General features: G+C 40.4%; 96 protein-coding genes and 1 tRNA gene (2 of these 97 running past the window's edge). 28 read left to right on the forward strand and 69 right to left on the reverse strand.

Going from position 1 to position 115,343, the window contains the following annotated elements; genetic code table 11:
- Window positions 1-661: the 5' portion of a glutamate 5-kinase gene (gene proB / locus O6P32_RS05315; RefSeq protein WP_269877204.1), read on the reverse strand. 428 nt of this gene lie to the left of the window's left edge; 661 of the gene's 1,089 nt are visible here — the first part of the coding sequence; its start codon is at window positions 659-661; the stop codon falls past the left edge of the window.
- 176 nt (window positions 662-837) lie between these two features.
- Here proB and O6P32_RS05320 point away from each other — a divergent pair, with 176 nt between their 5' ends.
- Window positions 838-1,620 (forward strand): Cof-type HAD-IIB family hydrolase, encoded by a 783-nt coding sequence (locus O6P32_RS05320; protein ID WP_269877205.1) that lies wholly within the window; start codon window positions 838-840, stop codon window positions 1,618-1,620.
- Window positions 1,621-1,736: 116 nt separating this feature from the next.
- Here O6P32_RS05320 and O6P32_RS05325 read toward each other — a convergent pair whose 3' ends face one another.
- A complete protein-coding gene (locus O6P32_RS05325; protein WP_269877207.1) occupies window positions 1,737-2,468 on the reverse strand; it encodes a class I SAM-dependent methyltransferase in 732 nt (243 codons plus the stop codon).
- Between the two features lie 210 nt (window positions 2,469-2,678).
- Between O6P32_RS05325 and argR the strand changes: the two genes are divergently transcribed.
- The 6 genes from argR (at window position 2,679) to proC (ending at window position 8,106) form a co-directional block, all read left to right on the forward strand.
- A complete protein-coding gene (gene argR / locus O6P32_RS05330) occupies window positions 2,679-3,158 on the forward strand; it encodes an arginine repressor (protein WP_178266056.1) in 480 nt (159 codons plus the stop codon).
- 12 nt (window positions 3,159-3,170) lie between these two features.
- Complete coding sequence (locus O6P32_RS05335) at window positions 3,171-3,737, forward strand: GNAT family N-acetyltransferase (protein ID WP_178266055.1); 567 nt, start codon at window positions 3,171-3,173, stop codon at window positions 3,735-3,737.
- Window positions 3,738-3,748: 11 nt separating this feature from the next.
- Window positions 3,749-4,957 (forward strand): argininosuccinate synthase, encoded by a 1,209-nt coding sequence (locus O6P32_RS05340; RefSeq protein WP_178266054.1) that lies wholly within the window; start codon window positions 3,749-3,751, stop codon window positions 4,955-4,957.
- Window positions 4,958-5,047: 90 nt separating this feature from the next.
- Window positions 5,048-6,016, forward strand: coding sequence for an N-acetyl-gamma-glutamyl-phosphate reductase (gene argC / locus O6P32_RS05345; protein ID WP_178266053.1), 969 nt, complete (start codon window positions 5,048-5,050; stop codon window positions 6,014-6,016).
- 102 nt (window positions 6,017-6,118) lie between these two features.
- Window positions 6,119-7,243: an aspartate aminotransferase family protein gene (locus O6P32_RS05350; protein WP_178266052.1), complete on the forward strand. Its 1,125-nt coding sequence runs from the start codon at window positions 6,119-6,121 to the stop codon at window positions 7,241-7,243.
- Window positions 7,244-7,332: 89 nt separating this feature from the next.
- Window positions 7,333-8,106, forward strand: coding sequence for a pyrroline-5-carboxylate reductase (gene proC / locus O6P32_RS05355; protein WP_178266051.1), 774 nt, complete (start codon window positions 7,333-7,335; stop codon window positions 8,104-8,106).
- Window positions 8,107-8,426: 320 nt separating this feature from the next.
- On the opposite strand, the gene O6P32_RS05360 is transcribed toward proC, so the two are convergent.
- The 7 genes from O6P32_RS05360 to O6P32_RS05390 form a co-directional block, all read right to left on the reverse strand.
- The gene (locus O6P32_RS05360) at window positions 8,427-9,776 is read right to left on the reverse strand and encodes an MATE family efflux transporter (protein ID WP_269877210.1); all 1,350 of its coding nucleotides are present in this window, start codon (window positions 9,774-9,776) and stop codon (window positions 8,427-8,429) included.
- 164 nt (window positions 9,777-9,940) lie between these two features.
- Window positions 9,941-11,323: a DUF4989 domain-containing protein gene (locus O6P32_RS05365; RefSeq protein ID WP_269877212.1), complete on the reverse strand. Its 1,383-nt coding sequence runs from the start codon at window positions 11,321-11,323 to the stop codon at window positions 9,941-9,943.
- 79 nt (window positions 11,324-11,402) lie between these two features.
- Window positions 11,403-12,833: a BT_3987 domain-containing protein gene (locus tag O6P32_RS05370; protein WP_269877213.1), complete on the reverse strand. Its 1,431-nt coding sequence runs from the start codon at window positions 12,831-12,833 to the stop codon at window positions 11,403-11,405.
- Between the two features lie 29 nt (window positions 12,834-12,862).
- Window positions 12,863-14,008: a DUF1735 and LamG domain-containing protein gene (locus O6P32_RS05375; protein WP_269877215.1), complete on the reverse strand. Its 1,146-nt coding sequence runs from the start codon at window positions 14,006-14,008 to the stop codon at window positions 12,863-12,865.
- An 8-nt stretch (window positions 14,009-14,016) separates the two neighbouring features.
- Window positions 14,017-15,102, reverse strand: coding sequence for a glycoside hydrolase family 18 (locus O6P32_RS05380; protein ID WP_269877216.1), 1,086 nt, complete (start codon window positions 15,100-15,102; stop codon window positions 14,017-14,019).
- 30 nt (window positions 15,103-15,132) lie between these two features.
- Window positions 15,133-16,722, reverse strand: coding sequence for a RagB/SusD family nutrient uptake outer membrane protein (locus tag O6P32_RS05385; RefSeq protein ID WP_269877218.1), 1,590 nt, complete (start codon window positions 16,720-16,722; stop codon window positions 15,133-15,135).
- Window positions 16,723-16,734: 12 nt separating this feature from the next.
- Window positions 16,735-19,842, reverse strand: coding sequence for a SusC/RagA family TonB-linked outer membrane protein (locus O6P32_RS05390; RefSeq protein ID WP_269877518.1), 3,108 nt, complete (start codon window positions 19,840-19,842; stop codon window positions 16,735-16,737).
- Window positions 19,843-20,354: 512 nt separating this feature from the next.
- Here O6P32_RS05390 and O6P32_RS05395 point away from each other — a divergent pair.
- The 6 genes from O6P32_RS05395 to O6P32_RS05420 all read left to right on the forward strand — a co-directional run bounded on the left by O6P32_RS05395 (window position 20,355) and on the right by O6P32_RS05420 (window position 32,294).
- Window positions 20,355-22,649 carry a GH92 family glycosyl hydrolase gene (locus O6P32_RS05395; protein ID WP_269877519.1) on the forward strand — a complete coding sequence of 765 codons (2,295 nt, stop codon included), beginning with the start codon at window positions 20,355-20,357 and terminating at the stop codon, window positions 22,647-22,649.
- A 50-nt stretch (window positions 22,650-22,699) separates the two neighbouring features.
- Window positions 22,700-24,982 carry a GH92 family glycosyl hydrolase gene (locus tag O6P32_RS05400; protein WP_269877219.1) on the forward strand — a complete coding sequence of 761 codons (2,283 nt, stop codon included), beginning with the start codon at window positions 22,700-22,702 and terminating at the stop codon, window positions 24,980-24,982.
- A 10-nt stretch (window positions 24,983-24,992) separates the two neighbouring features.
- Window positions 24,993-27,275, forward strand: coding sequence for a GH92 family glycosyl hydrolase (locus tag O6P32_RS05405; protein ID WP_178266047.1), 2,283 nt, complete (start codon window positions 24,993-24,995; stop codon window positions 27,273-27,275).
- A 262-nt stretch (window positions 27,276-27,537) separates the two neighbouring features.
- Complete coding sequence (locus O6P32_RS05410) at window positions 27,538-28,917, forward strand: MFS transporter (protein WP_178266046.1); 1,380 nt, start codon at window positions 27,538-27,540, stop codon at window positions 28,915-28,917.
- 27 nt (window positions 28,918-28,944) lie between these two features.
- Window positions 28,945-29,916: a glycoside hydrolase family 130 protein gene (locus O6P32_RS05415; protein ID WP_178266045.1), complete on the forward strand. Its 972-nt coding sequence runs from the start codon at window positions 28,945-28,947 to the stop codon at window positions 29,914-29,916.
- Window positions 29,917-30,062: 146 nt separating this feature from the next.
- Window positions 30,063-32,294, forward strand: a complete 2,232-nt coding sequence (locus O6P32_RS05420) for a GH92 family glycosyl hydrolase (RefSeq protein ID WP_178266044.1) — start codon at window positions 30,063-30,065, stop codon at window positions 32,292-32,294.
- Window positions 32,295-32,738: 444 nt separating this feature from the next.
- Here O6P32_RS05420 and O6P32_RS05425 read toward each other — a convergent pair whose 3' ends face one another.
- Window positions 32,739-33,230 carry a peroxiredoxin family protein gene (locus tag O6P32_RS05425; RefSeq protein ID WP_178266043.1) on the reverse strand — a complete coding sequence of 164 codons (492 nt, stop codon included), beginning with the start codon at window positions 33,228-33,230 and terminating at the stop codon, window positions 32,739-32,741.
- A gap of 19 nt (window positions 33,231-33,249) precedes the next feature.
- Entirely contained in the window at window positions 33,250-35,055 is a 1,806-nt protein-coding gene (locus O6P32_RS05430) for an AMP-dependent synthetase/ligase (protein WP_178266042.1), read from the reverse strand.
- Window positions 35,056-35,263: 208 nt separating this feature from the next.
- Here O6P32_RS05430 and O6P32_RS05435 point away from each other — a divergent pair, with 208 nt between their 5' ends.
- Window positions 35,264-36,328, forward strand: a complete 1,065-nt coding sequence (locus O6P32_RS05435) for a M20 family metallo-hydrolase (RefSeq protein ID WP_269877224.1) — start codon at window positions 35,264-35,266, stop codon at window positions 36,326-36,328.
- 4 nt (window positions 36,329-36,332) lie between these two features.
- On the opposite strand, the gene O6P32_RS05440 is transcribed toward O6P32_RS05435, so the two are convergent.
- The 11 genes from O6P32_RS05440 to O6P32_RS05490 all read right to left on the reverse strand — a co-directional run bounded on the left by O6P32_RS05440 (window position 36,333) and on the right by O6P32_RS05490 (window position 50,124).
- A complete protein-coding gene (locus tag O6P32_RS05440; RefSeq protein WP_269877227.1) occupies window positions 36,333-37,037 on the reverse strand; it encodes a M48 family metallopeptidase in 705 nt (234 codons plus the stop codon).
- A gap of 165 nt (window positions 37,038-37,202) precedes the next feature.
- Window positions 37,203-37,664, reverse strand: a complete 462-nt coding sequence (locus tag O6P32_RS05445; protein ID WP_269877229.1) for a hypothetical protein — start codon at window positions 37,662-37,664, stop codon at window positions 37,203-37,205.
- Window positions 37,654-38,163: an RNA polymerase sigma factor gene (locus O6P32_RS05450; protein ID WP_269877230.1), complete on the reverse strand. Its 510-nt coding sequence runs from the start codon at window positions 38,161-38,163 to the stop codon at window positions 37,654-37,656. Before O6P32_RS05450 ends, O6P32_RS05445 begins: the two co-directional genes overlap by 11 nt.
- Window positions 38,164-38,223: 60 nt before the next feature.
- On the reverse strand, window positions 38,224-39,000 hold the full coding sequence (gene argB / locus O6P32_RS05455; protein ID WP_269877231.1) for an acetylglutamate kinase: 777 nt from the start codon (window positions 38,998-39,000) through the stop codon (window positions 38,224-38,226).
- Between the two features lie 82 nt (window positions 39,001-39,082).
- The gene (speA, locus tag O6P32_RS05460; RefSeq protein WP_269877233.1) at window positions 39,083-40,975 is read right to left on the reverse strand and encodes a biosynthetic arginine decarboxylase; all 1,893 of its coding nucleotides are present in this window, start codon (window positions 40,973-40,975) and stop codon (window positions 39,083-39,085) included.
- A gap of 29 nt (window positions 40,976-41,004) precedes the next feature.
- A complete protein-coding gene (locus tag O6P32_RS05465; protein WP_269877234.1) occupies window positions 41,005-41,532 on the reverse strand; it encodes a shikimate kinase in 528 nt (175 codons plus the stop codon).
- Complete coding sequence (topA, locus tag O6P32_RS05470; protein WP_178266034.1) at window positions 41,529-43,862, reverse strand: type I DNA topoisomerase; 2,334 nt, start codon at window positions 43,860-43,862, stop codon at window positions 41,529-41,531. The genes O6P32_RS05465 and topA overlap by 4 nt, the downstream gene beginning before the upstream one ends.
- 479 nt (window positions 43,863-44,341) lie before the next feature.
- Window positions 44,342-45,979, reverse strand: a complete 1,638-nt coding sequence (locus O6P32_RS05475) for a TonB-dependent receptor (RefSeq protein WP_269877237.1) — start codon at window positions 45,977-45,979, stop codon at window positions 44,342-44,344.
- Entirely contained in the window at window positions 45,976-48,990 is a 3,015-nt protein-coding gene (locus O6P32_RS05480) for a tetratricopeptide repeat protein (protein WP_269877238.1), read from the reverse strand. Before O6P32_RS05480 ends, O6P32_RS05475 begins: the two co-directional genes overlap by 4 nt.
- A gap of 19 nt (window positions 48,991-49,009) precedes the next feature.
- Window positions 49,010-49,540, reverse strand: a complete 531-nt coding sequence (locus tag O6P32_RS05485; RefSeq protein ID WP_178266031.1) for an NUDIX domain-containing protein — start codon at window positions 49,538-49,540, stop codon at window positions 49,010-49,012.
- Between the two features lie 179 nt (window positions 49,541-49,719).
- Window positions 49,720-50,124 carry a hypothetical protein gene (locus tag O6P32_RS05490; RefSeq protein WP_178266030.1) on the reverse strand — a complete coding sequence of 135 codons (405 nt, stop codon included), beginning with the start codon at window positions 50,122-50,124 and terminating at the stop codon, window positions 49,720-49,722.
- A 121-nt stretch (window positions 50,125-50,245) separates the two neighbouring features.
- Here O6P32_RS05490 and O6P32_RS05495 point away from each other — a divergent pair, with 121 nt between their 5' ends.
- The 6 genes from O6P32_RS05495 to O6P32_RS05520 all read left to right on the forward strand — a co-directional run bounded on the left by O6P32_RS05495 (window position 50,246) and on the right by O6P32_RS05520 (window position 56,070).
- Entirely contained in the window at window positions 50,246-51,082 is an 837-nt protein-coding gene (locus O6P32_RS05495; protein WP_269877241.1) for an alpha/beta hydrolase, read from the forward strand.
- Between the two features lie 41 nt (window positions 51,083-51,123).
- Entirely contained in the window at window positions 51,124-52,893 is a 1,770-nt protein-coding gene (sppA, locus tag O6P32_RS05500) for a signal peptide peptidase SppA (protein ID WP_269877243.1), read from the forward strand.
- 16 nt (window positions 52,894-52,909) lie between these two features.
- Window positions 52,910-54,019, forward strand: a complete 1,110-nt coding sequence (gene lpxK, locus O6P32_RS05505; RefSeq protein WP_269877245.1) for a tetraacyldisaccharide 4'-kinase — start codon at window positions 52,910-52,912, stop codon at window positions 54,017-54,019.
- The gene (locus O6P32_RS05510) at window positions 53,976-54,785 is read left to right on the forward strand and encodes a purine-nucleoside phosphorylase (RefSeq protein ID WP_269877247.1); all 810 of its coding nucleotides are present in this window, start codon (window positions 53,976-53,978) and stop codon (window positions 54,783-54,785) included. Before lpxK ends, O6P32_RS05510 begins: the two co-directional genes overlap by 44 nt.
- A 3-nt stretch (window positions 54,786-54,788) precedes the next feature.
- Complete coding sequence (thiL, locus tag O6P32_RS05515) at window positions 54,789-55,826, forward strand: thiamine-phosphate kinase (RefSeq protein WP_269877249.1); 1,038 nt, start codon at window positions 54,789-54,791, stop codon at window positions 55,824-55,826.
- 171 nt (window positions 55,827-55,997) lie between these two features.
- Window positions 55,998-56,070 (forward strand) — tRNA-Phe (locus tag O6P32_RS05520).
- A 272-nt stretch (window positions 56,071-56,342) separates the two neighbouring features.
- Here the strand turns inward: O6P32_RS05520 and O6P32_RS05525 are convergent.
- The 10 genes from O6P32_RS05525 to O6P32_RS05570 all read right to left on the reverse strand — a co-directional run bounded on the left by O6P32_RS05525 (window position 56,343) and on the right by O6P32_RS05570 (window position 72,930).
- The gene (locus tag O6P32_RS05525; protein WP_269877250.1) at window positions 56,343-58,547 is read right to left on the reverse strand and encodes an alpha-galactosidase; all 2,205 of its coding nucleotides are present in this window, start codon (window positions 58,545-58,547) and stop codon (window positions 56,343-56,345) included.
- A 9-nt stretch (window positions 58,548-58,556) separates the two neighbouring features.
- Window positions 58,557-59,738 carry an FN3 domain-containing metallophosphoesterase family protein gene (locus O6P32_RS05530; RefSeq protein WP_269877251.1) on the reverse strand — a complete coding sequence of 394 codons (1,182 nt, stop codon included), beginning with the start codon at window positions 59,736-59,738 and terminating at the stop codon, window positions 58,557-58,559.
- Window positions 59,739-59,811: 73 nt separating this feature from the next.
- Complete coding sequence (locus tag O6P32_RS05535) at window positions 59,812-61,488, reverse strand: RagB/SusD family nutrient uptake outer membrane protein (protein WP_269877253.1); 1,677 nt, start codon at window positions 61,486-61,488, stop codon at window positions 59,812-59,814.
- Window positions 61,489-61,506: 18 nt separating this feature from the next.
- The gene (locus O6P32_RS05540) at window positions 61,507-64,785 is read right to left on the reverse strand and encodes a TonB-dependent receptor (protein ID WP_269877256.1); all 3,279 of its coding nucleotides are present in this window, start codon (window positions 64,783-64,785) and stop codon (window positions 61,507-61,509) included.
- A gap of 223 nt (window positions 64,786-65,008) precedes the next feature.
- Window positions 65,009-65,941, reverse strand: a complete 933-nt coding sequence (locus O6P32_RS05545) for a FecR domain-containing protein (RefSeq protein WP_269877258.1) — start codon at window positions 65,939-65,941, stop codon at window positions 65,009-65,011.
- 134 nt (window positions 65,942-66,075) lie between these two features.
- The gene (locus O6P32_RS05550; protein ID WP_269877260.1) at window positions 66,076-66,633 is read right to left on the reverse strand and encodes an RNA polymerase sigma-70 factor; all 558 of its coding nucleotides are present in this window, start codon (window positions 66,631-66,633) and stop codon (window positions 66,076-66,078) included.
- Between the two features lie 323 nt (window positions 66,634-66,956).
- Window positions 66,957-69,521 carry a beta-N-acetylglucosaminidase domain-containing protein gene (locus O6P32_RS05555; protein ID WP_269877261.1) on the reverse strand — a complete coding sequence of 855 codons (2,565 nt, stop codon included), beginning with the start codon at window positions 69,519-69,521 and terminating at the stop codon, window positions 66,957-66,959.
- A 36-nt stretch (window positions 69,522-69,557) separates the two neighbouring features.
- Entirely contained in the window at window positions 69,558-70,700 is a 1,143-nt protein-coding gene (locus O6P32_RS05560) for an acyltransferase (protein WP_269877262.1), read from the reverse strand.
- 168 nt (window positions 70,701-70,868) lie between these two features.
- Window positions 70,869-71,948 (reverse strand): choloylglycine hydrolase family protein, encoded by a 1,080-nt coding sequence (locus O6P32_RS05565; RefSeq protein ID WP_269877264.1) that lies wholly within the window; start codon window positions 71,946-71,948, stop codon window positions 70,869-70,871.
- Between the two features lie 52 nt (window positions 71,949-72,000).
- Window positions 72,001-72,930 (reverse strand): helix-turn-helix domain-containing protein, encoded by a 930-nt coding sequence (locus O6P32_RS05570; RefSeq protein WP_269877266.1) that lies wholly within the window; start codon window positions 72,928-72,930, stop codon window positions 72,001-72,003.
- A 161-nt stretch (window positions 72,931-73,091) separates the two neighbouring features.
- Between O6P32_RS05570 and O6P32_RS05575 the strand changes: the two genes are divergently transcribed.
- The 6 genes from O6P32_RS05575 (at window position 73,092) to O6P32_RS05600 (ending at window position 80,423) form a co-directional block, all read left to right on the forward strand.
- Window positions 73,092-74,348, forward strand: coding sequence for a TolC family protein (locus tag O6P32_RS05575; RefSeq protein ID WP_269877267.1), 1,257 nt, complete (start codon window positions 73,092-73,094; stop codon window positions 74,346-74,348).
- A gap of 31 nt (window positions 74,349-74,379) precedes the next feature.
- The gene (locus tag O6P32_RS05580) at window positions 74,380-75,279 is read left to right on the forward strand and encodes an HlyD family secretion protein (protein WP_269877269.1); all 900 of its coding nucleotides are present in this window, start codon (window positions 74,380-74,382) and stop codon (window positions 75,277-75,279) included.
- Between the two features lie 16 nt (window positions 75,280-75,295).
- Entirely contained in the window at window positions 75,296-76,765 is a 1,470-nt protein-coding gene (locus O6P32_RS05585; RefSeq protein WP_269877271.1) for an ATP-binding cassette domain-containing protein, read from the forward strand.
- A 23-nt stretch (window positions 76,766-76,788) separates the two neighbouring features.
- Window positions 76,789-77,889 (forward strand): ABC transporter permease, encoded by a 1,101-nt coding sequence (locus O6P32_RS05590; RefSeq protein WP_178266761.1) that lies wholly within the window; start codon window positions 76,789-76,791, stop codon window positions 77,887-77,889.
- Window positions 77,890-77,978: 89 nt separating this feature from the next.
- Window positions 77,979-79,040, forward strand: a complete 1,062-nt coding sequence (locus tag O6P32_RS05595; RefSeq protein WP_269877272.1) for an ABC transporter permease — start codon at window positions 77,979-77,981, stop codon at window positions 79,038-79,040.
- Between the two features lie 210 nt (window positions 79,041-79,250).
- Window positions 79,251-80,423, forward strand: a complete 1,173-nt coding sequence (locus O6P32_RS05600; protein WP_269877274.1) for an iron-containing alcohol dehydrogenase — start codon at window positions 79,251-79,253, stop codon at window positions 80,421-80,423.
- A gap of 112 nt (window positions 80,424-80,535) precedes the next feature.
- On the opposite strand, the gene O6P32_RS05605 is transcribed toward O6P32_RS05600, so the two are convergent.
- From O6P32_RS05605 to O6P32_RS05645, 9 genes are all read right to left on the reverse strand, one after another.
- Window positions 80,536-81,834 carry a GH36-type glycosyl hydrolase domain-containing protein gene (locus O6P32_RS05605; RefSeq protein ID WP_269877275.1) on the reverse strand — a complete coding sequence of 433 codons (1,299 nt, stop codon included), beginning with the start codon at window positions 81,832-81,834 and terminating at the stop codon, window positions 80,536-80,538.
- A gap of 156 nt (window positions 81,835-81,990) precedes the next feature.
- Window positions 81,991-83,142, reverse strand: a complete 1,152-nt coding sequence (locus O6P32_RS05610) for a DUF1735 and LamG domain-containing protein (RefSeq protein ID WP_269877276.1) — start codon at window positions 83,140-83,142, stop codon at window positions 81,991-81,993.
- A gap of 11 nt (window positions 83,143-83,153) precedes the next feature.
- Window positions 83,154-84,194, reverse strand: a complete 1,041-nt coding sequence (locus tag O6P32_RS05615) for a discoidin domain-containing protein (RefSeq protein WP_269877277.1) — start codon at window positions 84,192-84,194, stop codon at window positions 83,154-83,156.
- 13 nt (window positions 84,195-84,207) lie between these two features.
- On the reverse strand, window positions 84,208-85,176 hold the full coding sequence (locus tag O6P32_RS05620; protein ID WP_269877278.1) for a glycoside hydrolase family 18: 969 nt from the start codon (window positions 85,174-85,176) through the stop codon (window positions 84,208-84,210).
- Between the two features lie 22 nt (window positions 85,177-85,198).
- Window positions 85,199-86,818: a RagB/SusD family nutrient uptake outer membrane protein gene (locus tag O6P32_RS05625; protein ID WP_269877279.1), complete on the reverse strand. Its 1,620-nt coding sequence runs from the start codon at window positions 86,816-86,818 to the stop codon at window positions 85,199-85,201.
- A gap of 57 nt (window positions 86,819-86,875) precedes the next feature.
- Window positions 86,876-90,145 (reverse strand): SusC/RagA family TonB-linked outer membrane protein, encoded by a 3,270-nt coding sequence (locus O6P32_RS05630; protein WP_408636046.1) that lies wholly within the window; start codon window positions 90,143-90,145, stop codon window positions 86,876-86,878.
- Between the two features lie 214 nt (window positions 90,146-90,359).
- Entirely contained in the window at window positions 90,360-91,379 is a 1,020-nt protein-coding gene (locus tag O6P32_RS05635; RefSeq protein WP_269877281.1) for a FecR family protein, read from the reverse strand.
- A 68-nt stretch (window positions 91,380-91,447) separates the two neighbouring features.
- Window positions 91,448-92,071 carry an RNA polymerase sigma factor gene (locus O6P32_RS05640; RefSeq protein WP_269877282.1) on the reverse strand — a complete coding sequence of 208 codons (624 nt, stop codon included), beginning with the start codon at window positions 92,069-92,071 and terminating at the stop codon, window positions 91,448-91,450.
- A 343-nt stretch (window positions 92,072-92,414) separates the two neighbouring features.
- On the reverse strand, window positions 92,415-92,867 hold the full coding sequence (locus tag O6P32_RS05645) for an acyl-CoA thioesterase (protein ID WP_178266752.1): 453 nt from the start codon (window positions 92,865-92,867) through the stop codon (window positions 92,415-92,417).
- Between the two features lie 121 nt (window positions 92,868-92,988).
- On the opposite strand from O6P32_RS05645, the gene O6P32_RS05650 reads away from it, so the two are divergent.
- A complete protein-coding gene (locus O6P32_RS05650; protein ID WP_178266751.1) occupies window positions 92,989-94,272 on the forward strand; it encodes an O-acetylhomoserine aminocarboxypropyltransferase/cysteine synthase family protein in 1,284 nt (427 codons plus the stop codon).
- Between the two features lie 112 nt (window positions 94,273-94,384).
- Here the strand turns inward: O6P32_RS05650 and O6P32_RS05655 are convergent, their stop codons facing one another.
- The 9 genes from O6P32_RS05655 to O6P32_RS05695 all read right to left on the reverse strand — a co-directional run bounded on the left by O6P32_RS05655 (window position 94,385) and on the right by O6P32_RS05695 (window position 103,469).
- Entirely contained in the window at window positions 94,385-95,188 is an 804-nt protein-coding gene (locus tag O6P32_RS05655) for a hypothetical protein (protein WP_269877283.1), read from the reverse strand.
- 6 nt (window positions 95,189-95,194) lie between these two features.
- Complete coding sequence (locus O6P32_RS05660) at window positions 95,195-96,001, reverse strand: hypothetical protein (RefSeq protein WP_269877284.1); 807 nt, start codon at window positions 95,999-96,001, stop codon at window positions 95,195-95,197.
- A 14-nt stretch (window positions 96,002-96,015) separates the two neighbouring features.
- Window positions 96,016-96,531 (reverse strand): hypothetical protein, encoded by a 516-nt coding sequence (locus O6P32_RS05665; protein WP_269877285.1) that lies wholly within the window; start codon window positions 96,529-96,531, stop codon window positions 96,016-96,018.
- 822 nt (window positions 96,532-97,353) lie between these two features.
- Window positions 97,354-99,609 (reverse strand): glycosyl hydrolase family 95 catalytic domain-containing protein, encoded by a 2,256-nt coding sequence (locus O6P32_RS05670; protein WP_408636047.1) that lies wholly within the window; start codon window positions 99,607-99,609, stop codon window positions 97,354-97,356.
- Window positions 99,610-99,677: 68 nt separating this feature from the next.
- Window positions 99,678-101,378 (reverse strand): alpha-L-fucosidase, encoded by a 1,701-nt coding sequence (locus tag O6P32_RS05675; RefSeq protein ID WP_269877287.1) that lies wholly within the window; start codon window positions 101,376-101,378, stop codon window positions 99,678-99,680.
- Window positions 101,379-101,479: 101 nt separating this feature from the next.
- The gene (locus O6P32_RS05680) at window positions 101,480-101,935 is read right to left on the reverse strand and encodes a DUF4252 domain-containing protein (RefSeq protein WP_269877288.1); all 456 of its coding nucleotides are present in this window, start codon (window positions 101,933-101,935) and stop codon (window positions 101,480-101,482) included.
- Entirely contained in the window at window positions 101,932-102,480 is a 549-nt protein-coding gene (locus O6P32_RS05685) for a hypothetical protein (RefSeq protein ID WP_178266746.1), read from the reverse strand. The genes O6P32_RS05680 and O6P32_RS05685 overlap by 4 nt, the downstream gene beginning before the upstream one ends.
- Window positions 102,464-102,985, reverse strand: a complete 522-nt coding sequence (locus O6P32_RS05690) for an RNA polymerase sigma factor (RefSeq protein ID WP_178266745.1) — start codon at window positions 102,983-102,985, stop codon at window positions 102,464-102,466. The genes O6P32_RS05685 and O6P32_RS05690 overlap by 17 nt, the downstream gene beginning before the upstream one ends.
- A complete protein-coding gene (locus O6P32_RS05695; RefSeq protein ID WP_269877289.1) occupies window positions 102,975-103,469 on the reverse strand; it encodes a DUF4252 domain-containing protein in 495 nt (164 codons plus the stop codon). Before O6P32_RS05695 ends, O6P32_RS05690 begins: the two co-directional genes overlap by 11 nt.
- Window positions 103,470-103,633: 164 nt before the next feature.
- Here O6P32_RS05695 and O6P32_RS05700 point away from each other — a divergent pair, with 164 nt between their 5' ends.
- Window positions 103,634-105,436, forward strand: coding sequence for a MutS family DNA mismatch repair protein (locus O6P32_RS05700; protein WP_269877520.1), 1,803 nt, complete (start codon window positions 103,634-103,636; stop codon window positions 105,434-105,436).
- A 365-nt stretch (window positions 105,437-105,801) separates the two neighbouring features.
- Here O6P32_RS05700 and rplQ read toward each other — a convergent pair whose 3' ends face one another.
- The 19 genes from rplQ to rplN form a co-directional block, all read right to left on the reverse strand.
- The gene (gene rplQ, locus O6P32_RS05705) at window positions 105,802-106,290 is read right to left on the reverse strand and encodes a 50S ribosomal protein L17 (RefSeq protein WP_178266743.1); all 489 of its coding nucleotides are present in this window, start codon (window positions 106,288-106,290) and stop codon (window positions 105,802-105,804) included.
- A gap of 3 nt (window positions 106,291-106,293) precedes the next feature.
- Entirely contained in the window at window positions 106,294-107,286 is a 993-nt protein-coding gene (locus O6P32_RS05710; protein WP_178266742.1) for a DNA-directed RNA polymerase subunit alpha, read from the reverse strand.
- An 11-nt stretch (window positions 107,287-107,297) separates the two neighbouring features.
- The gene (gene rpsD / locus O6P32_RS05715) at window positions 107,298-107,903 is read right to left on the reverse strand and encodes a 30S ribosomal protein S4 (RefSeq protein ID WP_178267189.1); all 606 of its coding nucleotides are present in this window, start codon (window positions 107,901-107,903) and stop codon (window positions 107,298-107,300) included.
- Window positions 107,904-108,020: 117 nt separating this feature from the next.
- Window positions 108,021-108,410 carry a 30S ribosomal protein S11 gene (gene rpsK, locus O6P32_RS05720; protein ID WP_007567382.1) on the reverse strand — a complete coding sequence of 130 codons (390 nt, stop codon included), beginning with the start codon at window positions 108,408-108,410 and terminating at the stop codon, window positions 108,021-108,023.
- Window positions 108,411-108,421: 11 nt separating this feature from the next.
- Window positions 108,422-108,802 carry a 30S ribosomal protein S13 gene (gene rpsM / locus O6P32_RS05725; RefSeq protein WP_007559362.1) on the reverse strand — a complete coding sequence of 127 codons (381 nt, stop codon included), beginning with the start codon at window positions 108,800-108,802 and terminating at the stop codon, window positions 108,422-108,424.
- Between the two features lie 33 nt (window positions 108,803-108,835).
- A complete protein-coding gene (gene ykgO / locus O6P32_RS05730; RefSeq protein ID WP_002558051.1) occupies window positions 108,836-108,952 on the reverse strand; it encodes a type B 50S ribosomal protein L36 in 117 nt (38 codons plus the stop codon).
- A gap of 13 nt (window positions 108,953-108,965) precedes the next feature.
- Window positions 108,966-109,184, reverse strand: coding sequence for a translation initiation factor IF-1 (gene infA / locus O6P32_RS05735; protein ID WP_178266785.1), 219 nt, complete (start codon window positions 109,182-109,184; stop codon window positions 108,966-108,968).
- A gap of 1 nt (window position 109,185) precedes the next feature.
- A complete protein-coding gene (gene map, locus O6P32_RS05740; RefSeq protein WP_178266786.1) occupies window positions 109,186-109,983 on the reverse strand; it encodes a type I methionyl aminopeptidase in 798 nt (265 codons plus the stop codon).
- A gap of 8 nt (window positions 109,984-109,991) precedes the next feature.
- Window positions 109,992-111,338 (reverse strand): preprotein translocase subunit SecY, encoded by a 1,347-nt coding sequence (gene secY / locus O6P32_RS05745; RefSeq protein ID WP_178266787.1) that lies wholly within the window; start codon window positions 111,336-111,338, stop codon window positions 109,992-109,994.
- A gap of 4 nt (window positions 111,339-111,342) precedes the next feature.
- The gene (rplO, locus tag O6P32_RS05750) at window positions 111,343-111,789 is read right to left on the reverse strand and encodes a 50S ribosomal protein L15 (RefSeq protein ID WP_269877387.1); all 447 of its coding nucleotides are present in this window, start codon (window positions 111,787-111,789) and stop codon (window positions 111,343-111,345) included.
- A gap of 31 nt (window positions 111,790-111,820) precedes the next feature.
- Entirely contained in the window at window positions 111,821-111,997 is a 177-nt protein-coding gene (rpmD, locus tag O6P32_RS05755; protein ID WP_007559368.1) for a 50S ribosomal protein L30, read from the reverse strand.
- An 11-nt stretch (window positions 111,998-112,008) separates the two neighbouring features.
- The gene (gene rpsE, locus O6P32_RS05760; RefSeq protein ID WP_005844884.1) at window positions 112,009-112,524 is read right to left on the reverse strand and encodes a 30S ribosomal protein S5; all 516 of its coding nucleotides are present in this window, start codon (window positions 112,522-112,524) and stop codon (window positions 112,009-112,011) included.
- Window positions 112,525-112,530: 6 nt separating this feature from the next.
- Window positions 112,531-112,872, reverse strand: coding sequence for a 50S ribosomal protein L18 (gene rplR, locus O6P32_RS05765; RefSeq protein WP_178266909.1), 342 nt, complete (start codon window positions 112,870-112,872; stop codon window positions 112,531-112,533).
- 21 nt (window positions 112,873-112,893) lie between these two features.
- Window positions 112,894-113,463: a 50S ribosomal protein L6 gene (rplF, locus tag O6P32_RS05770; RefSeq protein ID WP_178266910.1), complete on the reverse strand. Its 570-nt coding sequence runs from the start codon at window positions 113,461-113,463 to the stop codon at window positions 112,894-112,896.
- 16 nt (window positions 113,464-113,479) lie between these two features.
- Window positions 113,480-113,875, reverse strand: coding sequence for a 30S ribosomal protein S8 (rpsH, locus tag O6P32_RS05775; RefSeq protein WP_022125491.1), 396 nt, complete (start codon window positions 113,873-113,875; stop codon window positions 113,480-113,482).
- Window positions 113,876-113,933: 58 nt separating this feature from the next.
- Window positions 113,934-114,233, reverse strand: coding sequence for a 30S ribosomal protein S14 (rpsN, locus tag O6P32_RS05780; protein ID WP_007567362.1), 300 nt, complete (start codon window positions 114,231-114,233; stop codon window positions 113,934-113,936).
- Between the two features lie 6 nt (window positions 114,234-114,239).
- Entirely contained in the window at window positions 114,240-114,797 is a 558-nt protein-coding gene (gene rplE / locus O6P32_RS05785; protein ID WP_178266911.1) for a 50S ribosomal protein L5, read from the reverse strand.
- 3 nt (window positions 114,798-114,800) lie between these two features.
- Window positions 114,801-115,121 (reverse strand): 50S ribosomal protein L24, encoded by a 321-nt coding sequence (gene rplX / locus O6P32_RS05790; protein ID WP_178266912.1) that lies wholly within the window; start codon window positions 115,119-115,121, stop codon window positions 114,801-114,803.
- A gap of 20 nt (window positions 115,122-115,141) precedes the next feature.
- Window positions 115,142-115,343: the 3' portion of a 50S ribosomal protein L14 gene (gene rplN, locus O6P32_RS05795; protein ID WP_007559377.1), read on the reverse strand. 164 nt of this gene lie beyond the right edge of the window; the window shows 202 of its 366 coding nt (coding positions 165-366); its start codon lies beyond the right edge, outside the window — the gene reads right to left on this strand; its stop codon occupies window positions 115,142-115,144.

Below are 115,343 nucleotides of genomic sequence, written 5' to 3' on the forward strand. Positions count from 1 at the left end.
GGGCTATAGTGGATTTAGTAAGCATGCCTCCTCTTCCAAATCCCGACTTCTCGGTCTGTATATAATCGGACAAATCTTTATCCGGTTCTACGGTACGAATTACGGTTGTATCCGGACTGGAAAGCGGCCCATTGTAAACTCCATCTACATTACTTAGGATAATCAGAGCCTGCACTCCCATCATAGAGGCTATCAGACCGGAAAGTTCATCATTGTCTGTAAACATCAGTTCAGTGACAGATATCGTATCGTTCTCGTTGACAATGGGGATTACTCCATTCTCCAACATCACACGCATGCAATTGCGCTGGTTGAGGTAATGACGACGGGTTCCGAAGCTTTCTTTTGTAGTAAGCACCTGTCCTACCGTAATACCATGTTCACGAAACAATTCATAATAACGGTTTATAAGCTTAGCCTGCCCAACTGCCGAATACAACTGACGCTGCTCCACGCAATCGAGTTTACGGGAAACCTTCAGTTCACTGCGACCGGAAGCAACTGCTCCGGAAGAAATCAGCACAAGTTCTACACCCGCACGGTGAAGTTCAGCCATTTGGTCTACAAGTCCCGACATACGGGTAATATCCAATGTGCCGTCTTTACGGGTCAGTACATTACTGCCTATTTTTATTGCAACTTTTGTAAAGTGATATGCCATAATTCGTGATCTTTTTACCTGTAAAATTGTGAATAGTCACCCACAAATATAAAATATTCCGGCTTATCACATACGTCCTCATCACAGAAATGCAACAAAGACGACTTTTTGATACATATCAAGCACATTCATTCAGTTTATTCGTACCTTTGTACACATTATTATATATAGAGCACATGGTTAAAGCTATTTTCTTTGATATAGACGGAACTTTGGTGTCATTCAAGACTCACACCATCCCCGAAAGTACCCGACAGACCTTACAGCAATTACGCCAACAAGGTATTAAAGTATTCATTGCTACCGGACGTCCTAAAATGTTGATGATGGACGCTGTAGGAGATATTGAATTCGACGGATACATCACACTGAACGGAGCACACTGTTTCACATCCAGTCATGAGGATATATTCAAGAAAGGCATCTCAAGAGAAGATATCGAGCGTCTGGTAAACTACCACCATGCTCATCCGGAGATACCTTTTGTTTTTGCCTCTGGCGACCGTTGGTTTATCACCTCCATCGATGCATCGGTAGAAGAGGTAGCACGCCTGATTGAGATTGATACTCCTCCGGTTGAACCCATAGAACACGCCCTACAGGAAGATGTACTTCAGATTATGGGATACTTCAATAAGGAGCAGGAAAAAGAGATATTCGACCACGTGCTATTGGGATGCGAACCTATGCGTTGGAATCCACTCTTTACAGACATCATCGCAAGCGGGAACAGCAAAAGTATGGGTATCGACAAGGTGCTGGAACATTACGGTATCAATTTAGAAGAAACTATGGCTTTTGGCGACGGAGGAAACGACATTCCAATGCTTCGCCATGTAAAGATCGGAGTGGCAATGGGTAATGCAGCACCAGAAGTGCAGGCTTCAGCCGATTACGTAACTACCTCTGTAGACGAAGACGGAATTACGCATGCATTGAAACATTTCGGAGTCATCTGATTGCAGTATAAAGCAACCTAACAAATACAAATAAAGAGCTCACTTGGATTCCCTATTAGCCGGTTTTATCCAAGTGAGCTCTTTTGTATATTATAACTTACCAGACGGTATAAGCATTATCGCAAGATCAACTTAGCCAAATAATTATAATGCTCACCTTCCTGAACTTTTTCTACATTGAATCCATACTGCGATGCATACAGACTCAAGGTTTCAAAATCAATATAAAGCCAGTCGAATGTCTCTCCTTTTATCTTCTTATAATGCATACAAAAATCAATCTCCCCATAGTAGGAAGCCGCAAGGTCAATCACAAAACTGCCGTCTTCTTCTTCGAACAAATAACGCAAGTCGCTCGAATCCATCAGTACACATCCACCCGGATTGAGCAATTGCTTCACACGTAAGAAAAACGCCGGTAAGTTTTCAATCTTTCCGACAATTCCCGAACCATTCATCAGCAACAGAATCGTATCAAAGCGATCGGTAAAATGTTCATCAAAGAAATTAATCTGACGCGCATTCTCCAATCCTCTTTCCTGCATTACCTTTACTGATAAAGAAGAAATATCAATAGGCAAAACTTCTTTTCCCTTTTCTTTTAATACGAGAGAATGACAGCCGCTACCAGCACCCACATCCAGAATACGCCCTTCTGCCATCTGCAAAGCAACCTGTTCCAATTCCGGCATTTCATCATACGTACGGAATAAATTCTCTACCGGAAAATCATCCTCCTCAAACTGTGATGAAAATACTTTCAGACGGCCCGCCTTACCCAAATGAAAATAATCGGATATAGCAGCTCCCATCGGATCTTTTTCTTCTGACAAACAACTTGTTTTCATATATCTTGAATCTGATTAATCTTTCATCAACAAAGATAAGCAAAATAAATACGATCCCACAAAAACAGATTCGCTTCTGTTTGCATAATCATTCCCTATTTTTGCATATTCATATTATTTTTGCAAATAATTGCATAAATAAACCTATAAACGCATCCATTATTCCAAAAATATACGTAACTTTGCGCCCGACAAAGAATAATTATACATATGAAAAATAAAAACAGCAGACTCGATTCTATCAAGATTATCATATCGAGTAAAGAGATAGGAAGCCAAGAAGAACTTTTGCAAGAACTGGCAAAAGAAGGTTTCCAGTTAACACAGGCTACACTTTCACGAGATTTAAAACAGCTCAAAGTAGCTAAAGCTGCCAGTATGAACGGAAATTATGTATATGTACTTCCCAACAATACGATGTACAAGCGTATGACAGAATCTCATACAGCCAGCGAAATGCTACGTCATAACGGTTTTGTGTCAATTGAATTCTCTGGAAATATTGCTGTTATTAAAACCCGTCCAGGCTATGCCAGCAGCTTGGCATACGACATAGACAACAGCCAGTCGTACGAAATTTTAGGAACAATTGCAGGAGATGATACCATCATGCTGGTTCTTCGCGAAGGATGTTCTCAAACCACTTTAAAACAATCTCTTTCACACATTATACCTAATATAAACAAATAAAGAAAATTAGCAATGGATACTAAACAAATTGATGTGATGGTAGCCGACGCCTCACACGAGGTTTATGTTGACACAATATTAGACACAATCAGAGAAGCTGCAAAAGTACGCGGAACAGGTATCGCAGAACGTACACACGAATACGTAGCCACAAAAATGAAAGAAGGAAAAGCCATTATCGCTCTGTGTGGCAACGATTTTGCAGGATTTACCTATATCGAATCATGGGGAAACAAACAATATGTAGCCACTTCCGGTCTGATTGTGCATCCCAAATACAGAGGATGTGGGTTGGCTAAACGAATCAAACATGCATCATTCACCCTTGCTCGTTTAAGATGGCCTAAAGCTAAAATCTTCAGCTTGACTTCGGGAGCTGCTGTTATGAAAATGAACACAGAACTGGGATATGTACCTGTTACTTTCAATGAACTGACAGACGACGAAGCATTCTGGAAAGGTTGCGAAGGCTGTATCAACCATGAAATTTTAGTAGCAAAAAAACGCAAATTCTGTATCTGTACCGCCATGCTTTACGATCCGGCTCTACATACAGACGATAAAATCAATAACTTTTAAACAGAAGCCTTATGGAAGAAAAGAAAAAAGTAGTCGTTGCATTTAGCGGCGGATTGGACACCTCATTCAACGTAATGTATTTAACAAAAGAAAAAGGTTACGAAGTGTATGCAGCTTGTGCCAATACCGGAGGCTTCAGCCCTGAACAACTGAAACAGAACGAAGAAAATGCATATAAACTGGGAGCCGTTAAATACGTAACACTGGACGTGACTCAGGAATATTACGAAAAGAGCTTGAAATACATGGTCTTTGGAAACGTATTGCGTAACGGTACTTATCCTATTTCTGTAAGTTCAGAACGTATCTTCCAGGCATTAGCCATTGCACGTTACGCAAAAGAAATCGGTGCACATGCCATCGCTCATGGTTCTACAGGAGCCGGTAACGACCAGGTGCGTTTCGATATGACATTCCTGGTAATGGCACCGGGAGTAGAAATCATCACCTTAACCCGCGACATGGCACTGAGCCGTGAATACGAAATCAACTATCTGAAAGAACATGGATTTGAAGCTGATTTCACCAAGCTGAAATACTCTTACAACGTAGGTATCTGGGGTACTTCTATCTGCGGCGGAGAGATTCTGGATTCTACACAAGGACTTCCTGAAAGTGCTTATCTGAAGCAAGTAACCAAGACTGGAAGCGAACTGCTGAAGCTGGAATTCAAAAAAGGAGAACTGTATGCTGTAAACGGTGAAGTATTTGATGACAAAATCAAAGCGATTCAGAAAGTTGAAGAAATCGGAGCAGCGTATGGTATCGGACGTGATATGCACGTAGGCGATACTATCATCGGTATCAAGGGACGTGTAGGCTTCGAAGCCGCAGCTCCTATGCTGATTATCGGCGCACACAAATTCCTTGAAAAATATACATTGAGTAAATGGCAGCAATACTGGAAGGATCAGGTAGCAAACTGGTATGGAATGTTCCTTCACGAAAGCCAGTATCTGGAGCCGGTTATGCGCGACATCGAAGCCATGTTGCAGGAATCTCAGCGTAACGTAAACGGTACAGCTATTCTGGAGCTTCGCCCATACTGCTTCTCTACCGTAGGAGTTGACTCTAAAGACGACCTTGTAAAGAACAAATTCGGAGAATACGGTGAAATGCAGAAAGGATGGACCGCAGAAGATGCCAAAGGTTTCATCAAAGTATTGTCTACTCCTTTGAGAGCATATTACGCAAATCACAAGGACGAAGAAAATATCTAATCCCCAAGTAAAGAGTTTATCTGTTTTCAAGTTTGTCCACACTCTTATGGAATCAACTTATAAACTTACAAACTCACAAACCAAAAACTTATGATTAAAGCAGGAATTATAGGAGGGGCTGGTTATACTGCAGGCGAATTAATTCGCCTGCTTCTTAATCACCCTGAAGTAGAAATAAAATTTATCAACAGTTCGAGTAATGCCGGAAACAAAATAACCGATGTGCACGAAGGACTTTACGGAGAAACAGACCTGGTTTTCACCGATGAGCTTCCTCTCGACACAATCGATGTTTTGTTCTTCTGCACAGCACACGGCGACACAAAAAAATTCATCGAAAGCCATTCTATTCCAGAAGATTTGAAGATTATTGACTTGTCAATGGATTACCGCATCAAAAGCGATGACCATGATTTTGTCTATGGTCTTCCAGAACTGAACCGCCGCACTATCTGTCAAAGCAAGCATGTTGCTAATCCAGGATGTTTTGCCACCTGTATTCAGTTGGGATTACTTCCTTTGGCCAAACACCTGATGCTGAACGATGATATTATGGTCAATGCTATCACAGGAAGTACCGGAGCTGGAGTAAAACCAGGAGCTACCACTCACTTCAGCTGGCGTAACAACAACATGAGTGTGTATAAACCTTTTTCACACCAGCATGTACCGGAAATCAAACAATCGCTCAAGCAACTTCAAAACAGCTTCAATGCAGAGGTAGATTTCATTCCTTACCGTGGCGACTTTGCACGAGGAATATTTGCAACTCTCGTTGTAAAGACCAAGACTGAACTGGATGAAATCGTGAAGATGTACAACGATTACTACGCAGAAGATTCTTTCGTACATATCGTTGAAAAGAACATCGACCTGAAGCAGGTAGTCAACACCAACAAGTGTCTGATTCATTTGGAAAAGCACGGCGACAAACTGCTGATTATCTCTTGTATTGACAACTTGCTGAAAGGTGCAAGCGGACAAGCAGTACATAACATGAACCTCATGTTCAATCTGGAGGAAACCGTAGGATTGAAACTCAAACCTTCGGCATTCTAACTAAAGAATCATATATAACGCCATTCTGATTGTAGTAAATACTTCCACTACATTCAGAATGACAGATACAAAAGTATCTTACTTCAATCTTAATTTACAAAGATGAAACTATTCGACGTATATCCCTTGTTCGATGTAAACATCGTAAAAGGAAAAGGCTGCCATGTATGGGACGACAAAGGACAGGAATACCTCGACCTGTATGGAGGACATGCCGTTATTTCTATCGGCCATGCACATCCTCATTACGTGGAAGCAGTCAGCAAACAGGTAGCCACTCTCGGCTTCTATTCCAACTCTGTCATTAACCAGCTGCAAGTAGAACTGGCGCAACGTCTCGGAAAGATTTCCGGATACGACGATTATCAACTGTTCCTTATCAACTCCGGAGCAGAAGCAAACGAAAACGCACTGAAACTGGCTTCGTTCTACAACGGACGCACTCGCGTTATTTCATTTGCCAAAGCGTTCCACGGACGTACTTCACTGGCAGTAGAAGCCACCAACAATCCTAAAATTATTGCTCCCATCAATGCCAACGGTCATGTTACATACCTTCCGCTGAACGATACTGAAGCAGTGAAGGCAGAGCTGGCCAAAGGTGATGTATGCGCCGTAATCATTGAAGGTATTCAAGGAGTAGGCGGTATTCAAGTTCCTACCACAGAATTTATGCAAACATTACGTACTGCTTGCGACGAAACCAACACTGTCCTTATTTTGGACGAAATCCAGTCGGGTTACGGTCGTAGCGGAAAATTCTTTGCACATCAGTATACAGGAATCCGTCCGGATATGATTACAGTAGCCAAAGGTATTGCCAACGGATTCCCGATGGCCGGCGTACTGATCAGCCCTAAATTCACTCCTGTATACGGACAGTTGGGTACTACTTTTGGTGGAAATCAGTTGGCTTGTGCAGCAGCTCTTGCTGTACTCGATGTAATGGAAGCAGACAATCTGGTAGAAAACGCAGCAAAGGTCGGAAGTCACCTCATCGAAGAACTGAAGAAATTCTCCCACATCAAAGAAGTACGTGGAGAAGGTCTGATGATTGGTCTGGAATTCAACGAACCGGTCAAAGAACTGCGCCAGCAACTTTTGTTCGATCAGAAAGTATTTACCGGTGTCAGCGGAACCAATGTCATCCGCCTGCTTCCCCCACTCTGCCTGAGTATGGAAGAAGCTGATGAATTCATCAGCCGCCTCAGCAAACTTTTAAAATAAGCAGGATACAGAAATAATTCCGCATAAACAGACAGTCGCATACCTTTTTAATTATATCTTTGTAAATAAGACTATAAAAAAGAAAAGTTATGAAAGTAGCAATTATCGGAGCCGGCAACATGGGAGGAGCTATTGCTCGCGGACTGGCACAAGGTCACTATACAGAAGGATATGAAATCACTGTTTCTAACCCCAGCAATGAAAAACTGGAAAAGCTGAAAGCAGAATTTCCCAATATCCACACCACAAACAACAACAAAGAGGCGGCAACCGATGCCGATATCGTTATCGTAGCGGTAAAGCCTTATAAGGTAGCCGAAGTGTTAAAACCTCTTCGCCTGCGCCAACCTCAAATACTGGTTTCGGTAGCAGCCGGACTGACTTTCGAGGAACTGGCTCATTCGGTGGATCCTGAAATGACTATATTCCGCGTTATTCCGAATACCGCCATTTCCGAACGTGCCAGCATGACACTGGTTGCAGCACGAAATGCATCGGACCAGCAAAAGGAAAACATACTGAATATGTTCAATGAAATGGGACGTTCTATCCTGATAGAAGAAAAACAGTTTGCAGCCGCCACCTCGCTTACCTCATGCGGTATTGCTTACGTACTGAAATATGTACAGGCAGCCATGCAGGCAGGAGTAGAATTAGGTATTTCGCCTAATGTAGCAATGCAGATGGTAGCTCAGACAATGGAAGGAGCTGCACAATTGTTACTCAACAATGAGCATACTCACCCCGCGTTGGAAATAGAGAAAGTAACTACTCCCGGAGGTATTACCATCAAAGGAGTCAATTCTCTGGAAGCCGATGGATTTACAGCAGCTGTTATCAATGCGATAAAAGCAAGTCTATAGTTTATACGACACATAAAAATAGATCAAAATCCGGTTACCTTCACCTTGAAAGCAACCGGATTTTTTATTGCATTCCTTTTCACAGGAATATCCATACGCTGAAACGTATCCTATCCATTCCATCCACAAGCCTTGCCGTCTGCTATCACAGAGTAAAATCGACGACGCCGGATATACAATCGGCGTGGGCGAATATACAATCAGCGACGTCATTTCCACAACCGGCAGCGTCGATTATAAAGCGACAGTAGTTGCAGGCATAAACAGAAACAATATCCCAACCTGATACTACCGTTAGTCGTACACAGGTCCGATTCACGCTATTTTACAAAACTCTTCTTTGCCCACTTCAGACTGTTCCATCGGCGGACAAAAATCAAAGCACGAATGTTTTCGTCGAGCAGAAAAGCACACCACATTCCTACCAGCCCCCATCCCCAATAGATGCCGAACAGGTAACTGAATCCGACCGAAACAATCCACTGTACCACCAACCCCACGTAGAAAGGATAATTTACATCGCCGGCCGAACGCAGTGCATTCGTAGCATAAATATTTACAGCACGACCAATCTCTACCAACACGTCTACAATCATTACCGTTACCCCCAGTTTGATAATTTCTTCATTATTGGTGAGCATACTGAAAATGGAATGTCCGAATACCGCCCAAATACAAGAGAGTAGCAGAGAAACCAAAATAGAAAGCCTCATCACATACTTACCTAGCAGATAAGCGGCACGAATCTTATGCTGCCCTACCAGGTGACCGATGCTGATAGCTCCTCCCTGTGCCATGGCAATGGCAAACAGGTATACAAACATCACAATATTGACTGTATAAGTACGGGTAGTCAGCGCATTATTTCCGAGTATATTAATCAGATAGGTAATCACCACTTGAGAGAAGCTGTACGACATATTTTCTCCTGCTGACGGAAGACCTACCTGCAGAAGCTTCTTCAACTCGATAAAAGGGAAAGGACGGAAATAAGCCAAAGGGAAACGAGGTATGTGCTTACGGAACAAGATAATAAACAAAACGACCATACTGACTCCGCGGGCTACAGAGGTAGAAATAGCTGCTCCCTCGGCGCCCAAGGCCGGAAATCCAAACTTACCGAATATCAAAGTATAGTTTCCTACGATATTTAATATATTGACCAGCACAGTAACCAGCATCGGATAAATAGCTTTATTGGCACTGCGCAGCGAAGCCGAAATAGTCAACGAAATAGCCTGAAAAAATGCAAAGGCTCCTACAATCTGCATATAGCCAATACCGTACTTCAAAAGTTCAGGACGTAATCCCATCCATCCTAACAGTGTTTCAGCCCCAAAATGTAAAATGGCACTGACTATACCACCTACTACCAGATTGAGCAAAAGAGAAACCCCGACAACTTGTACCATATTCTTCTGAAGTTTTGCCCCCAAATATTGAGAACACAATACAGAAGTACCGATATTAATCACCTCGAAAACCAGGAAAGAAAACATTACAATTTGGTTGACTACTCCCACTGCCGCCACACTATTGTCGGAATAACGGCTCAACATAATGGTATCCACTGCACCCAGTGTCATAATCAACAAGGTCTCGATGAAAATAGGAACTACCAACTTGGTTAGCCCTTTACGAATATTAGTCTGCTGAATAACCTGTTCCACAATGATAAAAATTTTCGCGTGCAAAATTACCACAATTTCACACGCGAAGGCTTGATATGAATCAATAATCTACTCGGACATATAATAACAAAAAGGAGACATCATCACTGATATCTCCTCTCGCTTAGATTTCTAAATCTATGAAATGTGCATATCCACACAATTTACTGTTCTTTTTCTCCGTAGAATTTCATTTCCAATAACTTCATCAGTGCATAATCTGAATTAACAGTACCCGCATATTTAATATAGCGTGTCTTGATTGGCACCACAATATTAATATAATGTCTGTCAGTAGAAGTAGAAGTGGAAGGAGTATTCACTACACCAAGAGAAGTCCATTCACTCTTATCGTCAGAAACAAAAAGTTCTGTTTTCAACGGAGATAAATACTTATATCCACTAGGATATGAATATTCATAACCATATACAGCCCAGAATCCTACGATATTTTCCTCCTTACCTAAATCAATAACGATTTCACCAACGGAAGTATTTATTTCCACAAATTGAACACCACTGCCCCAAGTATAATTATCAAATAATTCACTGGCATTTCCAGACCAACCTTCCAATAATGTTGCAGTCCATGAGTCTCTTTCCAATTGTCCCCAATTAGATTGAGTACCACTCACCCATTCCAACAACGAAGAAGTTTTATTTAAGGTTATATTTATACTTTCATTGTCCGGATTCACAGAAACCATGTCTGTATTTTCAAAGACAGGCTTCAAGACAATATTAAACTCCTCATCTTCTTCATTAGCAAATAAGAAATCATTTGATATTGCCCATTTAATTTCACCACTATTCTTCTCTCCTGCAGGGATTGTAACCTGAGCTGGAGTAAAAGATGCATCTCCTAAAAATTCTTCAGGTATACCAGCAACACTAAAAGAAATAGGCAAATCTTCTTTTACAGGACGGTCTAACTGAACTTCAAACGAATACTCTACAGCTCCACCTATAACATCACCATCTTTGCAAACACGCTTCATGGCAACAGTATTTCCACTTTCTCCAGCCATAGAAACATGTACTAAATATGGATCTTTCTCTATTACCATTTTACCTGTAGCAGATTCTGTTTTCAAATTCAAGCCCTCTGCATTTACTACATTAAAACCCAATTCATAAGTTTGTGCTTCCAGATTTTCTGCAGCAAAAGAGAAATCATCACCCTTTAAACCAACTGTTACAGAAGCCGAAACATATCCAGCCGGAATCTTTATTGTTGTTTCTGAAAGTTCTACTTTATCAACAGGTATATTTACACAATAAGGAGCTATCTGCAATACAACATCTTCAGGTGAAGGAGTAGCTAACGAAACTGTCCAAGTGTGACGTAAAGAAGTAGCTGTAACCAACTCTCCATTCTCATTGTAAGTAGCCTTTACTTTCATTGTAGAAACATCCCCCGATTCTCCTGGAGTAACTATACTAACCGGATTTTCAGGATATCCCAGCAAGTTTAATTCTTCATCTTCCTGACATCCCATAAAAATGCCCGCACAACATAGCGCTATACTAGATAAAAAAATTTTCATAATATACTAAAGGTTTTTACGTTTTACTCTATGGTAAAGCAATCGTTCTTTACAAACGTATTGCTTTACCATCATTTAATCAATTATATAAATCATCCGGATACTTATAAGGTTTCGGGTCTTGATGCTTATAGAATATTGTAGGATCTTTTAAATCAGAACCATACAAAGTGGAAGCACCTGAATAACGATTAAAAATACTTCCATATTTCGCAGGACTTGGAGCAAATCCCATATGCCATCCATAACCTCCACTAATCAACCTTTGTGCAGTAGATGAACTTAATGAAGTACCACCTCCTAAATTTAACTCAGCAGCACTACCTGCACACTTTTTATAAGTCATATTACCAATAGGAGATGCAGATCCACCATAGTTTGGAACGACTACATCAATCCATTCGTCAGCATCAACTCCATCAACTGATGACGTTCCATACATTCTTCCATAATCAAATACTGTTACTAGCTTATCAGGCATAGCTCTCTTGGTCTCGTAGCACAAACGAGCTGCAGCACGAGTAGAAGGACTATCAAAAGCAGGATTATCTAAATCCGGATTTTTGGAATATTCATCATCATAATTTACTCCATCCAAATTGTATGCATAACAATATTGAGCAATTTCGCGTGCAAAGTCTTTTGCTCCCTGTTCTGATAATTGAGCCAATCCAGCCATATCATGATTACCCAGCAATCCTAATAAAACCTTAATACCGCGTTTACGCAATGGTTGCAAATAGGTTTCATTATTGTCCAATAAATACTGGACTTGTGGATTACATTTTACAAATGGGCGTCCGGCATCACTATCATAGTTTATATTTGCAGCAAACAATACAACCACATCCCATAACAATTTTCCATTTTCCAATTCAAAAGAAAAAGCGTTCAAAGGATTTGTTCCATTCACCTCAAAGAATAAAAAGCCTTTTACCACATCTTCTCCTTTATACGCATCACTGGCATTACGCATATCCTTCACCAAATACATACAGTGTTTAGCTGTCTCATTCTGAACTGTAAAGTCACTACTCGGTTCTGTTATAGCTACCGGTATAGCATAAGTTTGGTCTTCCAAAACGGATTCTCCTCCAGTGATTGTCATTCCAACCTCTCCAGATTTTTCTTCCGTAAAATTAATAATACCACCGTTATCGAATGAAACCAACTCTTGAGGATATAACTGGAAATCAGTACCATGTTCCTGATTATAAGTTTCCAGATAAGATACATCGATAGCCACTTTTGCAGAGGTAGCCGTAGTAGCCGGTTTAGTCAGATTCAATTTGACAGAAGTTGTATATGAATTTTCATATAACTCTACAACAGGAGCGGACAAATTGGATTTTCCATCTCTCAAATAGGCATTGTTCTGCAACACCTTGTTATATTGGGATTCATCTATCTTTTTTCCGACCTCCAAATCATCGGCACAAGAAGTCATCAGCGAAAAACTTACCAATGCCATGCTTAACAATAAGCCCGATTTAAAATATTTCATAGTCATAATAAGTATCTTAAATAGTAATTAGATTATTATTCGGGAAGTTCTACGTTTACCCATTCTACAGTACCACCTGACAAGTCATTACCATGTTCTGTATAGTCATGAATATTACCACCTGTGCCCTCATTAAACTTCCAATAAGCAATCAATCCTTCTGTTGTAGGATCTACAGTATACATACTGGTCGCAATTTGATCGGCAGTTCTTTGAACATTCCAAATACGTAATTCAGAAATTTCACCAGGCAAATAACGACTGGAGTCATAAGAGTATCCTACATAGCAATTGCTTCCTAATGATACAGAAGAAGAGGCTGCATTATCTGAAGCTACCAGATTTCCGTTCTGATAATAAAGACGTTCACCGGTTGTTGCATCGTATACTACAGCAATATGAATCCATTCATTAGTAGGCAAACCTGGTGCCACATTAGGATTAGGGAAGTTTCCTCCAGGTGCAACCATCTGTAACTGGTTACGGGGACGGTCAGCATCTCCAATACGAACAAGGAAAGTACCTTCAATACCAAATACAGAGCTCAACGGATTATCACGTCCAGCTTCCCAATCAGCAGAACGGAGCAAAGCTTCCACAGTAATGGTCTTTAAACCACTGACAGAACTCTTCCATTTAACAGGAAAATATGTTTTGCTAATATTAGCAACCACATTAATCAAAGCAGCTCCTTTAAAGACATAATAAACAGTACGTTTACTATCTAACAAATCAATGTTACTTGCACTCATAAAAGATACCGGAAGAACATATCTTTTCTTATCGTCCAATTGATTTGTATTCTTAAAATTAATGACAATATTATCACCAGAAACATCACCCGCCTTAATAGTCGCAGTTTTTTCCGGTATTTCGTAATACTCATCACCCAAAGCAATGGCATTGTCATTATACATCAAATTATAGGTAGCCGCCATTGATGGAATTGCTCCCACATTAATCTGAATATCTTCTGTTGCCGGAGCAGCAAGACGATAAGATATTTCACGAGACGCTTCTGTAATATCCGCTCTGATCAACAAATCGCTGCAAACCCCCTCTGAGCTGATATAAAGCTTATTATCATAATGATGTTCATTATCAATATCATTTGACTGGCAGCTGCTCATCAACAACATAGCTGAAGCCAAAAGCATTATACTATTATTCAACAGTTTCATACGTATTCTTAATTATTAGGATTCATAATTTGAATAGATTCACGAATGTTACGATAAACAGGATTATTGTCAAAGTAATCATTATGAGCATTCTGAACGAACAAACCTTTTCTCTCAAAATCAACAGAAGGCGAAGCGACCCATTTTGCGGCTCCATAAGTAGCTAACATCTTACTACCTCCTGTTTCAGTGTCCCAATAACCAAAAGCCTGCTCTTTATCTTCAGGACGAGGTGTTTCTACACAAGCCACAAAACGATCTGTTGGTACCAAATTTTCAGAACCTCCCAATTCAGCAGCTGCATCTTTTCCTGCCTGTACCGCCATATAAGCTTTCACACTTAAATCGCCTTCACCGGTAGAAGACAAGGTCTTCAAAATAATATAATCGCATTTAGAAAGAATACTCATATATTCTGGGAACAGATATTGTGCATTGCCATAAAAAGCTAAGGTTTTGCCCTTATGACTATCAATCCATGCTCCTATTCTATCAAGAAAATTCTTTTGGCGTGCATTATATTCAGCCAATTCCTTTTCCGGCAAACTTACCATAGAACGTCCTGTATAATCTACGATAACTCCATCATAGTTATATCGGTCACAAAGAGCCAACATTTCATCTGTACGCTCTCCCAAATATTGCAACGCATCTTCTTCAGTCAAACTACCATCACTGTTTTTTACAATCGCAGTCCAATCTTTTTCAAAGCCGGCATAATCAATTGTATAAACAATACGAGTACCTTTTCTTCGTATTTCGACCATTTCATTTTGAATATCTCCACTCAACTGGTCCGGATTATTCAAACTGACAAAATCAATACTATCAGGCAAAACAGTCAAATGTTCAGAACGATTTACCGGATAAGTTAATGGATTATTAAATGAAACAAACATTACATTGTGATCACCAGCTTTATAATTGCATAAATCTTTCAAATAAGCTTCATAAAGCTCTGGATTCTGTTCTTCAAAAGAAGGAGTATGTAAAGTAAGACTTTCTGGATCTGTCCAATCATTACAAGCAGGAAGCAGCAAGGCCGACATAATAAGTCCTACAAATAATTTCTTATTTTTCAATATCGTTTTCATATATCTACAATACATTAAATTCATTAATACTTATTTTTTGCATGCCCACCACACATCTGTAGCCATGTTGTCAGGGCCTTTTAAGTATTTTGAAACGGCTTCATTTACATTATTCAGGTTACTAGAATATTCCTCTGCTGGATAAGGCATACGTCGAGCACCTTTATTAGAGTCAACAACACCACCACTCTTATTACCATCAGCTGTAGCAGGAATCAAATGCGGATATCCTGTACGACGATAATCAGACCAAGCTTCGTGTCCCAACATCCAGTTGGCAATCCATTTCTGAATAATAATTCTTTCCTGTTTTTCTTCTTTAGTTGCGCCTTCATTCCATTTTACAGTAACAGTTGAAAGCTTTTCATTATAACTTTGACCAGAGAAAGGATCTACATAAGTCTCAGGAACATTTTCCTCATCTGCCATATAAGCATCTGCACCGTCTGCTCCCCATTGCTCGAATGACAAGCGAATACCTTCATTGTAGAAGCCTTCTGCATCTCCGCCCATATTGAAATCAAAAACAGCTTTACCTTCCGCACGCAGAAAAGCAACTTCTGCAGCATTCATCCACATAATAGGATCTGATGCTGAAATTTTCACAGTTGAATAATCAATAAAATTATCAGCTATACTGCTTTGCGTAATATCAATACCACGTCTCAAACCCACATAATTACCATTGGATGCTTTTTCAAAATAACTTGCACGACGATTATCTTTATAACCATTCATATAGCAAATTATATCAGCAGCTGCATGAGTATCTCCACCACTTGTTTCTATATTATAGCGAACGGCTTCAAACAAAGGATTGGTAATTGTTCCAAAATATTTCCAGGAAGCATTGTCATCATTTGATGTAATCAGACCGGCTTCGCTATCAATACAAGCTTCTGCAATTGTTCTTGCTTTTTGTGGATTTGCATAGGCAATACGAATTGCCAGACGTAAACGCAATGAATTGGCAAATTTCATCCATTTCTTCACATCTCCACCGTACACATAATCAGCTGTAGAAACTAATAAAGCATTCTGATTTTCAGAAAGTACCTGAATAGCATTATCAAGTTCCTCGAAAAACTTATTATAAACTTCTTCTTGAGAATCGTATGGAATTGTAATCTTACCATCTTCTCCAATCTTAGAATAAGGAATCGGGCCATACGTATCTGTAATACGACTCATCGCTGCGACCTTGATCACTTGTGCAATAGCATAAGGAACCGGATTACCTGTATTGTTTGATACAATCTTTACTGAGTTTAAGTTTCCATACAGCACAGGAATCACTTTATCACTGACCAGGAAAACACGTGTCCAGTCATTTTTTGCATTATAATTAGAAATAGTTGCAGAAAAGCCTTTGTTAGAATCTGCGAAATATCCTCCCATCGGGCCTCCCAACAAACAATCTGTAAATTGGGCAGTATTCACATCCGGAGATACTACACAACCTGCAAGCTGGGTCATGGCCGATCCCAATGCATAATCATCATTTTCAAGATCTCCCGGTTGGTAAGGATTGGAATTTATATCCAAATATTTGTCTGTACAAGAAAATGAGACAAACACTAAGGAGCTCAATATTAACTTGTTTAATATGGTATTTTTCATAATTATTATCTTTTAAAATTTAAAGCTCAAACTAAAGCCTATATTACGCAATGCTGGCATCATAAAATAGTCAATGCCCTGATAGAAATTATCAGTAGAAGCCACTGTTTCAGGGTCGAATGGAGCTTTATTGTAAATCATCCACAAATTGCGTCCGATAAGTGCGACTTTAATATCACAAACATTTCGTAACATTTTGCGTGGGAAAGTATAACTTATAGATGCTTCCTGCAAACGTACATTGGTTGCTGAATAAGTATAATACTGCGGAACTGCAGTTCCCGCTCCAATTGTACTATACCAAGTTTCAGGAGTAACACGGTCTGTACCATTTACCATCACATAACCTAAATCCCGAGCATCAGCAGAAGCTTCAGAAACGCCATAATAATCAAGCATTGCCTGAGTTCTTGAGAAAACGACTCCACCAAAACGAGCTGTAATCAAGAAGCCTACATTGAAACCTTTCCAAGATAAATTATTACGCCAAGCCAAATTACCATCAGGCAATACACTTCCCAACTTAATATATTGATCTGGATCCGAGATTGTTTCAGTTGTCATTTTTCCATCACGGCCAATATAAATATCACCATTACTATCGCGTTTAAAATCAATTATAGAGTAGAGGTCACCCATTGTTCCGCCTTCCTTCAGGAAGAAACGTGATTCTCCCAATCCCCCCATATTCAAAGAAGACAATGAGAATTTTTCTCCTGTAATAGGATTGATTGCATTATCAGCTAATTCCAAAATTTTATTACGGTTCATAGAATAGGTAATACCTGTATCCCATGTAAAGTCTCTCCAAGTATTTTTGTATCCTAAAGAAAGTTCAATACCCTGGTTACGAACAGCACCTGTCTGAATATACATTGCAGACCATCCACTTACCGGGAGCTGAGGGTTAAATGTCTGATTCATAGTCTTGGCATTGTAATAGGTTACATCCAAGTCGAAATTCTTCAAGAAACGCATAGACAAACCAACTTCGAATGACTGAGTACGTTCCGGTTTCAAATTATACAACGGATACTGGGTTGTAATGTTCCAAGCATTATTTTCCCATTTGTAACGTGGATTAGCGATATAACGTTCAAAAGGATTACCTACAGAAGCCCAAGAACCACGTACTTTCATATAAGAAAGATAATCTTTATTCAGATTAGGCATCAACTCGGAAAGTACAATAGATCCACCCACTGAAGGATAGAAGAATGATTTACTGCTTGATTTCGGACCTGCCAACTGTGAAGGCCAGTCATTACGTCCGGTCAAGGTTAAATAATAAGTACTCTTATATCCGATTTCTGCAGAAGCAAAGATTGACTGAGTTTGTTCACGCCATCCTTCCTGAAGTTTTTTCGTTTTACTTGCACTCAAATTCTGGATAGCAAAGAAGTTTGTATATCCTACTGGCTCATCACCAAATGCAGCTCCTCCATCTGCAATAGGGCCACGTACCTGCATTGCATCAGAACGCATATCAGAAATAGAAGCACCTAAATTAGCCTGCAAACTCCAGTCTGTACCAAAATTTTTATTTACATTTACGAGAACATCTGCATACAACTGTTTTTCCTGAGTACGAGTAATACCATAAAATCCTCGGTTTGATTGTTCTGTCAGCTGAAGGTTCGTAGAAGCATAGAATTTTTCAGTATAATCATTATTTGAATTATCCAAACGTACACGTCCACTGACATTCAACCAGTCTAAAATCTGATAACTTAATCCGGCATTCAGCATGTATCGGTCTTTCTTATTATTACGAAGGTTACGATAATTAATCCAATAAGGATTTTGCATCGTCATTGCTTCATCACCGATAGGCCAATACTGAGTATAAATCTTACGAGCCGGATCATAGCGCTCATACATTTCAATATCAGACCAATCATTTCCTCTTGGGAACAGATAAGCGCCTACCAATGGGTTATTATACACACCCTGATTGGTCATATTCTGGTCATTCTGCAGAATATAGCTGGCACCGATATCCAGCTTCATTTTATCATTCAGGAATGAAGTTGTATTACGTACAGTAAAATTATATCGATTATATTTATTATTAGGGATAATACCTTTAGAGTTCACTGCTGCTGCAGAAGCATAAGTCTGATTCTTCTCTGTACCAGTCGACAAAGAGATACTTTCACTTCCAATTATACCTGTTTGGAAATAATCATCTGCAGGATTATAACCATAATAGTTAGCTTCAGTCAAATGAGGTCCCCAGCTACGACTACCAGTAGAACTATATACGCCCTCAGAACCAGTTCCATAACGTGTCTGAAAACGTGGCATTACAAATGGAGAAGAAAATTCAGTATTACTATTGACTGTAATACTCAACTTACCTTCTTTTCCTTTTTTAGTAGTAATAACAATCGCACCATTAGCTGCATCCGAACCATACAATGCAGCCGCAGCTGCACCTGTCAGTACAGACATTGATTCAATATCTTCCGGGTTAATATCAGCAATCGGTTCTGTTGCACCTTGTGAATCAAATTCAGTTCCTCCCTTATTACTTCTACCAGAGAAAATTGGCACACCATCAATTACATAAAGAGCATTAGATGACTGCATAATAGATTTTGTACCACGCATCACAACTTTTGAAACACCACCAACTCCAGAAGAAGAAGCATTGATATTTACACCTGCAACTTTACCATTCAATGAATTAACAAAGTTTACATCCTTATTCGTTGTTACATCATCTGCACTAACTTGCTGTACATTATAAGACAATGCTTTTTCCGAACGTTTAATACCCAAAGCCGTAACCACAACTTCGTCCAACACCTCTGTGTCTTCTTTCATAGTAAGATTTAAGACTGTTTTCCCAACTACAGACATTTCTATTGTCTTATAGCCTACATAGGAAAATTGCAAGACAGCCTTGTCAGAAACCTCTAAAGAGAAATTACCATCAAAATCTGTAATTCCTCCATTGGTCGTGCCCTTTTCCATGACTGTTACACCAATCAAAGGTTGTCCCAAAGCATCTACGACTTTTCCAGTTACTTTTTTTTGTTGAACAGTTTGTTGAACAGCTGCAGCATGTTCTGCAACAGGTTGAACAGCATCTGAAGATGCAAACGCATTTTGCATAGGAATTGCCAAAAGCGTTGACATCATTAATGTTCGAGCAAGAGTTTCCGAACATTTAGATGAGTGTTTCTTTCTCATTTCTGTTTTTCTTGTTAAGGTTAAACAATATGTTATTCTTCAAAACGGCCCCAAATTTATAAAATATATTTAAATACAGGATGTATTTATATAATTTTTTCTAATAAAAACATACAATATCTATTCAGGCTCTAATCACATAATAACATTATTCAAAAGAGAGTAATTCAAAATTATTTTCAATATTGACAATTAATTCACAATAATAAAAACAAATAGTTTGTGTACTACCCAAAAACTATTTGACAAATCTAAAGGAAAATAATATATTCTTCAATGAGAATTTAACAAGCTCTAACTGGCAATTCAAAAACATACAATTTTCCATTTTAATACCGAGCTTAAAATAAGAAATAAAACTATTTTCGAACTATATTCATTAAAAAAGGAAAAATAAAACATTAGTTTCCGCTTAATTTTCACAAAATGGTTATCTGTCAGTATTGGATATATTTTGTGTTAATCGTATTTTTGTAGCGATAAATTTACATTATAACTATAAATTTAATTTCATGAAACTCGTTGCATCTTCGTTCTGCGCTTTAGCTGCATTATTTGTAGCATGCAGTACCCCCAACAAGTCTGCTACCACAGACTATACGCAGTATGTAAACCCGTTCATCGGAACCGACTTCACCGGTAATACATACCCCGGTGCGCAAGTACCTTTTGGTATGGTTCAGCTCAGCCCAGACAATGGTCTTCCCGGATGGGACCGCATTGCCGGATACTATTACCCAGACAGCACCATTGCCGGATTCAGTCACACACACTTGTCAGGAACAGGAGCTGGAGACTTATATGATATTTCTTTCATGCCAGTTACTCTTCCGTACAAAGAAGCAGAAGAACCTCTGGGCATACACTCTAAATTTTCACACGACAACGAGAGTGCATATGCCGGATACTATCAGGTATTGTTGACAGACTATAATATTAATGTAGAATTAACTGCAACTGAACGTTGCGGTGTACAGCGTTATACATTCCCTAAAGCAGAATCGGCAATTATCCTGAACCTCAGCAAGGCAATGAACTGGGATGCTACACAAGACTCTCATATTGAAGTAGTAGACTCTGTGACCATTCAAGGATATCGCTATTCGGACGGATGGGCACGCAACCAGAAGATTTACTTCCGTACCCGCTTCTCTCGTCCTTTCGACAAGATGACAATAGATACAACTGCAATTGTAAAAGAAGGTAAGCAAATCGGTACTGGTTACATTGCACGTTTCGACTACCCGACCTCTGAAGGAGAACAAATCACTCTAGTTACAGCCATCTCGGGTACAAGTATGGAAGGAGCTGCCAAAAACTTACAGGCAGAAGCACCCAACAATGATTTCGACACTTATTTGGCACAAGCCAAAGACATGTGGAACAAAGAACTGGCTAAAATCCAAATTGAAACCACAAACGAAGATGATAAAGTGGTATTCTATACCGCATTATATCACAGTATGCTTGCACCTACTATCTACAACGATGTAGACGGAGCTTATTACGGTCCCGATAAACAAGTACATCAGGCAGACGGTTGGACCAATTACAGCACGTTCTCTTTATGGGACACTTACCGTGCCGCTCATCCTCTGTTTACCTATACACAACCAGAACGTACCAACGATATGATTAAGTCGTTCCTGGCATTCTACGAACAGAACGGACGACTTCCGGTATGGAACTTCTATGGAAGTGAAACAGATATGATGATTGGCTATCACGCAGTACCTGTCATCGTAGATGCATATCTGAAGGGAATTGGTGACTTTGATGCAGAAAAAGCATTGGAAGCATGCGTTGCAACTGCAAATTTAGACCACTACCGCGGTATCGGTCTTTACAAAGAAAAAGGATATATACCTTATAATATAAAGGACGAATACAATACTGAAAACTGGTCTCTGTCGAAGACATTGGAATACACCTTCGATGACTTCTGCATAGCCGAAATGGCCAAAAAGATGGGCAAGGAAGACATTGCCAAAGAATTTTATACCCGTGCCGGATATTATAAGAATGTGTACAACCCTGCCACTTCATTCATGCAGCCACGTGACGATAAAGGTAATTTCATCGCCAACTTTAAGGCAGATGAATATACTCCGCACATCTGTGAAAGTAACGGATGGCAATATTTCTGGTCTGCACAACACGACATTAAAGGTCTGATTGACCTTGTAGGCGGAAAAGAACGCTTTGAGCAAAAATTGGACAGCATGTTCACATTCCATCCTACAGACAAGGATGAACTGCCTATTTTCAGCACCGGAATGATAGGTCAGTACGCACATGGTAATGAACCAAGCCATCATGTAAGCTACTTGTTCAATGCAGTAAATCAGCCGGCTAAGACTCAAAAGTATGTAGCAGAAATCATGCATAATCTGTACACAAATACCCCAGCCGGACTTTGCGGTAATGAAGACTGTGGACAGATGTCTGCATGGTATGTATTCAGTGCAATGGGATTCTATCCGGTAAATCCCGTATCAGGTATGTACGAATTGGGTACTCCGCTGTTCCCTAAGGCAGAGTTGCATTTGGCTAACGGAAATACATTCACAGTTATTGCCAAAGGTGTAAGCCGTGAGAATATCTATATCCAGTCTGTCAAGTTAAACGGACAGCCTTATGACAAGAGCTACATCACTCACGAGCAAATTATGAGTGGTGCTACACTGGAACTGGAAATGGGTAGCACACCAGGTACAGCTTGGTATTAATTGAATTAATCACTATTTTTGCTTTAATTTAAAGCATTTTCATTCTTATCATGAAGATAAAAAACATTGCAATCATAAGTTGCACAACCCTTTTCTCTATGTTGGGAGCATGTACCTCTTCCAGCATAGAGAAAGATTATGCATCTTATGTCAACCCGTTTATCGGAACAGGAGGACACGGACATACTTTTCCGGGAGCAGTAGTACCCAACGGAATGATACAGCCCAGTCCCGATACACGTATCGACGGTTGGGATGCTTCATCCGGGTATTATTATGCAGACTCACTGATAAATGGCTTTTCACATACTCATTTAAGTGGTACAGGATGCGCCGATTACGGTGATATCCTGCTGATGCCTACAGTAGGAGAACAAGTATATAATCCTCAGGACTATACACAACAGAATTTACCGTTCTCTTCTACATTCTCTCACAAAAATGAAATAGCAGAACCTGGATATTACTCTGTGTATTTGGACCGTTATCAAGTGAAAGCCGAACTGACTGCAACCAAACGTGCTGCTCTGCACCGTTACACATTCCCTGCAAGTGAAAAAGCAGGTTTCATCTTAGACCTGGACTACTCTGTACAACATCAGACCAATCTGGACATGCAGGTAGAAGTAGTGAGTGACACTGAAATACGAGGACATAAACTCACAGAATACTGGGCCTTCGATCAGCAAATCAGCTTTTATGCCAAGTTCTCCAAACCTTTTACTTATACAATTGTAAGAGATACATTAACCGATCAAAACAACAAACAGCAGCCTCGTTGCAAAGTGCTTCTCAACTTCAGCACACAGCAAGACGAACCGGTATTGGTAAAGGTAGGTATTTCTGCAGTAGACATGGAAGGAGCTAAAAAGAACCTGGAAGCAGAAATTCCAGACTGGAACTTTGACAAGGTACGTAAAGATGCACGTCAGGCTTGGAATGAATATCTGTCTAAAATTGATGTTACTACAAACAATGAAACAGATAAAACGATCTTCTATACCTCCATGTATCATACAGCCATCAGTCCGAATCTTTTCATTGACGTAGACGGACGATACTGGGGTATGGATCAAACAGCCCACCAGGGAGATATCGATAAACCTATTTACACTACATTCTCTCTTTGGGATACTTTCCGTGCATTACATCCTTTATTGTCTATTATTGAGCCGCAGATGAATAATGATTTCATTTATTCTTTGCTTCAGAAACACAAAGAAGGAGGTATTTTTCCGATGTGGGATTTGGCATCCAATTATACCGGTACCATGATTGGCTATCATGCCGTATCGCTCATAGCCGATGCCTACACCAAAGGCTACGCCAATTTCGATTTGAATGAAGCCTACAAAGCCAGCTTGCGTGCAGCAGAATACGATACAACAGGTATTGTCTGTCCGGCTTTAGTGCTTCCACATTTAATGCCACAGGCTAAATATTATAAGAATAAGTTAGGCTACGTGCCTTGTGATAAAGATAATGAATCAGTAGCCAAGGCATTGGAATATGCTTACGATGATTACTGCATCTCTATTTTGGCAGAAGCTGTAGGCGACAAAGAGAATTTGGCTAAATATACACAATTTGCCAAAGCATACCAGCATTACTTTGATCCGGAAACACGATTCATGCGTGGAAAAGATTCGGAAGGGAACTGGCGTACTCCGTTCAGCCCAAGGGCTTCCAACCATCGTAGCGATGACTATTGTGAAGGAAATGCATGGCAATGGACCTGGTTCGTACCGCATGACATTGAAGGATTGGTACAGTTGATGGGAGGAAAAGAAGCCTTTATCGGAAAATTAGACTCTCTCTTTACAGCCGATTCCAGCCTGGAAGGCGAAGAGGTATCTGCAGATATCAGTGGTCTTATCGGACAATATGCGCATGGTAATGAGCCTAGCCACCATATCATCTACATGTACAACTATGTAGGACAACCATGGAAGACTCAGGAACTGATAGACCGTGTGTTTAAAGAACAGTATCGCAATGCTCCGGATGGTCTTTCGGGCAACGAAGACTGTGGACAGATGTCAGCATGGTACATACTTAACTCCATGGGATTCTATCAGGTATGTCCAGGCAAACCGGTTTATTCCATCGGACGTCCTTTGTTCGATGAAGTGGTAATCCATCTGCCTAACCAAAAGACATTTACCATCAAGGCATACAACAATTCAAAAGAGAACAAATACATCCAGTCTGTTATGCTCAATGGTACCCCGCTTCATACTCCCTTCCTAAATCATAAGGATATTGCAGAAGGCGGAATTATTGAGATAACAATGACCAATCAACCTAAACAATGGGAATTAAACAACAATTAATAAATAAGCCATGAAAAAAGTATCATTACTTATTTTGTTAGCTGGTTTTTTCAGCTTTGCGAAAGCGACTACTACCGATTATGCTGACTATGTAAGTCCGCTTGTTGGAACACAGTCGAGCTTTGAACTTTCTACCGGAAATACTTATCCTGCAATTGCAAGACCATGGGGTATGAATTTCTGGACTCCTCAAACAGGAAAGATGGGAGACGGATGGCAATATACTTATACTGCCACCAAGATACGCGGATTCAAGCAGACCCATCAGCCAAGTCCGTGGATTAACGACTACGGACAGTTCTCCATTATGCCTATTGTCGGCAAACCCGAATTCAACGAAGACAAACGTGCCAGCTGGTTTGCGCATAAAGGTGAAGAAGTAAAGGCATACTATTACAAAGTGTATCTGGCAGAACACGACATCGTAACGGAAATGACTACTACCGAACGTGCTGCCATGTTCCGCTTCACTTTCCCGGAAAACGAACATTCGTACATCGTAGTAGATGCATTCGACAAAGGTTCATATGTAAAAATCGAACCGGAACACAATCGTATCATCGGTTACTCTACACGTAACAGCGGAGGAGTTCCCGACAATTTCAAAAACTACTTCGTAATTGAATTCGACAAGCCGTTTACATACAAGGCTACTGTAGCTGATGGAGCATTGAAAGAAAACGGCGTCGAACAGCAGGCTAACCATGCAGGAGCAATCATTGGATTTGCAACCAAGAAAGGTGAAACTGTACATGCACGTATTGCCTCTTCTTTCATCAGCCACGAGCAGGCCCTCATCAACTTGAAGGAGTTGGGTAACGACAACTTCAATACTTTGGTAGCAAAGAGCAAGGAAGCATGGAACGAGGTATTGTCTAAGATTGATGTAGAAGGCGGCAACCTTGATCAATACCGCACATTCTACTCATGTCTGTACCGTTCATTGCTGTTCCCACGCAAATTTTATGAAATTGATGCACAGGGAAAAGTGGTACACTACAGTCCTTACAACGGACAGGTATTGCCAGGATATATGTATACTGATACTGGATTCTGGGATACATTCCGCTGTCTCTTCCCTCTGCTAAACCTGATGTATCCTTCTGTAAACAAGGAAATTCAGGAAGGTTTAATTAACACATACAAAGAAAGCGGCTTCTTCCCAGAATGGGCAAGTCCGGGTCATCGCGGCTGTATGATTGGCAACAACTCTGCATCTGTACTGGTAGACGCTTATATGAAAGGCGTAAAGGTTGAAGATCTGGAGACTTTATACAAAGGCCTGATTCACGGAACTGAAAACGTACATCCGGAAGTTTCTTCAACCGGACGCCTGGGATACGAATACTACAACAAACTGGGCTATGTTCCTTACGATGTAAAGATTAACGAGAACGCTGCACGCACACTGGAATATGCATACAACGACTGGTGTATCTACCAACTGGCCAAAGACTTGAAACGTCCGAAAAAGGAACTCAAGCTGTTTGCAAAACGCGCCATGAATTACAAAAATCTGTTCGATAAAGAAAGTCTTTTGATGCGCGGACGTAATGAAGACGGCAGTTTCCAGACTCCATTCTCACCACTGAAATGGGGAGATGCCTTTACAGAAGGAAACAGCTGGCATTATTCATGGTCAGTATTCCACGACCCTCAAGGCTTGATTGACCTGATGGGAGGCGACCAGGTATTTACCCACATGCTCGACTCTGTATTCTCTGTACCGCCTATCTTCGATGACAGCTACTACGGACAGGTAATCCATGAAATACGCGAAATGACAGTAATGAACATGGGTAACTATGCACACGGAAACCAGCCTATCCAGCACATGATTTACCTGTACGATTATGCAAAACAGCCTTGGAAGGCACAATACTGGTTGCGTCAGGTAATGGATAGAATGTATTCTGCAACCCCTGACGGATATTGCGGTGACGAAGACAACGGACAAACTTCAGCATGGTATGTATTTACAGCTCTCGGTTTCTACCCTGTATGTCCGGGAACAGACCAGTATGTAGTAGGTGCTCCTTTGTTCAAGAAAGCAACCATCCATTTGGAAAACGGAAAGAATGTAGTTATCAACGCGCCGGAAAACAGCAAGGAAAATATCTATATCCAGCACATGAAAGTAAACGGAAACGAGTACACCAAAAATTACTTTACTCACTCCGATTTCATGAACGGTGCAGTTATCGACATCAACATGAGTAATACTCCAAATAAAGAAAGAGGTATTGCTCCGGAAGATGCTCCTTATTCATTTACCAATGAATTAAAGAAATAATCTTTCACACCTCATTTTAACAGCCCTTCCAATTCATTTTTCCACAAAGAAGTGAATTGGAAGGGCTGTTCTTTTTATGACAAAGTTTCTTCAAATCCTTTCGGCACAAAGCAGATTGCAGACGGGCATCTGTCTACATCAAAATTCAAAAGAACAACAATAAAAAAGTACAAAATCAAGAGTTCTATTTTCAATATTTCAGTATTAATTCTTACATTTGTAGACCAAATTAATGACATTTTGCAGACAAAGTTTTAATGCTATGAAAATAGAAGGAAAGACAATTCAACAAACAAAAAGAAAAAGAAATCCTATTACATGGGTTCCGACAGCCTACTTTGCAATGGGGCTACCCTTTGTAGTGCTCAACATGGTGACAGTATTAATGTTTAAAGGACTGAATGTAGAAGACAAACTCATCACATTCTGGACTTCCTTAATCTTACTTCCTTGGACATTGAAGCCCTTATGGAGTCCTTTCCTTGAACTTTTCAAGACTAAAAAATTCTTTGTCATAGCTACTCAGCTCATCACAGGTATCACTTTCGGACTGGTAGCATTTTCACTCAATCTCCCCCACTTTTTCAGCATTGCAATCGCTTTACTTGCCATTATTGCATTTAGCGGTGCCACACACGACATTGTTTGCGATGGAGTCTATATGAGTGAACTTTCCACAGAAGAACAGGCCAAGTACATCGGATGGCAAGGAGCTTTCTATAATATTGCAAAAATCATTGCTACCGGTGGATTGGTTTATCTGGCAGGTTATCTGATTGAGAGCTATGGTGGTGGAGCTGGTGCTGATGCAGCCAGTGTTTTATCAGCCAACCAAAAAGCATGGATGATTATCATGGCTATTTTGTGCGTGGTAATGGTACTTTTAGGCATTTATCACATGTTTATGCTACCTTCCGGAAGCAATAATGTAAAAAAGGAAGCACGTAGCACAAAGGAAGTCATGTCTGAATTAGGCAATGTTCTTCTTGCTTTCTTCAAGAAACATCATATCGTTTACTACTTGTTCTTTATTATCCTCTATCGCTTTGCAGAAGGCTTTGTGATGAAAATCGTACCTCTATTCCTGAAAGCAAGCAGAGATATGGGTGGTTTGGGACTGAGCGAAAAAGAAATCGGACTATATTACGGTACATACGGAGCTGCAGCCTTTGTGTTAGGCTCATTACTGGCCGGATACTATATTGCAGCACGCGGACTGAAGAAAACTTTGTTCTCTTTGTGCTGTATCTTCAACTTACCTTTCGTAGTATATGCATTCTTTGCATTTTTCCAGCCGGAAAACGGAATTGTTATCTGTAGCGGTATCGTATTCGAATACTTCGGATATGGTTTCGGATTCGTAGGCCTCACCCTGTTTATGATGCAACAAGTAGCACCGGGCAAACATCAGATGGCTCATTATGCTTTTGCTTCCGGTATTATGAACTTGGGAGTAATGATTCCAGGAATGCTCAGCGGATGGGTATGCGAATTGTTGGGCGAATGGTTCAACAAACCGGGAGGATATGAACCTTTCTTTATCTTTGTACTCATTGCTACTATCCCGGCATTTTTAATCACTTATTTCGTTCCATTCAAATATAATGCAGACGGAACATTGATAGAAGGAGAAAGAGAATAATCAATAAACCATTAAATAAATAGAATTATGGCAGAAAACTTTATTATGCCTTGGGAAGATCGCCCGGCAGGTTGTAAAGATGTAATGTGGCGTTACTCAAAGAATCCGGTTATCGGACGTTACCACATCCCTACATCAAACAGTATTTTCAACAGTGCAGTTGTTCCATTCAAAGGCGGATTCGCAGGTGTATTCCGTTGCGACAACAAAGCTGTACAGATGAACATCTTCGTAGGTTTCAGTAAAGACGGTATCAACTGGGATATCAGCCACGAACCTATCAAATTCAAGGCTGGTAATACAGAAATGATTGAATCTGAATACAAATATGACCCTCGTGTAACTTGGATTGAAGACCGCTACTGGATTACATGGTGTAACGGATACCACGGACCTACAATCGGTATCGCTTATACTTTCGACTTCGAAGAATTCTTCCAGTGCGAAAACGCATTCTTGCCATTCAACCGTAACGGTGTATTGTTCCCACAGAAAATCAATGGCAAATATGCAATGTTGAGCCGTCCGAGCGACAACGGTCACACTCCGTTCGGTGATATCTATATCAGCTATAGCCCTGATATGAAATACTGGGGTGAACACCGCTGCGTAATGAAAGTGACTCCGTTCCCTGAAAGTGCATGGCAGTGTACTAAGATTGGAGCAGGTTCTGTTCCTTTCCTTACAGAAGCAGGATGGTTGATGTTCTATCACGGTGTAATCACTACTTGCAACGGTTTCCGTTACTCAATGGGTGCAGTGATTCTGGACAAAGACAATCCGGAAAAGGTATTGTACCGTACACGCGACTACTTGCTGGCACCGGCAGCTCCTTACGAACTGCAGGGTGATGTACCTAACGTAGTATTCCCTTGCGCTGCATTGCAGGACGGCGAACGTGTTGCCGTATATTATGGTGCAGCTGATACTGTAGTAGGTATGGCATTCGGTTACATCAACGAAATCATTGAGTTCGTAAAAACTCACTCAATCGTGTAAATGAATGCATAAAGTACGATTGTACACATTGAAAAATCAATAAAACCTAAGAATAAAGCTGCATCAGGTAGACCGGTTTCTATCCGGACTATTTGGGCAGCTTTATTCTTTTTCAATTTTATATAATTATATAATCTAACTTATCCATGAAACATTTCTTACTCGGTCTGACCTGCCTGTTTACCCTGAATACACTTCAGGCACAAGAGCCGGTCGATTATGTGAATCCGTTCATCGGAACAACGAATTTCGGAACTTGCAATCCGGGAGCCATCTGCCCTAACGGTCTGATGTCTGTCGTACCGTTCAACGTAATGGGTTCCGACGAAAATACTTACGATAAAGATGCCCGCTGGTGGTCAACTCCGTACGAATACACCAATAGTTTCTTTACCGGATTTGCTCACGTCAACCTCAGCGGTGTGGGTTGCCCCGAACTGGGATCGCTCCTGCTGATGCCTACTACTGGCAAACTGGATGTAGACTATCATAACTACGGAAGCAAATACGAAAAGGAAAATGCCAATCCGGGATATTATACTATTTCACTGACCAAATATAACATTCTGGCAGAAGCAACAGCTACTCCACGTACCGGACTTTCACGTTTCACTTTCCCGAAAGGAGAGAGCAATATTCTTCTGAATTTGGGTGAAGGTCTGACCAACGAAACCGGTGCTTTCATGCGTAAGGTGAACGATCAGGAAATAGAGGGTATGAAACTTATGGGTACATTCTGCTACAACCCACAAGCTGTATTCCCCATCTACTTTGTAATGCGTATTAACAAGGCTCCCAAAGCTTCGGGATACTGGAAGAAACAGCGTCCTATGACTGGAGTGGAAGCTGAATGGGATCCGGATCAAGGCAAATACAAATTGTACACCAAATACAATAAAGACATTGCCGGCGATGACATCGGCGCATGGTTTACTTTCGATACTGAAGAAGGTGAACAGATTGAAGTTTCAATGGGTGTTTCTTTTGTCAGCATAGAAAATGCAAGAGAAAACCTCGACAAGGAACAGCACGGACGTCACTTTGCAGAAATTCATCAGGAAGCCCGTACACGCTGGAACGATGATTTGAGCCGTATCCTGGTAGAAGGAGGAACAAAAGACCAGAAAACTGTATTCTACACAGCTTTATACCACGCCCTGATTCATCCGAACATCTTGCAGGATGTAAACGGACAGTATCCGCAGATGGAAGGCGATAAAATCCTGACTACAAAAGGCAATCGCTATACTGTATTCTCTCTTTGGGATACTTACCGCAACGTACATCAGCTGATGACACTGGTTTATCCGGAACGTCAGATGGACATGATCAATACCATGCTGGATATGTATCGCGAACACGGATGGCTGCCTAAATGGGAGTTGTACGGACGCGAAACACTGACTATGGAAGGAGACCCCAGTATTCCGGTTATCGTAGATACCTGGATGAAGGGATTCCGCGATTTCGACATTAATCTGGCATACGAAGCAATGTACAAGTCGGCTACACTTCCTGGCAAAGACAACCTGATGCGTCCGGACAACGACGACTATACACAGAAAGGTTACGTAGCACTTCGCGAACAGTTTGACAATTCAGTATCACATGCACTGGAATACTACATTGCCGACTACTCTCTGTCTACACTGGCTAAGGCATTGGGTAAGAAAGAAGATGCAAAACTGTTCTACCAGCGTGCCATGGGATACAAAAACTACTATTGCAAAGAGTTTGGTACCCTGCGTCCTATCCTTCCCGACGGTACTTTCTATTCACCGTTTGATCCGAAACAGGGAGAAAACTTTGAACCGAGTCCCGGATTCCACGAAGGTAATGCTTGGAACTATACCTTCTACGTGCCTCATGATATAAAAGGCTTGGCTAAGCTGATGGGTGGCAACAAGAAGTTTGTAAACAAACTGCAAATGGTATTCGACAAAGGCTACTACGATCCTGCTAACGAACCAGACATCGCATATCCATACTTGTTCAGCTACTTCAAGGGCGAAGAATGGCGTACACAGAAAACTGTAAAAGAACTGCTTGCCAAGTATTTCACCACCAAGCCTGACGGTATTCCGGGTAACGATGATACCGGTACAATGTCTACTTGGGCTATTTTCAGTATGATGGGATTGTATCCGGATTGTCCGGGTGTACCTGAATATACACTGACATTGCCTACCTTCGATAAAGTAACCATCAAACTCGATCCGAAATATTACGGAACAGATAAGCTGGTTATCGAAACAGTCAACAAAGAAAAGGATTCCGATTATATCGGATCAATTGAAATGGGTGGAAAGAAATGCGGATACCGCATCAATCATAACGATTTGGTGAAAGCCGGTACACTGCAGTTCTACAAGAAATAACAGCAATTAGCTTACTTACTCAAACAGCATCTCATCTGGAATAGCATGGGATGCTGTTTTCTTTTATCAGCTTATTTCATTCGACGACGTCGAATGCACAATCGACAACGGCGGCTGTACGGCCAACGGCGACACCCCGACAACCGACGACGGCGGATGAAACTTTCTATCGCTCTCATCACTATTCTATTCCTGCCACAAAATATATCTGCAAAGGAATGACCTACTCCCTTCATACAAAACTACTTCGCTCTTTACTTGAACTAAAGTACAATTTATAGAAATCAACTACAAAACAGCAAATTACACGATTATGAGCTTTTCAGAGGGAAAAGAATCCGTATGCCAAAAAGAAAGGCCACCTCAAAATAAACTTGAGATGACCTTATCTGTATTCTTTTCCTCATCAGAGGAACCATGCTTTTATGACTTTGAAAAGCATACTTATTTCTTTTCAGCGCCAAGCAGTTCTTCCAGCTTATTATACAAAGCCTGTCCACGCAAATTAGTTGCTACTACAGAACCGTCAGGACCTATCAGCATTGTATAAGGGATACTTCTCACTCCATACATCACTGCCCCTTCACACTTCCAACCTTTCAAATCGGATACATGATTCCAGTTCAGTTCCATCTGTTTGATAGCTCCCTTCCAAGCTTCTTCTTTATTATCCAACGATACCCCCAAGATATCGAAACCTTTGTCTTTAAAAGCCTCGTAAGCTTTCTTTACATGCGGCATTTCTGCACGACAAGGTCCACACCAACTAGCCCAAAAATCTACCAATACATAGTTTCCTTTTCCTACATATTCGGAAGTATTGTGCATTTTACCGTCGGCTCCCATCATATCAAAGTGGGTAAACTGATTTTTCTGCTGTGCAAAAGCGAACAATACAGTCATGCACAGACACAACATACATACTACTTTCTTCATTTTTTAATTGGGTTAAAGGTTATTCTTCGTACATTTTTTCTATTTCTGCCGCGTAATTCTTTATCAGAACCGAACGTTTGATTTTCAACGTATTAGTCAGTTCTCCCTTCTCCATGCTAAACGGCTCGGGCAGCAAGGTAAAGCGTTTAATCTGCTCATAATGGGCAAACTCCTGCTGAAGGGTGTCAATACGCATCTTAAACAATTCGATAATCTCCGGTTTCTGCAGCAAATCTTTCCGGTCGGTATAGGCAATATGATGGTCTTTGGCATATTTTTCTACCTGTCCGTATTCCGGAACAATAAGAGCAGAGACAAACTTACGCTGGTCGGCAATAATAGAGATCTGATCTATATAACGATCTACGACCAATTTTGTTTCGATAGCCTGCGGAGCGATGTATTTTCCGTTAGATGTTTTAAACAAATCTTTAATACGATCTGTCAAATACAAATAGCCGTCTTTCACATAACCGGCATCTCCTGTATGGAACCATCCGTCTTCTGTAATCACCTGGCGGGTCAAGGCTTCTTTCTTGTAATATCCTTTTGTTACTGTTTCTCCACGCAACAGAATTTCGTTGTTTTCTCCAATCTTCAGTTCCAGTCCCGGCATCAGACGGCCCACAGAACCGATACGGAAATCATCCAGCCATTCACAGGATACCGTTGCCGTCGTTTCGGTCAGACCATATCCGGCTATCATATTAATACCCACTGCACGAACAAACTCTTGTACTGCTACCGGAATAGCTGCTCCGGCTGTAGGGAAGAAGTTTCCGTTCTCTATACCAATGGTTTTCTTCAGTAAGCTGTAAATGGTCTTTTCATAAAATTTATACTTCATATGCAACCATGCAGGAGGAGTCTTTCCATTCATCAGATAGTCAATGTTATGCTCCTTACCTACACGCAAGGCATCCAGCATCAGACTCTTCTTTAATCCTGTAGTTGCATTGATTTTTTCCTGTACACCAGCATAGACTTTTTCCCAAAAACGGGGCACACTACACATAGCCGTAGGACGAACCTCTTTAATTGTTTTCTGGATATCCTGCGGACGTAAATTTATACAAAGCTGACATCCCCTATATAAACAGTAATAGGACCAGGCACGTTCGAAAATATGAGTAAATGGCAAGAAGTTCATAATCACATCGTCTTCTCCCAAACGAGTAAGACGAGTGTTGTGGGCCTCAAAAGCAGCTCCATAGCAAGAATGATGAAGCATCACTCCTTTTGATTCGCCGGTGGTACCCGATGTATATAGAATATTAGCCAAATCCGTATCTGTAGATGCGGCTGTACGTGATTCGACTTCATTCTTATAGTTTTTTTCTTCTCCCAGCTTCAGGAAATCAGTATAATAAAGTGAATTATTATCGTTAGGAGCTCGTTTTACTTTCGGATCGAAAATAATAATCCGATGCAGCGTCTTGCACAGGTTCTGAACACGAAAAGCTACATCATACTGATATTGTTCACCCACAAACAGGTAACGGATTGATGCATCCTCCAAAATATAATGTACCTGCGATTCGGAACTGGTAGCATACAGTGGTATAGTTACTACACGACAAGCGAATGCTCCAAAATCTGTATATAAACATTCCGGCATATTCTGAGAGAAAATACCGATATTTTCCTGAACTTCAACCCCCAATGCAATTAAGGCTTCCGATACCTTCCATACTCTCTCTGAAAACTGATTCCATGTAACAGGTATCCAGCTTTCTGTTTCATAGTCACGATATTTTAAAGCGATTCTTTCACCATATTTTTTTGCCTGGTGATGAATCAAATGCGATAAACAAGAATTGCTCATTTATTGTTTTTATTTAATCTCTTTGCAAAGATATGGTTTAATTTGGAATGACCCACTATGCCCGCATATTATTTTCTCCGTTTATTCAATGACTTACAGCAATATCACGCAACTTTTTAATTGCAGATGCAACTGTATAATAACCGTTAAACATCAAGATGTTTAGACAGAAAATATTATCTTTGCTTCATCAAAAAAAAGCATTTTTATGATAGATTACGATTATTATACAGCCGAAGCCCTTACTTTACTCCAAGCTCTAATTGGTATTCCGTCTATCAGCCGGGAAGAAGAAGCTGCGGCAGACTTTCTACAAAACTACATCGAAGCAACCGGAATTATGACTGGACGTTCGGGAAATAACATTTGGTGTATCAGCCCGATGTTCGACATCAACCGTCCTACCATTCTTCTGAATTCACATATCGATACAGTAAAACCTGTCCAGGGATGGCGCAAACAACCCTTTACAGCCAAAATGGATAATGGTAAACTTTATGGATTAGGAAGTAACGATGCAGGTGCCAGTGTAGTTTCTTTATTCCAGACCTATCGTTATCTTAGCAGTACCCAGCAAAAATATAACCTCATCTTCCTTGCCTCATGCGAAGAAGAAGTATCGGGCAAGAATGGAATAGAAAGCGTTTTGCCACAACTGCCTCCTATAACTTTGGGAGTAGTAGGAGAACCTACAGAGATGAATCCGGCCATTGCCGAAAAAGGATTAATGGTACTGGATGTAACTGCACGAGGAAAAGCAGGACATGCGGCACGTGAAGAAGGAGAAAATGCTATTTACAAAGTACTCGATGATATCAACTGGTTCCGTAGCTACCGTTTTCCGAAGGAATCATCTTTATTGGGACCGGTAAAGATGACCGTCACACAAGTTAATGCCGGTACACAGCATAACGTAATTCCTGATTTATGCACTTTCGTTGTGGATATCCGGAGCAATGAATTCTATTCAAACGTCGAACTATTAGAAGAAATCAAGACTCACATCAGTTGTGAGGCTAAAGCCCGTTCTTTCCGTTTGAATTCATCACACATTTCTCCTGAGCATCCCTTTGTAAGAAGAGCTGTTGAATTAGGAAAAGTACCATACGGATCTCCTACTCTCTCCGATCAGGCTTTAATGCCTTTCCCTTCGGTTAAAATTGGTCCGGGAAAATCATCCCGTTCGCATACAGCCGATGAATATATTTTAGTCAGCGAAATAGAAGAGGCAATAAAAACCTATATTGATATTTTAGACGGACTGGAACTCTAAGACATTAAAAAGGGAAACGGAATTTACGAAGTTCAGCACGCAGACGAAGAGATTGTCCTTCGGTCATACTGTCAAGTAAAGTCCAAAATGCTTCCCCATGATTCATTTCACGGGTATGTGCAAGTTCATGTAAAATCACATAATCCATCAACTTAGAAGGTACCAGCATCAAATAACAGGAAAGACTAATAGTACGCGTAGCTGTGCAACTTCCCCAACGGGTTCGGGCACCAGTTATGCGTACTTTTTTATAAGGCAATCCATAGCGCTCGGACCAGAACCGAAGAAGAGGAGGCAAATAAGAAGCAGCTGCTTTTTTCAAGGCTCTGATTATGGCATTGCGCACCAACTTTTGAACTTCCTCTTTCGAAAAATCAGTATCACGCGGACAACATATATTTATCCCCTCTTCCGTTTGTCGGAGCATGAAGCATTTCATGTCACTAGGTACCAAAGACAGGCGAAAACATTCAGATTGAATAGAAAAATTAAAGTCAATCTTCTTCACTGCTACTTTGCGGAAATCTTCCAACAGCCGTTCTCTATAAGAAGACAGTACAGCCATCACTCTATCGGTCTTACTGTAAGGAGGAACGGTAACATACAGCCCATCTGGCTTTACACGCATCGTAATATTGCGAGCCAAACGGCGGGAACGGAGTATGATATATCCGAAATCCGGATCGGGTATGATTCTTTTAGTTGCCATAATTATGAGTACAAAGATAAAGAAAGAAAGGTTACTGCTCACGCGGTAACCTTTCCCAATTTATTGAGTTAGTAATTTAATTTGAGAGAATTGAAACTTCACAGCCTCTAAAACAATTTTAAGCACTAACTATTATATATAAAAGCAAATGAAAATGTTATTTCGTTATTCCTCCACATCCGATCCTTGAGACATATCCATCGGTATAGCCAAGGTATCAGATTCATACGCAACTTGTGGAGTTTTCTGGTGATGTTCATATTCGTCATACACATATACAACACCTGCTTTCTCCTCACTGACAGAATGTTTCACCACTCCTCCTACCAGAAAAAGAAACGCTACTACAGCAGCAGCCTTAAACAAGGGCATAAAACGGGAATGCAAGCTAAGATGTTTGGCTTTGACTACAGGTCTTTCTATTTCAGCCAATACACGACGGTCAAAATCCTCGCCTAACCCGACTTTCTTTTCTTCTTCCTGATAGATAAACAATGACCGATAAGGCAACAAATGAACAGGAATATCTTTTTGCTTGAAGAAAGAACGGAGAATCTGCTCTTCTTCTATAGAAGTCTCACAAATCCAGTAACGCTCCAACAGCTGTTCAATATACTTATAGTCCATATCTTATTATATCATTGTATTTTATTTTTATCCGTTGCCGTGCCCTAAAAAGATTTACTTTTACCTGTTCCTCCGTTAGGTGCATAATCTCGGCAATTTCTTTATAGCTTTTTTCTTCCACATCACGCAACTGTAACATTGTACGCTGCTTTTCCGGAAGATCATTGATGAGCCGGTGAATCAGAGTTAACTGTTCCTGTTGTTCCAATTGCTCATCAGGTCGCAACGCATCTGAAATCTCCTGCATTTCAGGTAGCAATTCTTCATGCTGGGCATCCATCTTCTGACTACGGTCTATTGCCAAGTTTCTGGCAACCGTCAGACAGTAAGCCTCCACAGACTCGAATTGTTTCCATTCCTCGCGCTTATTCCAAACCCGAATCATGGTATCTTGTACAATATCTTCCGCTTCTGCACTGTCCAGTGTTATACGAAGTGCCAACCTGTACAATTTATCCTTCAGCGGTAATATATCGTTTCGAAAACTGATTTCTTGCATTGCTTTCTATAACAATGACGGGTGAATGACCCAAAAGTTACACCCACCCGTCTATTTTTTTCATTTTTTTCTAATTACTGTTCCTTCTTGCCTGTGGATAGCTGAAGCTTGTGTGATAACAACCTGACTGACACCCGCTTCTACAGCCGAAAAAGAATTTTCCAGTTTAGGAATCATTCCTCCCTGTATAATCCCCTCGGATACATACTGCTCAAACAATTCGGGAGTAATAACGGGAATTACACTATCATCATCGTTTTCATCACGCAGCACTCCTTTTTTCTCAAAACAGTAAACCAAAGTCACATCAAACTCTTCAGCCAATGCTTTTGCTGTTTCTCCGGCAATAGTATCGGCATTGGTATTCAGCATAGAACCTGCTCCATCGTGAGTAAGAGGTGCCATAACAGGTACTATTCCCTGGCGAATCAGATTGGCCAATACAGAAGCATTCACAACCTTCACATCGCCTACATAACCATAATCCACCTCTTTCACCGGACGTTTTTCCGAACGAATCACATCCATATCTGCTCCTGTCAATCCAATGGCATTGACACCCTTAGCCTGAAGACCAGCTACAATATTTTTATTAACCAATCCTCCATATACCATTGTCACTACTTTCAACGTCTCCAAATCGGTAATACGGCGTCCGTTTACCATACGGCTTTCAATACCCAGTTGAGCAGCTATTTTGGTAGCCGAACGTCCACCGCCGTGTACCAATAGTTTATAGCCAGGTATTGTAGAGAAATCAGTCAAAAGCTGATTCAAGGTTTCAGATTCTTCTACAATCTTACCACCTACTTTTATCACTGTCAGTTTTTCTTTCATAATCCACAACAAATACAAAGTCAGAATGAAAGGTTGATTTTATAATGAGCAGACTCATCATCCTTTCATTCCGACTGCTATTTTATTCCAAATATGTATATCCGTAAAGTCCGGAACGATAATTCGCAAGGAACTCTTTACCTTCTTCAAGCGAAATCTTGCCTTCTTTTACAGACTTGGTTACCCATGTCTCCAAAGTACGCACCAGTTTCTTCGGATTATACTGTACATAATCCAAAACCTCTGCTACAGTTTCACCGTCAATAATCTGATCGATAGAATATCCTTTTTCGTTTACACTTACGTGCACGGCATTGGTATCACCAAACAGGTTGTGCATATCACCCAAGATTTCCTGATAAGCTCCCACCAAGAATACGCCGATGTAATAAGATTCCTTTCCTTTCAGAGTATGTACCGGCAAATCATGCGATACATTACGTGTAGAAACGAAGTTGGCAATCTTTCCGTCCGAGTCGCAAGTTATATCCTGCAGAGTAGCTGTACGATCCGGACGTTCATCCAAACGCTGAATAGGCATAATCGGGAAAATCTGGTCGATAGCCCATGAATCCGGCAACGACTGGAACAAAGAGAAGTTACAGAAATATTTATCTGCAAGCAACTTATCCAGTTTACGGAATTCATCGGGAGCATGTTTCAATCCAGAAGCAATCTGATTGATTTCCCGTGTCACCGACCAATACAGACGTTCTATCTGCGCACGTGTCTTCAGGTCTACAATACCATGGCTGAACAAATCCAATGTTTCCTCACGAATCTGTTGCGCATCGTGCCATGCCTCCAACATACGGCTCTGATTCAAGTTATCCCAAATCTGATACAGTTCATGAACCAGCTCATGATCATCGGGACTCACTTCAAAGTCATCATCCATCTCTGGGAGAGAAGCTGTTTCGAGCACCTCAAAAATCAATACAGAATGATGCGCAGTCAACGAACGTCCACTTTCTGTAATGATATTTGGATGAGGTATATTATTCTTATTGCTGGCGTCTACCATAATTGAAATAGAGTCGTTTACATATTCCTGAATGGAATAGTTGACACTACTTTCACTGTTAGCAGAACGGGTTCCGTCGTAATCCACACCTAAACCGCCACCTATATCGACAAACTCCACAGGGAAGCCTAACTGATGAAGCTGTACATAGAACTGTGAAGCCTCACGCAAGGCAGTCTTGATACGACGAATCTTTGTAACCTGACTACCAATATGAAAATGAATCAGCTTAAGACAGTCTTTCATATCTTTCTTCTCAATGAAATCGAGAGCCTCAAGCAACTCACTGGAAGTCAAGCCAAATTTGCTGGCATCTCCTCCACTGTCTTCCCATTTACCGCTACCGGAAGAAGCCAGTTTAATACGGATACCAATATTAGGACGTACATTCAACTGCTTGGCCATGCGCGCAATCAAACGCAGCTCATTCATTTTTTCCACTACAAGGAAAATACGTTTTCCCATTTTCTGGGCCAACAAAGCCAGCTCGATATAGCTTTCGTCCTTATACCCGTTACATATAATCAAAGAGTCCGAGTCGGTATTAATTGCAATTACAGCATGCAACTCAGGTTTTGAACCGGCTTCCAGTCCAAGATTGAACTTCTTTCCATGACTGATGATTTCCTCTACCACCGGACGCATCTGATTCACCTTAATAGGATAGATAATAAAGTTCTGTGCTTTATATCCATATTCTTCAGAAGCAATGGAAAAACAGTTTGAGATTTTTTCGATACGATTATCCAGAATATCAGGAAAACGTACCAGCATAGGGGCAGTCACATCTCTCAGCTGCAGTTCATCTACCAGTTCTTTCAAGTCGACAGCCACTCCATTTTTACGGGGAGTAACCACCACGTGACCTTTCTCATTAATACCAAAGTAAGAAACTCCCCACCCTGTAATGTTGTAGAGTTCCTCAGAATCTTCAATACGCCATTTTCTCATTTCACAACATAAAAAGACTACGTTTATACTTAATTTAATAACAGTGTTTTCAATCTTTGTACCGAACAGCTAATCTGTTCTCTATCTTCCAGGCTTTCCGCATTAAAAACATATTTAGCCTGCGAATAGAACGGGGTTCGAATTCTCAATGCATTCTGAATCACATCCATCAGTTCTTCGTCCGATTTATCCATCAGAAGAGGTCTTTTACTCTTTGCTATCTTCAAGCGCCGGAACAATACTTCCGGAGAAGCATCCAGAAAAACAGTTTCTCCCTTCCCGTTCATATACTCCATATTGTCGAAGAAACAAGGTGTACCTCCTCCACATGCGATTATCACATCCTCAAACTCGGCCACTTCGTGAAGCATGTTTCTTTCTATCTCCCGGAAGCCATCTTCTTTCCGTTCTTCGAACAGTTCTTGCACTGTCTTATGGAAACGTTCTTCAATATACCAGTCTAAATCAATGAATTGCAGTTGCATGGCACGGGCATACGCCTTTCCCAGCGTGGTCTTGCCCGATCCCATGTAACCTATTAAAAATATACGTTTCATGCCTTTCTCTTAGCGGTTGAACGTGTTTTACGTACTTCAGCCTTTTCTTTCTGTAATTCAATAACCTTAAAGCAGGTTTCAATATTCAGGTCAGACGGTTCTATGTTCGACGGAATCTTATAATTCTTCTTCTGATAAGAAATATAAGGCCCATAACGACCATTCAGAATCTGAAGATCAGGTTCTTCGGCAAAAGTCTTGATTACCTTCTGTGCATCAGCCTGCTGTTTGTTTCGGATAAGAGTAAGAGCCTCATCCAATGTAATTTCCAAAGGATTTGTAGTCTTAGGAATTGAAACAAACATATCCCCATAATGTACATAAGGTCCGAAACGTCCTTCGCCGATAATCACTGTTTTTCCCTCTACTTCACCTAAATTACGAGGCAGTTTGAACAGGTCTAAGGCTTCTTCCAGGGTGATTGTCTCCAAAGAATATTCCTTTTTCAACTGGGCAAACTTAGGTTTCTCTTCATCGTCTACCGTTCCAATCTGCACCACAGGACCAAATCGGCCAATCTTCACCGATACCTGTTTTCCAGTCTTCGGATCTGTACCCAAAATACGTTCTCCCACACGATGTTCAGACTTCGAAGTCAAGGTCTGTTCTACCAGCGGATGGAAACCTTCGTAGAAATGTTCCATAACTCCGGTCCATTCCTTTTCTCCATCTGCTATTTCGTCGAATTCTTTTTCTACGCTGGCCGTAAAATTATAATCCATAATCTGAGGGAAGTACTCTATCAGGAAGTCGTTGACCACGATACCGACATCGGTAGGCAGCAATTTAGACTTCTCACTGCCAGTCAGTTCGGTACGTGTACTTTCCGAAATCACTCCCTCTTCCAGTTTCAATATCGTATAATCACGTTTTACACCTTCCCGGTTTCCTTTTTCCACATATCCACGCTGCTGCACAGTAGAAATAGTAGGAGCATAAGTAGACGGACGACCGATACCCAGTTCTTCCAACTTGCGCACCAAGCTGGCTTCTGTATAGCGGGGAGGACATTGAGAGAAGCGCTCTGTAGCAGTAATAGTCTTACATTCCAGTGTCTGACCTACTTTCATAGTAGGCAACAGACGGCTTTCATCCTCCTGTTCTACTTCTTCGTCGTACGATTCTTTATATACTCGCAAGAAACCATCAAACATCACCACTTCTCCTACAGCAATAAACTTGTCTGTCTGTCCGCTGATACCAATCGTTGCCGTTGTTTTCTCCAGTTCGGCATCGGCCATCTGAGAAGCCAGTGTACGTTTCCATATCAATTCATACAAACGCTGTTCCTGGCTCGTACCTTCTATTTTGTCAGTCGACATATAGGTAGGACGAATGGCTTCGTGTGCTTCCTGAGCCCCTTTTGTTTTAGTTGTAAAGTGGCGTGTCTGCACATAGCGCTCTCCCATCAATGAGGTAATAGCCTCGCGACTGGTATTCAAAGCCAAATCAGAAAGATTCACCGAGTCTGTACGCATATAGGTAATCAATCCGCTTTCATACAGACGCTGTGCCAGCATCATAGTCTGTGCAACCGTATAACCCAACTTACGTGCCGCTTCCTGCTGCAATGTAGAAGTGGTAAACGGTGCAGCCGGTGATTTCTTGACCGGACGTGTAGTAATATCTTCAATTGTAAAAGTCGATTTCTTGCATTTTTCAAGAAAAGCATTTGCCTCCTCTTTGGTCTTGAATCTTTGTCCCAGGTCGGCTCTGATTTCGGCTCCATCTGCATTATTGAATACAGCTGTCACCCGATACGATGCTTCGCTGACAAAAGCCTGCACTTCTCTTTCCCGTTCTACGATAAGACGGACAGCTACAGACTGTACACGTCCGGCAGAAAGAGCCGGTTTGATTTTCTTCCAAAGGATAGGTGAAAGTTCAAAACCCACAATACGGTCGAGAATACGACGGGCCTGCTGGGCATTGACCAAATCAATATTTATATCACGAGGATTTTCGATTGCCTTTAGAATTGCATTTTTCGTAATTTCATGGAATACAATACGCTTTGTCTTCTGAGGATCCAGTTGCAACACCTCAAACAAATGCCAAGATATAGCTTCTCCTTCCCGGTCTTCATCGGATGCCAACCATACCATATCCGCTTTTTTGGCAGCAGCCTTCAGTTCTCTTACTATCTTTTCCTTATCCTCTGGAACTTCATAGAGAGGCTTAAAGTCATTCTTCACATCAATACTGAATGATTTTTGCTTCAAATCCCGAATATGTCCATAGCTGGAAAGCACTTTATAGTCACTTCCCAAAAACTTTTCTATCGTCTTTGCCTTTGCCGGAGATTCGACTATTACTAAATTATTCTGCATAATTCAAAGTATTCCATAAATATTTTCCGGACAAATGTAAAAAAAAAGCAGAATCACACCATTATAATAAGGTATGTTTCTGCTTTTTTTCGTACTTTTTGTGATTTAGCGCCTATAAATAGAACTGCATATTACATCCCTGCAAGATATATTTCTTTTCATTACTGTTCCCAAAGTCCATTGATTCCATGCCATAATCAGACCTGTCTGATTTTGTATCCGACGCCGGCGATTATACATACAACGACGTCGGATATAAATTCAGCGTCGTTGACTATACAAACGACGACGACGGATATAGCCTGCACTTCATCACAATAAGCCATCTGTTCATTACTTTTTCCCTATAGTTTTCTTACAGACGAACAGATTACATTTCCTGACCCCATAAAAAACTGGCCTCGCACAAGCGAAGCCAGTTCTGAATCTCCAATTATCTTAATATTTATCGGACGACAAAACCTTCCGGTAACCTTGCATCAGAAAGCAAAACTTAATCCTCCCATTGCATAAAAGCCCTGTACGGGACATCCTACTTCTGTAACATAGTTTTTGTTCAGCAAATTATTCAGACGAACAAATACATCTACACGCTGGAACAAGCGATAATCAGCCCATAAGCTCAAATCATTCACCGGGTCTGCTTTCTTCAAGGTTCCTGCCTGACTACGTCCCTCATAACAATATTTCATTGAAGCATACAAATCAGACAAAATCTTTACCCTAGCCGAGACATTAAATTCGTAGTTGGGTTTCAACACCAATAAAGGTTCTGTCTCCTGATTCATATTCCAGTTATAATAAGTTGCCTCCACATCAAGATTTACCCAATCTTTGTAAGTATATCCAATGCGTCCTCCTGCATAAGCTGTTTTTGCCTTTGCCTGCTCCATCAAGCTGTATACAGAAAACAGCTCGTCTTTTACGATACGGTATCCTCCGAACAAATTAAATCCGAATCCGGCAACGGGAGAACCTTTCACTCCCAACCGGGCATCCAGCGGTGTATGTGTACTGCGTATCTGCTCTTCACTCATCCAGTAAGGCGACATTTCGTTCAAACGACGGAAATCACTCAAGGTCGTACCTCCAATAGCTTGTATATAGAATTTATAAGTATCAGCAAAGGTATAACCGAAATGTACATCAGGAGCGAATTTAATACCACTTCCATTCAAAGTCTGTGCATCTACATGCGCTCCAAGACGCAAGTCGATGACTTCATTATTCCATTTATAATATGGATTTACCTGAACCAAAGTATAGTCTTTCAAATCCGAATTATAGAACACATTATCCATTGCAAAATCAATGCCGACAGTATGTTCTTCCTGCAGCGTTCCCCATATCTGACCTACGGTATGTACCAAACCTTCGGTAGTACCGGGGAAATAAGGCATAGCATACTTACGTTTGAAGCTCTGAAAACCAGTCTGCAGACTGAATTGTACCGGAAGTGTTTCATCTTTCGATGTAACTTTCGCATACACATCGGCCAAAGTGAAATGCTGACTGTCGGAAGTCCAGGGTTCTCCTCCTTCATTCAAGACAGGTAAAACGTAATTGAACACCTGAGAGCCGAAAGCTCCTCCCAACTGCATGAATACGCGGTTGAATTCGTGTTTATAATCGAGTGACACGTCTGTACGGAAAAAACGGGATTTCCAGTCTTCTTCCAGCCTTTCATATGGAATTTTTCCATTCATTCCATACAATGTTCCCATTACATTCAACTGGTCGCGTGAAGTAATATCCCACATATAACTTAACTTCACATCAGTATTATTCCGGTTTCCATAGGCTGCACGTACATATCCCTTATAAGGAGATTTTTGCTTTGCATTATATGTAATTACCGGTATCGGCTCTCCCTGCCAGCCCGATAAAGGACGTACAGCAGTAGCATAGTCGATATGCTGTTTTGCTACGGCAGGTTCTTCAACCTTCGGAAGCACATTTACCTTGAAGGCATCCATTACCTCCGGGTTATACTGATTCTCCACCACCACAGTCCGAGTGAGTGTAGAGTCTTTCGCTCCTTCTTGCGCACATAATACCGAGGTAAACAACACCCCAGCACCTGTCAATATCATTTTTATCTGATTCATTGTCTTCATTCTCCTTTGTTAAGATTAGCCAAACGTGATTCTATCATCTGGGCAATATCATCCTCTGCCTGATAATTCTGCTGTAAAGACAACAGATATTGTTTTGCCTCTAATTTGCGGTCCAGACGTACATATACATCCGAAAGCAGGATAAAGCCGCGGGCCAGCCAGTATGTATGCGGCGTGCTCACTTCAATGTATTCCAATACCTCTTTTTCTGCTTTTGCAGTTTCGCCCGCATTGAAATAAAGCTGTGCCACCAGGTATTTGGCTTCCGCTCCATACACATTACGTGTATCTTTGGCCAGCACTGTAAGGTCTTGCAATGCTTCCTTTGTTTCTCCTGCTTCCAGGAAGGCTTTTGCACGATAGTAATGAGCTTCATTGCTTAACTCCGGAGCCAGTTTACTTTCCGCCAGCAATGCCGAAGCAACGGCTATCACTTCTTTTCCATCGTTCAGCAAGTAAGCACTGCGCAAAGCACCTGTTTCTGCCGACAGTCTTTCTTCCTGAGAAACGGCACGGTCTATCATCCGTTTATACAGTTCCAATGCCCGACCGTAATCCTTTGCATCGTATGCCATCACTGCACACATGCTCATGGCCTCTCCAGAGAATTTGTTGTTCGGATATTCTATGACTTTATTTAAATGCGCTGTAGCCTCGGTCCAGTTTTTCTGGTTATAACCTATCAGTCCGAGATAATAATGTGCATCTACACTGAAAGCTCCTTCAGGGAAAGACTGCAGGTAGCGTGTAAAGCTGCTTTGAGCTTCACTGATATTACCTCGCATGTAGACTCTTTCTGCTGCGACATAAGTCAACGAATCTCTTTCGTTCACATCGAAATTCGCTCCTCCAGGTATAGATGTCGCAAATGCCATATAATCGTCTACCTTATTCAAGTCGATGTAAATAGAACGCAAGTCACGTTGTGCCAGGCGAGCCTCATCACTGCCCGGATATTTTGTAATAACAGTCTTATAAGCCTCTATTGCCGCAGCGTACTGATCGTTCTGATAATACAGAAGACCTATTTCATTGGCAGCCTTACGAGACAAAGGACTATCCGGGAAGCGTTCTACAAGGAGTTTATAGCGCTTCACTGCATTTTCACTATCTTCCAGTTGTACAAATGCGCGTCCTTGTTCATAAAGAGCATCGTCTAAATACTGTGAAGACGGATAGGCTGTTATCATCTGATTCAAAGTTTGAATCTTACCTGTATAATTACGCTGCAAGCCTTTCACAAATGCTTCCTGGAATAAAGAGTAGTCGCCCAATGAAGTATCGGTAGCAGCTGCTTTGGCATACATCTGCTGAGCAGTTTCGAAGCTACGGGCATAGAAATTACAGTCACCCAAACGGTTATACGCATCAGCCATCACTGTAGCCTGCAACGAGACTCCCGACTGTACACAACGGGCAAACCATGTTTGAGCTGAGCTATACTGTTTCTGCTTAAATGCAGTATAACCCAAATTGTACAAAGCCAATCCATACTCTTCTGTTCTTTTGTCTTGTGCAAACTCCAGATATTGACGGAAATCGGCAGCTGCCGCTGCATACTGTTCCAGTCTGTACTTAGACTCACCTCTCCAATAATAAGCATCTGCTTTGGTTTGCTGATTATAGCGTCCCAGTTGCAAAGATTGGGAGAAACACTCTATTGCATTTTCAAAGGCAGCCTGAGCAAAAGCCTGTGTACCTAAACGGAACAGCAGTTTCTGCTTTGCTTCTAATATACGTTCACCCGGCTGACTGATTTTTGCAATCGACTTCAAGGCAGCCATATAGCTACGAGTATTCATATAAACCTCTACAAGATAGTCGTTCACCTTGTCTGCATAAGCTGAATGAGGATATTCATTCAGAAAACGTTCAAAAACAGTCACCGATTCAGCAAAAGGAGAATAAGAGGTTTCATGGATACAAAGTGCATAGTTGTAAAGAGCCTGCTCCTTAACGGCAGCATCGTAATTGGTGGCCGAAGCCTGTTCAAAAGCCATACGAGCCTGATTACGCTCTTTCAGTTGCAAATAAGCCAATCCCATATGCAAATATGCATTCTGTGTCAACGCATCCTGCGTCGTAGTCACTTCTCCCAATCGGGCTGCTGCTTTCGAGCATACTCCTATTTGTGCATAACTCATACCCAATTCATACAAAGCCTTACGGTCGGGATTCTTCACCTCCGAGCAATATACTTCCAGATTTTGTACTGCCTGCATATAGTCTTTCATTCCATATGCCGCTTCTCCGGCAATGCGTTTCATCTGCACTGCATTGGGTTCATCCGGATACGCTTCTGCATACACTCCTGCAATGCGACGCGCCTGTTCATAATTTCCTTTTATCAGATAAATATCTGCGATATAATAAGGAGACAGTTTACGGTAATGTTCATCCGATTCTACCTCCCGGAATCCTGCCAAAGCCTCATCGTAACGTTTCTGTACGTAGTCAATATAAGCCAGATTATACACTGCATCGGCATGATACTTTTCACTGACCTCCTTCAAGATAGAAAACCACATGGAAGCTTCCTGCAAGTTACCAATCTTCTGATAGGCAGTAGCCATACGTAAGGTACAGACATCCCGTTCTTCGTTGGAGAGCAACTCCAAATCACAGCCTTTAAATGTAGCAATTGTTTCCAGGTATTTTTCCTGAAAGAAATAAGCCGATGCCAGCAGTGCCTGTACACGGTTTCTATGGCGTGAATCCGGATAAGTATCCAGGAACTTCTCCAACTGCTCCAGACGGTCAGAAGCATTCAGTTCGTAAGCAGTACATGTCAACATATATGCGACCTCATCCGATGTATCAGCCTGTGGATTCTGTTTTACATATTGCATCAACGTCTGTTGTGCTGCAGCATAGTCGTGACGCAAAAACAACTCTTTACCGTCGTCAAACAAGCGCCGATGATCGGTCAAAGGTTCTGTCTGCTGTGCAGACACCACCAAAGGCAAGGCGCACAAACATCCGGCTATCCATTTATATTTCTTTGTATTCATCAGTATAATCTCTTTTTATTTATTTTTTATTTGCATACTCCTTCAAAAAACGGGTAACCCCTCTGCGTACCGAGTCAAGACCAAACTCTTCAGGATGAATGCTATCCAAAGGCATCCAAAAAGAATCGGCCACATCATCCATCGCACGCAGACGAGTGTCATCGGCTACCTTACATAAGAAAAATAAGTCCAGCGTATGAACCAGAAAACCAGAATACAAGTATGTATTAGGCAAAGAAAACAGATATTCAGTATCAATAACCGTCAAGCCGGTTTCTTCCATTACCTCTCTTGCTACTCCTTCCTCACCGGTTTCATTCATATCAATAAATCCTCCCGATAAATCGAGTGTACCTTTTGCCGGTTCCTTTGCTCTACGGCACACCAACAGTTCATTGCGATGATTCAAAATAAATGCTACTGTAGCCGCACTCGAATTAAAATAGTAGGTAAAACCGCAGTCATCACAATGTTTTGATTTTTCATTGTGTACCTCAAAATGAGATGAACCGCATTTGGGACAATACTTAAACTGTTCTAATGGATGCATGATTCTCTATTTTATTGAAACTCAAAATTACTAATTATTTAATTAATCCCATTATATACAGATAAAAAATACACTCCGAAAAACATCCATCTCTTACAGACAGGTTTTCGAAGTGTAGCAATAAAAAGTTTTTATTACCGGACCTCAGAATATGGCAAGATGCCTATTCCTATAGCAAATCAGCGTGCAGTTTCTTCTACAAACACTTTTCCATTTTTCTTCTGTATTTCAACGAGACTTCCTTTCGGATTCAAATTAAAGGGAGTAATCTCTTCGGTACGATTGTCTACCACCATCAGCATATTTTCTTCGGCAAAACGGTTGATTTGCAATTTCACCTCAGCCTCGGTCATTGTTTTGTTGAGCAACAGACTGTCGTTTACATAAACAGATAAACTGTCGCCAGAAAAGCTACCGGCCACACAGATGGTGTAGATGCCTTCAAAGACTTGTTTTCCTCCATCTTTGCGCTGAAAGCGAAAACCTAAATACAGAAACAGACAGACAATGAAAAAAACGCCAAAAGCCAAAATTCCATTGCCTACCATAAACTGTTTGTTACTATTGATACTCTTATTACTCATAGTCATTTAATTTTCAATCGTACAAATGTAGATAAAAAAAGAGGAATCATTGCGTCTCACTTCTGTATTTCAAGTAAAAAGTTTACATTTGTATATTATTGTTCTTAAAAATATTACTCGTATGAGACATTGCATTTTTCTTTTTCTCACCTTATTCTTATTTATCTCCCAAATTCATGCCGCTACTACAGACACTCTCCATATTTACAGTCCTGCTATGGACCGAAAAATTAAAGTCAATGTAGTTGTTCCCAAAGATGTGAAGCCGAACAGCCCGACCGTCTACCTCCTGCATGGATATAGTGGTAATGCCGACACATGGCTTATAATCAAACCAGAGCTAAAAGATTATGCAGACCAACACCAACTAATCATTGTCTGTCCGGATGGAGAAAACAGCTGGTATTGGGATAGTCCATTAAATCCCCGTTCACAGTTCGAAACTTTTATTTCCAAAGAATTGGTCGAATACATAGATTCCCATTACCCTACTCGCCCTACAAAATTTGCCCGTGCCATAGCCGGCCTAAGTATGGGCGGACATGGAGCCATGTGGTTGTCCATGCGTCACCCGGATGTTTTCGGTGCAGCCGGTAGTATGAGTGGCGGAGTAGACATCCGTCCTTTTCCAGATAATTGGGAAATGAAAAAGCAAATCGGTGAAAAAAGCACTTATCCAGCACTTTGGGAGCAACATACAGCCATCAATCAAATCAACCGCATCAAACCTGGTGATGTGGACATGATTATATGTTGCGGCTACGATGATTTCTTCTTTCAAGTAAATTGTGAATTTCATGAAAAGCTACTGGCTCACGGCATTCAGCATGAATTTCTGGTAAATGCAGGAGCTCACACCCCTGCTTATTGGGCGCACGTAATTGATTACGAAATGCTATTTTTTATTAAGTACTTCCAAAACCATAAGCAACTTGCTTTTTCCAAAGGAAAAAACTAACTTTGTTTAAGCTTACACATTACTAAAACTACTTACATCTTATGAAAGAGTTTATAAAAATGGCTTTTGCCACAGTCGTAGGATTTCTTATCAGCGGCTTCTGTCTGATGATTTTAGGAATCATGTTCCTTGCAGCATTAGTTGCATCTACAGAAAATACAACAACTACCGTAAAAGACCGTTCGGTATTCGTTTTAGAATTAAATGGGAATGTGGCCGAACGTTATCAAACCAGTCCTTTAGACAAATTATTGGGTGAAGATTTTTCCACATATGGTTTGGATCAAATTCTAAGCTCTATCCGTAAGGCAAAAGAAAACGAGTCTATTGCAGGAATCTATATTGAAGCCGACAATTTTGTTTGCCCTACTGCTTCACTGCAAGAAATCAGAAGAGCATTATTAGACTTTAAAGAATCAGGCAAATTCATCGTTGCTTATGGTGGAAACTACACACAAAGCACTTATTATCTGGCCAGTGTAGCAGATAATCTGGCAGTCAACCCTTCTGGTAGTATTGCCTGGCAGGGATTATCGGCACAGACTGTATTCCTTAAAGGTTTGCTGGAAAAGATTGGAGTTGAAATGCAGATTTTCCGTGTAGGTACTTATAAATCGGCTGTCGAACCATTTATCGCCCACGAAATGAGTGATGCTAACCGTAAGCAGACTGAAGTATTTATCGGATCTATATGGAATAACTTGGTAAACGATATTTCAGCCTCACGCCATATAACATCAGAAGAACTTAATGCACTGGCCGACAAGAACCTCAGTTTCTGTCCGGCACAAGAATACATCCAGACTAAACTGGCAGATAAACTGATGTATAAAGATGAAGTACTGAGTTATCTGAAAACCCTGACTGGCCGTACAGAAAAAGAAGAACTTCCTACACTGAGACTGGAAGACATGATTAATGTGCCCGAAACAGCATCAAAATCTAATCTTCACAAGGATCGTATTGCAATTTATTATGCATTTGGAGAAATAGACAACGGATCCAACACTTATGATGAGGGAATCAACTCCGAAGTTGTTATCAACGATTTACGCCGTCTGCGTGAAGACGACAAGATAAAAGCAGTTGTATTCCGTGTTAACTCTCCAGGAGGAAGTGCCTATGGTTCCGAACAAATCTGGCGTGAGATTTCATTGCTCAAAGAAGTCAAACCTGTTGTCGTTTCCATGGGTGACTATGCAGCATCCGGAGGATATTATATTTCTTGTGCAGCAAATTATATTTATGCCGAGCCCACTACCATTACCGGTTCTATCGGTATTTTTGGTATGATTCCCAATGCACAAAAATTATTAGAAGATAAACTGGGATTGAGCTTCGACGGGGTAAAGACGAATAAACTTGCCGATTTAGGCGACTTCAGCCGTCCGTTCAATCAGGAAGAATCTGCACTCGTACAACAAATGGTAAATCAGGGATATGCATTGTTTACCCAACGTTGTGCCGATGGTCGCCGGATGCCGATAGAGAAAATACAGGAAATTGCAGAAGGCAGAGTTTGGACAGGAGAAGATGCAAAGAAGCTGAATCTGGTAGACGAATTAGGAGGTATCAACCAGGCTGTTGAAAAAGCAGCGTCGTTGGCAGAACTTACTGAATACAGTATTCAGAGCTATCCTGCGCAAGAAGACAAATGGTTCCGTTTGCTGGACTTGAAGTCTGACCATTACATCCAGAGTCAGATTCGTTCGGCTTTTGGTGATTTCTATCCAGGAGTACGCTTTATGCAGCAAATCAAGCACGCAGACCGTATACAGGCCCGTCTGCCATTCGAACTGAGCATTAACTAATCACATAAACACCGGAATGAAAGAAAAGTCTATTAAAATATATTATCCGTTACTTCCTCTGTCAGCCTTGTATCGTATTGGGGTAAGCATACGAAACAAGTTGTTCGACTGGGGGATACTTCATGCACAGTCTTTTCCTCTTCCGGTAATCAGTGTAGGCAACATCACAGTAGGCGGAACAGGAAAAACTCCTCATACGGAATATCTGATCCGTATGCTTGAAACAGATTATCATGTAGCCGTATTGAGCAGAGGATACAAGCGCAAATCGAAAGGTTTTGTACTGGCAGAGAGTAACACTCCAATCGAACAGATTGGTGATGAACCGTTTCAGATGGCGCACAAGTTTCCTCGTATCCGTATGGCAGTAGATGCAGACCGTTGCCATGGAATCCGTTGCCTGACCGACGGACGGGTAAAACCACAGCCGGATGTTATCATTCTGGACGATGCTTTCCAGCACCGCTACGTCAAACCCGGACTGTCTATTTTGCTGATAGACTACCATCGCCCCATTTGGAAGGATTGTATGCTTCCAGCAGGAAGACTGCGAGAGCCACAATATGGGAAAAAGCGCGCAGATATTATTATTGTAAGCAAATGTCCTTCCATACTGAATGAGCAAGAACAAGCGTTACTACGACAGCGAATTGCCCCACACAAAGGTCAGGAGGTATATTTCACCACACTGGTATATGGCCAGCTGAAACCGCTTTTTGCAAAAGAAAAGCCGGAGCGTCCCCTACACAGCTTGCACAAAGAAGAACAGATACTTCTTGTTACGGGCATCGCCTCACCAGCTGCCATCATCCGTGAACTGCACAAATATGTAAGCCAAGTGGTGCCGGTTACTTTTCCGGACCATCATCATTTTACAGCGAATGATATGGACACTATACTGCGGAACTTCCGGCAACTACCGGAACACAACCGACTTATCATCATCACAGAGAAAGATGCCGCCCGTCTTATCGATCATCCTCTTCTTTGTGAAGAACTGAAAGCTTACATCTATGTATTGCCTGTAGAAGTAAGTTTTCTGAACGAACAAAAACAAATGTTTCACCAAAATCTTATAAGATATGTTACAGAAAATTCAAGAAACAGCTGCATTCCTCAAAGGTAAAATGCACACTCAACCGGAAACAGCCATTATTCTGGGCACAGGATTAGGTAGTTTAGTACACGAAATCACAGATAAATACGAAATCAACTATTCAGAAATACCCAACTTCCCCGTATCAACTGTAGAAGGTCATAGTGGCAAACTTATATTCGGTAAATTGGGAGGAAAGGATATTCTTGCCATGCAGGGACGCTTCCACTACTACGAAGGTTATTCGATGAAAGAAGTAACCTTCCCGGTACGTGTAATGCGCGAATTGGGCATCAAGACCTTGTTTGTATCCAATGCTTCAGGTGGTACAAATCCCAATTTTGAAATAGGCGACCTGATGATTATTACAGACCACATCAACTTCTTCCCTGAACATCCGTTGCGCGGAAAGAACATTGAATACGGTCCACGTTTCCCGGACATGAGTGAAGCTTACTCAAAAGAATTGATTGCACAAGCGCTCGAAATCGCAAAAGAAAAAGGTATCAAAGTACAACAGGGTGTATACATCGGAACACAAGGCCCGACTTTTGAAACTCCGTCGGAATACAAGATGTTCCGTATTTTGGGAGCGGATGCAGTAGGTATGTCTACCGTACCCGAAGTAATCGTTGCCAACCATTGCGGTATCCGTGTATTTGGAATTTCGGTCATCACCGACTTGGGAGTAGAAGGTAAGATTGTAGAAGTATCGCACGAAGAAGTACAGCGTGCAGCAGACGAAGCACAGCCTCGCATGACAACCATTATGAGAGAACTTATAAACAAAGCTTAATATATGCACGAAGGACAGAGAACAGAAATTTCGACTGTGGGTGAATTTGGGCTTATCAAGCACCTCACCCAAGACATCCAACTCCATAACCCGGAAACTAAGTATGGCATAGGAGATGACGCAGCTGTACTGGAGTTTTCGGACAAACAAGTACTTGTAACTACCGATCTGTTGATGGAAGGAGTACATTTCGACCTTGTTTATACTCCTTTAAAACATTTGGGATACAAATCGGCTATGGTGAACCTTTCGGATATTTATGCCATGAACGGTACACCTAAACAGATTACTGTTTCACTGGCTGTATCGAAACGTTTCTGCATTGAAGACTTGGAAGAGTTTTATGCCGGTCTTCGCCTGGCTTGCGAACAGCACCATGTCGACATTGTAGGAGGAGATACGACTTCATCTGTAACCGGACTTGCCATCTCGATTACTTGTATCGGTGAAGCCGACAAGAATCAGGTGGTATATCGCAACGGTGCCAAAGAAACAGATTTGATTTGTGTATCGGGCGACTTGGGTGCAGCCTACATGGGACTTCAGCTGATGGAACGTGAAAAAGCAGTATTCCAGGGAGAAAAAGATGTTCAGCCCGACTTTGCAGGAAAAGAGTACTTGCTGGAACGTTTCCTGAAACCGGAAGCCCGCCGCGACATCATCGAGGAACTGGCAAAAGCAGGAATCAAACCAACTGCCATGATGGACATTTCCGACGGACTTTCTTCAGAACTGATGCACATCTGCTCGCAAAGCAAAACGGGATGCCGCGTATATGAAGAACGTATTCCTATCGACTATCAGACAGCAGTAATGGCCGAAGAGTTCAACATGAACCTAAGTACTTGTGCACTGAATGGTGGAGAAGACTACGAGTTGTTGTTTACAGTTCCACTGACCGACCACGAAAAAGTATCTGCACTCAAAGACGTGAAAGTTATTGGTCACATTACCAAACCGGAACTGGGCTGTGCACTGGTTACCCGTGATGGCAATGAACTGGAATTGAAAGCACAGGGATGGAACCCTTTAAAAGAATAACAAAAATATCCTTTCAATACGAAAAAGAGGTTTGCATAGCCATTGCAACCTCTTTTTCTTGTATTCAACACCTCAAAAGAATAAAAAAGTAATTTTTTCATCATTTTATTGTCATAAAGTTTGCAGATTAAAAAACTTTACCTACCTTTGCAACCGCAAACGAGAAACAATGGTGCCATAGCTCAGTTGGTAGAGCAAAGGACTGAAAATCCTTGTGTCCCCGGTTCGATTCCTGGTGGCACCACAAAAATCAAAGATGAATCCTCTGAAAGTTTACTTCGGAGGATTTTTTATATCTCTTTACTTTCCCATGAAATCAAATTTTCTAATAAGATTATCTTTATAAAATAACTATTTTCTTAATAATTCTATCCAGCAACATTCTAATTTTTTTCCATAAAAAAACCGCCATTGATATGAAGTTTATCAACGACGGGCAACTCACTATTTTTCAATATTATATTGAATGAATACTAAATAATACAACATTAAGTTTGGCTACAATATTATATTTAATTACCGATTAACTTCCTCCAAATAAAACACAGCACTTGAGTTACATTGAGTTAGTTTCAGATTAATTCCCTCATTCATTAAGTATTGTCCTGAGAATATCTGATTATTCCCCCAAAAAACAGATTTTTTATCAATTGTATTAATTTCTCTTATTTTGTACATCTTCTGAGAAGAAAGTCCCGACAACTTAAGTTGTGGGAAATGAGTTCGTCCTTGATATTTCAAGTTATACGCGTAAACAACCGCAGCAGATTTATCTTTAGCAGTATACATATAAGCACAAAATCCCGATTCTTCATAAGGAGAAATCAAACGATAAAGATCTCCTTTAAAAACAAGAGGGCGAACCAAGGTTTTATATTGAGATATAGCATTACGAGCAAACGCACGTTCCAAAGAATCCAATGCTTGTGGCTGCAATTCCATTCCCAATCTTCCCCCCATAGCAACATCAAATCTAAATTTAAGAGATGTCCGGTTTCCTGTCTGATGATTAGGACTAGCAGAAACATGAGAACCAGTCACAGAAGCAGGATAAATCATATTTGTTCCATACTGAATAAAAATACGACTTAAAGCATCTGTATTATCACTGGTCCAAACCTCCTGATGAAATTTTAAAGCTCCATAATCCACTCGCCCTCCTCCAGATGAACAAGCTTGTATAAGAAGATGCGGATATAGAGAGCGGATTCGATTATAAACGCTATACAACCCTTTGGTATAATCTATCCAAAAATGAGACTGCTTATCTACAGCAAGATAATCAGATCCTACAGATTCCACATGCCGATTGGCATCCCATTTTATATAAGCAATATTATGATTCTCAGTCATAATGTGTTTAAATGTTTCCACAATAAAATCTTGTACTTCCGGATTAGTTAGGTCCAAAAGCCACTGTCCTCTCATTGTCGTAATTTTCCGATTTTTTGCTTTCACAATCCAATCCGGATGCTTCTCTGCTAATTCACTTTTTGGATTCACCATCTCAGGCTCTATCCAAAGACCAAACTTCAATCCTTTCCGAGTTGCATAATCAACCAAGGCTCCAATGCCATTAGGCAACTTATTTTGGCTAACCTGCCAATCTCCTAAACCTTGTTTACTACTATTTCTTGGATATTTATTACCAAACCACCCATCATCGAGTACAAACATCTCAAGACCTATCTCAGCCGCATCATCAATCATCTTTTGTATTATAGCTTCATCAAAATTAAAATAAGCTCCTTCCCAACTATTCAACAAAGTAGGCAATTCTTCAGGAGTATCATATACTACATACTTTCTAGCATAATCATGTAAATTACGGCTTGCTTGTCCAGCCCCTTTATTACTATAAGTATATATCATTTCAGGAGTAACAAGACGCTCTTTATACCTTAATTTATAATCAGACATAAAAGGATTGATACCAGAACTTATACCTAGTAAATTAAACTCATCTAATTGAAAATTAATCTTATAATTTCCACTCCAAGCCAAAGCACCAGCTATCACACGACCAACCTCCTCCTGCAAAGGAGTATCAAGTGACAACATAAACGCAGGATTCTCCGTATGAGTGGTCCTTACTCCTTTCTTGCTCTCAATACTTTTGATACCATGAGTGAGCAGCGACTCTTCTATACCCATTTCTTGTGCCCATGCTCCATAAAATGTAGTAAGATAATAACGCTTTGCCCGTACAGAAAGAAAAGAAGAATAAAAACGTGTCAAACAAATATCCTTTTTACTCTTATTTTCAATAACTGCAGAAACAGTAAAAATATCATTTCGAACATACGATTTAAACACAAGGCTCACATTCAACTTCTGCTTTACATCTGCCAAATCAATAGTAGTCTGATAAATCTCATTCGGCACAATCAGACTGTCTTTATGACCAATATATTTAAGTTCTGTATTCAAATCTCCATCAGAAAAGACTGCAGAAAAAGCAGGTTCATTAAAAAAACGTCCACCTGCAGTCGGATACGCCAATGGATCTGTACCATAATCAAATCTTCTATAAGTCTGCTTATTGGCAAAATAAGAACAATCTTGAATCTTATCACCATAATATTGAAAAAGGAGCGTACTATCAGATGCAACACTAAGAACCATACTTGTATGATCCGTATGAATAGGAATTACTGTCTGTGACGACAGTTTACATACACCAAACAATAATGTGATTCCAAATAAAAATCGTTTATTCATAGTAATATTTTATTTTGAAATTATTTTTATAAAATGTTCTGCTACAAGCCTATTATCTTGGTCAACAATTCTTATTTTAATATTTTCCGAATCTATCTCACATTTTAAAACAGTTTCATCATCATTGACAATAGTAGGAAACGAACAATGAGCATCTGCTGGATGAAAAGAATATGCATGTGTATGACCAGATAACATTAAATCTATTTTGACAGAGTTCAGCAAAGGCAAAAACAACTTTTTCAAATGCAGACAACCATGCCAGTCTCCAGTAATAAAAGGTATATGACAAACAACAATACGTACACGAGAATCAACAAACTCCTTCGTTTCCAAAACCTGTCCCAGCCAACGAGCTTCTTCTTCACGATAGCTATCATAATTTGCCAATCCAGCATATTCAATATCAGAATCAGGCTTATCTTCACCACAATCAAGCACAATCACACAGACATCACCATATTTATACAATTGATAGAAACGACCTTCCGAAGCTGGATAATATTTACAAAGTTTATCTGCATAAACTCCTCTGTTCTCATGATTTCCCTTGGCAAATAAAATGGGAGTTTCTTTGGCAAATTCCTTTACAGCAACATCAATATATCCATGAAAAAGTCGTGCTTCATCTACCAGGTAACTACTCATGTCTCCATTAAATACAACAAAGTCAGTCTTATTAAATCCCGTATTTTTACATAGCTTTTCGAACAATTCATACCTTTCATGAATATCATTAAACATCACAAAAGAAACTGTATCTGCATAATTACAAGGAAAAGTAGAGAAACTCAAAGGTTTTTTCCTGAAGACATTACTAGCAACAGTATTTCCATATAAGACTTTACCACTCCCTTCCCAAGAACGTACTTCTTTAGAAAATATACGATAATTATATCGTGTACCAGGCTTTAAATTCTTCAATTTTATACAATGAAAAGTAGAAGTAGACAGACGTCTTCCTGCAATCGTTTCATAATACCGCGGATGCTCAGTTGCATAAAACGACTGATTATCCCCTGGTGCCAATTCTACCCACGATAAAGCCGGTTTGTCTGTTGTCCAGATAACACTCACCTCATCCTGAGTCATATTACATAAATAAGGTCCATGAGTGATTTTTATGTCTTGTGCCATCAACACAGTAAAACACTGAAGACATATTAAAAAAAATAACTGTTTTATTTTCATTACGCAAAGAACTTCTTATTTAAATAAACATAAATGGGGGCACTATACTCCCCCCATTTACAATTATGATTTCTTATTTATATCCAGGATTTTGTACCAGTTTTGGATTTTTCTCCATTTGTGCATAAGGAATAGGCCAATAACGCATATAAGGTTCAAATCTACGCTGCTCAATCAGACGGTCTTTTTCGGTAACCTCACTAGAAGGAGTGATTACTGCCCTACGAGTCGGATCCGGCTCATCATAGTTTACAGTACCTACCATATGATACAATGGCTTGTTCATCACTGTTTCAGCTACCATTTTGCCTTCCTTGTCCTTCCAGCGTAGAATATCCTGACGGCGAAGCCCTTCACCAGCCAATTCAATAGTTCGCTCACGACGAACCAATTCACGTATTTTATCTTGCGAATTATATTTCGTACGGTCTACAGCAATATGTCCACCACGAATACGTAGTTCATCAATCAAATTTAATGCCTCATCTAAGTTTTCATTCAACTCTACATTACATTCTGCTATTGTAAGCAACACTTCTGCATAGCGGAACAAAATAGGACATAAACGATCATTATTCAATGAAGGTGAATATTGCTTAATAGAAGGCAAAGCATATTTTGCATAAAGTAATCCTGTGGCTGAAGCATTCGTTGCAGCACTATAATAATCTTTATTTGCCTTACCCTCAATTGTTTTATCCAAGGTATTAATAATACGGTTTCCATTCTTACCTTCCCAATCCATACCCGGATAAATAATAGTATTATACAAACGGGGATCACGATTTGCAAAAGGATATCGCTCATCATAGCCCGAGCCAGATTCATTCGGCATCAATCCATTCTCCATTTCGAACATATCAACTAGATTCTGTGTTGGAACAAATGATGCCCATCCCCCATCTTGATTATTATACAAGCGAACTACATCACTAAACTTATACAGATCCTCCACATGCTGGTCTGCATAAATAATTTCCTTAGAATCCTGTCCCTCCAGGCTGAACATTTTGATAAAATCTTTATCTAGTTCATACAATTTAAGTTTCTGGATATCATAAGCAGCCTGTCTGGCCTCTTTCCAATCATCATAATAAAGATGAGCACGCATTTTGATAGCAAGAGCTGTTCCCTTAGCGATACGTCCTTTCTCACTCGGTTTATCGGGAAGATCAGGAATAGCCTCATCCAATTCTTTATAAATAAAGTTTTTCACTTCTTCTTCTGTAGAACGAGCTACCTGAGCTTCTTCTGCCGTAGTAGTAGGTTGAGTAATCAATGGAATACCTCCAAACCAAAAATTGATAACCAAATACTGCCATGCACGGATTACACGTACCTGAGCAATCATATTCTTACGGTCTTGCTCATTGCCAAAAACAGGCTTATGTATATTGGCTAGAAAAACATTACAACGTGCTATGGATTCATATTTATAATAATTAGGAACCTTATTCGGATTCAATTCTCCTGTAGCAACCTGTTTATAGCTGGAAGAGCCTGTACGATTGAAAGATATATCCGACATGCAATCATTAAAAAAGATATAGTTAGGACCTGTACACTGGTCGAACCACCAATTATAACAAGCTGTCAAAGCAGTATCTGCATCTTGTTCTGTTTTCCAAAATGTAGCAGGAGTAATTGCATCATAAGGTGCTGTATTGAAAAAATCATCACACGAAGATGCTACATACGAGAACAGGCCTGCACAAATGATATATTTTGAAGCTTTAATAAATCGTATCATAATTATAATTTTTATGGATTAGAATGTTAAATTAATACCTATCGAATGTGTTTTCAAGTTAGGAAATGTACGAACACTCCCATTTTCACTTTCAGGATCAATATCTACAGGCATATTATCAAATGTAAACATGTTTTCTCCAGAATAATAAAGACGCATCCGATCTACTCCAACCTTAACCAACCATGATTTTGGGAAAGTATATCCAATCTGCAGATTCTTTATGCGGAAATAATCTGTATCGAAACACCAGAAACTAGACCGTGTAGACTGATGATTATGAGAAGCAGTACCTTCAGTCGGGCGAGGGAAACTACCGTTAGGATTCTCTTCCGACCATGCATCCCGCCATGCAGTAGATGGATGAGAAGCATCCCCCTTAAAGTCACCTACAACTTCCTGTGTAAAGTATCGGCGTGTACCAGTCACTCCTTGTCCCATAATAGAGAAATCTATATTTTTCCAAGTAGCATTAAAGCTTAAGCCATAAGTAAACTTAGGCTGATTTGTTCCTATCAGATCTTTATCATCAGAAGTCAATGATCCATCACCATTTACATCCTTAAACTTTAAGTCTCCAGCTTTAAAATCAGAGTTAAACGGATTTCCATATTGTTCTTGATATGCTGCAGCTTCTTCATCACTACGGAAAATACCATCTACCACATAAGTATAATAGGAGTTATATGGAGAACCAACCCGATTAATGTAATAATCATCAATCATCTCTTTCACTTCACCCAAACTCAATATCTCATTACGGTTATAAGCAAAATTTCCAGTAGCTCCCAATGTCCAATTACCAAACTTCTGTTGCCAACTTGCACTCAGTTCCACTCCTTCATTTTCCATAGAACCGATATTAGCCATATATGCCCCAAATCCAAAAGTTGCAGGAACCTGTACATCCATTAACATATCAGTCGTCTTACGATAATAATAATCCAACGATACATTAAAATAATCCAGAAAACTCATGTCAACACCAATTCCGGTAGTAGTAGTAGTTTCCCATGTAATATCAGCCTGTTTATATCCTACCTGACAAATACCAGTATGTACTACACCATCGAATACGAAATTCTTACCTATACTATAAGTAGAAAGAGCTGGATAATAATCATTAATAGCTTCCTGATTACCTAATTGTCCCCATGACACACGAAGTTTCAATGATTGTAACCATCCTTTTGATCCCTCCATAAAATTTTCTTCCGAAATTCTCCATCCAGCAGAAACTCCCGGGAAATATCCCCAACGATTATCTTTATTAAATCGAGAAGAAGCATCCGCACGGAAATTAACTTCCAGCAAATATTTACCCATATAGTCATAGTTTATACGTGCAAACCATGACATCAAAGCCAACTCACGTGAATATCCGTCATTTGTTTGAGAGTCATCCTGTCCTGCTCCTAAATCAGTCTGTTCGTTGGTAGGAAAGCCTGTTCGATTTCCTGTCAAGGTCTTATAATTATATTTTTCAACACGATAACCTGCCAGGCCTTTTATATGATGTTTACCGAACATTTTATCATAGTTCAACAAACCGTCGAATGCTAAACGGTTGCTTATGCTCATTGTTTCTGTCAGTTCATTTGGTCCTTGATAAACATCTTCATTCAATTGAATATCCTTCATGAAGGCCTTATAATCAGAGAAGTTCATCGTATAGGCTCCTTGTGCTGTCAAGACCAATCCATTAATCAACTTATAATCGGCAGCCATAATTCCGGTGAATTTCTGTCCTTTATGCAGACATCGTTCATTTACATCCAACCAAGCAATTGGATTACCGTCACCATTACCCCCGTAAGATCCGTCCTCGTTTTTATAAGGTATCCATGGAGCAAAAGTATTTACCAGATTAATAACTTGACCAGGACCATCTCCATAACGACTATTATTAGGCTCCCAATAATAATTGTTGATATACGACAGATTTGAACGCATATTCAATTTATCAGAAACTTTAATATCCACATTGGAGCGCACATTAAACTGTTTTCTACCACTATTACGAAGCACACCATCCTGCCCTAAAAAGCCAATGGAATTCATATAACGGACAGTCTTCGTTCCCCCCGATACACTAATATTATGTTTATGAATAAAACCTGAATTATAAGCAAGATCATACCAGTCTGTATTAGGATGCCCATATGGATCGGTTCCATTTTTAAACAGTTCGATATCTTCCTCTTCAAAGCGAATAGCCTTCCCACTATTTTCCAAAGCACGGTTATAAAATTCTGCTGCTTCCCAGGAATCCATTCGCTCTACTCTTGCCGTAGGAGATTGAAATCCTACACTTGCATTATAACTTACAACAGCTTTACCTTCACTACCGCGTTTTGTTGTTATCAGAATTACTCCATTAGAGGCTTTTGAACCATAAATAGCAGCAGCTGCTGCGTCTTTCAAGACAGAAATTGATTCAATATCATTTGCATCAATCTGATTAATAGATCCTTCTTCAACACCATCCACCAAAATATAAGGATCAGCATTGTTCAATGTACCTTGTCCACGTACGCGAATTGAAGCACCATCAGCACCAGGCTGTCCATCGGTTGATGTAATAGTAACTCCCGGCATTAATCCCTGAATAGCCGTAGATAGCGCTGTAATGGGACGACTTTGTAATTCTTTTTTTGAGACCGATGCTACAGAACCAGTTAAATTTATTTTTCTTTGACTACCATATCCTACTACAACCACTTCATCTAATACCTCCGTATCCTCTTTCAGTATAATTGTCAAATCTTTCTGAGTACCAATCTTAACCTCCTGAGCCACATATCCAATATAAGAAATCTGTAATATAGAGTTTTCCGGTATTTCCAAAACAAACCGTCCGTCAAAGTCAGTAATAGTACCAGTTGTCTGCCCCTTTACCTTAATATTAGCCCCAATGATAGATTCACCTTTCGAATCCTTGACAATACCTGTAATTACATTGCTTGCCTGCTGAACTATTTCGGACTGTTCTTTTTTCTTCATCAGCATGATATTTTTGCCTTCCATGGCATAAGCAATATCAGTTCCTGAAAATATTTGCTTCAAAACGTCCGATACCGGTCTATTTTTAGCATTAATCTTGATCTTTCTTTTCAGATTAACATCATTCACATCATAAACAAACAGATAATCTGTCTGACTCTCTATTTCACTAAGAATTTTTTCCGCCGATATAGAGTTGGAAACTACCGTAACTTTCATATTCTGAGCATAAGAAGCCGTGGCATAAAAAGTTCCGACAAAGATAAATAATACCCCTAATGTACTCTTTTTCATATGGGATACATGTTTAAATCGGGCAATAAATTTCTTATACAAAATATTTTTCATATTTTTGTAACATCAATTTTAGGTTATTATACTTAAAATAATTCTGAGTTTTAGTCAAAAAAGAACTTAGTTTTTTCTTGACCTTTATGGGGTGATGTTGCCGCATCATCCCATTTTTCTGGAAAACGAATCTATTGTGTCATAAGCTATTTTGCATAGTGTTAAAGAATTAATTAATTATGATTCTATTTGTTTCGTCGTCTTTCTCATAAGTAAACTGGTTTTTCAAACGTAATACTTTCAATACATGCTCTATACCATCTCCAGCACGAAATTTCCCAGTATAGCGATTATTCAAAATCTCCGGATTATTCACTACAATATCAACCCCATAATATAGTTTCAACTTTTCTATCATATCTTCTACTGAAACATTGTCGAAGCAAATCAACCCCTCACGCCAGCGGAAATACTCCATTTTCTTGATATGCTGTTTTACCAAACTATTCCCCTGTAGTCTAGCCATGGTATTGGGCTCCAAACGTAATTTCTTCATTCCGTTTGTCTGAATTTCAACAGAACCTTTCAATAAGGAGGTTTCCCATATACTGTCTGTTGAGTAAGCCAATACATTAAATTCTGTACCTAACACTTTCACATCATATTTTCCTGTTTTCACAACAAAAGGTACATCTTCATTTTTAGCAACCTTAAAAAAACCTTCTCCATCCAACAATACATCACGAGATGCTTCTTGAAAATTCGTAGGAAACTTTAGAGTAGTACACGAATTCAGCCAAACTTTTGTTCCATCGGTTAATGTCAGTTCCGCACGCTGTCCTGCTGGAACATATACCGACTGGTAAGACATTTTTTCCCTTTCTTTATTTGCCCGATAGTAGGTAATAAAAAAAACAACTGTTACTATTGCTGCAATTTTTGCCACAGCTAATACTATAGAGCGCAAAGCAAATATATTTTTCTTACCCAGCCCCTGCTCTTCCACAGTCTCTGTCTGCCATAACGCTATATCGTACAATTTACGCTGTGCCAAATACTCACGTAAATGCTCAGGATCTGCCTGTATCCACTCCGTAACTTGCTTTTTTTCGGCTTCTGAAACCTCACCCGATATATATCTTTGCAATAAATCACTTTTCATTTTTTTGCCTTTTGAGAATAAAACGATTCACTTGCCAATTACCCTAGTGGAAATTGCAAAAAAATCATATAGGTATTTTACAATAAAAAATATCAAAGAGCAATATTTCAGAACAGACATATATCTATATCCGGCTACTGCTCCAGTAAAAAATATAAAAAAGGAAGATAATCCTTTAAAGCAACTCTCAACAGTTTCAGTGCTTTAGACATATGATACTCTACTCCTTTGAGAGAAATCCCCAATTCGTCAGCCACTTCTTTATTCGATTTATCCCGGAAACGACTCAAGACAAACACTTTACGAGTTTGCTCCGGAAGTTGTGCCAATGTCTGATGAATGATTTTATTTATTTCTTCCGAGAAAATATCATTTGGAATACAAGCCTCAAGTGCTGAAATACGAAATGAAAGTTCTTGACGCTTCCAGTCTGCCATCGTTTCAAAAGCTGCTAATTGAACCTTCTCATGTTTTAGATAGTCCAATGATTTATTTTTCAAAATAGTAAGCAATAAAGGAGCAACATAATCTATCGGATTCTCCTTTGTTTTCTCCCATAAAGCAATAAGCGATTCAGAAGCAATATCTTCCGCTACCAAATTATCATGCACATAAGATTTAGCAAAATAGAATGCCTTTTTATAATACAACGAATAAATATCCTGAAAAGAAGTTCTTGTTAATTGCTCCATAAAATTTGTGCCTATCTTCTATTTATAAAGCACAAAATTAGTAATAAACCAACGACAAAAACAAAATGTTTCTCCTTCATACCCGAGAAAAAATTGATTAAAATCGGAGAATAAACAGAAAATGTAAAACAAATGAAATAAAAGCAGATTTTGCCTTTTAACAGCTACGCTTCCTCGTTTTAACTTTTATAGAAACATAGTATCCCATGAAATAAGGTTTTTGGTATCAAATGAATATAATAAAAAATCCCGATACGAAACTCATCCAGTCAGATGAGTTCCTATCGGGATTCTCTGTTCTATTTGAATAATAACCTAAGGCCTTACTTACATTGTGGAATCAGTTCAAAGATTTCGGTTGTACCTGTAATCTGTACTTTTACTGCTTTCTTATCCAACTTCAATTCAAAGTATGAAGATTTCACAGCCAGTTCTGAAATGACATTACCTTTCTTATCAAGTTGCGAAACAGTAATACCTGCAGTCTGTTTCGACTGATTCATCAGGAAAGTATATCCGGTTACACCTTGAGGAATTTCAAAAGTCAGAGTACCTTCCTGTGCATACGATGTTTCCGGATTTTCATCGAAGGCATACAAAGCCTGTGTCGGTTTTTCAGTTTCCAGACTGAATCCCAAAGCCTCAACTTTAGCCGGATTCACTTCGAACGAACGGATAGCTGCATAGTTGGTCTTTTTCGAATCCAGACGCTTCAGGCGAACGTAACGTGCCTTGACCGGCTCACCTGTCCAGTGAATTACATACTGCTTGTCCAAATCCGGCAACAAAGCTGTCCAGGTTTTACCGTCTGCCGAACATTCCAACACAGCGTGGTCAAAATAGTCTACATCGTCTACCGAATTACGGCCTTGCAAAATAGACACTTCCTTCACATCTTCTACATAACCCAGATCTACTCCAATCCAATCGCCTTCCTTCTGAGCCGTACCTGAAGTATAGAAAGTAGTAGAGTCATTATCAAACATCAGTTTGTTCGAAGTAGAACGAATAGTAGCAAAAGAACTGATAGCTCTGCTCACTTTCGGATACTTTCCAGCCAATTTGGTATAGAAGCCGTATGCCATATCGTCCATAGCATGTTCATAGAACGGCTGAAGCTTCATTGTTCCCGATTTATGAGCATTATAAGCTTTCTTGTCGTCCTCCGACATCAGGTTCTCCACATATTTATTCCAGAAAGCATTATTGTCACTTCCGTCTTCATACAGTTTGATAAGCATCATGGCATTCTTTCCTCTCGTACCCAACTTACCAAATTCCTGCAACCAAGGATTCAACTCTTTCAGAAGTCCTTTATTAGTACATCCGGCCTCCATTTCTGCCGGTACTTTCTCTACCTTTTCAAACTCCTTCAAGAGTGCCTGATATTGCGCATCTGTATAATTACTGATACGGAACGTTTCTGTTTCCCACGATTCGTCACGGCGATAACCATTTTCTGTATCAGAAGAATGGATAGCAAAGGTACGATAAGCATCTTTTGCCTGAGGTACAAGCACTTCCAGCCCTCTTTCCCAGTTATCCAACGCATTATAGTTGGCTGTATTCCATGCATAATCGGCTACTCCATACAACGCCAGTTTAGAAGCCTCACCATGCTCCATCGGATTACTTGCTATACCGCACAAATCGTTGGCAGTAAGCGAAGTATTAAGACCATATACAGGTCCCTGCAACAGAATATGGCGTACATAGTCAGTCACCGGATAGTTCCACCAGAAATAAGCCGGACGTTTGATGCGAGAATTCACCCAGTCTTGTGTTTCTTTCGTCAAATCACTGCACACCACATCTCCGGTCCAGAATACCTGTACAGAAGGATCGAGCGTATTACCGTAAATAGCCAGACTTCCCTGAGGAGTAGGATTGGCCCACAGCTTTGAATAATCTGTCGGACATACAACCAGCGAAGACACATCACCTTTTGCTTTTACGAAATCTGTATTCAGACGATTCAAAAGTTCCACCTGCTTGACCGGATTGGTTCCTTCGCCCGAAATATCATCGAAGAAAATAGCAAACGAACGAACACCCAAATCGTACATCCAATTGAACTTGTTCACCAGATTCTGATAGTCTTCTTCATTCCACTTGATATCTTGTCCCGGATGAATAGCCCATACAAAGTTCACACGGTTACGGCGGCAAGCCTGAATCAGTTCCTTAATATTAGCCGCTTCTTTTTCCGGATAAGGCAGTCGCCAGTTCGGACAGCTGTGATACGGATCATCTTTCGGACCATACAGATAGCTGTTCAGCTTAAACTTGCCATAGAAATCAATCAGCGACATACGTACTTCGTGCGACCAGGGAGTACCGTAAAAACCTTCTACCACTCCTCTGTTAGGCAAATCCGGGTAGTCGTTTATAGTTATATAAGGAAGATTATCTTCGGCAGCTACCGGACTTTCCATAATCTGCTTCAAAGTCTGAATACCATAAAATGCTCCTTGTTCATCATAACCGGTAATTACAATTCCTTTCTTGTCAATTGTCAGTACGTAAGCACCTGAAACAGCTTTCACACCTTGTTTGGAAGCGACCTTTGTACCAAAATCGATAGTCAGTTTCACTCCTTTCTTCGAAGCTGCGATAAATCCGAAATCTTCGGCAAATTTCTCCTGCTTATCAATGATCCGCAGACCTCCAGTCACATCCAGACGGGTGTTCCGGTCTACTGTCAACTGATGCGGAACAGGATTAATCACCAGTCCTTGATGATCCAGTTTCTTACCGGGAACCGGCAACACGTCCTGTGACTCCGAACGCTGTGAAGACAAGTCGAAATCAACTTCTTGTGCAGCTACATGCCCACAAGTCAATACTCCAGCTGCCAAAGCAGCCATTACTTTTCTTGATATTACCATATATAAGATTAATTTAAGTTTCCAGATTAAAAGGTTTTATTTCACCAAACGCGCTGTCAGCTTAGACTTCGAAAAAAGAGAAACCAACAAATAACATACTCCAAACGTAGTACATGCCATGCAGATTATCCGCGCCCAATACGGGAGAAAGGAGAAATCAAACAAATCGTATGCCATAAACACAAAGGTATAATGACACAAATAAATACCGAATGTCATACTTGCCATACGCGAAAGCCAGGGTAAAGAAGAGATTCGGGTTTTCTGTACGATGACAAAGACCGGAAAAGTCATCATAAACACATTGATTCCGGCGAAATACCATACAATTTCAAGATAAGCATAGTTTCCCGGATAATACTTCTGTGTAATAATGTAGCCAACAGAAGTTATCAGATAGCCTATTAAAAACATGGGAACCGATACAAGCCAAGTCTTTTTCCAACTCCAGTTCAATGGATAATGAGTAAGATAATAAGCCAGTATCAGATATCCGACGAATCCGGAGAAATAATAAAAAGTACCATAAGCGTTCCAGTCGCATACCCCCAATATATCCATATTACCATAATTCCCCTGATACCCCAAAAACGGAGCTGCTATTTTAATGTAAGGAAGGAACAGAGATATACCCCAAAGTATCAGTATAGTCCTGATGTCTTTCTGTGAGGCCTGAACCAGCCAGCTGCTCAATATCGGCATCAACAGATAAAGTCCGATAAGCATATACAGATACCAGAAAGGTACCGTATCAAAATTAAAGCTGAATACAAAGGTATAAAGACGCTGCAACCACGTGTGCACCGTATAATTGTCTGTAGAAAGCAAAGGATTATGAGTATCCGGACTCACATAATTGAAATAAAGAAAAGCAAGAGTGGGGAGAGCCAGCGACCAAAATACAAGCGGAGTAAGGATACGACCGATACGTTTCTTATAGAAACTCTGCAAAGTATACTCCTTGCCGACAGGAAGCAACAAAACTCCTGTCATCATTACAAACAAAGGTACACACGGACGAGCCAGACTGCCAGAGAACACCCCTGTCAGAAACGATTGACGATTAGCATCAAATTGTCCTACGAAGCCGTCACAACAATGAGAAAACACTACAAAAAAACAGGCAAGCACTCTCAACAAATCCACCCAGCCTATATTTCCCTTTTCTTTACCATTCATTATTTAAAGAATTAACAAAGTTTATCACTGAGACAAAAATAGTGCACTTCGGGTAATAAATCTTTGTTCTACCTTAAATAATTCTATTTGTTTAACGTTTTTGCTTACAGTTGAAACAGTCCGGTTTCCTCATTAGTCCCAAACTTCGTAGGACCCACAGTATTCAATTTATTTCACCTTGACCGAAATCACAGGCTGTTCTTTTCCTTCATCCAAAGGTATGGCCTTATATTTTACACGGGTAAAATCAATTCGGTTCAAATCTATATTTCGTATTGCACTATTGTACATCGTACGATAATAAATCTGCTTGTTTGTTACATCTGTAGCCGAAGTCCATTGAGTAGCACTGGGGATATCGGCCATCGGTTGTCCGGCTGCATGTTCAATTCCGATTGGAATATCGAAGTTGTTCAGTATCTGAAAGCACTGCAACACAGTACTCTTACCAGTAGCCTGCTGCGGAGCCGTAGCCTGATAGAAGGCAGCCCGTACAAAACGAGACGGAGGAGTCACATCGCCCGGTATACCCAGAAAACCGCTGCCCGCTCCAAACGACTGCAAGCTGACATCTCCTAATTTCTGTGACGGTGCACTTCCCGGGAAAAGATTCACATAATTGTTCAAGTTTGTCAATTGCCAGTCGAATCCCGGAGAATTGGTCAAAACTCCCAATGCATTCTCATAATACTTCAAGACTCCGTCTACGATTTCAAGTACCAACTGTCTGCCCGAAGGATCAGAAAAACGCCAGTGTACTGTTTCGGCACGAGGATCAATAGCCACCACATGCACCTTCTCCAAGGCCAGTTTCACTTCATCTACATTCTTGCAAGTTCCCAATACATAACTCACCAGTTGTAAATCGGCAATAGCTTCTTCTTTCCGTGTTTTGTCGAAAGTTTCATATTTACCATAGCGCGGGAAATAGAACAATCCGGCAGACAAGCCCTCTTCATTCAGTCCTTCGGCTACAAATTCTTTCTGTTCTACAGACAGTCCCACATATCCGTAACGGGCAGTAAATTTCATTCCATCCACTCCTTCCGGTGTATACGACTGCTGTGCATATCCACGAGGAACAACCACATACAAACTGTTCAAGTCACTTCCTCCCCATTCAATAGTACGCGCCACAACATAAGATCCGTCTTTTGCCTTTAGCGTAATACCTGTACACGCACTGGCGCGATACATTCCCAAACTTCCTGCCATTACAAGCAGTATCATTAAAATTCTATTTCTCATAAGTGTATAATTTAATATTAAAACACACAAACTCAATCTATTGTTTTCCAAGTCATTCAGAATCTGCTATCTTTTTCCATACTTCCTGTTTATATTCATTAGGGGTTTTTCCCGTCAACCGACGAAAGAACTTGCAGAAAAACGAAGCATTGGGGAAGTTGAGCGCATCGGACACCTGATATACCAGTTTATCACTATGCCGCAACATTAGTTTTGCTTCTTGTAAAACAGCCTCATTGATCCAGTCCATTATCGTTCGCCCACTAATCTGCCTGATAAGCGTACTCAAGTAGCGGGGAGTAAGATACAGTCTGTCCGCATAAAACGAGACATTCCGTTCGCGGACAGCATACTTATTAACAAGTTCCAGAAACCTGTTGAAAACTTCTTCCTTCCGTGTATATCGTGTACTATCTTTCGTCTGTTTCTGCGCACAAAAACATTCTATCTGACGGAACAAAGCAGAGACAAGGCTTTGAAGTGTTTCTTTCGGAAAAGGTCTGTCATTCATTACTTCCCACATCAGGGTACACATCAATTCCATCCTCCACTCTTCCTGTTCTTCCAATGGAAGCTTCAAATACAGCCGCCCGGACAAATAAGACATCAACAGCTCTTCTTTCTGCCAATCTTCCATGAAGTTATTGGAAACTGCCAACATAGACAAATCACAATCCGGAGAGACATATAATACCTGCAATACAGTTCCCCGGGAAGCAACAACCAATTGATGCGGTTCAATCCGAATCTCGCGCAAATTCACACGCACATCTATATATCCCGAGCGCATATACACTATGCGCCCTTCCATCAGACGAAAAGGCTGACGAAATTTCACAAGAAAATGCATCAAGTCCTCAGCACCTTGAATACACCGGATGAAAGCAAAGTCATCGGATACAAAACGTGAAACATTCCGCAATCCCGTAGAAAACTCTTTCACCTGCTTAATGGCAAAATGCATCATCTCTTTTTGTTCCATAGCAATGTAGATTTGTTCCTGTAAAGATAATTATTATTGAATATAAAATCAGTCTTTTCTTCTATTATCGAACAAACAGAACATACGACACAACAAGCAGAACCTGTCAGGAACAATAGAATTACATACCTTTGTCATAGAAACCTTAAAGAAAAGTTGAAATGAAACGGAATCTGCTCCTTATTCTATGCATCTGCATGGGAATACACAGCTACGCCCAACTGACCTTGGAAGAATGTCAGCAAAAGGCACAGGCCAACTATCCGCTCTCCCGACAATATCAGTTAATAGAACGGTCCACAAGCTATACGCTTGCCAATGCAGCCAAAGGCAACCTGCCTCAAATCAGTCTCCATGGAAAAGTATCGTATCAAAGCGATGCCACGACACTCCCGTTTACTTTGCCCAACCTTGATTTCCAAGGCATGTCCAAAGACCAATATCAAATCATGATGGAAGTCAGTCAGAATATTTGGGACGGAGGACAGATTCACTCCCAGAAAGCACAAGTGCAGGCTCAAGGAGAAGAGGCTGAAAGACAGTTGGATGTAAACATGTATGCACTCAGAGAACGAATCAACCAATTGTTTTTCGGTATTCTCCTTTTCAATGAGCAACTGGATCAGAACGCTCTATTACAAGAGGAGTTACAGCGAAACCTCGTCAATATAAAAGCCTACTGCACTTACGGCATAGCCAACGAGGCTGATGTAGATGCTGTACGTGTAGAAATTTTGAATACCCGGCAGCAACGCATACAAATAGAAAGTAGCCGTAATGCCTATCTCCGTATGCTGAGTCTGTTTATGGGAGAAGAAGTAAATACAAATACCCTCTTACAAAAACCCGACCTTCCTCTATCCGATACCTCCCTTTCAATCAACCGACCGGAACTGGCTCTTTACTCAGCGCAGGAACAGACCCTCCACATCAAGGAACAAAGCCTGAAAACGGGATACATGCCTCGTTTCAGTCTTTTTGCACAAGGGGCTTACGGCAATCCCGGACTCAATATGCTTAAAGATTCCTTTGAACCTTATTTTATAGTGGGAGCCAAAGTGAGCTGGCGGTTCGGAAGTCTTTATACTTTGAAAAACGACCGGAAGAAGCTACATACCGAACGTTTGCAAGTACAGAACAACAGAGATGTATTCTTGCTAAACACCCGAATTGCTTTAACAGAACAAGAACAGGCTATTCATTCTCTACGGAAACAAATGGAAGAAGACGATGAAATGATTCGCCTGCGAATCAACATACGTAAAGCCGCCGAGGCTAAGGTTGCCAATGGTACACTGACGGTAACCGAAATGCTGCGGGAACTGACACACGAAAGTCTGGCCAAGCAAAACAAAGCATTGCACGAAATCCAGTTGCTCATGAAACTTTACCAGCAAAAACACATTACAAACGAATAATATATAAAATAGTCATTAAACAAATCTTGTTATGAAAACAATATCTTTTCTTTTTGTTCTATATGCCTTTCTGTTCTCTTCCTGCCGCTCCGAACAGAATTTTGATGCCACAGGGACATTCGAAACCACAGAAATCATCGTTTCTTCCGAATCAAACGGGAAGTTGTTTTACCTGAATGCAGAAGAAGGAAACCGCCTGAAACGTGGAGAAGAGGTCGGGCTGGTGGATACCATCCAACTCTATCTGAAAAAACTTCAACTGGAGGCCAGCATGAAATCTGTAGACAAACAACGTCCGGACATCCGAAAGCAGATTGCAGCTACAAAAGCACAGATCGCTACTGCACAGAAAGAGCGTACCCGTACCCAGAATCTGATTCAGGCCAATGCTGCCAACCGCAAACAACTGGATGACTGGGACTCACAGATAGCAGTACTCAACCGCCAGCTGGAAGCACAAATTTCTTCTTTGGAGAACAATACAGCAAGCCTCAACGAACAAAGTTCCTCGGTAGCAATCCAGATTGCACAGACCGAAGATTTGTTGAAAAAGTGCCACATCCTCTCCCCTATCGATGGAACTGTTTTAGTCAAATACACCGAACCCGGCGAAGTGACAAGCATCGGAAAGCCCCTGTTCAAGATAGGCGATATGGAACATCTTTATCTGCGCGCCTATGTCACTTCGGAGCAACTCGCTCAGGTTCGTTTGGGAGGAAAAGCTACTGTATATGCCGATTTTGGTGACAAGAAGCGGAAAGAGTACTCCGGCACTGTGACGTGGATAGCCGATGAAGCTGAGTTTACTCCCAAAACCATACTGACCGATGACGAACGTGCCAATCAGGTTTATGCAGTAAAAATTGCAGTCCGCAATGATGGTGCCATCAAACTGGGAATGTACGGAGAAGTTGTTTTCCACCAAGAATAAGTAAAAATTGCACAAAATGAAACAAGAAGATAAACCTATTATTCAGGTAAGTCACCTCGCCAAGCGTTACGGAAAGACGGTAGCTCTGCACGATGTATCGTTCAACGTAAAACGAGGAGAACTGTTTGGAATCATCGGTCCCGACGGTTCCGGAAAGACAACCTTGTTTCGCCTCCTCACCACCCTATTGGTTGCCGACGAAGGCCAGGCAGAATTATGTGGTTTCAATGTACTTACCGACTATCGGAAAATACGGCAACGGATAGGCTACATGCCCGGTCGGTTCTCGCTGTATCAAGATTTGACAGTAGAAGAAAATCTTACCTTCTTTGCCACGGTATTCCATACCACAGTAGAAGCAAACTACGGACAAATTAAAGAGATTTATGAACAGATAGCCCCTTTCCGTCACCGGCGTGCCGGAGCCTTATCGGGAGGAATGAAGCAAAAACTGGCATTATGCTGCGCCTTGATACACAATCCGGAAATCCTCTTTCTCGATGAACCAACTACCGGAGTCGACCCGGTTTCCCGCAAAGAGCTCTGGCAAATGCTCCACCGGTTGCAGACACGGGGAGTAACCATCGTTGTTTCCACTCCTTTCATGGACGAAGCCCGACGCTGCGACCGTATCGCCTTCATCCGCGAAGGTTATATATCAGGCATCGATACTCCCTCTATTATACTGGAACGGTTTAAAGATATTCTTTGCCCTTCCCCCCTTCATCACGATAGCACTTCTGCCGATGATACCCCCATCATACGGGTATCACAACTGGTCAAACGATTCGGTCGTTTCACTGCAGTAGACCATATTTCCTTCGAAGTAAAGCGTGGAGAAATATTTGGTTTTCTGGGAGCAAACGGTGCAGGAAAAACTACCGCCATGCGTATTCTATGTGGTCTGAGTCTTCCTACAGAAGGGCAGGCAGAAGTCTTGGGATACGATGTATATACCCAAAGCGAGGAAATCAAAAAACACATCGGTTATATGAGTCAGAAGTTTTCGTTGTACGAAGACCTTACAGTACGGGAGAATGTCCGTCTTTTCGCAGGTATTTATGGAATAGCAGAAAAAGAAATCGCTCCCCGCACGGAGGAAATGCTGCGACGCATCAGTTTATACGATGAACGGAATACCTTGGTCCGACAGTTGCCTTTAGGATGGAAACAACGTTTGTCCTTCTCAATATCCATCTTCCATCATCCACGCCTGGTTTTTCTCGACGAGCCTACCGGCGGAGTAGATCCCGCTACCAGAAAACAATTTTGGGAATTGATTTATCAGGCCGCCAACCAAGGCATTACAGTCTTTGTAACCACTCATTACATGGACGAAGCGGAATACTGCGACCGTATCTCCATGATGGTTGACGGACGCATCCGTGCTCTTGATACACCGGCAGGGCTCAAAGCTACCTTCAAGGCAAAAGACATGGACGAAGTTTTCCAAAAACTGGCCCGTGAAGCGCAACGAAGCGAATAGTAACCTTACAAATTTCTCAATGTATGAAACAGTTTATAGCCTTTGTCAGAAAAGAATTTTATCATATCCTGCGCGACAAACGAACGTTACTGATTCTTATCGGTATGCCCATCGTGCAGATTATCCTCTTCGGGTTTGCCATTTCTACTGAAGTAAAAAATGTACAGACCGCCATATTGGTTTCTTCTACAGACACCGATACACGATATCTTATCGACCGCATCGATGCCAACGAATATTTCACCGTAAAATACATTGTACACTCTCCCGAAGAACTGGAAGTCCTTTTCCGGAAAAACAAAATTGAACTGGCCATTGCCTTTCCCCCGGATTTCAACCGACAACGTTTCGATACAGAACAGATTCAGATTATTGCCGATGCAACCGACCCCAATCTGGCTCTCACCCGCAGCAGTTATGCTTCCGGAATCATCAGAACGGCACAAGCCACACTTGCCGATGCAGGTAAAGTACATCCTTCTCTGCTTGTACACAACAGATTACTATACAATCCGCAAATGAAAAGCGCCTACAACTTTGTTCCGGGGGTAATGGGACTGATTCTGATGCTGATATGTGCCATGATGACTTCCATTTCCATTGTCCGTGAAAAAGAAACCGGTACGATGGAACTATTGCTCGTCTCTCCCGTCCATCCGTTTCTGGTCATTCTTTCCAAAGCAGTACCCTATTTTGCGCTCTCCGTACTGAACCTTACTACCATTCTATTATTGTCAGTCTTTGTACTCGATGTACCGGTAGCTGGCAACTTGGGTAGCCTGCTGGGAGTTTCTCTGCTGTTTATTTTTGTTTCACTGGCATTGGGATTGCTTATCTCCTGTCTTACCCGTACCCAAGTGGCCGCCCTGTTAGTTTCGGCAATGGTATTGATGATACCGACTATCATTCTGTCGGGTATCATCTTCCCCATCGGAAGCATGCCTCCCATCCTTCAGGGACTGTCCTGCCTCATCCCTGCCCGATGGTATGTCAGCATTGTACGCAAACTCATGATAGAAGGTGTTCCCCTCGCCTATGTATGGCAAGAAGTAAGCGTGCTCTTACTGATGGGAATCCTATTGACCGGCCTTACCATCCGCAAGTTTAACAACCGATTAGAATAATATATTTGAGTCTATAAGTCCATGATAAACTGGCAACTTAACCAAAGAACTTAAAAACTCAAAACTTAAGAACTCAAAAACTTACACCTATGACATTACGTTATCTGATAGAAAAGGAATTCAGACAAATCCGACGCCATAGTTTTCTGCCCCGGCTACTGTTTATATTTCCGTGTATGATTATGCTGGTACTTCCCTGGGCGGCTACATTGGAGATAAAAGATCTTCGCATTGCCGTCATCGACAACGACCGGAGTCCTTCTTCCGAACGGCTGGTACACCGTATCGAAGCATCTCCTTACTTCAAACTCACCGAACTGCCGGCTACTTACCCCAAAGGAATAGAGGCCATAGAAAAAGGTCGTGCCGACATTGTGATGGAAATACCACGCGGCTTTGAAAAAGAGCAAATCCAGGGCCGGACAGCTTCTATTCTGATTGCAGCCAACTCGGTAGACGGAACAAAAGGAGCACTGGGAAGTTCCTATCTGCAGCAGATTCTTATGCCCCAACAAGGCACTGCCTCCATACGCTATCGGTTCAACCCACATTTGGATTACAAGATGTTTATGGTTCCTGCATTAATGACCATGATACTGGTCATGATCTGCGGCTTTCTTCCAGCCCTGAATATCGTCAGTGAAAAAGAAACCGGAACCATTGAACAAATGAACGTAAGTCCTGTCAGTCGTATCACTTTCACCTTAGGTAAGCTACTCCCCTATTGGATGATAGGCTTTCTGGTATTGAATCTGTGTATCGGTCTTGCAGCACTGGTCTACCACATCACTCCCCAAGGAAATCTATGCACCATTTATCTGGCCGCATTGGTATTCATTCTGGTTGTCTCCGGTCTCGGACTGGTTATTTCCAACTATTCATCTACTATGCAGCAAGCCATGTTCGTCATGTGGTTCTGCATGCTAATTTTCATTCTGATGAGTGGTCTTTTTACCCCTATCGGCAGTATGCCCGAATGGGCACAAACCCTCACCTACCTCAACCCATTACGATACTTTATGGAAATCATGCGCATGGTCTATCTGAAAGGCAGTTCTTTTGCCGATATTATATCGCAACTGCTCACTCTATCCGGATTTGCCACCACTCTGTACTGCTGGGCTATATACAGCTACAAGAAGCAGGCATAATATCAGGAACGAAAGAATAACACTCCCTGTTCTTACAGTTATTAATCTATAATCAGCAATACCAACCACAGCAACCTATACTTCTTTTTCTTTTTATCGCCTATTCAACCCTCAAATTTTCCTCTATTATCATTTTTAACACAGATATTACTAAAATATGACATGAATTTCACTATATTTGAGAATACGAACTTTAAAGGGAATACTATTATGAATGCAAATCCAGTTTTCAATTTGCACATCCCTACACGTATCGTGTTCGGTTGTGGTGAGATTAAGAAATTAGCAACGGAAACACTTCCCGGAAAAAAAGCGATGATTGTGATATCAGCCGGAACATCCATGAAAAAATACGGTTATTTGGATAAAGTTGTCAACTTACTGACTGAAAATGATATCGCATCCATTGTTTACGACAAAATATTACCCAATCCTATAAAATCGCACGTAATGGAAGCTGCTGCTATCTGCCGTGAAAGTGGTTGCGACTTTGTCATCGGTTTAGGAGGAGGAAGCACCATCGATTCGGCCAAGTCGATTGCTGTCATGGCTTGCAACGAAGGTGATTACTGGAATTATATCATCGGTGGAAGCGGAAAGGGCAGACCAGTCACCAAAGCACTCCCGATTGTGGCTATCCCGACTACAGCCGGTACAGGTACGGAAGCCGACCCCTGGACAGTTATCACCAATGAAGAACGACAGGAAAAAATCGGTTTCGGTTGTCCGCTTACCTTCCCGGTACTGTCTATCATCGACCCGGAACTGATGATCTCTATCCCTCCACACCTTACCGCTTATCAGGGATTCGATGCATTCTTCCATGCAGCCGAAGGATTCATTGCCAACTGTGCCACTCCTATCAGCGACCTTTATGCTTTGGAAGCAATCCGGTTGCTGTACAAATATCTTCCGGTAGCTGTAGCCGACGGCAAGAACCTGAAAGCACGTGCTAAAGTGGCATGGGCAAGTACACTGGCCGGATTGGTAGAATCGACTTCCAGCTGTACTTCCGAACACTCTATGGAACATGCCATGAGTGCATATTACCCCGAACTTCCACACGGTGCCGGACTGATAGCCCTTAGTGAAGCTTACTTCGAAACCTTCCGCAACGACTGCATGAAGCGTTACATGAAGATGGCAGAAGTAATGACACAGAAAAAGAGCAACCGCCCGAGTGATTTCATCGATGCACTGGTACTGATGCAAAAGGCTTGTAACGTACACGACCTGAAGCTTAGCGACTGGGGACTCAAGGAAGAAGATCTGCCGAAGATGGTACAGAATGCACGCGACACCATGGGTGGCCTGTTCACACTCGATCCTCGCCCGCTGACGGATGCAGAAGTTCTGGATATTTATAAGAAATCGTACAAATAAGTATTCTTCAAGAATACACTTTAAGTATATTCAAAAACAAAATCGCCAGCTGATTCATACCGAATAAGCTGGCGATTTTATTATTATATTCCAATATCCTGAGCAAGAAGCATTACTTATTATTCTCTGCCCATTCTCTTAGCATCTCAATCGCTTTACACAATACTCCGGCCGAACCTTTAAAATGTCCGGAACCACTGGGAACACCTCCCTGTCCGTACCATTCATAGAAACCCTTATTCTTTATCACACGCTCTATCATTGGAGTAATTTCAGCATAAGCTTCTTCTATGTATCCATTGGCAATCAGCTGTTGAATCATGCGTCCACCAAACCAAGTCCAGTCTCCTCCATTCTGATAGACATATGCTTTTGCCATTCCACCACGGAAGAACCCCTCCGGATAAGGAGGATATACAGTAAGGCCAATAGAAGGCATGCCCGACTGCTGCACGTTTCTTACCATCTGCGCATTCACAATACCAATTTCATCGTGTTCCAGTATACCGGCCTCAATGGCAATTGCAGTTCCTCCATGATAATGAATCTTGTTTTCATCAAAATCCACAAAATCAGGTGTACCGTTCGGATAGACATGAGGAATAATCTTGTTGGCAGCCTCATCCCATAAATGCTTACGGGTATTGGCTACAATCTCTTTTCGCATTTTTTCCCATTTTGCCTTGTCTTCTCCTTCACTCATCTCCGCCATATATCCCAATGCAATAGCAAACATGGCATTATCGTACGCATCAATAGTCACCACAGAGTTTTCGTTGATATCCACCATCTCGTCATCATTGGCCTGCACATCGCCCCAGTCGGAAGTCAGTGCACCGGTCAGCAATCCATATTTGGAATCATATTTTTCAGTCATCAGATAGTCTATCATTTTCACCATCCGTTCATAAACAGTCTGACCGTTTACCACTTCTTTCAGGATTGATTTATCACCTGTCTTACGAATATACTTTCCTATAATCTGAATAAGTGATGTTTCCTGATCGGTTTCTACTGTATTTTTAAAGCCTACATGATCGGGGGCTGCATCCGAATAATAAGGTTTAGGATCTCCCCAATTAAATTCGCCTTTCAGTACATACCCGTCTATCATCTCATTGTTAGGCTGCTGAAGAGCAAAAAACACCAGCAAGGCACCTCTGATTTCTTCCGGATTTACCTCCTCACAAGCTGTTTCGATAAAGGTATTCATGTCTCTGGCCCATACCTGAGAATATCCGCTTCCGGCATTGAAGCCCTGAGAAAGAATGAATCGTCCCATACTGTCTACAACCTGAAGATCTGGATTATTCAAAATCTCTTTAGCCAGCGGATTAGGCTGCTTTGTGGTACACGACAAACACATGGCAGTCAAAGCGGCCATCGCTGCGTATTTCATGGAATGTTTCATAGTTTATTTGTTTTTTATAGTAATCTTTTATTCTTACAATTTTTCAAGACATAAAAAATCGGGTCACCACAATGGTTTCACAACTGTCGTGGTTCCCCGATTTCAAACCCTAAATTGTTCTTTAACTATTTAACCTTAATCTATAGACAAGAAGCCTTAATATGGACATTTCACATTTTCAATCCATGTATATGAACCATGAGGAATGGCATCAAATCCATTACCGGTTTCATCCAATACTCGGCCGTCTTCCTGAACCGCATTGAAACGCCAGTAAGCCAATAAGCCCGGTGTTTTCGGATCTACATAGCAGGCATTGTCCTGAATTTCATTAAGCGTCAATGCACGAGTCCAGAAGCGTGCTTCACTGATAGCTCCATCCAGATAACGTCCGCCACAAGACTGACCAAACCAGAAACCATCAAAATAATCATCATTCAAATTGATTGTACCAGGACCGGCACTGAACTTCACATCCAGTTTTCCATCTACATAGATTGAAGTAGAAGAGCCATCGTATACACATACCACCTGATGCCATTTACCGGTAGTATAACGAGTTTCGCCAGTAGTAAAGTATTTCTTACCGCCAATTACCGCCGGAGCCAACTGCAACTGATTCTTCTCAATACTGATATCACCAAAACGGAACAGGAAATTTTCTTCAATACCCATCAAAGAAGAAATACCCGGATTGGCAGATTCGGACGGGAAACTATTCACACGTACACGAATTTCCATAGTCGCTTGACTTAAAGCCGAAACTCGGGGATCTGTTATAAATTGAGGAACATTAAATCCACACCGTCCGTGCAAATCTACAGCCTTTGATATAATAGTACGGTTAATCACTACATACATTATACGAGAAGCATCTAATACCGGCATATCTCCATCTGTACCCGTAATAACCAATGGTACACAATAATTTGTACCTTCTACAAAATCATCTAATGAAGTCACTCCAAATCTTACCGATTCTGACACATAGTTTCCAGCTTTAATGATAGTTTCATTCTTATCCAAATTAAAACTTCCAGCAGGAGGCATGACATATTTCTTCCCTGTTTGAGCATTGTATGCATCAAGCATTTGTTGATCACCTACCTCCAAAAGAACTCGTGTATCTGTAGTAACCTTATTAGTTGCTGTAACTGTAATACCCATATCACGAGGCTCCTCTATAGTAAAAGTGATACGAGGAGAATCTTCCGTTCCAGTAAAATAAATTACATCTTTAAAATCAGCTACTTCCTGACAGCTGACCAATAACATCATTGTCAGGAAAAATCCAAATATCTTTTTCATAATCATTCTTTTTATTTATTTAATAAAAATGCACCTACTTCTGCAAGACAAGCATAATGACTTTCATATATACTTCCCCAATATTTTTGTCCCGCTTTAGTAATCGTTAAACGGAAATAACGCGCAGCTTTCTGCTCCTCAAAGAACTTCTTACATTCTGCACTGCCTCCTGTTGGCAGTTCATCATCACCATAGGTAGCCACTTCTTCCCAATCAACATTATTGGCACTTACTTCTACCTTTAATCCCAATGGGCAGCCAGAACCTGAGCTTCTTGTAGTATAACAGAAGCCAACCATATTACCTACTTCACCCATATCTATAGTAATAGTATGAGGAGGATTCGGTTGATTCTTATCATACTCTGTATGCCAAATAGTAGAGATATCTCCATCCAATACATTAGATGCAGGAGCATTCTCTGCTTCAGTTTCCTCCGAAGAACAGTCTATCACAGTCCACTTCGTTTTATCTGCTGCCGGGAATCCATATGGATCATCCACTACTTCAAGAATCAAATAAATGACATTCCAATTAGAGCTAATCTCCATACCTCCCTCTACATTAACCAACTTTATTGGTACAAGATACTTACCGACCTCTAAAGTTTCAGTCTTTTCCTCATCAAAAGAGACTACAATTTCTTCTTCTGATTGCATAGAACCACTTCCAATAACTAAATCTTTTTTATTAAAGACTAATATATCAGAATTCATCTTTTGATAATCCGTCTGATGAATTGCATTATAAGTCTCAATCAAAGAATTATCTACATCGAAAAGCGCTCTTATTTCACCGTCTACAGGCATTGTAGAACGTACAGGGAACGATATGGTTCCATTCCCAAAAGCTCCGTTCAAAGTCTTACGAACTGTAAATTCAGCTACATTGGCTACACTATTTACTGTATAAGAAGTCTGCATACGAACATAGACTTTACCAGAGTCTCCAGGAAAATCATATGCTTCATCTTTTGAACAAGATACAAATAAAGTGGTAAAGCACATTATGAACAAGCCTAAAAGGCTGTTTCCTATTTTTTGTACATTCATAATCGTTTCTTTTTTATTTTACTGCAGGATTTTGAATTTGGATACCTAATCTAAAGTATTTATAAGGAGGAGTATTGTTATAATCTCTCTGACCAAAGAAAGAACCAAATCCTCCTTTTTTACCTTGTGTCGGGTTCCAACGAGCCATACCTTCCAATGAATACAATTGTCCTCCTAAAATGCTGGTTGTATTTCCATCAGCTTCTGTAAATGGAGTACCACCTGTTGCATAATAGTCACCCATATTTTCTGTCACAATGTATCTTTCAGGTGGTAGACCATGGGCTGCAACTTCATTATATCTACTCTGTAAATCGGAAGCTCCATAACTATGATAAGCCTGAGCTATGAAATAACTCAAATATTCATATCCTCCATCAATTGGCCAACCATCCACAATCAGCAATTTACTTGGATCTTTTCCTTTTGGACCTATGAACTGTCCCAAATATTCAATCAATTTTACGAAATTGGCTCCATGCATCCAGTCTCCCTGAATTTCATAGTCCAAATCCATACCATCCAATCCATTATTGTATACAATGCGCAACAAGGAATCGCCATATACTTTTACTCGCTCCTCCTCCGGATGACTCATTACCCATTCCAAATTACTAACTCCAGGAAAAGTAACATAAGTAAATTTCATACCTTTCACTTGCTGACAGAAACGCATTTCTTCATAAGCCAAGGGATGATCTTTAGGATTAGGAACTCCTCCCCACAAGCTACAGATATCCAAACTATCCGGTAATCCCATAAAACGAATACCTAAACTATGGCTGGAAGTATAATCGGCAAACCACATAAATGAAATCTGGTGATCGGAAGCCTTATAGGCACGCAAGTTTTCATAATACTGGTCGCTATATGTATAAGGTGTCTGAATTTCCAAATTCTCCACATCTGTACAAGAGAATAATGCCCCAGCTAATGCAAAAGCGGAACACAGCGTTTTTATTTTTGTTTTAAAAGTCATCATAACAATATAAATTTAGAAGTAATCATTTATTCTTTTTATCCCACCACAAGTGTGTACCTCCATTATCATCACCGCCTAATAAAGCTACTGCTGCTGCCACATTTGCGGCATTGTCACGATATTCGGTAGAAGGGAATGGTATGCGGCGAACCTGTTCATTTGTATTAACTGTTCCACCACTATTATTTACCACCACAGGGAATACTTTAGGATAACCAGTACGACGGAATTCAGACCATGCTTCTTGTCCGTCCGGATAAATGGCAATCCACTTTTGTGTAATGATACGTTCCAGATTTTCTTCGAATCCAGCCTCTTCATCCCATTTTATGGTTATTTTTCCTAATAAAGAACTACCTTCATCTACATTGTTACCGCTATTGGCCGGGTCGTCATAAGGTGCTGGCACACTTTCACCATCAGCCAAATAAGCATCTACTCCTGATACTCCCAAATATTCAAAAGAGGTACGTACCCCTTGTTCATACAAATCTTTAGCAGTACCATTCATATTCCAGCCACGAAGCGCTCCTTCGGCACGAAGGAAATATACCTCGGCAGGGTTCATCCATACCAACTTGGTTTCAGCACTGATTGCAAGCTCTGAAAAGTCGTCTGTGGTATATTTATCACGGTTAATTTCAATTCCCGTACGTATACCTGTATAGTCTCCATTTCCAGATATTGCAAAATAACTACTGATACGCGGGTCCTTATAACCGTTCAAATAAGAATCCATAGTAGCTCCCATACGAGTATCATCGAACTCTCCCGGACCAATCACAAACAACGGATGACGATAGCTGAAATCTGTATGATGTAACAAAGCTGCCACATCTGTAGCACCGGTCATTACCCCGACAGAATGAGAGACTGCCTCTTCAGCCAACTTCTGTGAGTTCTTTCCATCGACTTCAAAGCCATCTACATAACAGGTACGCATGGCCATACGCAACTTCAAAGAATTGGCAAACTTAATCCAGCTTTCTACATTACCGCTATACAAGAAATCGTATTTCTCAAGTACCTTTGTAGACTGGTCTTTGGAATGAACATCCGTCAGGACAGCAATTGCATTATCCAATTCCTTGAAAAAGGATTTATAGATATCTTCCTGGCTGTCATAAGGATTATACAACTCTCCATTCCCAAAACGAGTATAAGGTAATGGGCCATACATATCAGTAGTTCTCAACATGGCTAAAATCTTTACAACCGTAGCCACTGCAGCCACCTGAGGACGTTCTGAGGCAAACTTATTGATTTCTTTCCATGGATTCATCACTCCAACGAAAGCACGTTCGTAAGGAGTATCTCTCCAGGTCACGGTCATATTGTAAGTCAGAAAGTTAGAGCCTCCAAACCAAATGTTATTGGCACCTGTATATCCGGCAAAAGCATCTCCCGCCAGATTGTTGATAATCTGATAAGTACTTGCTCCGATACCCGTACCATCGGCTGCCAATTGTTCCAATACAAATACATTTTTTAGCATCTGAACAAAGAAAGAACCTGTACGCAAGTCATCTCTGTCCATCATATCGTCTGTAGCTTCATGAGGATTGGTATTCCATTCATCAAACTTATCAGTACAACTATTCATACCTGTCAGAAGAGAAACTCCCATACAAGCGACAAGCATGTTCCTATAAATGTGTTTTTTATTTATCAGCATAATATTCAAGAATTAAGATTAACATTAGAACTTCAGATTTACAGAGAAACCTAAATTACGAAGGCTTGGCTGCATGAAGTAATCGATTCCCTGGAAATAGGTTCCTGTACTTGCAGTTGATTCCGGGTCGAAAGGAGCGTTGTTATAGAACATCAACAAGTTACGTCCGATAAAAGCAACATGTGCACCTTTAATCCAACTTACCCATTTATTGACTGGGATATCATAACCTATAGACAATTCAGCCAAACGGATATTGGTTGCATCGTATACATACATAGAACCAATACCTGATGTACCACCACCAATAGTCTGATAATAATCTTTTGCAGGGATTAACTGACCATTAACCAATGCACCACCACGATCGCGTGCTTCAGCAGAAGCCTTAGAAACTCCATAGTAATCGAGTTTAGCCTGAGTAGATGAAACTCCTACTCCACCAAAACGACCGTTTACAAGGACTCCTAAAGAAATACCCTTCCATTCGAAGTTATTTCTCCAACCAATAGTATAATCCGGATTGGCATTACCTGCATATACAAAATTATCTGGATCGGCTGTTACTTTCTGAGAAATCAAGTCTACGATAATATATCCATGTTCATCAGTCTTCAATGTATTTACATAGATATCACCCATAGAATGTCCTTCTTTCAAGACCATACGATAACTGTCTGTTCCTCCCATGTTCATTTCATGCATTTCCACATATCCACCAGTAGGCAGTTGTTTTCTCGGGAGCAATTCCTTGATTGTATTGTCATTGATAGAATAGGTCACATTGGTATTCCATTTCACCGGACCTAAATCCTGGTCAAATCCTACGCTTAATTCAATACCTCTATTTTCTACACATCCGGCATTTACATAATAAGAAGTATAACCTGAACTAGACGGCAATGTCGGGTTAAACAACTGATTTGAAGTCAATGATTTATACAATGTCAAATCAAAATTCAACTTATTATTGAACAAGCGGGCATTGATACCTACTTCATATGATTTGGTAGATTCCGGCTTCAAATCCGGGTCAACCAAATAAGTAGTAGTCTGAGGATAACCGTTTTCGATCGGATAAGTAGAAATAGGAATATAACGCATCAACGCATTACCTACCTTACTGAAAGAGAAACGGGCTTTCAGGAAAGGAAGTATATCAGACTTAATAGGCAACATTTCTGTAAGGATAGCCGATACACCCACAGACGGATAGAAGAAACCTTTATTCTGATATTTTGTACCACCCATTGTACTAGGCCAGTCATTACGTCCTGTCAAATCCAGATAAGCCATACTCTTATATCCTACCTGTGCTGTAGCAAAGACAGCTTGTGTCTGATCGTGATATCCATTCTGGGCAACACGCAAGCTGGAGAGATTCAGGTTAGAATAGGTAAATACGTTTGCTGTACTCTGTAACGGACCACCCATGCTTGAATAATCGTATTGAGTATCACGAATGCTGGCACCCAAAGTAGCTTTCAAAGAGAAATCACCGATATATTTATCTACATTCAACATTGCATCGGCATAAATCTGAGTAGTAGCAATTTCATCTTTATAATAAGCACCCATATCTGAGCCTGCAAACAAAGCCAAGGTAGAAGCATAATACTTCTTGGTTCTCACCTCTTCTGTACCATCGTAACGTACACGGCCTGAGATATTCATCCAATCGTTAATTTTGAAAGCCAAACTACCACCAAACATATAACGATTTTTCTTGTTATTAAACAAATCTCGTTCGGTAATCCAATATGGGTTCTGCATCATCATACCCTGATCGCCATAAGGCCAGTATTGTGTCTTAAAGTTACGAGATGCATCATAACGTTCGAAGGTCTGATATTTTCTCATATCATCACCACGAGGGAACAGATAAATAGGTACCAATGGATTAAAGTACTGACCTTGTGCCAACATGTTCTGTTCATTTACCCGCATATACATAAAGAACAAATCCATAGTCAGACGGTCATTCAACATACTACTGGAGTTACGTAAAGTTACATTGTAACGATCCATATCATTATTATGAATAATACCACGGGCATTTACTGCACCCAATGACAAATAGGTCTGATTGGTATCGGAACCGGTTAAGATACTGGCAGAATTACTTACATTATAACCTGTCTGGAAGAAATCCAACGGATCATAATCTGTAGGAGTAGCTAATTTACTTCCCCAACTGGTAAAATCTCCTGTTTCCGAGCCATAAGTATTCTGAAATTCAGGTGTTACAAACGGACTACTGAAAGTAGTACTATTTGAAATGTTTACTTCAGGAGCTCCTTTACGACCTTTCTTAGTCGTAATCATCACTACACCATTGGCAGCTTCACTACCATAAAGAGCAGCAGCTGCTGCACCGGTCAAGACAGACATACTTTCTATATCGTCCGGATTAAATGCTGCAATACCATCACCAGATTGTCCCATACCGGTATACATATCACCAGGCTGTGTAGACGACAAACTTGGTACAGGAATACCATCAATTACATACATGGCATTATTGTTTCCTGAGATTGATTTAGTACCACGCATTACCACTCTGGCTGCACCACCTGTACCTGTAGAAGCTGTATTAATTGTTACACCGGCAATCTTTCCGGACAACGCGTTCATGAAGTTGGCATCCTTTACCTTGATTAATTCTTCAGCCTTTACTTCCTGTACATTATAAGTCAAAGCCTTTGTTTCTTTCTTGATACCCAATGCAGTGACTACGACTTCGTCCAGCACTTCAGTATCTTCTTTCATGGTTACAGACAATGTCTTACCCGCATCTGCGACCAATTGCAAATCTTTATAACCGATATAAGAGATTTCCAAAGGAGCACCATCGGCTACATCCAGAACAAAATTTCCATCAAAATCAGTGATTGTTCCGTTTGTAGTACCTTTTTCCATGACAGTAGCACCGATAATAGGCTCTCCTTTTGCATCCACTACCCGTCCCTTTACTTTCTTGACTACACCTTTAGATTTAGCCTTTACAGGAGTAACAATAATCTTATTGCCAGATGCCTGATAGGTCAAACCGTATTTCGCCAACTCACGGCTTAGCAGACTTTTCAGTTCTTCATTTTTAACATTTACAGTAATTCCCGTTTTGTTTTTAATCTCGGCATCCCGATAAGAAAAACGGTAAGAAGTTTGTTTTTCAATAGCACTAAATAACTCTTTTACAGATGCATTCTTTACATTGATACTTACCGTACCTGTTTGAGCCGATGCACCAACAAATGTTAACATACACAAAGATAATGCAAGAGGACGGAACATTCCCGACTTTTTATTACCTTTATGACCAAAATCAATCAATTGCTTTTTGATTTTCATAATTAGAATTTTAAATTAAGGTTTTTGGTTTCATAGACTATGCGCCAACATAGTTTTTGTGGAACTTCTTCCCACTGAACTCCGATTGAGTTGCCGCTCATATCGGAGTTTGTTGTTTTTTTATGTTTTCATAGATTCAGGAAATAATTTTAAAAGGTTAATCAATATTTAAATAAACTGTATTATCTTCCAAGTGATACTTAAATCCATAATGAATCTGAAGTACCCGTAAAATATTCTCCAGGTTTTCTTCCTCAAAAGTACCTGTATATACATCCTCGAGCAACTCTTGAGTTCCTCCCCTAAACACAACTCCAAACTTACGCTCCAAGCAAGAGAATACTTCTTTCAGCTTATCATGACGAAAGGCCAGTTCATTACTCAACCAAGCTGTTTCAAGCCGATTCGATGTACGAGTCAGATTCAACTCACCGGTTGCTTTACAATAGGTTACTTTCTCATTGGGACGAACATCTACAATCCGATTCACATTATTAAATGGAGTAACCTGTACATGACCTTCCACCAATGACATTTCTACAAAATCCTTATCATCGTATGCAAATACATTGAAAGAAGTTCCCAAGACTGCAATATCCATTACTTCAGTAGTAACCACAAAGCGTTTAGACTCGTCTCTCTTTACTTCAAAATAGCCTTCACCAGAAAGTGAGACCTTACGGTCTTTTTGTCCGAAATCCTGCCGATAAGACAAGGTAGACTTTGCATTCAAACGGACTTTTGTTCCATCAGGAAGAGTAACTGCTGAAATTCCTGTTTCTCCGGCTTCAATCGTTATTTGCTGTTCTGCCAACTGATAAGCTACCTGATGTTCGGTATAAAATTTCGAAGCTATTCCACCAATCAGCAAAATAAGCAACGAAGCTGCAATTTGCAACCAATAGCGTTTAAAGCGAATAATGGTAGACTTTTTCTGTGGAATATCAAGTTGAGGTTTTATACCATGATTATAAAGTGAATCTATTTTCTCGTCGGAAAGCTGCTTGTATTCTTCGAAAGTATTCCAATGTTCTTCCAGTTCTTTGTATAACTCCATGTCCGAAGTTGTTTTCATTCTTTCAGACAACTGAGCATATTCTTCTGAAGAGATATTTCCATCATGAAACTTTCTTAGAAGTTCATTAATTTCATTAGTATGTGAAGACGGTATAGCCATATATTACTTACGTTTTGTATGTTTTTTGTAAGTAATATCCCTTCAAGTAAGATTTATAACATCTGTTTTTATCTGTTATAAAACATAAATAGTAGAAAAATGAAAGAAAAATCGGTCAACTCTTTGCGAATTACCTTCAATGCAGCCGAAAGCTGATTGCGTACCACCTGCTCTGTAATGGAAAATTTTTCGGCTATATCAGAAATTGACAAACTCTGTTCTTTATTAAGTTCAAATATTTCCCGCTGACGAGGAGTGAGCTTCATCTTGGCCCGCTTCAGTGCTTCCTCAAACTGATCAAACTCCACTGCTCTCTCTGTGATTTCATCAGATGTATGAAGCTGGGTGACATAAGATATATATTCCCCTACCAGTGGATTCTGTACTTGACGACGCAATTCCTTAAGAAGCAAATGATAGGAAATAGTAAAAAGATAAGACTTAAAAGACAACTCAGGATTCAGTTCTGCGCGATGTGTCCAAATACGAAGAAACGTTTCCTGCACAATATCGTCTGTGATACTTTCGGATTTGACATATCCGTACACAAAACGATAAAGCCGACTCACCCATAACTTATAAAGCCGGTTATAGCAAGGCTCTGAGCCGGATTTCAAACCCTCTATCAAGGCTTTTTCATCCGAAAATATCGTATTTCCTGCAAAATTTGATTTTCTGTCTTCAGACACCATAGCTGCAATTCTTACAATGGCTATAACTTATCGGCCAAATAAAAGTTAAAAAGGTATATAAAAACCATGTGCATATCACTGATACATAGAAAATTAAAGTCTATAACCTTCTTAAATCAATATCAGAATATGCACAAATTATATGCAATATTCGCAAAATAAGCTGATACCTGCAAACAAATAGTAAGAAACTTAACCAAAGAATGTAATAGAGCCAATGTCATCAACCATTGATACAAGTATTTTTACAGTTGATGCAAGCAGCAGTTTTTGCGATGATCATATTTTTCACAGATTTACCTTCTTGCAACTAATGGGGTAAGTATGAAGAATGAATATCAGTCTATCCTATCGGTTTCGATAACTCTTCCAAGGTTTTGCCTTCGTAGTTGCAAATAGCCTGCTTGTAATCCAAAGGCAACTCTACAGGTTCCTTAGTGGCCACATCGTAACCAACCAACACCGTACGGCACTGGCATTTCAACACTCCACTGGCCTTGTTGATTGCCCGCTGAAGCAATGTCATACTTTTATGGCCTAAATGAACGACTGTAGTTTCGATAATCAGTTCATCAGAAAAAAATACCGGAGCCAGGAAATCGGCATTGATATTGGCAACCACTACCCCCAACTTGCTCCATTCCTCCTTGTAGCCAAACACATCACGAAGATAAGAAGTCTTTGCCAAGTCGTACAACGAGAAATAGGCATTATTATTCATGTGTCCATAAATATCGACATCACTGAACCGAATCTGTACCGGCATTACATGCTTAAATTTTACTTCATCTACCATTATCACTTTTTATTAATAACGACCAAATATAACTCTTTTTCACAAAAAGAGCACAAAGGTGGAAGATTATTTCTTACTTTTGCCGGATAAAACAAACAAAATATCAAAACAAGCCCAATATATGGAAACAAAATTCAGCAAAGAAACGCTATGCGTACAGGCAGGATGGACTCCCAAGAAAGGAGAGCCCCGCGTATTGCCTATTTATCAGAGTACTACATTCAAGTATGATACCAGCGAACAGATGGCCCGCCTGTTCGATCTTGAAGATAGCGGCTATTTCTATACCCGTCTGCAGAATCCGACCAATGATGCAGTTGCTTCCAAAATTGCAGCACTGGAAGGTGGAGTAGCAGCCATGCTTACTTCTTCCGGACAAGCAGCCAATTTCTACGCAGTATTCAACATCTGTGAGGCTGGTGATCACTTTGTATGCTCGTCTACTATTTACGGAGGTACTTTCAATCTCTTTGCTGTAACAATGAAGAAACTGGGTATCGAATGCACCTTCGTAGATGCCGATGCACCGGAAGAAGAAATAGAAAAAGCTTTCCGCCCGAATACTAAATGTCTGTTCGGTGAAACAATTTCCAACCCTAGTATCAATGTATTGGATATTGAGAAGTTTGCCCGCATTGCTCACAAACATGGGGTACCTTTGATTGTCGACAATACATTTGCCACTCCTATCAACTGCCGCCCGTTTGAATGGGGAGCTGATATTGTAACTCACTCCACAACCAAATACATGGACGGACATGCAACCTGTGTAGGAGGAGCGATTGTAGACAGCGGTAATTTTGACTGGGATGCACAAGCTGACAAATTCCCGGGACTGACTCAACCGGATGAGTCTTATCACGGACTGACTTATACTAAGGCATTCGGTAAAATGGCTTACATCACCAAGGCTACAGCACAATTGATGAGAGACCTCGGTTCTATTCAGTCGCCTGAAAATGCATTCCTGCTGAACTTAGGACTCGAAACACTTCACTTGCGTGTACCTCGTCATTGCGAAAATGCTCAGAAAATAGCCGAATGGCTGGAAGCAAACCCAAAAGTGAAATGGGTAAACTACTGCGGACTTAAGAGCAGCAAATATTACGAACTGGCTCAGAAATACATGCCAAATGGTTCTTGCGGTGTAATAGCTTTCGGCCTCAACGGAACACGTGAAGAAGCCATCAAATTTATGGATAGCCTGAAGTTGGCTTGCATTGTGACACACGTAGCCGATGCACGTACTTGTGTACTTCACCCTGCCAGCCACACACATCGCCAGCTTACCGATGAACAGTTGATAGAAGCCGGTGTAGCTCCTGACTTGATCCGTCTGTCGGTAGGTATTGAAAATGTAAATGATATTATTGCCGACCTGGAACAGGCAATGCAGAATATCTGATTCCATCTGAGGTAATCGAAAAGTTCAAAGTCTCAAAATAGAAGAACAAGGCAAACACGCTCTGTTTTTCTATTTTGAGACTTTTTTATTCTGATTATTCTCCAATGATTTCCTATAAAAGCCATCTTTCCAACTGACTTTTTAAGTCCGAACACAAAGCGCTGCTAACTATCCGATGGAAACTTAATGAACTTTGTGGCATCTCCATATCGCTGATATCTCCCTTTACAAGAATCTCTCTTCCTAAACTGACAAATGTAATTCTCCAAAATTCCCCCAAAGGAGCAAATATGACTTCATTTACCTTTCCTTCTATCAACTGTCCCAACTCTTCTCTAAAACAATGGAATTCCTCCCACCACATAGAAGTATCCGTTACAACATGAAAGAATGCATCTTTTATATTCAGCCTAAAACATACATAATCATGAAGGACTACCCGATCCAATAATGATAAATGAAACGAAAAAGACTCTTCCTGCTGTACCGTAGTATAATCCGACTGTACCACAGAGGTCTGCGACATGATACGGGTTTTCGCGCATAAATCGGGGAGAAATGTTTGGTCGAAATAAGTACAAAAAGTTAATTCATCCTCCGTTGGATACCTGTTCTTTACATGAGCACACAAAGCAATATGTCCGCACAGTTCTTTTTGCAAAAAGACAGATAATTTTTCATCGCAAGAATGAAGAACTATTTTATTACATTGTTCCCTATACATATCTTCAAGCTGTTCTATAAAACGAACAAGTTGCCCTGTCTCTACCCTACAAATCGTACATGCATTATAAATAGTAGTATCGAATGAGGCATAGAACTGAATTGTATGGTTTTCTTCACCCTCTATCCTGCAAGCATCGCTCCATATCATCTTAGGATTACGATTCCAGTCATAAAAAATCACTTGCTCCATATACTTTTATAATTTCTGTACATACAAATGTACCTTATCCGCCTGTTCAATCATCTGTTGTTCTATCTCTATTTTATCGGATAAACAAAAGATACAACTATCATACACTACCGCCAAAGGAGCTTTATCTTCACTATCCGAAGAAGGAAAGATTACAAAATGAATTAAAAAAGAGGGTAAATCGCTACATCGTATCCAATCGATATAAACAGGCAAGTCGGCTTTGCCTATCCGAAAACAATAGCTAAAATCGTCCTGTTCAGAAGTAAACTTTTCCTGCAATCTGAACTGTTTCATGGACTGAAAAGCACTGCAATCCTCCAGTTCCCAACTGTCTATAGCTAATACAGCCCCATCAGGTAATTGAGAAAATATCTTAATCAACAGTTCCTGATTCAAAGGAATATACAAATTCCGAAACAAAAGATTAGCCTCCTCACATTGCTTGAGAAAAGTCTCATCTACCAAGAATCTGTCTGATATACAGAATAAACCTTTATAGAAAGCTGCCAGAATCTCACAATTTTCTTTCTGCTCGATAAAAAGTATAGAATCTGGCAAAAACTCTATCAAATCTGTTTCTTTTAACAAGTCTATATAAACAGATATTTCTGTATAATGAATCTGGAAATAAAGAGCATCTTCTCCTATATCTAGTTTTCTTTGTGGCATAATCTCAAAATGCTGAAGTACTGTATATGCCCCGCTGGTTACAACTTTTTTATCTGGTATTGCCCAAATCGCTCCATCTTGTAACTGAACAAGAAGCCTGATAAATGCTTCTGTTACCCATAATCTGTTTGTTTCTTCCATTTGATAAATATTGATTAAGAACAAGTAGAATAAGGATTATCACATTGCATTTCAGGGGAAAGCCAGCCTGTATAAATTTTATCTCCCTTTATACGTTTAACTTTCAACCAGTCTCCACTGCACCCTACTACAATATACATACCAGGGTCATATCCTTCTACAACACTATTTATGCCAGAAGATTCACAAGGGGCATTATATAGTTTTAAAGAACCTTGATAAGCACGAGAATAAACACAGACATAATCTCCAAGAAACAACCACCCATCTGCATTTAACTGATTATATAAATCGGAAACATGAACATACAGCATCTTATCACATTGCTTTTTGATATGAAAATGAAGAATATTTTCATTTTCATAATCATTCTCCAAATAAGTGAGTACTGTATCGCAGGAAAGAGATGCATACAAAGGAATTTTTCCTTTATAATTAATACTTAAAAATGCCTTTGCATTACAGTCATGCTTCTGACCATGAACTTGTATACAGCATAAACACAATAAAAGAAATAGATACTTCATCATACTACTTTCTATTATTCCATTCCTAATAATTCTAAAGTTAAAGAGATTTATTGTATGACTGATAATTTTTGCAAGGAATTTTCGTTGCAGCAGGAAAATACATAATGAAGATAAAAAGACCAGGCACCACTCATTCAGCAACTTTCTATTTGTCAATTTTATCACGTTATTTACAAAATGTCAATTCAGAGGCCTCTACACAGCGTTATTTGAGTACCGGTACAGAAGTCGTGGAAAATCCGGCTGTTTTTCGACAGTTATAAAATACAGAAAGACAGACATTCCCTTCTTTATTTGTTTAAACGACATAAAGAATAGTCTACGACATACACCGGAATCGAAGAATCAAGAAATCAGCTGCCTTTTATCATTTCAAAAAATGTAGAAAATATGCTTCGAAAAAGCATCAAAAATCCCCCGAAAACAGGTAAAAACAAACAAAAGGAAGCATCAGTCAACGCGACTAATCGCGTAAGGCAACGATTCGAGTACCGTCAGCCCTCGTTTCAAGTATCGTTACCGCTTGATAAAGGTCGTATTTTCCTCCGAAAAAGGCTTCATAAACCTGTCCTATAACATGTTTTAAGGAGGTTTTATAGTTCTAAAAAGGGATTTTTACCACTGTGAGCGAACTTTTTATTCAAAATACGAGTTATCGAAAAACGGTATTTTCTCATTTTTTTACGTAAAAAGGTCAATATTTCTATCAATATGACAATCGGCTAAAAACAAGCAAGTGGTTGCCGCCACACGTACGCCAACCACTTGCTATCACTCTAATTAAGGTTTGTCAATGACAGGCAATCAGCCCTTTTCTGATCTTTATTCCGGAATCACATTATTTAAGACAATACGCTCACCCGGAGCTGTCTTACGTTGTATGATAGTGCCATCGAAAGGAGAAACGAGCAACAGATCCTTTCCTTTTTCGGATTCAATCTCTACAGAAACTGTCTTTCCATCTTTTCTGACTGCACTTACCAGAAAAGCACCCTGTGCTCTCAGATTATGGAAGGATGCATTTTCCCAGCATTCAGGGATAGCCGGGAACACACGCAAGGTATCGGTATGACTCTGTAACAGCATTTCCTGAATACCTGCCGCAAAAGCGAAATTGCCTTCCAATGTAAAAGGACGATACGTATAATCCGACTTTCCAGTTCCCGACTGATCGCCATTGGCATGAAATGTATTAGGCAAGCAGAAACATTCCGCAAATGTACGAAGTGCTTTATACGCTCCTTCGCCATCAAAGGTACGAGCTTTCATATTGGCAAACCAGGCATACGAATATCCAGTCCACCATTGTGGCCCATACTTCTCCAATGCTTCAAGAGTGGATTTAATGATTTCACGAGATTTACCCCCTTCTTCCCAGTTCAGCAGTCCCAAAGGATGAATAGCCATGGCATGAGAGAAATGACGATGTGATTCCTCATAAGGAACTCCTTTTGCGAAACTTAACGCCCCCTTACTGTCCAACGCATAATCGGGCAACTGGGCACGTAATGCGCTCCAATGTCCGGCTTCTTCTTTCAAATTCAGTTCATCGGCCATTTCTGCCGCAATTTTAAACAAGAAGGAAGTAAGAGACAAATCGTAATTCGTCATGTTCTTGAACCAGGCTTTCAACGAGTTGTCAAAAATCTCCGGACTGGAAGAATAAGCAAGCACCCGTTTTCCTTCTGCATTTATCTCTGTCTGATTTTCGAGGAATTGAGCTGCTTCTTTTACAAAAGGATATGCTCTTTCTCTCAAGAAATTATAGTCTGCTGAATATTTCCAATGCAAATAAAAATGCTGAGAAAGCCAGGCAGCCGTAGTCTGCGACATAGAATACTGAATCCATCCTCCCATTGCTTCTCCCGTCAGAGTACATACTCCGGGAATGGCAAGACCTTCTTTTTCAAAATATTGGCGGGTAAACTTCCGGTATACATCACGCTGCGCCCATAACGTATTAAGGTAACCATTCTCTTCTTTCAGATGGTTTCCCGCATAGGAAGGCCAGTAGCTCAACTGAGTATTCAAGTCGTGATGAAAATCGCCCTTCCAAGGCGGAAGTTTTCCATTGTCTGCCGTCCAGACAGCCTGTAAAGAAACTGGATATGAATATTCTCTTGCTACTGAACCGAATTTGTACATTTCATTATCATATTGCCGCTGCAGAAGAGTATCGGGAACAGAAACGGAAGATTGCTTCCAGTAAGTATTCCAAAAATCTAAATGTTCCTGATAATCACTGACAAGTCCTCGCTTGAAAGCTTCTTCTACTTCGGATATAGCCTTCTCGGGTGCAAGAGAGGAAGTCACGCTCCATACTCCGACACACTTTCCTGATACATTTTTCCATTTCACTACCACATCATAAGAAAAATCATTCCAACCTTTTTGATGGTATACGATCAGATCCTCTTTTTTCTCCACCGTGCCTTGCTTATATCCCAACAAAGCCAGGTCTTGCCCGGTCACCGGATCCACGACTCCTACGTTTTCTTTTTCATATACAGGTGGAATAACGGTCGGTACAATAGGCTGTGGTACATTGTCGAACACAAACCATCCTATCGGACGATTGGCGTGAACAAACGTGTGCAAGGTTATCCCGTTTTTCCATGATACCTCGCATAAGGCATTATTCAGATAAAGATGTACGTTTTCCACTTCACCCAAAGAAGGGAATTCTACGGCAGCTCCCGGAATCTTAGAAGGAGCTGCATTGTTATCGTAAGGCCAGTCGAATTTTTTCTGTACCGGTAAATAGTTTCCCTCTTCAATGTGTTTCTTCACCCATGAAAATTTATAATTCTCACCGGAAAGGCTGTCGGTAGGTCTCAAATCCCAAAGGTCAATCCGGTCGAGTGAGAATCGTAACACAGAATCACGTTCCCAGACAAGACTACCCACAAAAGAATTTCCCAAAGGGATTCCTTCGTCCCACGAATGGGCCAAATCTTTAAATACCAAATCGCTTGATACAGGTTTCAACTGCCAATCATGTAGTTCCTTAGTACAACTGATTGAACCGACAAGGGCAAGACTTAATAAAACACGACCTAATATTCTGTCTATTTTCATCATCATATTATTGATTTATTTTAATCTACAAAATATTTATTTTCTGAGAAAGAAGCCTTCATATCGATTTAATATGTTATCTTCTGTAATGTAATGATTCCTATAGACTTACAAGGATTGCGCTTTACCTTCATCCGAATCTTGGTAGGAAAATCATCCAATGTCTGCTGGGAACGAGTAATAATAAATTTATTCTGATTTTCCACCTTCTGCAGTGCCGGACTCATATCCCCTCCATACATTTCCAAACGGATATCCTTTACAGTAAGGCCGGAAGGACGATTATCCTGATAATCATATCCTGTAGTTTTAAACATCAGTTCATATTGCCCGATACTGTTCATATACGGAGTAAGATCGAGTGTAACTTCTGTCCATTGGTCTGTAGAATAAGTACCATACTCCCACGAACCAACCGTCACAGCAGCATGTGAAGCAGAGACAGCCTGTATGGCATCTTCTGGCAGACAATATACCGAAAAATTCACAATATCAGGAGTAGCTTTAAACTGATTGACCACCAAACGTATCGCTTGCACTTCTACCGTTTGAAAGCGATCTATTTTCTTATTTCCTACAGAGGTACCTTTATACAACACGTTCCATGTTTTCCCATCTTTGCTTCCTTCTATTTGGTAGGACATGATTCGCTGGCCTTTCATCAGATTTTCCTGTAACATAACACAGTTGACCTTTTTTAATGAAGGAAACTGACATACCAACTGAGTAACCTCCCCTCTTTGCTGTGCCAAAGGAGAACCGAAATAAGATTGAACAGTTTCTCCAAACTCTTTGTATCGTTGGACATGGCTGGCAGGAATAAGCCCCGTAGTATCAGGAGTAGCATTCAGCAACAGTACGGCACCACGTCCTACCGAATTGAAATACAATTCCATCAGCTGTTTTTTACTCAACATTAACGAGTCGGTTTCAGGAGCCCAGAACCATTTATGACCTCCGTTTTTCAAGAAAGGGACATCCACTTCTACCGGAGCATATACATTCCCGTTTACATCAGAATGAACAGCCGTAGCTCCTCCCGAGCGCATATCACTTTCATTCAGAGTATACCAGTTAGGATCTGGGGCATATCCGTCTTCATTCCCAACCCAACGGATGGTAGCATGCTTACCTTGGAAAATAACAGCCTCCGATGCATACTTCGTCAGAATATCCTCTACCGGAATGTGACAATTGCCATCGAACCATACTTCTTTCATGGTTCCATATTTTGAGAGTAATTCCCGCAGCTGCTGACGGTAAATTTTATTATAGGCTTCTTGTTTTGAGGGATCTTTTGTACGGCCACCACTACCAATACCGGCTCCCCAATGTTCATCTCCCGGATAGACATACACTCCCATATCCAATCCATATTTTTTACAAGAGGCAGAAAGTTCTCTTACCACATCACCTTGTCCGTTTTTCCAAGGTGTATTCTTTACTCCATAATCAGAGGTTTCAGTCTGCCACCAGCAAAAACCGCCACAATGTTTAGCAACAAATACGATCATTTTAGCTCCCCATGAGCGGGCTACCTCACACCACTGGTCTGTATCCAGTTTCGACATATACATGTTTCGTATATCACTCGACCAGTTATCGTACTCCCTTCCCTGGAAAGTTGCCGGTCCGAAATGAATAAACATGATACATTCTTTCTTCTGCCAATCGGCTTGAGCAGATGTAGGTGTCGGTACATTGGTACTCTTTTCCACAGGTATTGCATACGCAGGAGAAAACAACCCACACATTAAAATTCCTAACAAAATGTTTTTCACAGTCATTATGCTCTAATTATATTTTATACACAACCACCGTAAAAATACATAAAAATGAAGATACTGCACTATGTTATTCCATAAATATCCTACTGCTTTATAATTCCCTGTATATCGGACAGAGACAAACTTCCCTTCAGAATGACCACAGTCAGTTCCTTTTTTTCATCGCACAACAAGATATACTCTTTTGAATGTCCGGAAGTTTCCTTCAAATAAATTACTGTATGTTCTCCCTCATCATTTACTTTCATCAACTCCTCGTATCCATTTTTGGGGTTGATATATTTCAACTCCTGACGAATCAGGGGAACGACTTCCTGCTTTTCGCAAGAAAGAATCTGAATATTATCCAACTTGGAAGCCACACTTCCTATATCTATACCATCAGCCTGCACATTAGGCATCAGACGGAGCATGGATTTAGAGATATAGACAGAAGTAATATCTTCCCGATCTGCAAACTTCTTAAAGAAATCGTCTTGAGAAAAAGCATTGACAAACAAGCATAAGGTCAATACGACAAATATATAGAAACGTTTCATTTTTCTTGATTATTAAAGTTATTAACATGTTTTTCTACCACTTTCTTTACCTTAACGGTAGCCTCTTCGGCCTTTTCCATTTGAGCCAATCCCTTATTCAAACTATGTGAGAACAGGAGCAGAGCTTTCTGAGCCTCGGCATAAGCTTCTTCGGGAGAAGCGCACGTATCTTCTGAAAGAGGACGAAGCTGAGAATGGTGATACAAATAAGTTCCTACAGAAAAGACAAGAAATAAACCTGCCGCAATACCGGCACAGCGACGCAAGAGAATACGGTGTGTCATTTTCTTATGACGTTCTGCACGGATCTGCTCTTCCTGTTCCCAACCATCGATACAAGAAGCAATACGTGATTCCAATCCGGAAGGTATTTCCGGAGTTTCTTGCAAAGAAGACAGGGATAGAAACAGTTTTTTATCAGCAGATAATTCCTGCGGTACATCTGTTTGAGAGAAAAACTTATACAGTCGTTTTTCTTCTGCCGTATTTGTTTTCCCTTCGTAGTATGCATTCAACAAATTCTTTATTTCATCCAACTCGTTCATAAGCTCTGATTTTGCTAAATTGTTCACGTAATTTTTTTCTGGCCCGTGATAAGAGAACCCGTATGTTAGCTGCAGTAAATCCGGTGGCCTGTTCTATTTCTTCCATAGAACACTCATTCACATCGCGTAAGAGAAGAACCTTCTTCTGGGGAGGAGGTAAATGTGCAATCAACTGCTGAAGACATTCAGCCTCGTCCTTAATCTCCAACGGTGTAGTGGAAGAGGGAGCTTGTATCGCTATCTGCAAGTCTTCGGGAGGGGAGCTCGCCCACATATCTTCGTGATTTCTCCGAAGAAAATCGAAGCAAACATTTTTGAGCAAGGTCATCACGTATGCTTCTGTATTTTCTATTTCCGGCAGTTCGTCGCGTTTTTTCCATAATTTCAAATACGTTTCCTGTACCATATCTTCGGCATTCTCCCGACTTCCCGTATAACGGAAGGCCAGACGGTACATCTTGTCATGAAAAGGAAGATAACGCTGCTTAAAGTTTTCAGCGTTCATGAGAGGAGTCTTCTTTTATCTGTTGATCTATTATTTTATCGATATCTTTCTGACGGATTTTTCCGGTCAAAGCAACCAAAGTACAATCATTCTTTCCGGCACAAAGAATAATCATCTCCCGAATGACATCCTTCTCCTGTTTTACAAAGATACGTACCAACTCTCCTTCATCTTTCACCCGCATCATTTCTTCATAACCTTTGGTATTAATCTTATCTATCCTTTGATTGAAGCGCTGTTTGGTTTCCGAAGAACATTCTTCCAAATCAAGGACTCTGACAGAATGAATACGTTGTAAGAAATCTCCTCCTTCATCGGCCGGAGTAAACATACGGGCCATCTTCATCATTATAGGAGATACGGATACGTAATCGGCATGTTGCTCTTTTCTGAACTCATCAAACAAGTCGGAAAAATCTTTGGCTTGTCCTACTGCCAAAGTCAACATTATCATTATACAGGTTATAGTTAATCTTTTCATCATACATTCTTTTAAAGATTCATATTCGGGTTATCCGAAAGCGCTTTCATTGATATAGACGATAGGAATGAAAGTTTCGTTACAAAGAAAATCATATTTTTTTTGCAGAGGAAATCTTTTCTTATCTTTACCACACAAACACAATCTATCAAACACTTATAAACATGATGAAAAGTATAACTCAATGGTACGAGACACGAATCAGTGTGTCCGAAAATGAACTTAAACGTGTCAAACAACGTATTTTCCGCATCAGTATGCTGAGAGTTGCATTATTCTTGGCCGGAATTATAGGTATCATCTTCTTTTTTCATTCCGATAGCTGGAAACTGATACTTTGTGCGGGATGCACTTTCCTTCCTTTTTTTGTTCTTGTAAAAGTACATAACCGGCTCTTTTACCGTAAGGAGTGGCTGGAATTGCGGCTTCGAATTAACCGGGAAGAGTTACAAGCACTCGCAGGCGACCAAAGTGCGTTTGAGGAAGGAAATGAATTTATTGATCCAGAGCATCCGTATTCATTTGACCTTGATTTGTTTGGACGTCACTCTTTGTTTCAGGCACTGAACCGCACATGTACCCATTTTGGTTCGACGACATTGGCTGGATGGTTGAAAATTCATCCCTGTGAGAAAAAGAAAATAGAGGAACGCCAACAGGCTATCCAGGACATGGCTTCCAGACCGGAATTCAGAGAGGAGTTCCGCATTACGGGACTGATGAATCAGGGAAAGGCTTCAGACGGAGAGGATATCAGGCAATGGAGTCAGAATACTTCATCATTTAGTCATGCTCTTTGGGTAAAGTTACTCATCTGGGGGGTGCCTTCCATAAACTTACTTTTACTGATAGCCGGAGTAGTGGGAGTGATTTCATTGAGCTGGCTCGGGGTATCTTTCATGTTATTTGTCATTATCAGTTTCGGAGTAATCAGAAAGGCTACTGCTATTCAGGAAGTGTATGGCCAGAAACTGAATATATTGAACGGATATGCCAAGCTGATTGCGCTTGCCAAACGTCAGGAATGGCATGCTGAGGAACTTCAGTATTTGATGAGAGAACTCGATATCGATGGAGAGTCTCCGGATAAGGTACTGATGAAACTATCGAAAGAATTGGATCGTCTCGACTTACGAAACAATCAGTTGCTTTATGTGCTGCTGGAAGGGGGAATGTTCTTCCAGTTGCACCAGATTGTACGGATAGAAAAATGGAAGGAACGATACGGACAGTATGTTGTAGGATGGTTGGAAGCAGTCGGCCAATTGGATGCACTGTGCTCACTCGGTACTTTTGCGTATAATCATCCGAACTATTCATGGCCGGAAATATCGGAGAAGCCTTTCTGTTTTATGGCCCGTGGAATGGGACATCCGCTGATGTCGCCTGCGCAATGTGTGAAGAATGATGTGCAGATTCCTTCACGCCCTTATTTTCTTATCATCACTGGAGCCAATATGGCAGGAAAAAGTACATACCTGCGCACTATCGGAGTAAATTATCTGTTGGCTTGCATGGGCTGCCCGGTTTGTTGTGAAAGCTTAATGCTTTATCCAGCCCGTCTTGTAACAAGCTTACGTACATCCGACTCTCTTTCTGACAATGAATCGTATTTCTTCGCTGAACTGAAACGCCTGAAACGTATCATTGGCTGGTTGAATGAAGGGCAGCAACTGTTCATCATCTTGGATGAAATCTTAAAAGGAACAAACTCCGTGGATAAGCAAAAAGGATCGTTCGACTTGATTAAACAGTTTATGAATTTACAGGCAAATGGTATTATTGCTACGCATGACTTATTATTAGGTAAGCTGGCAAATCAATTTCCTCAGAAAATTCAGAATTACTGTTTTGAAGCGGATATTATAGATAATGAACTACATTTCTCTTACAAGTTGCGCGAAGGAGTTGCACAGAATATGAATGCTTGTTTCTTGATGAAGAAAATGGGTATTACAATTCAGGAGTAAGGCTGTTTTTCTGATAACCCGATTATCAGGAAATCTTATCATTCAGTCATCATTAAGATAAAGCCTTCGTCTGACAGTTATAATTCTTTCACGACGAAGGCTGTATTTTATCTCATAAAAAGACACTTTCTCGAAAAAGATCCTATCAATAGTCATCGATTATAATAGAAATAATCAAAGGAATCTGATGCATTTCTTCAAGGTAATTTTCCAAACGATGTATTATCATAAGCAATCTAGGCTTGCATCTTTTCTGTTATGCGTTTTTAAGCAAAGAATACAGGAATTCTACCTTCGGAATAAGCAATAAAAAAACCGAAGCCCAAATGAGCTTCGGTTTTCTTGTGTATATAGCGTTTACAGAATTATTCAGCTTTAGGGGCTTCCTCTGTAGTAGCTTCTGCAGTTGCTTCAGCAGCAGGTGCTTCAGTTGCAGTTGATTTTTTAGAACGACGAGTACGAGTAGCTTTCTTAGCAGCTGTCTTAGCCATGTTCTCATTGTAGTCTACCAATTCGATGAAACACATTTCTGCGTTGTCACCCAAACGATGACCAGTCTTGATGATACGAGTATAACCACCCGGACGATCTGCAACCTTTACAGAGATTTCTTTGAACAGTTCAGTTACAGCAAACTTATCTTGCAAGTTGCTAAATACAACACGACGTGAGTTAGTTGTGTCTTCTTTAGACTTTGTAATCAGAGGCTCAACGAACTTTTTCAAAGCTTTAGCCTTCGCAACAGTCGTAGTGATTCTTTTGTGCTTAATCAAAGAACATGCCATGTTTGACAACATTGCGTTTCTGTGAGAAGCAGTACGACCTAAATGGTTGAATTTTTTATTATGTCTCATTTTTTATTCTTTATCTAATTTATACTTAGAAATATCTGTTCCAAACGAAAGATTCAGACTCTCGAGCAAATCATCAAGCTCAGTGAGCGATTTCTTACCGAAGTTACGGAACTTCAACAGATCTGTCTTATTAAACTGTACCAAGTCTCCCAATGTTTCTACATCTGCAGCCTTCAAACAGTTCAAAGCACGAACTGACAAGTCCATATCAACCAATTTGGTCTTCAGCAACTGACGCATGTGCAATACTTCTTCATCGAATTCTTCATTTCCGTCAGAATCTGATGTTTCAAGAGTAATCTTTTCATCAGAGAACAACATGAAGTGATAAATCAATATTTTAGCAGCTTCTTTCAGCGCTTCCTTCGGGTGAATGGAACCATCCGTTGTAATTTCCAGAACCAACTTTTCATAGTCAGTCTTCTGTTCTACACGATAGTTTTCTACCGCATATTTTACATTACGAATCGGAGTGTAAATAGAATCGATAGGAATTACGTTCACATCGGTGCAGTATTCACGGTTTTCGTCAGCCGGAACATAACCACGTCCTTTGTTAATAGTAAGATCTATCTGCATAGTTGCTTTTGAATCTAAATGGCAAATAACCAATTCAGGATTTAACACTTCAAATCCGGTCAAATACTTACCAATATCACCTGCCTTAAATTCAGTAGAATTCTCAACGGTAATGCTTACCTTCTCATTTTCGAATTCCTCAACTATTTGCTTGAATCGAACTTGCTTCAGATTCAAGATAATGTTAGTTACATCTTCTTTAACTCCCGGAACTGTAGCGAATTCATGTTCAACACCTTCAATATGAATAGTATTGATTGCATAACCTTCCAGAGAAGAGAGAAGAATACGGCGTAAAGCATTACCTACGGTAATACCGAAACCGGGTTCAAGCGGACGGAATTCGAATTTTCCGAATTTAGAATCCGCTTCCAACATTAATACTTTATCAGGTTTTTGAAATGCTAATATCGCCATGAAATTAATTATTATTTAGAGTACAATTCAACGATCAAGTGTTCTTTAATGTTTTCAGGAATATCTGCTCTTTCAGGTCTGTGCAACAATTTACCTGTCTTAGAGTTTTCATCCCATTCCAACCAAGGATATTTGCTGTGATTGAAACCAGTCAATGAATTTGCAATAACTTCCAAAGACTTAGATCTTTCACGAACACCTACCAACTGACCTGGTTTTACTGCGTAAGAAGGAATATTAACAACCTTACCATCTACAGTAATGTGCTTGTGACCTACCAATTGGCGAGCTGCAGCACGAGTAGGAGCAATACCCAAACGGAACACAACGTTGTCCAAACGACATTCAAGGCTCTGCAACAAGATTTCACCGGTAATACCGTTCATACTTGCAGCCTTTTCAAACATATTACGGAACTGTTTTTCCAATACTCCGTAAGTATATTTTGCTTTCTGCTTTTCAGCCAACATGACACCGTATTCAGAAGTTTTTCTGCGACGGTTGTTACCATGCTGTCCAGGAGGATAGTTTTTCTTAGACAAAACTTTATCTGCTCCAAAAATTGCTTCACCGAATTTACGTGCAATTCTAGTTTTTGGTCCAGTATATCTAGCCATTTTCTTCTTTAAATTTAATTGTTACTAATGAACTCAATTTGTTGCAGCCGCGATCACAGAAAGGAATGTAATCCATTATTTAACAAAATCAAGTTACATCTAAATAGGTTATCTTTATTATACTCTTCTTCTTTTAGGAGGACGACAACCGTTGTGAGGCAATGGAGTTACGTCAATAATTTCAGTAACTTCAATTCCAGCTCCGTGTACAGTTCTGATTGCAGACTCACGTCCGTTACCAGGACCCTTAACATAAGCTTTCACCTTTCTCAGGCCAAGATCGTACGCTACTTTAGCGCAATCCTGGGCAGCCATCTGAGCTGCATAAGGAGTGTTCTTCTTAGAACCTCTAAATCCCATCTTACCTGCAGAAGACCATGAGATGATCTGGCCTTCGCTGTTTGCCAAAGAAACGATAATGTTGTTGAATGAAGAATGAACATGCAACTGTCCATTAGCATCCACTTTCACATTTCTTTTTTTAGCTGCGACTGTTTTTTTTGCCATATTAACAATTATTATTTAGTAGCTTTTTTCTTATTTGCAACTGTTTTCTTTCTTCCCTTACGTGTACGAGCATTATTCTTAGTGCTCTGACCTCTTACAGGCAGACCCAAACGGTGACGAACACCACGATAGCAACCAATATCCATTAATCGCTTAATGTTCAACTGGATTTCCGAACGAAGATCACCTTCTACTTTATATTCAGCACCAATGATTTCACGGATCTTAGCAGCCTGATCATCAGTCCAATCTTTAACTTTCAAATCACGGTCAACACCTGCTTTATCCAAAATTTTTGCTGAACTGCTGCGTCCAATACCATATACGTATGTCAACGCAATCTCACCTCTCTTATTCTGAGGCAAATCTACACCAACTATTCTTATAGCCATATACTAAATTATTTTTTTTGCAAAAATAATAAATTATCCTTGACGTTGTTTATACTTAGGATTTTTCTTGTTAATAACATACAAACGGCCATTGCGTCTAACGATCTTACATTCCGGTGTACGTTTCTTTAATGATGCTCTTACTTTCATATCTTATATTCTTTTATTTATATCTAAAAACGATTCTTCCTTTAGATAAGTCATAAGGAGACATCTCTACTCTAACTTTATCTCCAGGTAATATTTTAATGTAATGCATTCTCATTTTACCTGAAATATGAGCAGTTATTTCATGCCCATTTTCTAGTTCCACACGAAACATTGCATTAGACAATGCCTCGAGAATAACTCCATCTTGTTCTATTGCGGATTGCTTTGCCATATTAAATTGCCTTATCTCCTAAAACTTGTTCTATAAATTCAAACGATGATAAAATATCAGCCCGATCTAAACCAATTGCAACTGTATGTTCAAAATGTGCTGCCCATTTACGATCTCTTGTTCGTATCGTCCAATTATCATCCTCCATTACTATCTGCCTATTTCCTTGTGTAATCATAGGCTCAATAGCTATACACATTCCTTTTTTAAGAAGAGTTCCTGTACCCCTCTTCCCATAATTAGGAACTTGAGGTTCTTCATGCATCTGTTTACCAATACCATGTCCTACAAATTCACGGACTACTCCATATGAACGAGTTTCACAATATTGTTGAATAGCATAACCGATATCACCTAAACGTTTTCCATGAACAGCATTATCGATACCTTTATATAAAGCCTCTTTTGTTGTTTTTAATAATGCTAAGATTTCTGGAGCTACTTCACCTACACAAAATGTATAAGCAGAATCACCACAGAAGCCGTTCATGTAGGTGCCACAATCTACAGAAATAATGTCACCCTCTTTTAAAGGAATATCATTGGGAATTCCATGAACGACTTGATCATTTACAGACGTACATAATGTACCAGGGAATGGGCTACCATAAGGATTAGGAAAACCTTTAAAAGTGGGAATTGCCCCATGATCCCTTATGAACTCTTCTGCAACTTTATCAAGTTGTTTTGTTGTTACACCCGGCTTTATCAGTTTAGCAACTTCTGCCAGAGTTTTCCCCACAAGGAGATTACTCTGGCGAAGAAGTTCTATTTCATCATCTGTCTTAAGAAATATCATTTTGTTTCTTAATAAGCTGCCACATTAGCAGAACGTCCTTTAATTCTTCCTGAGCTCAATAAACCGTCGTAATGACGCATCAACAAGTGACTTTCAACTTGTTGGAGAGTATCCAAAACGACTCCGACAAGAATCAATAAAGAAGTTCCACCAAAGAACTGTGCAAACTCAGCCTGAACTCCAAATAGGCCAGCAAAGGCAGGCAAAATAGCAACAATAGCCAAGAATATAGAACCAGGCAATGTTATACGAGACATGATTGTATCAATATAATCTGCAGTATTCTTACCAGGTTTTATACCAGGAATAAAGCCATTATTACGCTTCATGTCTTCTGCCATTTGAGTAGTATTAATCGTAATAGCTGTATAGAACCAGGTGAAAAGAATAATTAATATTGCAAATACCAGATTATATCCAAAGCTAGTATGATCTACAAACTCACGTGCAATACCACTGGTTGTAGCTACATTTGAGAAGCCAACAATTGTGATAGGAATAAACATGATTGCTTGCGCAAAAATAATAGGCATTACATTTGCTGCATTTACCTTTAAAGGAATGTATTGTCTAGCACCACCATATTGTTTATTTCCAACAATACGTTTTGCATATTGTACAGGAACTTTACGAACACCTTGTACCAAAAGAATGGCCGCTGCGATAACGAGTATCAACATTACGATTTCAACTAAGAACATAATGATACCGCCAGCTCCAGGTGATGCAAGGCGAGAAACAAACTCACCAGAAAAAGCTTGAGGAAGACGAGCAATGATACCAATCATAATTATCAATGAGATACCATTTCCGATTCCTTTATCTGTGATTCTCTCACCAAGCCACAAGATGAACATACTTCCTGCTGCCAAGACGATGGTAGAAGTAATAATAAAGAAAGTCCAATCTAATGAAGCATTAAGAGCTGAGCCAGCTTGCATTTTCAAGTTGATCAAATAAGAAGGAGCCTGGAATATCAAGATGAAGATTGTCAAAATACGAGTATATTGATTTATCTTCCGACGACCACTTTCTCCTTCACGCTGCAGTTTCTGGAAATACGGAACAGCAATGGCCAACAACTGAATCACGATGGATGCAGAGATATACGGCATAATTCCCAATGCAAAAATAGAAGCATTAGAAAAAGCTCCACCAGAGAACATGTTCAACAAAGCAAGAAGTCCTTCACTAGTTTGCTCATGCAACTTTGACAGCATATCGGGGTTAATACCTGGAAGAACCACATATGAACCAAATCTGTAGATTGCAATAAACAATATAGTAATGAGGATCCGCTGTCTCAGATCCTCAATATTCCATATGTTCTTTAATGTTTCAATAGATTTTCTCATTGAATCAGAGTTTTACTGCATTACCACCAACGGCTTCGATTGCAGCTACTGCACTCTTTGAGAAAGCATTAGCTTCCACATCAAGCTTAGTAGTTAAACTACCGTTACCAAGAACTTTCACTAACTGGCCAGAAGAAATAAAACCAGCTTCAATCAAGTCATTAACACCTACTTTAGACAGATTTTTAGCTTCAGCCAAGCTCTGAATAGTATCAAGGTTAATAGCTTTATATTCTACACGGTTAATATTCTTAAAACCAAATTTCGGAACACGACGCTGCAAAGGCATCTGACCTCCTTCGAAACCGATCTTCTTAGAATAACCAGATCTAGACTTTGCACCTTTATGTCCTCTTGTAGAAGTACCACCTAAACCAGAACCAGCACCACGGCCTACTCTTTTTCTAGTTTTGACAGAACCTTCTGCAGGACGTAAATTATTTAAATTCATATTGTAAAATCCTTTATTATTAACAATATAGTTACTTAACGATTGCAACAAGGTGTTTTACCTTTTCAATCATACCCAGAATTGAAGGAGTTTCTTCGTGTTCAACCACACGATTCAATTTACGAAGTCCCAGCGCATCCAAAGTTCTCTTCTGATCAGCAGGAGCACCAATTCTACTCTTTACTTGTTTAATCTTAATAGTTGACATGTCTATCCTCCTTATCCTCTAAATACTTTTTCCATACTTACACCTCTGTTTTGAGCTACCATGCGAGCATCTCTCATTTCACCCAAAGCCAAGATTGTAGCTTTCACCAGATTGTGAGGGTTTGATGAACCTTTAGACTTAGCCAAAACGTCAGTAACACCTACACTTTCCAATACGGCACGCATCGCACCACCAGCTACCACTCCTGTACCAGTTGAAGCAGGTTTAATGAAAACTTCTGCACCACCGAATTTTGCAGACTGTTCGTGAGGAACAGTACCTTTCAATACAGGAACACGAGTCAGGTTCTTCTTAGCTGCTTCTACACCTTTAGCGATTGCTGCAGTAACTTCACCAGCTTTACCAAGTCCCCAACCGATGATACCATCTTCGTTACCAACAACTACAATAGCAGAGAAGCTGAAAGTTCTACCACCCTTTGTAACTTTAGTAACGCGGTTGATTGCAACCAGTCTATCTTTTAATTCTATATCGTTAGTGATCTTAACTCTATTATTAACTGCCATAATTCATTAAAATTTAAGTCCACCGTTACGAGCAGCATCAGCTACTTCTTTTACTCTCCCATGATACAAGTAACCATTACGGTCGAATACGACAGTCGTAATACCAGCTTCCTGAGCTTTTTTAGCGATCAGTTCACCCACCTTAGCAGCCTGTTCTTTTTTAGGCATTGCTTCCATACCCAAAGAAGAAGCAGCAGCCAATGTTTTACCGCTCAAATCGTCGATAACCTGAACATAGATCTGCTTGTTACTTCTAAACACACTCATACGCGGACGTTCAGCGGTACCTGAAATCTTGTTGCGTACTCTATATTTGATCTTGATTCGTCTTTCTATTTTTGTTGTCATAATTGTACGATTTTATGTGAATTACTTAGCGCCAGCTGACTTACCAGACTTTCTACGAATTTCTTCACCAACAAACTTAATACCTTTTCCTTTATAAGGTTCAGGCTTACGGAAAGAACGTATTTTTGAACAAACTTGACCGAGCAGCTGTTTGTCACAAGATTCCAATATAATAAGAGGGTTCTTATTTCTTTCAGATTTAGTTTCAACTTTGATTTCTGGGGGCAACTGCAAAAAGATATTATGAGTATAACCCAAAGCGAAATCAATGATGTTACCATTGTTTGATGCACGGTAACCAACACCGACAAGTTCCAACTCTTTCTTGTAACCTTCAGAAACACCTACAACCATGTTATGAATCAAAGCACGATACAAACCATGGAATGCATGACGCTGCTTCAAGTTATCAAGCATAGCGTTTTCATTTTCTTTCAACACCACATGTCCGTCTGCAATCTCCACATCAATAGCAGGATTAACAAACTGACTCAACTCACCTTTCGGACCTTTAACGTTTACTACGTTATCCTTCAGAGTAACTGTTACTCCAGCAGGAATACTAACGGGCAATTTACCTATTCTTGACATAGTTTATCCTCCTACATTAATATACATAGCAAAGAACTTCACCACCGATTTTCAAAGCAGCAGCTTCTTTGTCTGTCATCACACCTTTGGAAGTAGATATAATTGCAATACCTAATCCATTAATAACTCTCGGCATGTCTTTGTAGCCAGTATACTTACGCATACCCGGAGTAGATACTCTTTCAAGTTTCTTGATAGCGTTAACTTTGTTAACTGCATCATACTTCAAAGCAACTTTGATAGTACCTTGAGGACCATCTTCTACAAACTTGTAGTTCAAAATGTAACCTTTGTCAAACAGGATCTTAGTAATTTCCTTTTTCAAGTTTGAAGCAGGCACTTCTACAACTCTGTGCTTAGCACTAATTGCATTTCTCAATCTAGTGAGATAATCTGCGATTGGATCTGTCATATAAATTAATTGTTAAATTAATCAGGACTACCCTGACAATATTTAATAATACAAATATTTACCAGCTTGCTTTTTTAACGCCTGGGATCAAACCGTTTGAAGCCATTTCACGGAATTGGATACGTGAAATACCAAACTGACGCATGTAACCTTTAGGACGACCAGTCAGTTTACAACGGTTGTGCAAACGGATCGGATTAGAATTCTTAGGAAGAGCCTGCAATTTCTGAGCAGCTTCAAAAGCTTCAGCAGGATCACCTGTGTTCACAATCTTCTTCAACGCAGCACGTTTCTCAGCATATTTGGCTACCAGTTTAGCTCTTCTTACTTCACGAGCCTTCATTGATTCTTTTGCCATATCTTATCAATCTTTTTTAGCGTTTTTAAACGGTAAACCGAATTCCTTCAACAAAGCATAACCTTCTTCGTCTGTCTGAGCAGAGGTTACAAAGGTAATATTCATTCCGAGAATTTTAGTAATACTATCGATATTAATTTCAGGGAAAATGATTTGTTCCTGAATACCTAAAGTATAGTTACCTCTTCCGTCCAATTTGCTTTCGATACCTTTGAAGTCACGGATACGTGGCAAAGCTACACGAACAAGCTTTTCAAGGAATTCATACATTCTTTCACGACGCAAAGTTACCATCACACCGATAGGCATTTTTTTACGCAACTTGAAGTTAGCGATATCTTTGCGAGAAACAGTTGCTACAGCTTTTTGACCTGTAATAGCTGTCAGCTCGTTAATAGCAACGTCGATAATCTTTTTATCAGCTACAGCCATACCCAAACCCTGATTGATAACAATCTTTTTAAGTCTAGGAATCTGCATAGATGAAGTATACTGGAACTGATTCTTCAATGCAGGCGCAATACGCTCTGCATATTCTTTCTTAAGGCTTGCAGTATTACTCATTGATTAAATCTCCTCTCCTGATTTTTTAGCATAACGAACAAATGTTCTTCCATCAGAACTTTCTCTTCTACCTACACGTGTCGGTTTACCAGTTTTAGGATCAACCGGGTTCAGGTTTGAGATGTGAATAGGAGCTTCCTGCTTCACAATACCACCCTGAGGATTCTTTGCGTTAGGTTTAGTGCTCTTAGATACCATATTGATACCTTCTACCACAGCGCGTCCTTCTTTAACAAGAACTTTCAACACGCGGCCAGTTTTACCCTTGTCTTCACCAGAGTTTACGTAAACTGTATCGCCTTTCTTAATATGTAATTTACTCATTACTTAAATCTTTTACAAAATTAAAGTACTTCAGGTGCAAGTGAAACCACTTTCATATTTGCGTTACGCAATTCTCTCGCTACAGGGCCAAAGATACGACTTCCTCTAATTTCACCTGCGTTGTTCAACAAAACGCAAGCATTGTCATCAAAACGAATATAAGAACCGTCAGCACGACGAATTTCTTTCTTTGTACGTACGATCAAGGCCTTAGATACTGCA

The organism is Phocaeicola acetigenes, from assembly GCF_027529745.1.
Lineage (GTDB): Bacteria > Bacteroidota > Bacteroidia > Bacteroidales > Bacteroidaceae > Phocaeicola > Phocaeicola acetigenes.

Excerpts from the sequence above, each read along its gene's own strand:
- O6P32_RS05320 (WP_269877205.1), top strand. The coding sequence starts at position 838 with ATGGTTAAAGCTATTTTCTTTGATATAGACGGAACTTTGGTGTCATTC.
- O6P32_RS05325 (WP_269877207.1), bottom strand. The coding sequence starts at position 2,468 with ATGAAAACAAGTTGTTTGTCAGAAGAAAAAGATCCGATGGGAGCTGCT.
- argR (WP_178266056.1), top strand. The coding sequence starts at position 2,679 with ATGAAAAATAAAAACAGCAGACTCGATTCTATCAAGATTATCATATCG.
- O6P32_RS05335 (WP_178266055.1), top strand. The coding sequence starts at position 3,171 with ATGGATACTAAACAAATTGATGTGATGGTAGCCGACGCCTCACACGAG.
- O6P32_RS05340 (WP_178266054.1), top strand. The coding sequence starts at position 3,749 with ATGGAAGAAAAGAAAAAAGTAGTCGTTGCATTTAGCGGCGGATTGGAC.
- argC (WP_178266053.1), top strand. The coding sequence starts at position 5,048 with ATGATTAAAGCAGGAATTATAGGAGGGGCTGGTTATACTGCAGGCGAA.
- O6P32_RS05350 (WP_178266052.1), top strand. The coding sequence starts at position 6,119 with ATGAAACTATTCGACGTATATCCCTTGTTCGATGTAAACATCGTAAAA.
- proC (WP_178266051.1), top strand. The coding sequence starts at position 7,333 with ATGAAAGTAGCAATTATCGGAGCCGGCAACATGGGAGGAGCTATTGCT.
- O6P32_RS05365 (WP_269877212.1), bottom strand. The coding sequence starts at position 11,323 with ATGAAAATTTTTTTATCTAGTATAGCGCTATGTTGTGCGGGCATTTTT.
- O6P32_RS05370 (WP_269877213.1), bottom strand. The coding sequence starts at position 12,833 with ATGACTATGAAATATTTTAAATCGGGCTTATTGTTAAGCATGGCATTG.
- O6P32_RS05375 (WP_269877215.1), bottom strand. The coding sequence starts at position 14,008 with ATGAAACTGTTGAATAATAGTATAATGCTTTTGGCTTCAGCTATGTTG.
- O6P32_RS05380 (WP_269877216.1), bottom strand. The coding sequence starts at position 15,102 with ATGAAAACGATATTGAAAAATAAGAAATTATTTGTAGGACTTATTATG.
- O6P32_RS05385 (WP_269877218.1), bottom strand. The coding sequence starts at position 16,722 with ATGAAAAATACCATATTAAACAAGTTAATATTGAGCTCCTTAGTGTTT.
- O6P32_RS05390 (WP_269877518.1), bottom strand. The coding sequence starts at position 19,842 with ATGCAAAATGCGTTTGCATCTTCAGATGCTGTTCAACCTGTTGCAGAA.
- O6P32_RS05400 (WP_269877219.1), top strand. The coding sequence starts at position 22,700 with ATGAAGATAAAAAACATTGCAATCATAAGTTGCACAACCCTTTTCTCT.
- O6P32_RS05405 (WP_178266047.1), top strand. The coding sequence starts at position 24,993 with ATGAAAAAAGTATCATTACTTATTTTGTTAGCTGGTTTTTTCAGCTTT.
- O6P32_RS05410 (WP_178266046.1), top strand. The coding sequence starts at position 27,538 with ATGAAAATAGAAGGAAAGACAATTCAACAAACAAAAAGAAAAAGAAAT.
- O6P32_RS05415 (WP_178266045.1), top strand. The coding sequence starts at position 28,945 with ATGGCAGAAAACTTTATTATGCCTTGGGAAGATCGCCCGGCAGGTTGT.
- O6P32_RS05420 (WP_178266044.1), top strand. The coding sequence starts at position 30,063 with ATGAAACATTTCTTACTCGGTCTGACCTGCCTGTTTACCCTGAATACA.
- O6P32_RS05425 (WP_178266043.1), bottom strand. The coding sequence starts at position 33,230 with ATGAAGAAAGTAGTATGTATGTTGTGTCTGTGCATGACTGTATTGTTC.
- O6P32_RS05430 (WP_178266042.1), bottom strand. The coding sequence starts at position 35,055 with ATGAGCAATTCTTGTTTATCGCATTTGATTCATCACCAGGCAAAAAAA.
- O6P32_RS05435 (WP_269877224.1), top strand. The coding sequence starts at position 35,264 with ATGATAGATTACGATTATTATACAGCCGAAGCCCTTACTTTACTCCAA.
- O6P32_RS05440 (WP_269877227.1), bottom strand. The coding sequence starts at position 37,037 with ATGGCAACTAAAAGAATCATACCCGATCCGGATTTCGGATATATCATA.
- O6P32_RS05445 (WP_269877229.1), bottom strand. The coding sequence starts at position 37,664 with ATGGACTATAAGTATATTGAACAGCTGTTGGAGCGTTACTGGATTTGT.
- O6P32_RS05450 (WP_269877230.1), bottom strand. The coding sequence starts at position 38,163 with ATGCAAGAAATCAGTTTTCGAAACGATATATTACCGCTGAAGGATAAA.
- argB (WP_269877231.1), bottom strand. The coding sequence starts at position 39,000 with ATGAAAGAAAAACTGACAGTGATAAAAGTAGGTGGTAAGATTGTAGAA.
- speA (WP_269877233.1), bottom strand. The coding sequence starts at position 40,975 with ATGAGAAAATGGCGTATTGAAGATTCTGAGGAACTCTACAACATTACA.
- O6P32_RS05465 (WP_269877234.1), bottom strand. The coding sequence starts at position 41,532 with ATGAAACGTATATTTTTAATAGGTTACATGGGATCGGGCAAGACCACG.
- topA (WP_178266034.1), bottom strand. The coding sequence starts at position 43,862 with ATGCAGAATAATTTAGTAATAGTCGAATCTCCGGCAAAGGCAAAGACG.
- O6P32_RS05475 (WP_269877237.1), bottom strand. The coding sequence starts at position 45,979 with ATGAAGACAATGAATCAGATAAAAATGATATTGACAGGTGCTGGGGTG.
- O6P32_RS05480 (WP_269877238.1), bottom strand. The coding sequence starts at position 48,990 with ATGAATACAAAGAAATATAAATGGATAGCCGGATGTTTGTGCGCCTTG.
- O6P32_RS05485 (WP_178266031.1), bottom strand. The coding sequence starts at position 49,540 with ATGCATCCATTAGAACAGTTTAAGTATTGTCCCAAATGCGGTTCATCT.
- O6P32_RS05490 (WP_178266030.1), bottom strand. The coding sequence starts at position 50,124 with ATGAGTAATAAGAGTATCAATAGTAACAAACAGTTTATGGTAGGCAAT.
- O6P32_RS05495 (WP_269877241.1), top strand. The coding sequence starts at position 50,246 with ATGAGACATTGCATTTTTCTTTTTCTCACCTTATTCTTATTTATCTCC.
- sppA (WP_269877243.1), top strand. The coding sequence starts at position 51,124 with ATGAAAGAGTTTATAAAAATGGCTTTTGCCACAGTCGTAGGATTTCTT.
- lpxK (WP_269877245.1), top strand. The coding sequence starts at position 52,910 with ATGAAAGAAAAGTCTATTAAAATATATTATCCGTTACTTCCTCTGTCA.
- O6P32_RS05510 (WP_269877247.1), top strand. The coding sequence starts at position 53,976 with ATGTTACAGAAAATTCAAGAAACAGCTGCATTCCTCAAAGGTAAAATG.
- thiL (WP_269877249.1), top strand. The coding sequence starts at position 54,789 with ATGCACGAAGGACAGAGAACAGAAATTTCGACTGTGGGTGAATTTGGG.
- O6P32_RS05525 (WP_269877250.1), bottom strand. The coding sequence starts at position 58,547 with ATGAATAAACGATTTTTATTTGGAATCACATTATTGTTTGGTGTATGT.
- O6P32_RS05530 (WP_269877251.1), bottom strand. The coding sequence starts at position 59,738 with ATGAAAATAAAACAGTTATTTTTTTTAATATGTCTTCAGTGTTTTACT.
- O6P32_RS05535 (WP_269877253.1), bottom strand. The coding sequence starts at position 61,488 with ATGATACGATTTATTAAAGCTTCAAAATATATCATTTGTGCAGGCCTG.
- O6P32_RS05540 (WP_269877256.1), bottom strand. The coding sequence starts at position 64,785 with ATGAAAAAGAGTACATTAGGGGTATTATTTATCTTTGTCGGAACTTTT.
- O6P32_RS05545 (WP_269877258.1), bottom strand. The coding sequence starts at position 65,941 with ATGAAAAGTGATTTATTGCAAAGATATATATCGGGTGAGGTTTCAGAA.
- O6P32_RS05550 (WP_269877260.1), bottom strand. The coding sequence starts at position 66,633 with ATGGAGCAATTAACAAGAACTTCTTTTCAGGATATTTATTCGTTGTAT.
- O6P32_RS05555 (WP_269877261.1), bottom strand. The coding sequence starts at position 69,521 with ATGGTAATATCAAGAAAAGTAATGGCTGCTTTGGCAGCTGGAGTATTG.
- O6P32_RS05560 (WP_269877262.1), bottom strand. The coding sequence starts at position 70,700 with ATGAATGGTAAAGAAAAGGGAAATATAGGCTGGGTGGATTTGTTGAGA.
- O6P32_RS05565 (WP_269877264.1), bottom strand. The coding sequence starts at position 71,948 with ATGAGAAATAGAATTTTAATGATACTGCTTGTAATGGCAGGAAGTTTG.
- O6P32_RS05570 (WP_269877266.1), bottom strand. The coding sequence starts at position 72,930 with ATGGAACAAAAAGAGATGATGCATTTTGCCATTAAGCAGGTGAAAGAG.
- O6P32_RS05575 (WP_269877267.1), top strand. The coding sequence starts at position 73,092 with ATGAAACGGAATCTGCTCCTTATTCTATGCATCTGCATGGGAATACAC.
- O6P32_RS05580 (WP_269877269.1), top strand. The coding sequence starts at position 74,380 with ATGAAAACAATATCTTTTCTTTTTGTTCTATATGCCTTTCTGTTCTCT.
- O6P32_RS05585 (WP_269877271.1), top strand. The coding sequence starts at position 75,296 with ATGAAACAAGAAGATAAACCTATTATTCAGGTAAGTCACCTCGCCAAG.
- O6P32_RS05590 (WP_178266761.1), top strand. The coding sequence starts at position 76,789 with ATGAAACAGTTTATAGCCTTTGTCAGAAAAGAATTTTATCATATCCTG.
- O6P32_RS05595 (WP_269877272.1), top strand. The coding sequence starts at position 77,979 with ATGACATTACGTTATCTGATAGAAAAGGAATTCAGACAAATCCGACGC.
- O6P32_RS05600 (WP_269877274.1), top strand. The coding sequence starts at position 79,251 with ATGAATGCAAATCCAGTTTTCAATTTGCACATCCCTACACGTATCGTG.
- O6P32_RS05605 (WP_269877275.1), bottom strand. The coding sequence starts at position 81,834 with ATGAAACATTCCATGAAATACGCAGCGATGGCCGCTTTGACTGCCATG.
- O6P32_RS05610 (WP_269877276.1), bottom strand. The coding sequence starts at position 83,142 with ATGAAAAAGATATTTGGATTTTTCCTGACAATGATGTTATTGGTCAGC.
- O6P32_RS05615 (WP_269877277.1), bottom strand. The coding sequence starts at position 84,194 with ATGAATGTACAAAAAATAGGAAACAGCCTTTTAGGCTTGTTCATAATG.
- O6P32_RS05620 (WP_269877278.1), bottom strand. The coding sequence starts at position 85,176 with ATGATGACTTTTAAAACAAAAATAAAAACGCTGTGTTCCGCTTTTGCA.
- O6P32_RS05625 (WP_269877279.1), bottom strand. The coding sequence starts at position 86,818 with ATGCTTGTCGCTTGTATGGGAGTTTCTCTTCTGACAGGTATGAATAGT.
- O6P32_RS05630 (WP_408636046.1), bottom strand. The coding sequence starts at position 90,145 with ATGTTCCGTCCTCTTGCATTATCTTTGTGTATGTTAACATTTGTTGGT.
- O6P32_RS05635 (WP_269877281.1), bottom strand. The coding sequence starts at position 91,379 with ATGGCTATACCGTCTTCACATACTAATGAAATTAATGAACTTCTAAGA.
- O6P32_RS05640 (WP_269877282.1), bottom strand. The coding sequence starts at position 92,071 with ATGGTGTCTGAAGACAGAAAATCAAATTTTGCAGGAAATACGATATTT.
- O6P32_RS05645 (WP_178266752.1), bottom strand. The coding sequence starts at position 92,867 with ATGGTAGATGAAGTAAAATTTAAGCATGTAATGCCGGTACAGATTCGG.
- O6P32_RS05650 (WP_178266751.1), top strand. The coding sequence starts at position 92,989 with ATGGAAACAAAATTCAGCAAAGAAACGCTATGCGTACAGGCAGGATGG.
- O6P32_RS05655 (WP_269877283.1), bottom strand. The coding sequence starts at position 95,188 with ATGGAGCAAGTGATTTTTTATGACTGGAATCGTAATCCTAAGATGATA.
- O6P32_RS05660 (WP_269877284.1), bottom strand. The coding sequence starts at position 96,001 with ATGGAAGAAACAAACAGATTATGGGTAACAGAAGCATTTATCAGGCTT.
- O6P32_RS05665 (WP_269877285.1), bottom strand. The coding sequence starts at position 96,531 with ATGATGAAGTATCTATTTCTTTTATTGTGTTTATGCTGTATACAAGTT.
- O6P32_RS05670 (WP_408636047.1), bottom strand. The coding sequence starts at position 99,609 with ATGAAAATAGACAGAATATTAGGTCGTGTTTTATTAAGTCTTGCCCTT.
- O6P32_RS05680 (WP_269877288.1), bottom strand. The coding sequence starts at position 101,935 with ATGAAACGTTTCTATATATTTGTCGTATTGACCTTATGCTTGTTTGTC.
- O6P32_RS05685 (WP_178266746.1), bottom strand. The coding sequence starts at position 102,480 with ATGAACGAGTTGGATGAAATAAAGAATTTGTTGAATGCATACTACGAA.
- O6P32_RS05690 (WP_178266745.1), bottom strand. The coding sequence starts at position 102,985 with ATGAACGCTGAAAACTTTAAGCAGCGTTATCTTCCTTTTCATGACAAG.
- O6P32_RS05695 (WP_269877289.1), bottom strand. The coding sequence starts at position 103,469 with ATGATGAAAAGATTAACTATAACCTGTATAATGATAATGTTGACTTTG.
- O6P32_RS05700 (WP_269877520.1), top strand. The coding sequence starts at position 103,634 with ATGAAAAGTATAACTCAATGGTACGAGACACGAATCAGTGTGTCCGAA.
- rplQ (WP_178266743.1), bottom strand. The coding sequence starts at position 106,290 with ATGAGACATAATAAAAAATTCAACCATTTAGGTCGTACTGCTTCTCAC.
- O6P32_RS05710 (WP_178266742.1), bottom strand. The coding sequence starts at position 107,286 with ATGGCGATATTAGCATTTCAAAAACCTGATAAAGTATTAATGTTGGAA.
- rpsD (WP_178267189.1), bottom strand. The coding sequence starts at position 107,903 with ATGGCTAGATATACTGGACCAAAAACTAGAATTGCACGTAAATTCGGT.
- rpsK (WP_007567382.1), bottom strand. The coding sequence starts at position 108,410 with ATGGCAAAAAAAACAGTCGCAGCTAAAAAAAGAAATGTGAAAGTGGAT.
- rpsM (WP_007559362.1), bottom strand. The coding sequence starts at position 108,802 with ATGGCTATAAGAATAGTTGGTGTAGATTTGCCTCAGAATAAGAGAGGT.
- ykgO (WP_002558051.1), bottom strand. The coding sequence starts at position 108,952 with ATGAAAGTAAGAGCATCATTAAAGAAACGTACACCGGAATGTAAGATC.
- infA (WP_178266785.1), bottom strand. The coding sequence starts at position 109,184 with ATGGCAAAGCAATCCGCAATAGAACAAGATGGAGTTATTCTCGAGGCA.
- map (WP_178266786.1), bottom strand. The coding sequence starts at position 109,983 with ATGATATTTCTTAAGACAGATGATGAAATAGAACTTCTTCGCCAGAGT.
- secY (WP_178266787.1), bottom strand. The coding sequence starts at position 111,338 with ATGAGAAAATCTATTGAAACATTAAAGAACATATGGAATATTGAGGAT.
- rplO (WP_269877387.1), bottom strand. The coding sequence starts at position 111,789 with ATGAATTTAAATAATTTACGTCCTGCAGAAGGTTCTGTCAAAACTAGA.
- rpmD (WP_007559368.1), bottom strand. The coding sequence starts at position 111,997 with ATGTCAACTATTAAGATTAAACAAGTAAAGAGTAGAATTGGTGCTCCT.
- rpsE (WP_005844884.1), bottom strand. The coding sequence starts at position 112,524 with ATGGCAGTTAATAATAGAGTTAAGATCACTAACGATATAGAATTAAAA.
- rplR (WP_178266909.1), bottom strand. The coding sequence starts at position 112,872 with ATGACAACAAAAATAGAAAGACGAATCAAGATCAAATATAGAGTACGC.
- rplF (WP_178266910.1), bottom strand. The coding sequence starts at position 113,463 with ATGTCAAGAATAGGTAAATTGCCCGTTAGTATTCCTGCTGGAGTAACA.
- rpsH (WP_022125491.1), bottom strand. The coding sequence starts at position 113,875 with ATGACAGATCCAATCGCAGATTATCTCACTAGATTGAGAAATGCAATT.
- rpsN (WP_007567362.1), bottom strand. The coding sequence starts at position 114,233 with ATGGCAAAAGAATCAATGAAGGCTCGTGAAGTAAGAAGAGCTAAACTG.
- rplE (WP_178266911.1), bottom strand. The coding sequence starts at position 114,797 with ATGAGTAATACTGCAAGCCTTAAGAAAGAATATGCAGAGCGTATTGCG.
- rplX (WP_178266912.1), bottom strand. The coding sequence starts at position 115,121 with ATGAGTAAATTACATATTAAGAAAGGCGATACAGTTTACGTAAACTCT.